Origin of the sequence: Agromyces sp. Soil535 (assembly GCF_001428255.1) — a bacterium.
GTDB lineage: Bacteria > Actinomycetota > Actinomycetes > Actinomycetales > Microbacteriaceae > Agromyces.
The window spans coordinates 56615-150033 of the sequence record NZ_LMRW01000004.1; the positions used below are offsets into that span (position 1 = coordinate 56615).

Consider the following 93419-nt stretch of genomic DNA (forward strand, 5'->3'; position numbering starts at 1 on the left):
TGACGGTCGCGAGTGGAACGTCCAGCCCGTGACCGAGGCGCAGGCGGTGAAGGCCTATCTGTGCCCCGGCTGCGGCCTCGAGGTGGCGCCCGGAGTGGCGCATCTCGTCACCTGGCGCGCCGACGGCGTGCTCGGCGACGCCGCAGACCTCGCGGCTCGGCGGCATTGGCACACCCATTGTTGGAGGATCGGCGCCAGGTGAACGAGAACGACATGTCCGCGGTCGAGATCCGGTCCGGCACGGAACTGCCCGCGGTGCGCGAGCAGATCGAGCTGCGCACGACCGATGGGCTCCGCCTCGTGGGCGAGCTCGCGACTCCGGTCGACCGGCCCCCGGTCGCCACCCTCGTCACGTTGCATCCGCTGCCGACGGCCGGCGGCTTCATGGACTCGCACATCCTCCGCAAGGCGGCGGCGCGGCTCCCGGCCCTCGCCGACCTGGCGGTGCTGCGGTTCAACACGCGAGGCACGACCTCCCCACGCGGAACGAGCGAGGGGTCGTTCGGCGAGGGCATCGCGGAACGGGCGGATGTCGCGGCGGCGATGGACTTCGTCGCGGAGCGCGGACTGCCGAACCCCTGGCTGGTCGGCTGGTCGTTCGGCACCGAGCTCGCGCTGAAGTACGGGCTGGAGCATGGCATCGCCGGCGCCATCCTGCTCTCACCGCCGCTTCACCGCACCACCGAGGAGGAGCTGCGTCGCTGGAACGGCTCCTCTGCACCGATCGTGGCGCTCATCCCCGAGCACGACGACTACCTCAAGCCGGCCCAGGCCGCCGAGCGGTTCGCCGTGCTGCCGAGACTCCGGCGCATCGACGTGGCGGGTGGCAAGCACCTCTGGGTGGGGGAGTCGCAGACGCGGCGCGTGCTCGAGGAGATCGTCGCGGCCGTGAACCCGTCGGCGTTGCCCCTGCCGACGACGTGGCCGCCCTCGGTCGGCTGACCGCGGCGTGCGCGCCGCCGGCCGCCCCGACGCGGCATCGGCCCGCCCTTGGTGACCCTGCGTGACGAATCAGAGCTCGTTCTGGCGAGGGATCACGACCTGCTTGATGATGAGCAGGATCGACGCGGCGACGGGAATCGCGATGAGTGCACCGAGGATGCCGAGCAGGGCGCCTCCCGCGAGGGCGGCGATCACGACGAGGGCGCCGGGCACCTTCACGGCGCGGTTCATGATGCGCGGGCTGAGCACGTATGCCTCCACCTGCATGTACACGAGGTAGTAGATCGCGGCCACGAGGGCCGTGAGGGGCGAGCCGAGACCCGGGATGAGGCACACCAGCACGATCACGATCGAACCCGTGAGCGTGCCGACGAGCGGCACCAGCGAGAACAGGAACGCGAGGAAGGCGAGCACGGCCGGGAACGGCGCCTGGATGATCGACAGGAAGATGAAGCTCGCCACGCCGTTGCAGGCCGCCAACGAGGCCTGGCCGAGCACGAACCGGCCCACTGACTGGGTGATCTGCTCGGTGAGGTCGGCGAACCGTTCGCGCTTCGAGGCGGGCACCAGCTGGTAGCTGGCCCGCTTGATGCTGTTGAGGGATGCCGCGAAGTAGAGCGTGAGGATGAAGACGATCACCACGGCGAACAGGCCCGCGCCGATCGCGAGCGCCACCTGCAGCACGCCGCCCGCGAGCTCGCTGAGCTTCTCGGGGTTGGTGACGAACTCCGTGACCGCGGTCGTGACCTGCTGGCTGATCTCGTCCACCGGCACCTGCGGGAACTGCTCCTGCAGCCCCTCGAGCCAGTCCTGCGAGTTCACCCGAGCGACGATGAGTGGGATCTGCTCGACGAGCTGACTCACCTGGTCGACGACGATGGGCACGACGGCGAGCACGAGCGCTGCGATGAGCACCCCGACGGCGGTCATCACGATGAGGATCGCGGCCCAACGCGGAAGCCCCCGGCGCTCGAGCCAGCTGATCGCCGGATCGAGGCCGAGGGCCAGGAAGAGTGCCGCGCCGATGTACGCGATGATCGTCGAGAGGCTCGCGATCGAGAAGAGGATGAGCAGGCCGACGCCGACCCCGAGCGTCCCGATCAATCCGACGCGGAACGCGTTCTGGATCTTCATGGGGCCGGCGCGGACCTGCGCTACCGGTTGTTCGACGCCACCTGCTCGGCCTGCGTGAGCACGCCCCGGAGGCTCTCGAAATAGCCCGCGACCGCGTCGCGCTCGATCTTGAGCTGCGAGAGGCGGTCCTCGGCGTCGGCGACGAGCGCACGCGTGCGCTCCTCGGCGTCGGCGATCAGCTTGCGGGCCTGGTCGTGGGCCGCGGCGATGCGGTCGCGCGCCTCGTCGTCGGCCTTGTCACGGACCTTGGCGATCTCGCTGCGCACCTTCATCTCGAGCCGGTCGGCCTCGACGCGGCTCTCGGCCGTGCGGGCGACGGACTCGGCGAGCTCGGCGTTGGCGTCGTCGAGGAGCTTCTGGGTCTGCGCCACCGCCTCCTGGTGCGCGGCGAGCAGCTCCTGCTCCGCCTCGTCGCGCTTGGACGTGAGCTCGGCCTCGATATCGAGGTGGGCCTTCTCGATCTCACGACGCATGCGGTTCACCTCGTGCGTCGTCTTCTTGCGCATGGAGGTGAGCTGGTTGTCGAGGTCGATGCGCGCCTGCTCCGACTCGGCGTCGAAGTCGGCGCGGGCCTGCTCCTGCTCGAGCGCGAGGTCGGCACGCATCTGGTCGAGGTCGGCGGCGTGCTTGGCGCGGATGCGGTCGAGCTCGTGCTGCAGCTTCAGGCGTGCGGCCTCGCCCTCGCGCACGAGGTCGACCTTCGCCTGCTTCTTCTGCTCGACGAGCTCGGCGCGGCTGCCCTCGAGCTCGCGGCCGAGGTCGCTGCGCGCCTGCTCGAGCTCGTGCACGAGCGCCGCGCGGCGCTCCTCGATCTCGGCGTCGATGGCTGCGCGCGCCTCGGCGGACTCGCGCTCGAGGTCGAGGCGCGACTGCTCGGTCTCGCGGGCGAGGTCGATGCGCGCCTGCTCGGTCTCCTTGGCGAGGTCGGCGCGCGCGCGGTCGAGCTCGATGGCGACCTCTGCGCGGGTCTGCTCGGTCTCCTGGGCGAGGCCTGCTGCCGTGGCTCGCGCCTCGTTCGCCTCGGTGTTGGCGGCGACGAGGATCTCGGCCGCCTTCTTCTCGGCGCCCGAGACCGCGGCGGCGGACTCGCGCTTCGCGCTGGAGCGAAGCTCGGCGGCCTCGGTGGCCACCGCGCCGCGGATCGCGGCGGCGTCGCGGGCGGCCTCCTGGCGGAGCTGCTCGCTCGCCTCGTGCGCGCGGGAGACCATGTCGTCGGCCTCGGCACGGGCGTTCTCGAGCACGCGGTTCGCCTGGGCGCGCGCCTCGGTGAGGGAGCGCTCGGCCAACTCATGCGCGTCCGAGCGCAAGAGGTGCGCCTCGTCTTCGGCGGCCCGACGCAGCTTCTCGGCGTCGATGTCGGCCTGCGCGATGAGGCGGGTGGACTGCTCCTCTGCGACGCGCAGCGTGTTCTCGAGTTTGGTGCCGAGGCCCGAGAACGTTGGGCTGCCGACCTCCTCGAGCTCAGCGGTCAGCTCCTCGATGCGGGCATGGAGACGCTTGGTCTCCTTCGAATGCTCGGCGAGCTGGTTGTTCGCGTTAATGATGTCGCGTCGGAGCCCATTGATGCTCTTGTCGACCTCGTCCTTGTCGTATCCGCGGAACACCTGCGTGAACTCGGTCTCTTCGACGGCCATTCTTCCTCCGGGCTCAGTCCCGCGTTCGTGGGGGCGCGTGCGGGATGTGTCGATTGTACGGGCATGCGGCATCCGCTGCGCACGTTCCCCACAGGGGCTGGTTAGGAGACTCCCAGACAGCGCCGGTAGTGTGGACTGTCTTTGTTCGAAGCCGCATTCCCGCGGCACCGGAGGTATGTTCGTGCGCTTCGCCCTCGCAATCGTGGCATTCGTCGCCGCGGCCGTGATGATCGGGTTCGGCATCGCTCAGCGCACCGTCTACCTCGAGCCCGACCGGGTCTCACTGTCAGCCGAGATCGAGGGCGCGGCGGCGTACGTCGTCATCGAACCCGAGGCCCTAGGCGCGCATCCCGGCAAGCAGACGATCACGGTCTCGGGCTCCGACACCGTGTTCGTCTCGTACGGCCGCAGCTCCGATGTCGCCGCATGGCTCGGCGACTCGCCGTACGTCGTGGTGGGCTACGACGCCGAGGCCGAGGCGTTCACGAGCGAGGTGGTGACCCCCTCCGTCGAGGGCGACGCATCATCGGCCGACGCCGCAGTGCCCGAGGCGCCCGCCACCGGCACCGACGACGCTGCCGCCGCCGCGACGCCCGACCCCGCCGCGTCTCCCGTCGGATCCGACCTGTGGCTCGACGAGTTCACCGACGAGCGCAGCGTCACGACCACCGTCGACGTGCCCGAGGACATCTCGGTACTGCTCGCGAGCGACGGCACCGCGCCCGCGCCGAGCGACCTCGAGATCGCGTGGCCGCTCGACAATTCGACCCCATTGGCAGGTCCGCTGATCGTCGGCGGCGCGCTCGTCTTCCTGGGCGGCATCGTCCTGCTCGTGTCGGGCTTCAGGCATCACCGGCGTTCCCGCGGCCCGCGCCGCAACCTCGGGAAGGGCCCTCGCGGCAGGCTCCCGAGCGCACCGAAGCCGCCGTCGCTGCGTCGCAGCCAGGTCACGGGCGGCGGTCGTCGCGCCGTCGGCCGCGCGAAGCGCATCGCCCTCGTCCCGTTGCTGGTCGTGCCGGCGCTCGCGCTCAGCGCCTGCTCGGCCGACTACTGGCCCCGGTTCGACCTGGCGCCGCCGTCGACCGCGCCGGCGACCGAGATGCCCGAGCCGACCGACGGCACCGCCACCGAGGAGCCCGTGCCCGAGGAGGAGGCGATGGAGTCCGCGGTCACCGTGCCGCAGATGGAGCGCATCATGCGCCGCGTCGCCGTGTTCACGAACGAGGCGGATGCCGCACGCGACTCGGCCGCGATCGCCCAGCGCTTCGCCGGCCCCGCACTCGACGCCCGCCAGGCGAACTACACGATCCGCGGCGCCCTGCCCGACCAGCCGGCGCCCACCGCGATCCCGGCGTCGCCGCTCACGCTCACGCTGCCGCAGCAGGTCGCCGGATGGCCCGGCTCGGGCCGCACGGTCCTCACGATCGCGAAGAACAGCGAGGACGAGACGGTGGCGCCGACGGCGCTCGTGCTCCAGCAGGCGTCGCCGCGCGAGAACTACAAGATCGTCTACGCGATGTCGCTCGCACCCGACGCCGACGTGCCCGAGGTGGCGCCCGCGTCGATCGGCGCCCCGCTCATCTCTCCCGAGTTCAAGGGCCTCGTCATGCCTCCCGGGCAGGTGGCGGCGGCCTACGCCGACGTGCTCCTGAAGGGCGATGCCTCCGAGTTCGCCGCCCTCTTCGACCCCGAGGGCGACGTGCTGCGCGAGCAGCTCGGCGTGACGGGCCAGCAGGCCATCAACGACAGCCTCCCGCCGACCGCCGACATCACGTTCTCGAACGTCGTCGGCACCAGCCCCACGGTGGCGCTCGCCACCAACGACTCCGGCGCGCTCGTGACGGCATCGATCGAGCAGACCGAGAAGGTGACCCCGAATGACGGCGGCACCATCGGATTCGAGGCCGGGGCGCCTGGTGCGGCACTGTCGGGGTTCACCGGCAAGAGTGCGAAGGGCGTGCAGCGCGTCATCGGCGTGCAGCTGCTGTTCTACGTGCCGAGCGTCGGCTCGGACGAGCAGATCCGTCTCCTCGGCTGGTCCGAGAGTCTGATCGGAGCATCGGAGGTACCGTGACCGACCCCACTCCGCCGAACGGCCTCCGGGGGGCCGTCGACCTGTCCGCGCTGGTGCAGCGCGCGCAGCCGTCGCAACCGCAGGCGGGCACCGCCGCCGGCGATCGGCTCGTCTTCGAGACGGATGACGCGGCCTTCGGCTCGACGCTCGAGCTCTCGCGCACCGTGCCGGTCGTGGTCGTGCTGTGGGCGTCATGGAGCGAGCAGTCCACCGCCCTCGTCGCAACCCTCGAGCAGTTGGTGCGCGCCCGCGACGGGCGGCTCGTGCTCGCCGCCGCCGACGCCGACCGCAGCCCGCAGCTCATGCAGGCATTCCAGGTGCAGGCCGTTCCCACCGTCGTCGCGGTCGTCGCCGGACAACCGGTGCCCCTCTTCGCGGGTGTGCAGCCCGATGACGTCATCGAGCAGGTCTTCGACCAGCTGCTCGAGCTCGCCGCCCAGCACGGCGTCTCCGGACGCGTCGAGGCCGGCGGCGAATCGGGCGACGGCCAGGCCGAGCCGGTCGAGGAGCCCCTGCCGCCGCTGCACCAGGAGGCGTACGACGCCATCGAGCGAGGCGACTACGAGGTTGCGGCATCCGCGTACAGGACCGCCATCGCCCAGGACCCGCGCGACACGCTGGCCGTGGCAGGCCTCGCCCAGGCGAACCTGCTGTGGCGCCTGCATGGCAAGTCGCTCGACGGGATCCGCAACACCGCGGCATCCGCTTCCGACGATCTCGCCGCGCAGCTCGACGTCGCCGACCTCGACCTGTCGGGCGGGCACGTGGAGGACGCGTTCGATCGCCTGCTGACGCTCTTCCCGAAGCTCGACGCCGATGGCAAGCGCGCCGTGCGCGAGCGCCTCGTCGAGCTGTTCGAGGTCGTCGGCTCCGACGACCCGCGGGTCGTCGCGGCCCGCCGTCGCCTCACCAACCTGCTGTTCTGATCCCTACTCGAGCGTGAACCACACCGCCGCGAGCGGCGGCAGGGTGAACACCGCGGACGCGGGGCGTCCTGACCACGGGTCCTCGGTCGCGTCGACCCCGCCGAGGTTGCCGACGCCCGAGCCGCCGAACTCCGCGGCATCCGAGTTCAGCACCTCACGCCATCGGCCCGCGTTCGGCAGGCCGAGCCGGAAGCCCTCGTGCGGGTGTCCCGCGAAGTTGACCACGCAGAGCAGTGGGCGCCGCTCGCGGTCGTAGCGCAGGAACGCGATGACGTTCTCGGACGCAGCCCCGCCCTCGACCCACTCGAAGCCCGACGCGTCGTCGTCGAGCTGCCAGAGCGACGGCGTGCCGCGGTAGGCGCGGTTCAGCGCGCCCACGAACTCCGCGAGCTGCTTGTGCGACGGCTGGTCGAGGATCCACCAGTCGAGGCCGCGCTCCTCGCTCCATTCCGAGAGCTGCCCGAACTCCTGGCCCATGAACAGCAGCTGTTTGCCGGGGTGCGCCCACATGTACGAGAGGTAGGCGCGAACGTTCGCCAACTGCTGCCAGTGGTCGCCGGGCATCTTGCGGATGAGCGACCCCTTGCCGTGCACGACCTCGTCGTGGCTGATCGGCAGCACGAAGTGCTCGCTGAACGCGTACAGGAACGAGAACGTGAGGTCGTGGTGGTGGTACGAACGGTACATCGGGTCCTTCTGGACGTACTGCAGCGTGTCGTGCATCCAGCCCATGTTCCACTTGAACCCGAAGCCGAGCCCGCCGGAGCTCGTGGGGGCGGTGACGCCCGGCCAGCTCGTCGACTCCTCGGCGATCATGACGATCCCGGGGTTGCGCTTGTACGCGGTGGCGGTGGCCTCCTGGAGGAACCCGATCGCCTCGAGGTGCTCGCGTCCGCCGTGCACGTTGGGCAGCCACTCGCCGTTCTCGCGCGAGTAGTCGAGGTAGAGCATCGAGGCCACGGCGTCGACCCGGAGTCCGTCGACGTGCATCTCCTCGAGCCAGAACAGCGCGTTGGCCACGAGGAAGTTGCGCACGCGCGGGTTGCCGTAGTCGAAGACGTAGGTGCCCCATTCCTTCTGCTCGCCGCGGCGCGGGTCGGGGTGCTCGTAGAGCGGTTCGCCGTCGAACTTCGCCAGCGCCCAGTCGTCCTTCGGGAAGTGCCCGGGGACCCAGTCCATGATCACGCCGAAGCCGGCCCGATGCAGCCGGTCGATGAGGTACTTGAGGTCGTCGGGGCTGCCGAAGCGCGACGTGATCGCGTAGTAGCCGGTGACCTGGTAGCCCCATGAGCCGCCGAACGGATGCTCCGCGAGGGGCATGAACTCCACATGCGTGTAGCCCAGCCAGCCCAGGTACTCGATGAGCTCGTCGGCGACGTCGCGGTAGCCGCGTCCTGGCCGCCACGAGCCGAGGTGGAGCTCGTAGATGCTCATCGGCTCTTCGTGCGCGTTGACGGATGCGCGCCGCGACATCCAGTCGCCGTCGCCCCACTCGTGGGAGCTCACGCTCACGACCGACGCGGTGGCGGGCGCCACCTCTGCCTGTCGCGCCATCGGGTCGGCCTTCATGATCCACGCGCCCGAGCCGGTGAGGAGCTCGAACTTGTAGATCGTGCCTGGGTCGAGGTCGGGCACGAAGAGCTCCCAGATGCCGGCGGCGCCCATGCTGCGCATCGCGTGCCCCGCGCCGTCCCAGCGGTTGAACTCGCCGACCACGCGCACGGCCCGCGCGCGCGGCGCCCACACCGTGAACGCGGTGCCGCGCACGCCGCCGCCTGCGCCCCAGTGCTCGCGGTGGTGGGCGCCGATCACCTGCCAGAGCTGCTCGTGCCGTCCCTCGCCGATGAGGTGCAGGTCGAGCTCGCCGATCGTCGGCGCGAAGCGGTAGGGGTCGTCGCTCGTCCACTCCTGGTCGCCGTACCGTGCGCGGATGCGGTAGCCGACGGGGCCGAAATCGCCGGCACCCGCCCAGATGCCGTGGCCGACGTGCTCCAGCGGGAGCGGGTCGCCGTCGTCGAGGAGCGCGTCGACGCGGTCGGCGAGCGGGCGCCTCGTGCGGATGACGGTGTGCGGCCCCGCGGTCCCCGGCAGGTCGAAGCCGTGCTGGCCGAGCACCGAATGCGGATCGGAGTGACGGCCCTCGGCGATGGCGGCGAGCTCGGCGTCGCCGACGGCGGGGCCGATGTGCGGCATCAGCTCAGGCATTGCGGCCTCGCACGACGTGGAGGATGTGCGCCGGCCGCGTGAACGCGTCGAGCCGCACGTAATTCGCATCGCCCCAGTCCCAGCGATGCCCCGTCACGAGGTCCTCGACCTCGAATCGGATGCCGGGGGTGAGGCCGATGGCGGCGAGGTCGAGGTGCACGGTGGTCTCCCTGACGGAGTGGGGGTCGATGTTCGCGACGACGATGATCGTGTCGTCGCGGCCGTCGGGCGTGAATCGCCCGTCGAGGTGCTTCGTATACACGAGCACGGAGTCGTCCTCGCTCGCGTGGAAGCGGATGTTGCGCAGCTGGCCGAGGGCCGGGTGCGCGTTGCGGATGCCGTTCAGGATGCCGAGGTAGAGCGCGAGGGAACGACCCTCCTTCTCGGCGGCCGCGAAGTCGCGGGGCCTGTACTCGTACTTCTCGTTGTCGATCGACTCCTCGGCGCCGGGCCGCGCGACCGACTCGAAGAGCTCGAATCCCGCGTACACCCCCCACGTGGGCGCCGCGGTCGCCGCGATCGTGGCGCGCACGGTGAAGGCGGCAGGGCCGCCGAACTGCAGGTACTCGGTGAGGATGTCCGGGGTGTTCACGAACAGGTTCGGCCGCATGAAATCGGCGGTCTCCTGGGAGACCGAGGTGAGGAACTCCTCGAGCTCCGCCTTCGTGTTCCGCCACGTGAAGTACGAGTAGGACTGCTGGAACCCGACCATCGCGAGCGCCTGCATCATCGCGGGGCGCGTGAACGCCTCGGCGAGGAGGATCACGTCGGGGTGCTCGGCGTTCACGGCGGCGATCAGACGTTCCCAGAATGCGAGCGGCTTGGTGTGGGGGTTGTCGACGCGGAAGATCCTCACGCCCTGCTTGATCCAGTGCCGCAGGATGCGCAGCACCTCGTCGAAGATGCCCTCGGGGTCGTCGTCGAAGTTCATCGGGTAGATGTCCTGGTACTTCTTCGGCGGGTTCTCGGCGTAGCGGATCGTGCCGTCGGGCAGCTGCGTGAACCACTCCGGATGCTCCGCCACCCACGGGTGGTCGGGGGAGGCCTGCAGCGCGAGGTCGAGCGCGACCTCGATTCCGAGCGCCGCCGCACGCCGCACGAACGCGCGGAAGTCCGCGAGCCTGCCGAGGTCGGGATGCACCGCGTCGTGGCCGCCCGCCGCGGCGCCGATCGCCCACGGCGAGCCCGGGTCCTGCGGGCCGGGATCGAGCGTGTTGTTGCGTCCCTTGCGGTTGGTCGCCCCGATCGGGTGGATCGGCGGCAGGTAGACGACGTCGAACCCCATCGCGGCCACGCCGTCGAGTCGCCGGGCGGCCGTGCGGAACGTGCCGCTCTTCCAGCGGCCGTCCTTGAATCGACGCGCGCCCTCGGAGCGGGGGAAGAACTCGTACCAGGAGCCGACGCCGGCGCGACGGCGCTCCACGAGGATCTCGTGCTCAGGGGAGTCCGTGGCGAGTCCCGTGAGCGGGCGCGCCGCGAACTCATCGAGCATCGGAGAGTCGATGAGCCGGCGGCGCTCGGCGACGGATGCCGCGACGTCGCGCAGTGCGGCCGCGAGCGCGGCGAGCTTGCGCCTGACGGCAAGTGGACGGGACTTCTCGGCGACCGCGCGGTCCATGAGGCGCGCGCCGATCTCGAACATGAGCTCGGCGTCGACGCCCGCGTCGACCTTCAGCGCGGCATCGTGCCGCCAGGTCGCGACCTCGTCGTCGAAGCCCGTGACGTGCCAGTGCCACGTGCCCCGTTCGTCGAGGAGCACCTGCGCCTCCCACCGGTCGGTGCCGGGCTCGAGGGGCGACATCCGCTCGTCGAGGACCGCTCCCGACGGGCTCCTGAGCACCAGCATCGCGCCGACCTGGTCGTGCCCCTCGCGGAAGACGGTCGCCCGGAAGGGCACGACCTCGCCCTCGAAGGCCTTCGGAATCCAGCGGTCGTCGGGCAGCGCCGGAGTGAGCCGCGTCACGGGGATGCGGCCGGCGAGCACAGGGGCGGTGGTCACGTTCCGACCGTAGCGCGGATTGGCGCGATCGTCGCGAGCCGCTGCGATCCGTCGGCTCCGCGCCTTGCCGGTTCGGGAACATTCCACCCTGAACGAGATAGCATGCCCCAGGTCGGGTGGATCCGTTCGCCGCACGCTGGACCGCCGAGCGGGAATGCAAGCAGCTCCTCGACCTGTCATGACGAAGGGACCCCCGTGGTTGCCGCAGACATCGTGCAGTTGACGTTGGGCGGGTTCTGCGAGTCCGCGGGCCTCCGGCAGCGCGGGAGTGCGTGGTCGCGACGACGTGAGGACCTCATCCACGTCGTCGAACTCCAGAAGTCCGGGCAGGGACGCCGATACCGCGTCGAGATCGGCATCTGGCTGCTCACCCTCGGGGAGACCACGTCACCGCGCACGGCGAGCTGCCACGTGCGGACGGGACTCGAGGCCCAGATGCCCGAGGAATCCCGGACCCATCTGCAGCAGCTCCTCGACCTCGAGGTGTCCATCGCCAAGCGCGAGCGGCGCGACGAACTGACCACCCTCCTCGACGACCACCTTGCGCCCGTGCTCGGTTCCATCACGAGCGCGGCCGAGCTGCGGACACCGCATGGGGCACGGTTCCTCAGGGCAGCGCACGTGGGACCCCAGGCCCGCGCGATCGTCGGTCGGAGGTGATGCGGCCCGCTTCGGCCGTGCTGAGCAGGACGCGCCTGCGCCCGGCGCATCCGCCCGAGACCGCCCGTTCACATATTCGACACGCGGTCGACCTATGGTGGAGCGCGTGAAGCCGATTCGCAAGTTCACGGTCCGGGCCGTCGTCCCGGGGTCGCTCTCCGCGCTCGAGGAGCTCGCCGGAAACCTCCGGTGGTCGTGGCACGAGCCGACCAAGCGCCTGTTCGAGCACATCGACCCCGAGCTGTGGCGGAGCTCGCGTCGCGACCCGGTGGCGTTCCTCGGCGAGGTCGACCCGGCCAGGCTCGACGAACTCGCCGCCGACGGCGGATACGTGGAGTGGGCCGAGCGCGAGCGGGCGGGCCTGCGCGAATACCTCTCGGAGCCGCGCTGGTTCCAGTCGCTCGGCGCCGATGCGCCGCGCACGGTCGCGTACTTCTCGCCGGAGTTCGGCATCACGGCGGCGCTGCCGCAGTACTCGGGCGGCCTCGGCATCCTCGCGGGCGATCACCTCAAGGCGGCGTCCGACCTCGGCGTGCCGCTCGTCGGCGTCGGGCTGTTCTACAAGGCCGGCTACTTCGCCCAGTCGATCTCGCCCGACGGCTGGCAGCAGGAGCGCTACCCGGTGCTCGACCCCGACGGCCTGCCGTTGTCGGTGCTGCGTCGGCCCGACGGTTCGCCCGTGCAGGTGACGCTTGCACTGCCGGACGACCAGTCGCTGCACGCGCGCGTGTGGAAGGCCGCGGTCGGCCGGATCACGTTGCTCATGCTCGACACGGACATCCCCGCCAACCCCGACGAGCTGCGCTCCGTGACCGACCGCCTCTACGGCGGCGGCGGCGAGCACCGCCTGCTGCAGGAGCTCCTGCTCGGCATCGGCGGCGCACGGGCGGTGCGGGCGTTCACGGAGCTGGGCGGCAGCCCTGCGCCCGATGTCTTCCACATGAACGAGGGTCACGCCGGCTTCCTCGGGCTCGAGCGCATCGCGACGCACATCGCCGAGGGGCTCTCGTTCGCCGAGGCGCTGCAGCTCGTGCGCGCCGGCACGGTGTTCACCACGCACACCCCGGTGCCGGCCGGCATCGACCGCTTCGATCGCCCTCTCGTCGAGCGTTACCTCACGAGCTCGCTCCTGCCGGGCGTCGACCCGGCCGACGCGCTCGCCCTCGGCGTCGAGCCCGGCGCCGACCCGGCCACGAGTCCGTTCAACATGGCGGTGATGGGACTCCGGCTCGCCCAGCGGGCGAACGGCGTCTCGAAGCTGCACGGACAGGTGAGCCGGCGCATGTTCGGGAACCTCTGGCCCGGCTTCGACGCCGACGACGTGCCGATCACGTCGATCACCAACGGCGTCCACGCGCCCACCTGGACCGATCCGGCGCTCCGCGGTCTCGCCGAGTCGATCCTCGGCACCGGCGACACCGAGCACGCCGACTGGACGAGTGCCGCGCTCTCCGATGCGGAGTTCTGGGGCGTGAAGCGCCGCATGCGGCTGCAGCTCGTCCAGGATGCGCGGCGCCGGCTCGCGTCGGCGTGGACCGACCAGCATCCGGGCATGCAGGCGCCGCCATGGGTGTCGCGGGTGCTCGACCCCGACACGCTCACCGTCGGATTCGCCCGCCGCGTGCCCACCTACAAGCGGCTCACGCTGATGCTGCGCGATCCCGAGCGACTGAAGGCGATCCTCACGAATCCCGAGCGGCCCGTGCAGTTCGTGATCGCGGGCAAGTCGCACCCCGCCGACGACGAGGGCAAGCGCCTCATCCAGCAGCTGGTGCAGTTCGCCCAGCAGCCCGAGCTGCGCGAGCGCATCGTATTCCTGCCCGACTACGACATGGGCATGGCCGAGATGCTCTACCCCGGCTGCGACGTGTGGCTGAACAACCCGCTGCGCCCGCTCGAGGCGTGCGGCACCTCGGGCATGAAGGCCGCGATGAACGGCGCCCTGAACCTGTCCATCCTCGACGGCTGGTGGGCGGAGTACGCCGGCGACGACTACGGGTGGGTGATCCCGTCGGCGGATGCCGCGGGCGACGCCGGCGAGCGCGACACCCTCGAGGCGGCCGCGCTCTACGAGCTCCTCGAGCACCGGGTCGCCACCCGCTACTACGAGCGCGACGCCGACGGCGTGCCCCTGGAGTGGGTGCGCCGGGTGCGCACCACGCTCAGCACGCTCGCCCCCGAGCTCGGCGCAGACCGCATGGTCAAGCAGTACGTCGAGGAGCTCTACCGCCCGGCGGCCGAGCAGGCCGCGCGGGTCGAGGCCGACGGCGACCGTGGCGCGCGCGCACTGGCGGCCTTCGACGCCCGCGTGCGCAGGTCCTGGCCGAAGGTGCAGGTCGTGCACGTCGAGTCGGGCGGGGTCGAGTCGCCGCACGTCGGCGACGAGCTGGGCCTACGGGCCTACGTTGAGCTCGATGGACTCGCACCCGACGACGTGACGGTCGAGGTCGTCTACGGCCGGAGCCGCGCCGACGAGACCATCGAGGGCGTGCGCCGCACCGCCCTGTCGCCTGACCCGGCAGCGGCGGCGGCGGATGCCGCGTCCGGCCCGCACGGGCCGCGCCTGTACACCGGCACGGTCGTCCTCGACCGCGCGGGGGCGTTCGGGTACACGGTGCGCGTCGTGCCGCGGCATCCGCTGCTCGTCTCACCCGCCGAGCTCGGGCTCGTCGCCGTCGCCGGGTAGCCCCCGGCTAGCGCTCGCGCGCGATCGGCGCGTAGCGGCCGCCGGTGACCGAGAGGAGGTCGTCCGGCGCGAGCTCGAGGTCGAGGCCGCGACGGCCGCCCGACACGAAGATCGTCTCGGCGAGGATCGCGGTCTCGTCGAGCACGGTCGGCAGGGCCGTCTTCTGGCCGATCGGGCTGATGCCGCCGACCACGTAGCCGGTCTTGCGCTCCGCGACCGAGGGGTCGGCCATCTCGGCGCGCTTGCCGCCGAGGGCCTGCGCGAGCGCCTTGAGGTCGAGCTGCATGGCCACCGGCACGATGCCCACTGCGAGCGCCCCGTCGACGCTCGCGAGCAGCGTCTTGAAGACCCGCGCGGGGTCGAGGCCGAGCTTCTCGGCAGCCTCGAGGCCGAACGCGGCCGCCCGCGGGTCGTGCTCGTACGCGTGCGCGGTGTACGCGATGCCGGCGCTGGTGAGCGCGACGGTCGCGGGCGTTCCCGCCGAAGCATCCGTGCGCCTGGCCATCATTCCCCGCCGAGCGCCCGGAACAGCCGCATCGACTGCGCTGACACCTCGATGGGCTCGCCGGGCAGGTGCTCGCTCGCGACGGTCACCGGGTGCTCGTCGGCGGAGTCCCAGAGCAGGAGGTACCCGGTCACGCCCTCGTGCTCGGGGAGCACGACCTCGGTGGGCTGCTCGTGCGCGTGCACGACGAGCAGGATGCGGTTGAACTCCTCGAACTCGGGCGTCGACGCGGCGAGGTACTGGAGCGTCCGCTCGGCCGGGTCGTTCCAGTCCTCGATGGTCATGGTGTCGCCGTCGGCGTTGTACCAGTCCATCTGCGACGCGCTCGGCGTGGTCTCACCGAACACGCCGAATCGCACGGGCCGCAGGGCGGGGTTCTCGTGGCGCAGGCGCACCAGCTGTCGCGTCGTCGCCTCGAGGCCGGCGACGCGCGCGTCGTCGCGCCACGACAGCCAGTTGAGCTCGGAGTCATGGCAGTAGGCGTTGTTGTTGCCGCGCTGGCTGCGGCCGTACTCGTCGCCGGCCGTGAGCATCGGCACGCCCGCCGACAGCAGCAGGGTGCCGAGCAGGTTCCGGATGCTGCGCCGGCGCGCGGCGAGGATCTTCGAGTCGTCGGTCACACCCTCGACCCCGTGGTTGTACGAGTTGTTGCCGTCCGTGCCGTCGCGGTTGTGCTCGCCGTTGCCGAGGTTGTGCTTCACGTCGTACGCGGTGAGGTCGGCGAGCGTGAAGCCGTCGTGGGCGGTCACGAAGTTGAGGCTCGCGAGCGGGCCTCGCTCGCGCGAGAACGTGTTCGACGAGCCCGCAAGTCGCGTCGCGAACCGGCCGATGCCACTGCCGGCGGTGCCGGTCTCGCGTTCGCGGCGCAGGTCGCCGAGCCAGAAGTCGCGCATGCGGTCGCGGTAGCGGTCGTTCCACTCGGTGAACCCGGCCGGGAAGTTGCCCGTCTGCCAGCCGCCGGGGCCCACGTCCCACGGCTCCGCGATGAGCTTGGACGCGCCGATCACGGGGTCGTCGAGCATCGCGCGAAGCAGTGGGTGCTCGGGCGTGTACGCCCCGTGGTCGTCGCGGCCGAGCGTGGCCGCGAGGTCGAGGCGGAAGCCGTCGACCTGCAGCTCCTCGGCGAAGTAGCGCATCGAATCGAGCACGAGCCGTTGCGGCGCCTCGTGGCCGAAGTCGAGCGTGTTGCCGCATCCCGTGGTGTCGACGTAGCGGCCGTGCGCGTCATGGCGGTAGTAGGAGGCGTTGTCGATGCCGCGGAACGAGTACGTGGGCCCCTGGCGGCCCTCCTCCGCGGTGTGGTTGTAGACCACGTCGAGCACGACCTCGAGGCCCGCCTCGTGCAGGCGCCGCACCATCCCTGCGAACTCGCGGCGCACGGCGTGCGCGCCCTGGGCCTGGGCCGCCGCCGACGCGTATGGCGCGTGTGCGGCGAAGAAGCCGAGCGTGTTGTAGCCCCAGTAGTTGAGCCGGCCCTGCCGCACGAGCCGCTGCTCCGACACGAACGCGTGCAGGGGCAGCAGCTCGATCGTCGTGACACCGAGGCCCGTGAGGTACTCCAGCGACGCGTCGTGGGCGAGGCCTGCGTACGTGCCGCGCAGCGCCTCGGGGATCGCCGCGTTGAGCTTCGAGAAGCCCCGGACATGGGCCTCGTACACCACCGTGTGGTCGAGCGGCACCCGCGGCTTCGCCGTGGCGCCCCAGTCGAATCCGCCGTCGGTGAGCGACTCGAGCGCGACGCCCCGCCACGATCCGTCTGGCACGGGAGCGAGTCCACGGGCATACGGGTCGAGCAGCGTGTGCACCGGGTTGAACGCGTGGTCGAAGCCCGCCGGCCCGTCGACGCGCAGCCCGTAGCGCGCTCCCGGTACGAGCGCGGCCGACGATCCCTCCCACACGCCGTGCGCGTCGCGCACGAGCGGTGTGCGCTCGACCGCCCAGTCGAGGTCGCCGTCGGCGAACACCTCCAGGTCGATCGAGGTCGCGTGTTCGGACCAGACCCGGATGCCGCCGCCGCCCGCGCCCGTCCGGACGCCGAGGTCGTGCAGGGGATCGGGCGCGGACATGCGATCTACAGTAGTTCGTGTGCAAGCGCTCCCATGGCGGACGCCGCTCGAGGCGCGTCGCGGTGGGGCATCCACCCGGGAAGGAGGGCCGGACATGGTCTACCTCGACCACGCCGCGACCACTCCGATGCGGCCCGAGGCGTTCGAGGCGCTCACCGCCGCGCTCGCCGTGGTGGGCAACCCGTCGTCGATCCACAGCGCGGGCCAGCAGGCCAAGCGCCTTCTCGAGGAGTCCCGCGAGCAGGTCGCCGCGACGCTCGGCGCCGACGGCATCGAGCTCGTGTTCACCGGCAACGGCACCGAGGCGGTGAACCTCGCGATCAAGGGGCTCTTCTGGAGCCGGCAGGCGACGGTGCCCGCCGCGAGCGGCCCGCGCCCGCGCATCCTCGTCCCCGCGGGGGAGCACCACGCCACGATCGACACGGTCGAGTGGCTCGCCGCGCACGAGGACGCCGTGATCGAGGAGCTGCCGCTCGACGAGGTCGGGCGCCTGCGCGTCGACGCGCTGCGGGGTGCACTCGACCGCGACGCGGCATCCGTCGCGCTCGTCACGATGCTCTGGGCCAACAACGAGGTCGGCACGATCCAGCCCGTCGAGGAGGTCGCCCGGATCACCGCGCGGGCGGGCGTGCCGCTGCACGTCGATGCGATCGCCGCATACGGCCAGCTGCCGATCGACTTCCACGGCCTACGGCGTGCGACGGATGCCCCGGGCGGCGCCGGGCTGGTCGCTCTCAGCGTCTCCGCGCACAAGATCGGCGGCCCGGCGGGCATCGGCGCACTCGTGCTCGACCGGTCTGCGGCCGTCGAGCCGCTCATCCACGGCGGCGGGCAGCAGCGCAAGGTGCGCTCGGGCACGCAGGACGTCGCGGCCGCCGCGTCGTTCGCCGCCGCCGCCGTCGCGGTGCACGAGCGGCTGCACGACGACGCGGAGCGGATGTCGGCGCTCCGCGACCGCCTCATCGCGGGCTCGCTCGCCGCGGTGCCCGATGCGCGCCTCTCGGGCGACCCCGACCCGGCCGGCCGCCTGCCGGCGAACGTGCACTTCTCCTTCCCCGGATGCGAGGGCGACTCGCTGCTGTTCCTCCTCGACGCTGCGGGCGTCGCCGTCTCGACCGGGTCGGCATGCCAGGCGGGCGTGCCCGAGCCGTCGCACGTGCTCATGGCGATGGGCCGCACAGAGTCCGATGCCCGCGGGGCGCTGCGGATCACGCTCGGGCACGCATCGACCGAGGCCGACGCCGACGCATTCCTCGCCGCCCTGCCCGGCGCGTACGTGCAGGCCGCGAAGGCCGGCCTCGCGGCCCGCGCGACGTCGTTCGACCGCTGACGACATGCCCTGAGGGCCCCGCAGCGCCATCCGTTCAGGGGAGCCTGCCTACACTGGACGGGTGAAGGTCCTGGCAGCGATGAGCGGCGGCGTCGACAGCGCCGTCGCTGCGGCGCGCGCCGTGGAAGCCGGCCACGACGTCGTGGGCGTGCACCTCGCACTCAGCCGCATGCCCGGCACGCTTCGCACCGGCAGCCGCGGCTGCTGCACGATCGAGGACTCGATGGACGCCCAGCGCGCCGCGAACGTGCTCGGCATCCCGTACTACGTGTGGGACTTCTCCGAGCGGTTCAAGGCCGACGTCGTCGACGACTTCATCGCCGAGTACTCCGCGGGCCGCACGCCGAACCCCTGCATGCGGTGCAACGAGCGCATCAAGTTCGCCGCGCTCCTCGAGAAGGCGCTCGCACTCGGCTTCGACGCCGTCGCGACCGGCCACTACGCGAAGATCGTGACGGATGCGTCGGGCCACCGCGAACTGCACCGCGCGAGCGCCTGGGCGAAGGACCAGAGCTACGTGCTCGGCGTGCTCACCGCAGAGCAGCTCGCGCACGCCTACTTCCCGCTCGGCGACACCCCCTCGAAGCAGCTCGTGCGCGAGGAGGCGGCCCGCCGCGGCCTGTCCGTCGCCCAGAAGCCCGACTCGCATGACATCTGCTTCATCCCCGACGGAGACACGAAGGGCTGGCTCGCCGAGCGCGTCGGCGTCGCGACGGGTGACATCGTCGACCGCTCGGGCGCAGTGGTCGGCAGGCACGAGGGTGCGCACGCCTACACGGTGGGGCAGCGCCGCGGACTGCACCTCGGCGTGCCCGCACCCGACGGACGCCCCCGCTTCGTGCTCGAGGTGCGGCCGAAGGAGCGCACGGTCGTGGTCGGCCCCAAGGAGGCGCTCGCGACCGCCGAGATCGCCGGCTCGCGTTACACCTGGGCGGGGCTCGCGCCCACGGATGCCGCGACGCCGTTCGCGTGCGAGGTGCAGATCCGAGCGCACGCCGACCCCGTGCCGGCCATGGCGGTGGTTGCCGACGGGGAGCTCGTGATCACCCCGGAGCATCCGCTCGACGGCGTCGCGCCCGGACAGACCGCAGTCGTGTACGTCGGCACCCGCGTGCTCGGCCAGTGCACGATCGACCGCACGGTGAGCGCCGTTCCCGCGTCGATCTGATCAGGCCGTCGGATGCCCTGCCGGCCGGCCTCGACATCCGTTCGACGCGGTTCGAATCGCCTGGGAAGCGCGGCGTGGAGTCGCCGCGGCGAGCTGTTTCGCGTAGATTCGCGCTGGCGCTACCCCCGGCGCCGAGCAAGTGACGAGGAGACACCGTGACCTACCCACCAGGCACCGCCGCGCCCTACGGAGACCCGGTCGAGCCGTTCCGAAATCTGACCCCTGGGCCCACGACGCGCCCGGTGACGACCGTCGAGCCGTCCGAGGCCTGGGACGACGGCGTCGACTCGCGCCCGCGCACCCTCGAGGAGGTCTTCGAACTCCAGCGGCAGCAGTTCGGCGGCGTGAAGATCGGCTCGGCGTTCTTCGGGTGGCTCATCGCCATGGGCACCGCGGCCATCCTCACCGGGCTCCTCGCAGCCACCGGCGCCGCTCTCGGGCTCGACCTGGTGCAGGACCGAGGGGCATCGGCCGGCGACGCCCCCCTCCCGGCCGACACGATCGGCTGGATCGTGGTCGGCGCACTGCTCGCGATCGTGTTGGTGGCCTTCTACTGCGGCGGCTACGTCGCAGGGCGCATGGCCCGGTTCAGCGGTTTCGTGCAGGGCCTCGCCGTCTGGGTGTGGACGCTCGTCATCGCGATCGTGATGGCGCTCGTCGGCGTGATGCTGGGCGCCCCGGACGTGCTCTTGGGCTCCCTGACCGCGTTTCCGTACATTCCGGTCTCCGAGGACGTCCTGACGATCGCCGGCATCATCGGCGCGGTCGTCGTCGCGGTCGTGAGCCTCGGCGGCGCCGTCCTCGGCGGTGTCACCGGGATGCGGTACCACCGACGGGTCGATCGCGTCGGGCTGGACGGGTAGCAGACGTCTCCGCAAGGCTCGCCGGCGTGGTCGGGGGTCGTCCCTAGACTGTCAACGTGGTGGACGACGACTTCGACCAGGGCATCAGCCTCCTCGACGCGGCCGACGAGGTGGAACGCCTCACGATCCGCATCAACGAGGCCCGTGACGCGTACTACGAGCGCGACACGACGATCATCTCCGACGCGGAGTACGACGGGCTCATGCACGAGCTCGAGGCGCTCGAACGCGCGTACCCCGAGTTGCAGAGCCAGGACAGTCCCACGCTGACGGTCGGCGGACGAGGTGAGACCACCCTGTTCGCGCCGGTCGAGCATGCCCAGCGCATGCTGAGCCTCGACAACGTCTTCTCCGCGGAGGAGCTCGCCGAGTGGGCGACGCGGGCCCAGGTCGGGGCGGGGCGCTCGGTGCACTGGCTCTGCGAGTTGAAGATCGACGGGCTCGCGCTGAACCTCCGCTACGAGAACGGACGGCTCGTCACTGCAGCCACGCGCGGCGACGGCCGCGTGGGCGAAGACGTCACCGAGAACATCAGGTACATCCCGTCGATCCCCACCCGGCTCGCGGGGTCGGGGCATCCGCCCATCGTCGAGGTGCGCGGCGAGGTCTTCTTCCCGACCGAGCTGTTCGACGAGCTGAACGCCAAGCAGACGGCAGCGGGCGAGCGCGAGTTCGCGAATGCGCGCAATGCCGCGAGCGGGTCGCTGCGGCAGAAGGCCGAGAACAAGAACACGGCCCAACTCGAGCTCATGCGCGATCGGCTCTCGCGGCTCCGAATGCTGGTGCACGGTGTCGGCGCGTGGCCGATTCCGCCGGTCGCGGCGCAGTCCGAGGTCTACGAGCTGCTCGCGGGCTGGGGGCTGCCGACGAGCACGCACTTCCGCGTCGTCGACTCCATCGCTGCGGTGCAGGAGTTCATCGCCTACTACGGCGAGCATCGCCACGACGTCGAGCACGAGCTCGACGGCATCGTCGTGAAGATCGACGAGCTGGCACTGCACGACGAGCTCGGCGCCACGAGCCGCGCACCGCGGTGGGCGATCGCCTACAAGTACCCGCCCGAGCAGGTGAACACGAAGCTCCTCGACATCGTCGTGAGCGTCGGCCGTACCGGTCGGGCCACGCCCTTCGCGGTCATGGAGCCCGTGCGCGTGGCCGGGTCGGTGGTGCGGCAGGCGACGCTCCACAATCAGGACGTCGTGAAGGCCAAGGGCGTGCTCATCGGCGACACCGTCGTGCTGCGCAAGGCGGGCGACGTGATCCCCGAGGTGCTGGGGCCGGTCGTGGAGCTCCGCGACGGCACCGAGCGGGCGTTCGCGATGCCGGCGGAGTGCCCCGAGTGCGGCACGCCGCTCCGGCCCATGAAGGCGGGCGACATCGACCTCCGCTGTCCCAACGCCCGCAGCTGCCCGGCGCAGGTGCGCGGCCGCGTCGAGCACATCGGATCGCGCGGCGCGCTCGACATCGAGGCGCTCGGCGAGGTGTCGGCGGCCGCGCTGACCCACCCGGCGGTGCCCGAGGTGCCGCCGCTGCCCACCGAAGCAGGCCTGTTCGACCTCACGGTGCGCGAGCTGTTCCCGATCGAGGTGGTCGTGCGCGACGTCGAGACAGGTCTTCCCCGACTCGAAGACGACGGCACGCCGGTGTATCGGGCGCCGTTCCGGCGCATCCGCAGGCGCACTGGCAGGGACGCCGACGCTGCATTCGACCCCGACCCTGCCGAGTTCGCCGGCGATGCGACGCATGTGCCGTCGAAGGCCGCCTACGAGCTCGTCGCGAACCTCGAGCTCGCGAAGTCGAAGCCGCTCTGGCGCATCCTCGTCGCATTGAACATCCGTCATGTCGGCCCGGTCGCCGCTCGTCTGCTCGCCGAGCACTTCGGCTCGCTCGACCTGATCCGTTCGGCCGGCGAGGTCGAGCTCGCTGAAGTCGACGGCGTCGGGCCGACCATCGCGGAGTCGCTGCGGGAGTGGTTCGACGCGGACTGGCACCGCGAGATCGTGGAGCGATGGGCCGCATCCGGCGTGCGGTTCTCGACCCCTGGGCATCCGGGCCCAGGGGCGGCCGCAGCGGCCGGAGGAGTGCTCGCCGGGCTCACGGTGGTCGCCACCGGGTCGCTCGAGGGATTCACGCGAGAAGGGGCCCAGGAGGCTATCATCGCGGCAGGTGGCAAGGCCGCCTCGAGCGTCTCGAAGAGCACCGACTTCGTCGCGGCAGGTCCGGGGGCCGGATCCAAGCTGGCGAAGGCGGAGGCCCTCGGCATCCGCGTCATCGATGCCGCGCAGTTCGCGCGACTCGTGACCGAGGGGCCGGGTGTGCTCGACACCTGAGGCGGAGTGGGGGAAGCGTGGCGGATGACGGGCTGGACGACGCGACCGGCGACGCCGCGCCCGAGGGCGAGCGCGCTGCATCGGTCGAGGGCACATCGCGGCGCGACTTCCTGAAGTACGGCGGTGCGGCCGCCGCCGGCGCGGTCGTGGGCGGCGGCATCGGCGCCGCGGTCGGTGCCGCCATCGGCCACAACCTCGGATTCGACGAGGGCATCGAAGACTTCGTGCCGCTCACGGCCCGCCAGCACGCGGGCTTCGATCACCTCGTCGTGCTGATGGGCGAGAACCGGTCGTTCGACAACCTCCTCGGCTACCTCTACTCGTCCGACGACCTTCCCGAAGGCGAGACTTTCGAGGGACTCGCCTTCGGCGACTACGGCAACACCTCGCCCGACGGCACGGTCGTCGCCGCGCATGTCTACCAGGGCTCGACCGACGACATCATGGGCCGCCCGAACCCCGACCCGGGCGAGGAGTTCCCGCACGTCAACACGCAGATCTTCGACACGGTCGACCCGATCTCGAACGCCGAGCTCTTCGTCGAGGCCATGAGTGCGCCGTACAACGCACCGCCTCGCGACGTGGATCCGACGATGTCGGGCTTCATGCGGGACTACTGGATCAACTTCATGCGGCTCCGCAAGGGCGCGCCGCCCTCCGCCGACGAGGTGAAGCAGATCATGGGCTCCTTCTCGCCGCCGATGCTCCCGGTGCTCTCGACGCTCGCGAAGAACTTCGCCGTGTACGACAACTGGCACTGCGCGGTGCCGTCGCAGACCTTCTGCAACCGCTCGTTCTTCCACGCCTCGACCTCGCACGGGTTCGTCACCAACAAGGCCGGCGGCGGCTACGAGAAGTGGCTCGACGCACCGGCTGCACCGACGATCTTCAACCGGCTCGAGGAGGCCGGCATCTCCTGGCGCATCTACTTCGACGAGCTCCAGCTGGTGTCGTTCACCGGCGTCCTGCACGCGCCGGTCCTCGAGCAGTACTGGCGAACAGAGCGCTTCGCGACGATGAGCGACTTCTACGAGGACGTGCGGCTCGGCACGCTGCCCGCGTACTCGTTCATCGAGCCGCGCATGACCTACAACCACAACGACTTCCACCCGCCGTTCGGCAAGCTCAAGGAGGACGTCATCGAGGGTCGGCCCGTGATCGACTCCGCCGTCTCCGACGTGCGCGCCGGCGAGGCCCTGGTGCACGAGATCTACGAGGCGATCAAGCACAGCGATCGCCCCGACGGCTCGAACGCGATGAACACGATGTTCCTCATCACGTTCGACGAGCACGGCGGCACGTACGACCACGTGCCGCCCCCGCCCGCCACTCCGCCGCACGATGAGTCCGACGGCGAGATGGGCTTCCGGTTCGATCGGCTCGGATGCCGCGTACCCGCGATCGCGGTCTCGGCCTACACGCGGGCGGGCACCGTCATCCACGACGAGATGCACCATGCGGCCGTGATCGCCACGCTCTCCCGCCTGCACGGCCTGAAGCCCCTCACCCGTCGAGACCTCGGTGCGAACAACCTCTTCAACGCCGTGAACCTGGACCAACCGCGCCAGCCCATCAGCTGGCCCTCGACGACGCCCCAGTACATCCCGCCGAACCCGCAGACCGAGGCGCCGCATCCCGGGCACGCACACAAGGACAAGCCGCTCAGCCCGCCCGCGCGAGGCCTCCTCGGGCTGCTCCTCGCGAAGTACGGCGAGCCCGACGCGGAGGAGCCCGAGACGTATGCCGACGCCTACGAGCTGCTGCATCGCTATGGGGAGGGGCTCTTCGGCCGCCCCGAATGACCGCGCCGACGGCACGGCGCGCCCACCGATAGAATCGGTGCATCCCCACCCCGACACGACGGAGCAGCATGTCCGAAATCAGTGCGGAGCAGGTCGCGCACCTCGCGAACCTCGCCCGCATCGCGCTCACCGAGGAAGAGATCGAGCACCTCACGGCGGAGCTCGGCCAGATCATGCAGGCGGTCGAGAAGGTGAGCGAGGTGGCCACGCCCGACGTGCCGCCGACGAGCCACCCGATCGCCATGCGGAACGTCTTCCGCGACGACGTCGTGGGCGACAACGTGCTGACCCGCGACCAGGCGCTCTCGGGCGCACCTGAGTCCGACGGGTTGCGCTTCGTGGTCTCGGCGATCCTGGGGGAGGAGCAGTGAGCGACCTGATCCGCCTGTCCGCGGCCGAGCTCGGCGAGCGCCTCGCCGCGGGCGACGTCTCCTCGGTCGAGGCGACCCGCGCCCACCTCGACCGCATCGCCGCCGTCGACGGCGCCGTGCACGCCTTCCTCCACGTCGACGGCGAACGTGCACTCGAGACCGCGGCCGACGTCGACCGTCGCCGCGCGGGGGGCGAGGAGCTCGGGCCGCTCGCGGGCGTGCCGATCGCCATCAAGGACGTGCTCGTCACCGAGGGCATGCCCTCGACGGCCGGCTCCCGTATCCTCGAGGGCTGGATCCCGCCGTACGACGCGACGCCGGTGCGGCGCGTACGCGAGGCGGGCATGGTGCCGCTCGGCAAGACGAACATGGACGAGTTCGCGATGGGCTCGTCCACCGAGCACTCCGCGTACGGCCCCACGCACAACCCGTGGGACCTGGAGCGCATCCCCGGCGGCTCCGGCGGCGGCTCCGCGGCATCCGTCGCGAGCTTCGAGGCGCCCTTGGCGCTCGGTTCCGACACGGGCGGCTCGATCCGCCAGCCCGCGCACGTCACCGGCACCGTCGGCGTGAAGCCCACGTACGGCGCCGTGAGCCGCTACGGATCGATCGCGCTCGCCTCCTCGCTCGACCAGGTCGGTCCGGTCACGCGCACCGTGCTCGACGCGGCGCTGCTCCACGACGTGATCGCCGGGCACGACCCGCACGACTCCACCTCGATCCCCGAGGCGTGGCCGTCGATGGCCGACGCGGTTCGGCGGGCGGATGTCGCGGGCCTGCGCATCGGCGTGGTGAAGGAACTCGACTCCGACGGCTTCCAAGCCGGTGTGCGTCGGCGGTTCCACGAGGCGCTCGAGCTCCTCGAGCGCAACGGCGCCGAGATCGTCGAGGTCTCCGCCCCGAACTTCGAGTACGCGATCGCGGCGTACTACCTGATCCTCCCGGCCGAGGCGTCGTCGAACCTCGCCAAGTTCGACTCGGTGCGCTTCGGCCTGCGGGTGACCCCCGACGGCGGCGGCACGGTGGAGCAGGTCATGGCGGCCACGCGGGAGGCCGGGTTCGGACCCGAGGTCAAGCGCCGCATCATCCTCGGCACCTATGCCCTCTCGGCCGGCTACTACGACGCCTACTACGGCAGCGCCCAGAAGGTGCGCACGCTCGTGCAGCGCGACTTCGATGCGGCGTTCGCGAGCGTCGACGTGCTCGCGACGCCCACGGCGCCGACCACGGCCTTCAAGCTCGGAGAGAAGCTCGACGACCCGCTCGCGATGTACCTCAACGACGTCGCGACGATCCCGGCGAACCTCGCCGGCGTGCCCGGCATCTCGGTGCCCTCGGGACTCGCGCCCGAGGACGGCCTGCCGGTCGGCATCCAGTTCCTCGCGCCCGCTCGCGAGGACGCGCGCCTCTACAACGTGGGCGGAGCGCTCGAGCGACTGCTGCTCGCCGAGTGGGGCGGGCCGATCCTCGACGGGCTCCCCGACCTCAGCACCCATGAACTGCTTGCGACCGAGGAAGGCGCCGTCTGATGGCCCGCGCAGAACTGATGGACTACGACAAGGCCCTGGAGCTCTTCGAGCCGGTCATCGGCCTCGAGGTGCACGTCGAGCTCAACACGGAGACGAAGATGTTCTCGTCGGCGCCCAACCCGGCGAATTCGAAGTACCACGGTGCCGAGCCGAACACGCTCATCACCCCCGTGTGCCTCGGCCTGCCGGGCTCGCTCCCCGTCGTCAACGGCGCGGCGGTGCGTTCGTCGATCTCCCTCGGCCTCGCCCTCGGGTGCTCGATCGCAGCGTCCAGCCGCTTCGCGCGCAAGAACTACTTCTACCCAGACCTCGCGAAGAACTACCAGATCTCGCAGTACGACGAGCCGATCGCGTTCGAAGGGTCGGTCGAGGTGGAGCTCGCGAACGGCCGCATCTTCCAGGTGCCGATCGAGCGCGCGCACATGGAGGAGGACGCGGGCAAGCTCACCCACATCGGCGGCACGACGGGCCGTATCCAGGGCGCCGAGTACTCGCTCGTCGACTACAACCGCGCGGGCGTGCCGCTCGTCGAGATCGTCACGAAGCCGATCTTCGGGGCGGAAGCCGACGCCCCCGAGCTCGCGAAGGCGTATGTCTCGACCATCCGCGACATCGCGCTCGCGCTCGGCATCTCCGAGGCGCGCATGGAGCGCGGCAACCTCCGGTGCGACGCGAACGTCTCGCTCCGGCCACGCGGCACCGAGGCCCTCGGCACGCGCACGGAGACGAAGAACGTGAACTCGTTCCGCTCGATCGAGCGGGCGGTACGGTACGAGATCCAGCGACAGGCCGCCATCCTCGCCGCGGGCGGTGCGATCACGCAGGAGACCCGGCACTGGCATGAGGACTCCGGCACCACGAGCCCCGGCCGGCCGAAGTCCGACGCCGACGACTACCGGTACTTCCCCGAGCCCGACCTGCTTCCGGTCGAGCCAGCGAGGGAGCTGATCGAGGAGCTTCGTGCCGCGCTACCCGAGACGCCGTCCGCGCATCGGCGACGCCTGAAGGGCGACTGGGGCTTCACCGACCTCGAGTTCCAGGACGTCGTGAACGGCGGGCTCCTCGTGGAGGTCGCCGAGACCGTGGCCGCGGGCGCCTCGCCCGCAGCCGCGCGCAAGTGGTGGACGGGTGAGCTCACCCGCCTCGCGAACGCCCGGGAGACGGATGCCGCGTCGCTCGCGACACCCGTGCAGGTCGCCGAACTCGCTGCCCTCGTCGACGCCGGCACGCTCACCGACCGGCTCGCCCGGCAGGTGCTCGAGGGCGTGGCCGCGGGCGAGGGCTCGCCGCAGCAGATCGTCGACGCCCGCGGGCTCGCCGTCGTGTCCGACGACGGCGCGCTCGTCGCGGCGATCGACGAGGCCCTCGCGTCGCAGCCCGACGTGCTGGCGAAGATCCGCGACGGCAAGGTGCAGGCCGCTGGCGCCGTCATCGGCGCGGTCATGAAGGCGATGCACGGCAAGGCGGATGCCGCGCGCGTGCGCGAGCTCGTCCTGGAGCGTGCCCAGGGCTGATCACGCCGGCGCGTCGGTCGCCTCACGTGGGAGCGATCGACGCGCCCGGACCGGCCGCTACGGTGTCACCGCGCTGGGGCCGCTCTCACTGAGCCGCGCGGGCATCGGACGGAGCAGGAGCACGGCGGCCGTGAGGATGAGCGCGCTCGATGCCGCGACCATGAAGCCGAGCCCGAAGATGATCAGGGCGAACGACGGGAGGACCATGCACCCCGCTGCGAGCCCCGTCGACCAATCCGACGCACGGTGGCCATGGGCGGACGACGGGCGCTCCAGTCGACCGAGCAGCAGCGAGATCCCGGTGAGCACGCCCGCCATGACGAGGAAGATCACGGGCCTCGTCAGCCACCACGCGGCCGAACCGGCTGCCGGGGTCGGCAGGGGGGTGAGCAGCAGCACGCCGATCACCAGCGCGAGCACCGGCAGGTGCCACAAGTAGATCGTCATCAGGCGGGAGCCGACTGTGGCCACGACCACCCGTACCGCGCGCAGGGCCATGAGACGTTCCAGCGCGGGATGCGCGAGCACCAGCAGGCAGGTCTGCCCGACGGCGAGCACGACGATCGCGAACGTCGGCGGATTCAGGTTGTCCAGCATGTTGCCTGGGTAGCCGACGACTCCGACGAGGCCGACGAGCAGCAGGTACGCCCCGGCGCCGATTGCCGCGATCGTGGCGCGGGATCTGGCCCGGAACCATCCGTCGGCGATCCAGAAGCCCAGCTGCTGCGCGAACAGCCACACGAACGTCATGTCCAGGAGGCCGAGCTCCTCGATGCCGGTCGTGAATCGCAGGACATCGAAGGACAGCGCACCCGCCGCCAGCGTCGCGAGCGTCGTCCAGGGCGCGCGCGCGTGGAAGGTCGCGAGCCCAGGGAGGTACGCCTGCGCGAAGCCGTAGGCCGCCAGGAACCAGAGCGGCGTCGAGATGCCGATGCCGATGAGCCGGATCGAGACGGGATCGACGCCCGTGAGGTGCATCACGAGAATGGTGAGCGCGAGCGCGGCGAACAGGGCGATCGACGGGCGTGCGAGCCTGAGGATGCGGGATCGGATGAAGTCGGCCGCCGTGCCGCCCGAGGCCTCGAGCCGCCGCCACGCACCGATCCCGGCGAAGCCGCCGACGACGAAGAACAATGGCATGATCTGTGCGATCCAGGAGACCGGGCCGATCCAGTTCGTCTCGAGGAGGGTGCGCTCGACGACCAGTCCGCGGCCGGGGATGAGCGCCGCGCCGATCATGAGCATATGGCCGACGACCACGACGAGGACGCAGAGCACGCGCACGAGGTCCATGACGGGATCACGCGCGGTTCCAGCAGGGAAGAAGGCCGCGGGATGCGGTGCGCTCGACTCGCTCACGGGCCCCTCCGACTCGGCATGGCTGGCCTAATGGAAGTCTGGCACGAGAGTGCGCGAACTCACAGGAGGCTCAATGCTCACGGCCATAGATTGGTCGTCCCCTGAACGATTGACGAGGACATGATGGGCTTCCTGGACCGACTGTTCGGCGCATCCGACGAACGCACGGCGCCGCCTCCGCGGCAGGCGCCGCCCGCCCGGCAGCTGAGCGAGGACGAGCTGGCCGTCGAGCGCTACCGGTACCTGCTGCGCACGGCGCCGCCCGAGTCCATCGAGGCGGTGCACGCCGAGGCGTTCGCCAAGCTGACGCCCGAGCAGCGCCACCGGGTGTACACCTCGCTCGCCGACCAGGCGCCGCCAGGTGAGCGCATCGTCTCCGAGGAGCCCTCGTCGCTCGCACGTGCCGCGACGCGCGCGGAGCTCCGCCAGCCCGGCAGCATGGAGCGTGCGTTCGCGGGCGCCGATGCCGCGAACGGGCGCAGCACCGCCGGCGGGCCGTCGTTCGGCCAGATGTTCGGCAGCTCGCTGCTCGGCTCGATCGTGGGCGTCGTCGTCGGATCCGCGATCGCGCAGGCGTTCCTGCCCGATGCGTCGAGCTTCGATGCGGGCGCGGATGGTTCCGCTGACACGGGTGGCGACGCCGGATCAGACGCCGGCGCCGACGCGTCGGCCGACGCCGGCGGGTACGACGGAGGGGGCGATTTCGGCGGAGGGGACTTCGGAGGCTTCGGCGGCGACTTCGGCGGCGGCGGCGACTTCGGGTTCTGAGCGGCGTGCCGTCGCGACTCATGCCGTCGCCAGGCGCGACGGCACCGACGATGACGGCGGCACCGGCTAGGGTCGCAGCATGAGCAAGCAGGACGGCTCGTCGAGGCAGGTCACCACCGGCCCCGTGGACGACTCGGCGACCCCGATCCTGCACGTCGACATGGATGCGTTCTTCGTGTCCGTCGAGCTCCTGAAGCGCCCCGAACTGCGCGGCAAGCCGGTGCTCGTGGGCGGCACCGCCGGACGCGGGGTCGTGGCCGCGGCGAGCTACGAGGCGCGCCGATTCGGCGTCAACTCGGCTATGCCGATGTCGATCGCGCTGCAACGCTGCCCCAACGCGATCGTGCTCCGCGGCGATTATGCCAGTTACGCCAAGTACTCGAAGCAGGTCATGGCGATCTTCGAGCAGATCACACCGCTCGTGGAGCCGCTCTCGATCGATGAGGCGTTCCTCGACGTGTCGGGGGCTCGACGCCTGCACGGCAGCCCCGCCGAGATCGCGTGGACCATCCGCGACCGCGTGCGTGCCGAGACCGGCCTCACATGCTCCATCGGCGTTGCGGCCACGAAGTACGTCGCGAAGGTCGCGTCCAGCCGGGCGAAGCCCGACGGCATGCTCGTCGTTCCGGCCGCGCGCACGATCGAATTCCTGCATCCGCTGCCCGTCTCCGCCCTGTGGGGGGTCGGGCGGGTCACCGAGGAGTCGCTCGCACGGCTCGGCCTGCGAACGGTGGGCGACGTTGCAGCGATGCCCCACGACGCGCTCCAGCGCGCGGTCGGGCCGGCACTCGCAGCGCGGCTGGGTCGGCTCGCGAACGGCATCGACCCACGCGACGTGCACACGATCCGCACCGAGAAGAGCATCGGGCATGAGAACACGTTCGGGCACGACCTCACCGACCCGGTCGAGATCCGGCGCGAACTGCTCCGACTGTCGAACAACGTCGCCGTGCGGCTTCGCAAGGCGGGCCTCGTCGGGCGCACCGTGACGCTCAAGCTGCGCTACGGCGACTTCCGCACCGTCACTCGCTCGCGAACGCTGAGCGAGCCCACGGATGTCGCGCGCCGCATCTACGACGAGGCATCCGACGCCCTCACCGAGCTCGTCGGTGACGGCGCGCGGGTGCGACTCATCGGCGTGCGCGCCGAGCACCTCCGAGCGTCGGGCAGCGGTGCGATGCTGTGGGACCCCGACGAGGAGTGGCGCGACGCCGAGCGCACCATCGACGAGGTGACCGCGAAGTTCGGCAAGGGCGCCGTCCGCCCGGCGACCCTCATGCCGCCCGGTGGCGAACGCCGCCGTGAACAGCCGCGCATCGATCCCGACGACGACGCCGCAACGGCCGCCGCGGAGTGGGGGTGGTAGGCCACGACATGCGCGAGTAGCGTGGCCCGCATGGCTGAACTCGTACTGGAACTCGCAGGGACCGTGTCCGGCGTCGGCGTGAAGACGTCCTATGGCGAGACGGTCGACATCGACGGGACGAAGATCGTACCGGTGGCACTCGGCGCCTACGGCTTCGGCGGTGGCGGCGGCCACGACGAGAGAGGCGACGAGGGTAGCGGCGGCGGCGGCGGCGGCGTTTCCATTCCACTCGGCGCATACGTCGGTCGCCGTAGTGGCGACGTCCGGTTCGAGCCGAACCTGATCGGGCTGCTGCTCGTCGTGACACCGCTCGTCCTCGCGGCGACACCGCTCGTCTGGGCCACAGGCAAGGCCCTTCGTACGGTGATACGCGGGCTCAAACACTGACCCTTCGTCGGCCAGCGGACCTCGCGGACTCGCGACGTCACACGTCCGCGGCGCCGGTCGGCGGTGCGCCCGCGAGCGTATACTCTGTTCTCGAACACGGGAGTCCGGTGAGCCGGGCTGAGAGGAAGGTTCTCAACCTTCGACCGTCGAACCTGATCTGGGTCATGCCAGCGCAGGGAGGGCAGCGCATCTCATTTCCCGTGCCTCTTTCATCGAACAGAAAGGGCACGACAGTGCACGCAACCACCGCTTCTTCCGCTTCGACCGCGCGCCCCGACGCACGACGATTCCGTTGGCGAGTCGTCGACATCGTCGTGGCGAGTGTCATCGGCGTCGCCGTCGGTGTGGTCTTCTGGGCCTGGGGCGCCGTCTGGACTCCTGTCTCCGCGCCCATCCAGGCGCTGCTGCCGGGGCTGCAGGCCGCGCCCGCGGCCGTCTGGCTCATCGCCGGCGTCCTCGGCGGGCTGATCATCCGCAAGCCGGGCGCGGCGGTGTACACCGAGCTCGTCGCGGCGACCGTCTCTGCGCTCATCGGCACCCAATGGGGCTGGCTCACGATCGAGTCCGGACTCGTGCAGGGCCTCGGCGCCGAGATCGTCTTCGCGATCTTCCTCTACCGCAACTGGCGGCTGCCCGTTGCGCTGCTCGCGGGTGCGGGCGCCGGCCTCGCCATGGCCATCAACGACCTGATCCTCTCGTTCGCGGGCGCCGCGCCCATGTTCGCCGTCGTCTACACCGTCTCGGCGGTCGTCGGCGGTGCAGTGATCGCCGGCGGGCTGTCGTGGCTCGCCATGCGTGGCCTGGCACGCGCGGGTGCCCTCGACCGGTTCGCCGCGGGACGCGAGCTCCGGGCGGTCTGACGTGGCGACGCGCGACGCGTCGACCCTCCGCCCCGCGTCGGTCACGGCGCGGGGCTGGGGCTGGCGGCACGGCGGGCGGCGCACGCCGGCCGTGCACGACCTCGACCTCGACATCCGGCCTGGCGAGCGCGTGCTGCTGCTCGGCGCCTCCGGGGCGGGCAAGTCGACACTGCTGCACGGCATCGCCGGGGTGCTCGGCGGCGACGACGAGGGCGAGTCGGTCGGCGAGCTGCTCGTCGACGGGCTCCCCGCTTCGGCCTCCCACGGGCGCTCGGGACTCGTGCTGCAGGACCCCGATGCCCAGGTGGTGATGGCGCGAGTCGGCGACGACGTGGCGTTCGGGCTGGAGAACCTCGGGGTGGCCCGCGAGGAGATCTGGCCGCGCGTGCGCCGCGCCCTCGCCGCAGTCGCCCTGGACCTGCCGCTCGACCACGCGACCGCGGCCCTCTCGGGCGGAGAGCGGCAACGGCTCGCGCTGGCGGGCGTGCTCGCTATGCGACCGGGCATGATCCTGCTCGACGAGCCCACCGCGAACCTCGATCCCGCCGGGGTGCGCGAGGTGCGCGACGCGGTGGCGCGCGTCGCCCATGAGGAGGGCGCGACGCTGGTGATCATCGAGCACCGGGTTTCCGTGTGGCTCCCCGTCGTCGATCGCATCATCGTCCTCGGCGCGGGCGGCGGGCTCCTGGCCGACGGGCGACCAGCCGAGGTGCTCGGGTCCCGTGCGGTCGAGCTCCGGGCCGCGGGCGTCTGGCTGCCCGACGAGGTGCCCTGGTATGCACCGCCGCCGGCGGTCGAGTCGGGGCATCCGCTGCTCGAAGCCGCGGCACTGGACGTCGCCAGGGTGCAGGGCTCGCCGGTGCTGCGCGGCGTCGATGCGCGCGTGGACGCCGGTCGGATCCTGGCGGTGACCGGACCCAACGGAGTCGGCAAGTCCACGCTCGCGCTCACCCTCGCCGGGCTGCTGCGACCCGACGGCGGGCGCCTTGAGCCGAGCGCCGCGCTCGCAGCCGGCCTGCTCGGCGAGCCGTGGCGATGGCGCTCGCGCGACCTGCTGACCCGCATCGGCACGGTCTTCCAGAGCCCCGAGCACCAGTTCCTCACCGGGTCGGTGAGGGCCGAGCTCGAGGTCGGCCCGCGAGCGCTCAAGCTTGCCCCCGAGGAGCGCCGCGCGCGCGTCGACGAGCTGCTCACCGCCCTGCGGCTCGACGGGCTCGCCGAGGCGAACCCGTTCACGCTCTCTGGCGGGGAGAAGCGAAGGCTCTCCGTGGCGACCGCGATCGCGGCGAAGCCGCGCATGCTCGTGCTCGACGAGCCGACCTTCGGGCAGGATGCGACGACGTGGCGGGAGCTCGGCCGACTCATCGTCGGCCTGCGAGACGACGGCGTCGGCGTCGTCGCCGTCACCCACGACGAACCGTTCGTCGAGGCGGTCGCCGATCACCGCCTCGAGCTCGGCACCCGCCCGAACGCCCCGGGCGTCGAGCAACCGGATGCCGCGACCGCAAGTACCGTCGGCGTGCACGCCGCTGGGGTCGCCCGCGACCGCGGGGTCGAGCAGAGGGGTCCCCGATGAGCATCGCCGCCGTCCGCCCCGACCTTCCGCTCGCGACCGTGAACCCCGTGGCGAAGGTCGCCGCGACCGTGCCGCTCAGCATCGTGCTCGTGCTCACGCTCGACGCGGTGTCGGCGACGGTCGCGATCGCCTGCGAGCTGGTGCTGTTCACGATCGTCGGCTTCGGCTCGCTGCTCTGGTCGCCGCGTACGCTGCCGGTCTGGATCGCTGCGCCGCTCACCGGACTGACCATGGTGCTCTACGGCGCCCCGTCGGGTGCGGTGCTCTGGGAGTTCGGCATCATCCACGTGACCGAGGGTTCGGTGCAGATCGGGCTGGCCACCATGGCCCGCGTCATCGCGATCGCCCTGCCGGCGGTCGTCCTCTTCCTCACGGTCGATCCGACCGACCTCGCCGACGGCCTCGCGCAGACGTTGCGCCTGCCCGCCCGGTTCGTGCTCGGCGCGCTCGCGGCGCTGCGCCTCATCGGCGCTTCGATCGACGATTGGCGCACGCTCAGCCTCGCACGGCGCGCCCGGGGCGTCGGCGATCATGGCGTGATCCGGCGAGGACTTGGCCAGGCGTTCGCCCTGCTGGTCCTCGCCATCCGCCGGGGGAGCACCCTCGCCACCGCGATGGAGGCTCGCGGCTTCGGCGCGCCCGGTGAGCGCACGTGGGCACGGACGGCGCATTTCGGACGCCGTGAGTGGATCGTCATCGCGGTCGGATGCCTCGTCGCAGCGGCGTCGGCGACGGCTGCGATCATGACGGGGAGCTGGAATGTCATCTGGGCGTGACGCCGACGCGTCCGCGGGACCGGAGACGGCGTCGTCGCGGGCTCGCGACGGCGAACCGGCGGCTGCCGCGCTGGCGGCCGTGCTGGCGGCGGCCCGCGGCATCCGTGCCCCGCTCGTGTTGATCGACGGCCCGAGCGGCGCCGGAAAGTCGACGCTCGCCGACGCGGTGCTCGAGCGGTGGCCGGGCCGCAAGCCCTCCCTCGTGCGCCTCGACGATGTCTACCCGGGCTGGTGGGGGCTCGAGCGCGCGGGCACGGCGCTGGCGCGCACGCTCGTGGCGCCCGTCCGGCGCGGCGCCGTCGGCAGCTGGCGGCGCTGGGACTGGGCTCGCGACCGCCCCGGACGGCTCGAGCGGGTGCGACCCGGCGTGGGTGGGCTCATCGTCGAGGGGTGCGGCGCATTCTCGACCGTCGAACCCCCGGTCGATGCCGTGAGGATCTGGGTCGACGCACCCGATGCCACCCGCAAGCGGCGGGCGCTGGATCGCGACGGCGGCGCCTACGATCCGTTCTGGAACCTGTGGGAGCGCCAGTGGCGGCGCCACGTGCGTCGCACCTCGCCGGAGCAGTCCGCCGACGTACGTCTCAACGCGGCGCCCGACGGGCGGATCGAGCCGCATCCGGTCGCGGGCGCGGCTGCTGTGCACGCACCAGCCCGGGGGCTAACGTAGTGCCATGAGCGCAGACACGGGAGCAGCACGGTACGTCGCCGAGTTCATCGACGGCCCGCTCGAGGGGGAGTTCGAGCGCCGCGTCCTCGTGGGCGGCAAGCCCGAGTCCCGCGTGGGCATGATGGCCGCCGTGGACGGGCTGGAGTCGCTGTTCTGGTACGACGCCGTCGACGAGCGCGAGGTCAACGGCCAGCTGCGGTTTCGGTTCCGATTCGACGCCGACGACTCCGATCCCGTGGAGTTCGACCAGGACGACAACGACTGACGGCCGGCGGTCGCCGAGCCGTCGCCAGGCCGTCCCGCTGGGCGGTCAGTCGTCCTGGCTCGCGAGGAAGGCGCCGATCAGCGTCGCGGGATTGGTGAGCCGCCAGATCGGACCGGGATCGTGGATGTCGCCCGTGAGCCGCAGCGGCGACGCGATCTCACCCGTGGCGGTCGGCACCGAGATGCGGCCCACCTCACGTCCCTCTCGGGCGGTCGAGAACTCGTCGACGGACACGGATGGCTCGCCGAACGCACTGCCCCACGCGGCATCCGCTCGGCTCACGGACGCGACGAGATCGGCCTCGTCGCCCCAGGGGGCCAGGACGCGTGCGTACGTCGTCCCCTCGGCGATGACCGTCACCGGCGCGGATGCCGCGGCAGCCGACTCCACGGCGGCCGCGACGGCCGGGTCGAGGGTCTCGTAGTCGGGCATCAGCAGCATCGCACCCGTGATGCGGCGGGGCTCGCCCTCGACGCCGTCGACCGCGGGGAGTTGTGCGGTGAACACGTAGCTGAGGCCCGCCTGGTCGGTGAAGCTGCGGGTGATCGCGCGCACGTCGCCGTCGCTCGCGCGGCCCACGAGGTCGGGCACGCTGCGCGCTCCGAGCGGGGCGGCGTCGGGATCGTCGAGCATCGCCGCGAGCTGGTCGTCGGCGAGGACCATGGCGGCCAGCCGCGCGAGCTCCTCAGCGGTGCCGACGTTGTCGCCCGAGAGTCCGGTGGAGTCGTCGACGCGAGTGGCGGTGAACCCCTGCTCGGCCAGCCATGCGTTCGCGGCCTCGACGTACGGCTCGACCCCGCCGAACGCCCATCGGACGAGGGTGTCGGCGTGGTTGTTGCTCGACGCGAGCAGCACGGCGCGCACCACGTCGCGCTCCGTCCACGTCTCGCCGGGGGAGACCTGCAGCGCCCGCGAGCCCTCACCCGAGTACCTCAGGTAGTCCGTGTAGTCGGCGGGGCCGATCGGGATCGCAGGGCCCGCGCCGTCGGCAGGGAGCGGCAGCGAGTCGAGGGTGACGAGCAGCGTCACGAGCTTGGCGGCGCCCCCGATCGGCACCGCGGCCGGGTCGCCGGCCGTGGCGACGGTCTCGGCCGTGCCGTCGTCGCCGACCACGGCAAGGGCGCTCGCACCGGTCGTCGGCAGTGCCAGGGCCGGGACGTCGGCCGCCGCCGCGGCTGCGGGCTCGAGTCGCACCGAGACCTGGGGGAGCGGACCGAGGAGCATCGCAGGGCCGTAGACGCCGAAGCCGAGGATGGCGAGCGCGCCGACGACGATGCCGGTGATCCGGCCGGGGGAGGTCATGGATTCAGCGTAACCCGGCGCGGATCATGCCCAGCCCAGCTCGTGCAGCCGGTCGTCGTCGATGCCGTAGAAATGCGCGATCTCGTGCACGAGGGTGATGTGGACCTCGTCGCGGAGCTCCTCCTCGTCGTCGGCGACCGCCAGCAGAGGCTCCCGGTAGATGATGATGCGGTCGGGCATCTCGCCCATGCCATACCGATCGCGTTCCGTGAGCGCGAAGCCCTCGTAGAGGCCGAGCACGTCGAGCGAGCCGTCCTCGGGACGGTCCTCCACGACGAACACGACGTTCTCGAGCCCTTCGACCATGTCATCGGGGAGACGGTCCAGCTCATCGATGACGAGCGCCTCGAACGCCTCGCCATCGAGTTCCACGACTGCTCCGATCGGAGGAGGGGAAGGAGTTGGGGTGAGTAACGGGGCTTGAACCCGCGACCTCCTGGACCACAACCAGGCGCTCTACCAACTGAGCTATACCCACCATGTGTCGACCGCCGAGGCGATCAGGCAACTCAAAAGAGACTACTACACCTTGGCCTCGAACTCGTCCACCACGGCGGCTGCGATGGACTGCAATTCCTGGCTCGACGGACCGGGAGCTGCTATGAAGATCGCACGCCGGTAGTAGCCCAGCTCGCGGATCGACTCGAGGATGTCGGCGAGCGCCCGGTGCCCGCCGTTCTTCGCCGGGGAGTTGAAGTACGCGCGCGGGAACCAGCGCTTGGCCAACTCCTTGATCGAGGAGACGTCGACGTTGCGGTAGTGCAGGTGCCCGTCGAGCCGAGGCATGAACTTCGCGAGGAAGGCGCGGTCGGTGCCGATGGAGTTGCCGGCCAGCGGCGCCCGCTGCTCCTCGGGCACGTGCTTCAGGACGTACTCGAGCACCTCGTACTCCGCCTCGGCGACGCTGACCCCGTTGGGGATCTCCTCGATCAGGCCGGACTCGGTGTGCATCGCGCGGACGAACTCGCCCATGTTCTCGAGGGCGCTCGCATCGGGCTTGATGACGATGCTGAGCCCGGCGTCGATCGGGTTGAGGTCGTAGTCGGTGATGACGACGGCGATCTCGACGAGTTCGTCGACCTCGAGGTCGAGCCCGGTCATCTCGCAGTCGATCCAGACCAGTCGGTCGCTCGGGGTTGCCATGCGGCGAGTCTACCGGGGCCGTCGGACAGACAGCCCTGTCGTGAGCGGACCGCAGCGGTCGAACCTAGGCTGGGCTGGTGGCAACGTTCGTCGACGTCCTGCACGCGATCGAGGCGATCCGCTCGCGGTCCCCGCGAACCGTGGTCGGCGTCTCGGGGTTCGGCGGTGCGGGCAAGTCGACGCTCGCCCGGCGCCTCGTCGAGGCCGTGCCGGGCAGCGCGCGGGTGCGCGGCGACGACTTCGTGAGGCCGACGCTCGCCGGCGAGCGCTCCGCGGACTGGTCGGCGGTCGAGCGATCGCGGCTCCGGCGCGACGTCGTCGACCCGTTCCGGGCGGGCCGGCCGGGGACGTTCCGCAGGTACGACTGGGTCAGCGGCGCACTTCGCGCGCCCGAGCCGCTGCCCGACGCCGATGTGCTCGTCGTCGACGCGGTCGGGATCTTCCATCCCGATCTCGACGGCCTGCTCGACCTGAGGGTCTGGGTCGACGTCGACCTCGACCTCGCGACCGAGCGCGGCAAGGCGCGTGACCGTCGCGCCGGCAAGGATCATGCTCGCCTGTGGGACGAGGTCTGGGTGCCGAACGAACGCGACTTCGCCGACCGATTCCACCCGCGCGAGGCTGCGGACCTGCAATACGTCCCGTGAACGTGGTGGTGCCCCCGGCAGGAATCGAACCTGCGACCGACAGATTAGAAGGCTGCTGCTCTATCCGCTGAGCTACGGGGGCCGACCCCGCCCAGCATACCGGGCGCGGCCGAGTCACCCCTCGGTGGGCACATGCACGTCATCGTCGGGTTTGCGCGACGCGGCACCCGGCGATCGCCGGTGGAGGGTGAGGCCGATGAGCGGGAACAACAGCACCGAGAGCATCCCCGCACCGACGAGGGCGGCGGCAGTGCCACTCGTGAGGTCGCCCGCGTCGACGCCGATCGCCGTCACCGCGACGATGATCGGCAGGCCGGTGGCGCCGAAGAGCGCGGTCGCCGCGAGGTCTCGACGGCTCGAACCGGCCGGCGCGGCGAGGAGCGAGGGCAGCCCGCGCACGACGAGGAGGAGCCCCAGGGAGATCGGGACGAGGGCGAGGGTGCGACCGTCGGCCAGGAGCGCCTCGAGGTCGAAGGTGATACCCGTGTAGATGAAGAAGACCGGCACCAGGAAGCCGTACCCGAGCGCCTCGATCTTGCCCTCGATGATCTCGACGTCGTGTTCCGGCGCGCCCGAGAGCAGGAGACGGTACAGCACGCCCGCGGTGAACGCCCCGAGGAGCATGTCGAGGTCGAGCACGATGCTGAGTGCGACGAGTGCGACGAGCACGAGCACGACGAGGCGCACGCCGAACTGCCCGCTCGTGTGCAGGGTGGCCGTGATGATGCGATGCAATCGACGGCCCGCGCCGCGGGCCGCGAACCATATGGCGGCGCCGGCCACCACGGCGAACGCGACCAGCACGAGCGCGGCGACGAGGGGCGACCGGCCGCTCAGGAACAGCGAGATGGCCAGCAGCGGGCCGAACTCGCCGACCGCGCCGAGGGCGATCACGGCGACCCCGAAGGGCGTCCTGAGGTCGCCGGAGTCGCGGAGGACCGGCATGATCGTGCCGAGCGCGGTGGACGTGAGGGCGACGCCGATGAAGGCGGCCGCGGAGAGGCTCGGGGCGAGCAGCACCGCGATGCCGAAGCCGGCCGCGAGGGAGATGACCCAGCCGATCGCGGCGCGGCTGAGCGGCCGCCCGCGGATCGTGCCGAAGTCGATCTCGTTCCCGGCGAGGAAGAACAGCATCGCCAGCCCGAACTCCGACAGGAACGACGCGAAGTCGTCGGGGATGATCCATCCGAGCGTCGCCGGGCCGAGAAGGAGTCCGAGCACGATCTCGAACACGACGAGCGGGACCGCGATCCACCGGCTGAGCGCTCGCACCAGCAGCGGCGCCGCGACGGCGATCGCCGGAATGAGCACCAGCGTCCCGATCGATACGTCCACGTCGGCACCTCCGGATCCCCCCGCACGAACGTGCGCCTGCCGTGATGGTAGCGGAGCGGGCACGGGAGCCGTCGGCTCGGCGGGCCGACGGATCGCGTGGCCGACCGACGTCGCTGCGAGGGGCGTTTCGTCCGCGAAACATGGCGGCGGTATCGTCGAGGAATGCGCGACCAGCAGGCGAGCATCATCGCCGAACTCAATGTCAGCCCGGTCATCGACCCCGCAGAGCAGGTGCGAGCCCGGATCGACTTCCTCAAGGCGTACCTGCGCACGACGGGGGCGGCCGGGTTCATGCTCGGCATCAGCGGTGGGCAGGACTCCTCGCTCGCGGGCCGAATCTGCAAGCTCGCCGTCGAGGAGCTCATCGCCGAGGGCGACGCCGCACGGTTCATCGCGGTGCGACTGCCCTACGACGTGCAGCACGACGAGGCCGATGCGCAGCTCGCCCTCGAATTCATCCAGCCGCAGGAGTCGGTCGAGTTCAACATCCAGGGCGCGGTCGACGGGCTCGGCGAGGAATACCTGGACGCGACCGGTGTGCAGCTCAGCGACTTCGGCAAGGGGAACGTCAAGGCACGCATGCGCATGGTCGCCCAATACGCGATGGCCGGTGAGAGCGCCCTGCTCGTAGTCGGCACCGACCACGCGGCCGAGGCGGTCACCGGCTTCTTCACGAAGTACGGCGACGGCGGTGCCGACATCCTGCCGCTCACCGGGCTCACGAAGCGCCAGGGCCGGGCATTGCTGCAGCACCTCGGTGCACCCGAGCGCATCTACCTCAAGGTGCCGACCGCCGACCTGCTCGACGGCGACCCCGGACAGGCGGACGAGGCGAACCTCGGCCTCAAATACCACGACATCGACGCCTACCTCGAGGGCGAGGACATCGACCACGCGATCGCGGAGCGCATCGAGACGCGGTTCCTCCAGACGCGGCACAAGCGTGCGGTGCCGGTGTCGATGTTCGACGACTGGTGGATCTGACCCGTCGCTACGCCCGTGCGTCGTCGAGCGCCTGGGTGGGAGCCGTATCGCCTGGGCGTGGCGTCTCGTCGGGCGACGTCGCCGACTGGTAGTGCGCATGGTGCTGCTCGGCGACCCACGCGTCCTGCGCCTCGACGGCGACCTGCTCGGGCTCCTGGCGCTGCGTGCGCCAGCGCACGAGATCGTCCTGGAACTGCTTGCGCGTGCGTGCCGGATGGCGCTGCCACTCGAGCAGCCGGTCGCGGAACTCCACGACCGCGGGGTCGAGCTGGTAGCCGAACGTCGCGGAGGCCCGCTTGAGCTCGTGGAGCTGGTGGGCCGCCCAGTTGGCGGTGACGTCCGAGCCGCGGATCGGGAGGAGGCGCACGAGGATGTCGGCCTGGCCGACCGTGCGATCGGCGAGCACCTGTTCCTGCGGCGTGAGCGAGTTCCACACCGAGGCCTCGGTCGCCGCATCGATGAGGGCTGCAACCGCCGCGGCCTTCGCCTCTCGGTCGCGCTGGGCGACGACGCGGCGGACGGCGGCGGACGCGATCCATGCGGCCAGCAGCCCGGCCGCGAGGACCGCGACGAAGAGCACGACGCCCGCGAACACCGTGGGTCGCGCGGCGCTCGAGGAGAGCCAGGCGATGAGGTCGTTCCACCACTGCATGTGCGCAGGCTACCCGTGGAGCACGGCTGCGCGTTCGAGGCGGTGCGGCGTGCCCGGATCGACGGCCTCCGATCTCAGCGGAAGCACTCCGCGGCATCCGTCGGCGACCAGAACTCGCCGAGCTCCATGGCACGGATGCCGCCGCCGAGCAGCCGTCGCGCGGCGTAGCGATCGACGCCGTCGCGGTGCCGGCGCTCGATGTGTCCGAGCACTGGGCCGCCGCTGCGGGCCACGCGCCACAGCCCGGCCGCCACGGCGGTGATGGTGAGGCCGGGAACGGCGGGAAAGGTCTCGCGGGGGCCTGAGAGCACGGTTGCGGACATGTCACTCCTCTCGTGGTGCAGCCGGCCCTGCGTCTGCCTCGACGCTATGGGCTGCCACCGACATCCGGAGTCCCACTGCGAGGAGTGCGAGGAGGAGCCCGTTCAGCCGAGCACGGTGCCGTGCGCTGCGAACGGCTCGATGCGCGCGATCTCGTCGTCGTCGAGCGGGGCCGCGTCGAGCGCGGCGACGTTCTGCTCGAGTTGCGCCACGCTCGACGCGCCGATCAGGGCGCTCGCGACGAGCGATTCGCGCAGCACCCACGACAGCGCGAGCTGCGCGATGCTCTGCCCGCGTGCCCTGGCGATGGCGTCGAGCCCGCGAATGCGATCGAGGTACTCCTCGCTGATCTTGTCGGGGGAGAGGAAGCGACTGGTCGCCGCGCGCGAGTCCCCGGGGACGTCGCCGGAGAGGTAGCGGTCGGTGAGCAGGCCCTGGGCGAGCGGTGAGAAGACGATGCTCGCCGCGCCGACCTCCTCGAGCACGGGGAAGAGCCCGTCCTCGATGTGCCGGTCGAACATCGAGTAGCGCGGCTGGTGGATGAGCAGCGGCACGCCCTCCGCGTCGAGCGCCGAAGCGGCGGCGCGGGTCTGCTCGGGGTCGTAGTTCGAGATGCCGACGTAGAGTGCCTTGCCCTGTCGCACCGCGGTCGCGAGCGCGCCCACGGTCTCCTCGATCGGCGTCTCGGGGTCGGGGCGGTGCGAATAGAAGATGTCGACGTAGTCGAGGCCGAGGCGCCCGAGGCTCTGGTCGAGCGATGCGAGCAGGTATTTGCGCGAGCCGAAATCGCCGTACGGCCCCGGCCACATGTCGTAGCCCGCCTTCGACGAGATGATGAGCTCGTCGCGGTAGGGGGCGAGATCGATCGCGAGGATGCGGCCGAAGTTCTCCTCGGCACTGCCGGCGGGCGGCCCGTAGTTGTTCGCCAGGTCGAAGTGCGTGATGCCCAGGTCGAACGCACGGCGCACGATCGCGCGCTGCGTGTCCAACGGCCGGTCATGGCCGAAGTTGTGCCAGAGGCCGAGCGAGAGCGCGGGGAGCTTCAGCCCGCTCCGTCCGACCCGGTTGTAGCGCATCTGGTCGTAGCGTTGCGGATTGGCGACGTAGGTCATCCAGTTACTCTATGGCGATGGAAAGCTACGTTCTGGCCGGTGGTTGCTTCTGGTGCCTCGACGCCGTCTACCGCACGCTGAAGGGCGTCGACGACGTCGTGTCGGGCTACACGGGCGGCACCACGCCGCATCCGGGTTACGAGGCGGTATGCACCGGCACGACCGGTCACGCCGAGGCCGTGCGGGTCGATTTCGACCCCGACGTGATTCCGCGAGAGGTCGTCCTCGACGTGTTCTTCACGCTTCACGACCCGACCCAGCTGAACCGCCAGGGGGCCGATGTCGGCACCCAGTACCGCTCGGCGATGTTCTTCGCCGACGACGCTCAGCGCACGGCGTTCGAGGCGGCGCGCGACCGCGCCGACGACTGGTGGCCGGGCGAGGTCGTCACGACGATCGAGCCGCTCGGCGAGTTCTTCCGTGCCGAGGAGTACCACCAGGACTTCTTCGCGAAGAACCCCGGGCAGGGGTACTGCCTCGCCGTCGCGCTCCCGAAGGTGAACAAGATCCGGCGGTCCTACGCCGACTACGTGCTCGCCTGACTTGCCCTCGACAGCGCCACCGTACCGGATGTCGTGCACGAGCGCCCCTCGCCGCGTCATCGGAGCGCCGCGCCGACGCGATGCTGGTGCGACGCGGCATCCGGGGCCTGGTCCGGCACGAGCAGCTCCGGATGCCGCGAGCCGTCGATCCGCGACGGTGCAGACTTCGAGGAGCACAACATGACCGACAACATCACCGTGACCGGCGTCGTGGGGGGCGACCCGCGCGTATACGTCACGACGCAGGGCCTCGCGATCACCTCGTTCCGCCTCGCCTCCACGCGGCGCTACTTCGACCGTGCGAAGGGCACCTGGGAGGACGGCGAGACGAACTGGTACACCGTCTCCGGCTTCCGCCAGCTCGCGCACAACGCCGCCGCCTCGGTGCACAAGGGGGACCGGGTCGTGGTGCACGGGCGGCTGCGGCTGCGGGCGTGGGAGAACGGCGAGAAGTCCGGCACGGCCATCGAGATCGAGGCGGACTCGATCGGGCACGACCTCGCGTGGGGCACCACGACGCTCACCAAGGTGCGGCGTGAATCCACCGCTGACGCTGACCCGTCTCCTCGACCGGCTGCGGCATCGAACGGGTGGCCGGGGGTCGACGAGGCGGCGGAGCCGTCCCAATTCGTCGACACGCACGAGGGCGACGACGGCGAACTGCACCGAGCCGACGTGGGCGCGGGTGATTCCGCCGACGACGAGACGGAGCTTCCGGTCGGCGTGTGACCGCGGCACGATCGGCCGAGCGGTGAGCCGCCTCGCACCGCATAGACTCGGCTCGGGCGGTCGCCAACGCCCGTCGAGGGGGAGCGATGCGAGGGCGTCTCGGCACCACTGCGGCCCTGGCGCTTGCCGGGGCCGCGCTCGTGGCGGGCGTCGCCGGTTGCGCGTGGGGTCCCCCCGCCGACCCGACGTCGTCGTCGCCTGTGGCGGCGGCTGAGACCACAGCTCCCACCGCGAGCGCGCCTCCGATCCTGCGCCAGCAGCTCTCCGCCTCCGAGAACGTTGCGTTCTTCGACGCGGTGAACCTCGCCGTCATCGCAGCGAACTCCGGAGCGGGTGGGCGCGACTTCATCGACGCGCTGGTCGCGGCGGGATTCGACAAGGCGCAGATGCAGGTGACGGCCGATCGTACGACGGTCGACGTACAGGCCGACTCTGTGCAGTTCGCCGTGCTCTTCCAGAGCGAGTGCCTCGTCGGCCAGTACGGTCCCGCCTCCGGCGGATATCACAGCGCGGTGCGCCCCGCCCTGGGCGCGGGCGGCTGTCTCGTCGGTCAGACGCGCCCCATCGATTGGTAGGCGACCGGATGGCGGACGCCCGGTCGCGAGCGCGATGCTCGACCCGACTTCGTCCGACTCGTCCGCGGCCGGACCTCGCTCCGTGGGCGGGTAGGCTGGGACGCTGGACTTCGTGCTCCACGATTGAGGGAGAAGAGTGGCGGATTACATTTACTCGATGGTGCGCGCCCGCAAGGCGGTCGGCGACAAGGTCCTTCTCGACGACGTGACGATGGCGTTCCTGCCCGGGGCGAAGATCGGCGTACTCGGGCCGAACGGGGCTGGCAAGTCGACGATCCTGAAGATCATGGCGGGGCTCGACCAGCCGTCCAACGGTGAGGCGAAGCTCACTCCTGGATACTCGGTGGGCATCCTCATGCAGGAGCCCGTGCTCGATGAGACGAAGACCGTGCTCGAGAACGTGCAGGAGGGCGTCGGCCCGATCAAGGCGAAGCTCGACCGGTTCAACGAGATCTCGCACGCCATGGCCGAGCCCGATGCCGACTTCGATGCCCTCCTCGCCGAGATGGGCACCCTGCAGGAGGCCATCGACGCGGCCGACGCGTGGGACCTCGACTCGCAGCTCGAGCAGGCGATGGATGCATTGCGCTGCCCGCCGGGCGACGAGCTCGTCGCCGTGCTCTCCGGCGGGGAGAAGCGCCGCGTCGCGCTCTGCAAGCTCCTGCTGCAGAAGCCCGACCTTCTCCTCCTCGACGAGCCCACGAACCACCTCGACGCCGAGAGCGTGCTCTGGCTCGAGCAGCACCTCGCCAAGTACCCCGGCGCCGTGCTCGCCGTCACCCACGACCGGTACTTCCTCGACCACGTCGCGGAGTGGATCTGCGAGGTCGACCGCGGTCGCCTCTACCCCTACGAGGGCAACTACTCGACGTACCTCGAAAAGAAGCAGGAGCGGCTCACCGTCCAGGGCAAGAAGGACGCGAAGCTCTCCAAGCGACTCGCCGACGAGCTCGACTGGGTACGCTCCAACGCCAAGGGCCGCCAGGCCAAGTCCAAGGCGCGCCTCGCGCGCTACGAGGAGATGGCGGCCGAGGCCGAGCGCACGAGGAAGCTCGACTTCGAGGAGATCCAGATTCCGCCGGGCCCCCGCCTCGGTGACATCGTCCTCGAAGCGAAGGACCTCGAGAAGGGCTTCGGCGGTCGAGTGCTCATCGACGACCTGACCTTCACGCTGCCGCGCAACGGCATCGTCGGCATCATCGGTCCCAACGGCGTGGGCAAGACCACGCTCTTCAAGACGATCGTGGGCCTCGAGCCGCTCGACGACGGCAAGCTCAAGGTCGGCGAGACGGTGAAGATCTCCTACGTCGACCAGTCGCGCGGCGGCATCGACCCGAAGAAGACGCTCTGGGAGGTCGTCTCCGACGGCCTCGACTACATCCAGGTCGGGAGGACGGAGGTGCCGAGCCGCGCCTACGTGTCCACGTTCGGCTTCAAGGGTCCCGATCAGCAGAAGCCGGCCGGCGTGCTCTCCGGCGGCGAGCGCAACCGCCTGAACCTTGCGCTCACGCTGAAGCAGGGAGGCAACCTGCTCCTCCTCGACGAGCCCACCAACGACCTCGACGTGGAGACCCTGTCGAGCCTCGAGAACGCGCTCCTCGAGTTCCCCGGCTGCGCGGTGGTCATCACGCACGACCGGTGGTTCCTCGACCGCATCGCCACGCACATCCTCGCCTACGAGGGCACCGACGAGAACCCGTCGAAGTGGTACTGGTTCGAGGGCAACTTCGAGGCCTACGAGGCGAACAAGATCGAGCGCCTCGGCCCCGAGGCCGCGAAGCCGCATCGTTCCACCTATCGCAAGCTCACGCGGGACTGACATGCGCCTGCACGTGCCGACGCCGCTGCGCTGGTCGGACCTCGACGCCTACGGCCACGTGAACAACGCCCGGATGCTGAGCCTCCTCGAGGAGGCACGTATCCAGGCGTTCTGGGTGAGCGAGGACACGTCGGAGCATGCCGTCGGCGCGTCCACGGCGGTGCTCGACGCGACACCGGGCGCCAACACGATCACGCTCATCGCGCGGCAGGAGGTGGAGTACCTCGCGCCGATCCCGTACCAGCGCCAACCCGTCGACATCGAGCTCTGGATCGGGCACATCGGCGGCGCGAGCCTCGACGTCTGCTACGAGGTGTACTCGCCGCTCAATGTCGAACCGCGGGTGCTCTACACGCGCGCGGTCACCACGATCGTGCTCGTGGAGGCCAGGACGGAGCGGCCGCGGCGCATCGACGATCGCGAGCGCGCGGCGTGGGAGCCCTACGTGGGCGAGCCCATCACGTTCCGCCGTCGGTGACGGCCGGCGTCACCGCTCGAGCGGCTCGTCGCTGAACGAGCCCTCCCACACGGCGCGGCTTCCCGATTCCGCGACCTGCACGACCGCCCACGTCGAACCCGCCGCTATGGCCAGGGCGCCGAGGGTGAGCAGGAGGCCCGCCGTGATCCGGATGCCGCGTCCGAGGCTCGCTCGCCCGGCGCTCGCCGCGCGGCGAGCCACGACGAGCTCGACGACCGCCCACGCGGCGACGAGCACCGCGACGGCGAGCAGCGCCCACAACCAGGGCTCGATCGTCGGGCCCAGCGCCGTGTGCGCCTGGATGAGCGGTGCGGCGGGCACGCGGACCTCGAGCCACTTGCCGGCTTCCATGGTGATGAGCCCGAGCGGCACCACGGCGATCGTGGCGATGAGCACCGGGATCCAGAGCCTCCGCCGAGCGGCCGGCCATGCGGCGATCACCACGAGGGCGAGGCTGACGAGCGGGACCAGGATGATGACCGCGTGCACGAGCAGCACGTGCAGCGGCAGGTCCGCGAAGATGTAGTCCATCCCGCGACCCCCCTCAGGACGTCGCGACGATGCGGTCGCCCGAGACGGCGACGGGGATCGCCGACAGTGGTTCGAGCGCGGGCCCGTTGATCACGTCGCCGGTCGTCGCGTCGTACTTCGAACCGTGGCAGGGGCAGTCGAATTCCGCGCCGGCGGCCGCGACCACGCACTGCTGGTGCGTGCAGATCGCGCTGAACGCCACGACCTGCCCTGCGGTCGGCTGGGCGATGAGCGCCGGCTCGCCGTTGATCGTGGCGTCGATGCTCCCGCCGACGGGGACGTCCGCGAGCGCCACGATGTCCTCACCGACAGGCGCTGCGGACGGTGGCTCGGTCGTCGGTTCGTCGGTGACGGTCGGCGAAGGAGTCGTCGCGGGGGAGGTCGTTTCGCTCGGCGCATCCGCGGCGCATCCGGCGAGTGCGAGGGCGCCGCCGACGGCGCCCGCCGAGCCGAGTGTCAGGATGCTGCGCCTGGTGAGGTCTGTGGGATCCGTCATCGCCTGAGTTCCTTCGTCACGTCGCTCGCGCCGTCTGCGCGCCCGTTCCCCATTCTGGGCGAATCGGTGGCGGGAGTGCGGCAACCCACAGAATTCATTCAGTCGAATGGATCCGCCGAGGATCACCGGCACTGGTGAACACGAGATCCGGACGCATTCAGTTCAATCGAATGCATCCGCCTTCGGCACGCGCACCATGCCCTCCTGCGCCACGCTCGCGACGAGCACGCCGTCGCGGGTGTAGATGCGACCGAGCGCGAGGCCGCGTCCGCCGCTGGCCGACGGCGACTCCTGCACGTAGAGGAGCCATTCGTCGACACGGGCGTCGCGATGCCACCACATGGCGTGGTCGAGGCTCGCCACCCTCAGCCCCGGGGTCGCCCACGCGATGCCGTGCGCTCGCAGCACTGGCTCGAGGATCGAGTAGTCGCTCGCGTACGCGAGGGCGGCGCGGTGCTGCTTCGGGTCGTCGGGGAGCCGCCCGAACGCCTTCATCCACACCGCCTGGCGTGGCACCCGCTCGCCCTCGACGCTGAGGTACACCGGCGACGGGATGTGTCGCACGTCGAACGCGCGCTCGCTCGACCAGTAGCGCGCGACGTCGTGGTCGAGGTGACCGAGCACCTCGGCGGTCGACGGCAGCGACTCGGGGTCGGGCAGGTCCGAGGGCATGTCGACCTGGTGCTCGACCCCCCCGTCGGGCGTCTGGAACGAGGCGATGAGCGAGAGGATCGGTACTCCCTGCTGATAGGCCTGCGTGCGCCGCGTGGAGAACGAGCGGCCGTCGTGGATGCGGTCCACCGAGAACGTGATCGGATGCTGCACGTCGCCCGGTCGGAGGAAGTAGCCGTGCATGGAGTGGATGGTCCGGTCGGCCGGCACCGTATGCATCGCGGCGACGATGGACTGGGCGAGCACCTGACCGCCGAAGACGCGTCCCAGCGGCATCCACTGCGACGGCCCCGTGAAGATGTCCTCCGTGGTGCGAGCGCCCGTGTCGGTGAGATTCAGGGTGCTCAGCAGGCCGTCGATGGGACCGTTCATCGTTCCTCCGTGTCGGGGTGGCGGTGGCCGCTGGATGCCGGCGGAGGCGCGGCCCGCCGATGCGGCGGCGCTCCCTTGGTAGTTTAGACAGGAGATGGCTCAACAACTCACGCTCGCGGACAGCCTTTCGCTCGGCGACCTGCACACTTACCTGCAGCGCGCCGGGCGCGTCGAGGACGGTTCGGTACGGCTGATCGCGGGTTCCGGCATCCTCGCGGTGTACACCGCGATCCTCTATCCCCGCGGCATCCTCGATGAGAGTCCCACGGTGCTCGGCCTGCGCACGTTCGAGCTCTTCGAGACCGAGGACTTCGACGTGGTGGTGCCGATGCGATCGCTCGTCGATCGCATCGTCCGCGGGCGCTCCGAATTCGGCGAGGACGATGAGTCGAGGCCCGTGACGATGACGCGACCGCCTGAGGTGAACACGGTCACGTGGGCGGGCATCTCACCGCCCAGGGGCGGTTGGCGCGCACTCGGCGAGACGGATGCCGCGACGCTCGAGTCGGCGGCCCGCGCGGGCATCGAGGAGATCGCGAAGGCGATCCCCGAAGGCACGGGCGAGCAGTTGGTGCAGCGTGTGCGCTCCGAGGTGTGGGGCCGGGGCATCGACGGACTCGAGTACGTGCCGGCCGGTGCCGCATTCGGGGCCTACAGCCTCGGGTTCCTCGGCGACGACCCGGTGCGCCTGTTCGAGACGGGTCCGTGGACGAGGCTGACGTCGCGCCGCGGCCACGTCCTCGTGCGCCGCAAGGCCTGGACCCTCAAGGCGTAGGGGCGAGTCGTCAGCCGCGGGCGATGGATCGCCCCGCCGCACGACCGGTGAAGAGGCATCCGCCGAGGAAGGTGCCCTCGAGTGCACGATACCCGTGCACGCCGCCCCCGCCGAACCCTGCTGCCTCGCCGATCGCGTACAGGCCCGGCACCGCCGTACCGTCGGCCGCCAGGGCGCGCGAATCGAGGTCGGTCTGGATGCCGCCGAGGCTCTTGCGCGTGAGCACGTGCAGCTTCACCGCGATGAGCGGCCCCGCCTTGGGATCGAGGATGCGGTGCGGAGTCGCCACCCGGATGAGCCTGTCGCCGCGGTACTTCCGGGCGCCGCGCACCGCCGTGAGCTGCAGGTCCTTCGAGAACTCGTTGTCGAGCTCGCGGTCGCGGGCGAGGATCTCGCGCTCGATGTTGTCGGTGTCGATCGGCACGTCGGGGGAGAGGGCGCGCATGCCCTCGAAGAGCTCGGGAAGGGTGTCGGCCACCACGAAGTCGACGCCGTGCTGCTTGAACGCCTCGACGGGCGCAGGCGCGCCCGAGCCGAGCCGGTCGGCGAGCAGCTTCAGGTCCTTCCCGGTGAGGTCGGGATTCTGCTCGCTGCCCGACAGCGCGAACTCCTTCTCGATGATCTTCTGCGTCAGCACGAACCACGAGTGCGCGTGGCCGGTCGACACGATGTGCTCGAGCGTGCCGAGCGTGTCGAACCCGGGGAAGAGCGGCACGGGCAGGCGCCGGCCCTCGGCGTCGAACCAGAGCGACGACGGCCCGGGCAGGATCCGGATGCCGTGCTTGGGCCATACCGGGTCCCAGTTCGTGATGCCCTCGGTGTAGTGCCACATGCGGTCGCCGTTCACGAGGCGGGCACCCGCGCGCCCGGCGATCGCCAGCATCCGGCCGTCGACGTGCTCGGGCACGCCGGAGAGCAGCTCGTCGGGCGCGGCGCCCATGCGCTCGGGCCAGAATTCGCGCACCAGGTCGTGGTTGCCGCCGATGCCGCCGGATGCCACAACCACTGCGGGTGCCCGCAGCTCGAAGTCGCCGACGACGTCGCGGTTGCTGGGCTCGCCGCGCCCCGCGGCATCCGAATCGAGCACCGCGCCGCGCACGCCGACCACGCCGCCCGACTCGACGACGAGCTCGTCGACGCGGTGGCGGTACCGGAATTCGACGAGCCCCGCCGCCGCGCCCGCCTGCACGCGTGCGATGAAGGGCGCGAGCAGGCCCGGGCCGGTGCCCCACGTGATGTGGAAGCGCGGCACGGAATTGCCATGGCCGATCGCGTTGTAGCCGCCACGTTCGGCCCAGCCGACGATCGGGAAGAACCGCACGCCCTTCTCGTGCAGCCAGGCGCGCTTCTCGCCGGCCGCGAACTCCAGGTACGCGTCGGCCCACCGCCTGCCCCACTCGTCCTCGTCGCGGTCGAACCCGGCGGTGCCGGCCCAGTCCTGCTGCGCGAGTGCGAGCGAATCGTGCACGCCCATGCGCCGTTGCTCGGGCGAGTCGATGAGGAAGAGGCCGCCGAACGACCAGTGCGCCTGCCCACCGAGGCTCGACTCGGGCTCCTGATCGAGTATCAGCACGTGCTTTCCGGCGTCGACGAGCTCGGCGGCGGCGACGAGGCCCGAGAGGCCGGCGCCGACGATGATCGCATCAGGCTCCGTGCGGGGTGCGGGGGAGGCGGCCACGTGGACTCCTTCGTCTCGGGTGGTGCGACGGGGTGCAGCGTCGTGTCGTGCCGCGGGCCGGTACTGCGGCTCGGCACCGGGTGGGTCAGTCCTCGAAGGTGTTCACCATCGCGAAGGCGGCCCGCTGCAGATAATCCCACAGCGTCTCCTCCGCGAGGGGCGGCAGGTCGAGCGAGTCGACCGCGGCGCGCATGTGCGCGAGCCACCGGTCGCGCGCCTCGGGGTTCACCTTGAACGGCAGGTGCCGCATGCGCAGGCGTGGATGGCCGCGCTGCTCGCTGTAGGTGCCCGGCCCGCCCCAGTACTGCTCGAGGAACATGGTGAGCCGCTCGGCGGCCGGGCCGAGGTCCTCCTCGGGATACAACGGCCGCAGCACGGGGTCGTCGGCGACGCCCCTGTAGAACTCCGTGACGAGCCGCTGGAACGTCTCGCGACCGCCGACGGTCTCGTAGAACGAAGGCCCGAGTGCCGCGCCGTGCTCGCTCCCGCGCAGCGGCACGCCGGCGGGTCGCACCGGCCCGGAAGCGCCGGGCCCGTAAGCACCGGGGCCGGATGTCGCGGGTCCGGATGCCGCGGGTGTCGTCTGGTCGCTCACTCGGTGCCCCCCGTGGTCGGCGGATTCGGGGTCCTTGTGGCCCTGGGTGCCCTCACCTTCGTGGCTACCGCGGAGCCCGAGGCATCCGCCACTACCGTGCTGGGCGCCGTCTTCGGCGGCTTCGCGCCCTTCACGCGGGTGGCGCCGTCGAAGCCGGTGAGCACCACGCTCGAGAGGCTCGGCAGCTTCACGCCCATCGCGTCGAGCGAGCGCTTGAGCCGCGTGCGCAGCTCGCGGGCCACGTCGTCCTTCGACGACGTGCGCACCTTCATGACGATGCGGATGACCATCGCGTCGTCGGAGATCGACTCGAGGCCCCAGATCTCGGGCTTCTCCAGCACTCGTGAGCGCCACTTGCCCGACTGGGACATCTCAACGGCCGTGCGGAGCATCTCGGCCTCGACGGCGTCGACGTCGGCTTCGTAGGGCACGGCGAGGTCGAGGATGACGCGCGCCCAGCCCTGGGACATGTTGCCGACCCGCAGGATCTCGCCGTTGCGCACGAACCAGAGCGTGCCGTTCACGTCACGCACCTTCGTGATGCGGATCTGCACGTCCTCGACGATGCCGGTCGCGGGGCCGAGGTCGACGACGTCGCCGACGCCGAGCTGGTCCTCGACGACCATGAACAGGCCGTTCAGCACGTCCTTCACGATGTTCTGGGCGCCGAAGCCGAGGCCGGCGCCGATCGCGGCGCCGAGCAGCGCGAACGAGCCGAGGATCGACGTGTCGATGACGTTCACGATCATGAGCGTCACGATGATGAAGAGGGTCACGTTCACGATGTTCCGCAACACGGTGCCGAGCGTGCGGGTGCGCTGCACCACGCGCACGGCGGCGAGCGGCGACGCCTGCAGCGCCTGCGTGTCGGTGACGTCCTGCTTCTTCTTCACGCCCGACACGATGCGGGTCACCGTGCGGTCGATGACGAAGTGCAGCACCCAGCGGATGAGGAACGCGAACGCGATGATCACGACGATCGCGACGAGCTTGCCGACGAAGACGTCCCAGTTCTCGGCCCAGAACGTCGCCAAGCCCGTCCAGAAGTCGCCGCTCAGGGGCGTGGGTTCTTCAGCGCGGAACATGGTTGGCAAGTCTACTGAGGCGCACCCGAGAGCACGCTGGCATCCCGGGCACGTGCGGCGAGCGCGCGCTCGAGCTCGTCGAGCTGCTCTGAGACGAGTCGGTGCAGCGGCGCGGGCGTCGGGTTCGCGTCGAGCCAGGCGCGGGTCATCGCAGCGAGCTCCTCGTCGACGAGCGGCGAGGGGAACAGGCGCGTCACGACGAGCGAGGCCATCGTGAAGCTCCGCTCCGCCCAGGTGCGCTGGAGCATCGCGAAGTAGTCGGGCACGGTGGAGGCGAGCAGCTCGGGTGCGAGGGTGCGCCGCCAGCCCTCTGCGACGGCGCGGGCGAGGTCGTTCGAGAGGCTCGTGTCGGTCGCGACCCGCCGCCACGCGGCATCCTTCACGGCCTGGTCGGGGCGAGCGGCGCGGGCCGTCTCGGCGAGCTGACGGCCCTTCGCCGTGTCGTCCTGCGCGAGCGCGGCGTCGATCTCCTCGTCGGATGCCGCGCCGAGGGCCGCCCGCGCGGTCACGAGCTCCCAGCGCAGGTCGAGATCGACCTCGAGGCCGGGAAGCACGATCGACCCGTCGAGGAGGCTGCCGAGCACGTCGGCGTGCGCCTGGGTCGCCGCGAGCCGCGTGAACGCCTTGACGAACTGGAGCTGCGTGTCGGAGCCCGTCTCGGCGAGCTCGGCGAGAGCCCACACGGCGTCGCCCGTCTCGGCGGCGAGGCGCTCGCGATGATCGTTCGCGAGGTAGCGGCCGACCGCGAGTTCGAGCCGGGTGAGCGCGAGCCCTCGGGCGGCGGACTGGGTCTCGTGGCCGACGCTGCCGAGCACGAGGCGCACGAACTCGCTCGCGGGAAGCTCGGCGTCGCGCACGGCGTCCCACGCCGAGCCGAGCACCACGGCGCGGGCGACCGGGTCGGCGAGGTCGGCGAGGCGCGCGACCGCCGTGGCGAACGACGGCTCGTCGAGGCGCACCTTCGCATACGTGAGGTCGTCGTCGTTCACGAGCAGCAGCATGGGGCGCGGCACGCCGACGAGCCCGGGCACGTCGGTCGAGGCGCCGTCGACGTCGAGCTCCACGCGGAGGGTGCGCACGAGGGCGCCTGCGGGGTCGCTCGAATAGCAGCCGATGGCGACCCGGTGCGGTCGGAGCGTCGGATGCGACGGAGCCGCCGTCTGCTCGACACGGACCGCCGTGATGAGGCCCGCGGCAGTTCCACTGAGCTCCGTCGAAGTGTCCGTCTCGACGACGGCCCGCAGGGTGTTGACGCCGGCCGTCTCGAGCCAGAGCTCCGACCAGCGGGTGAGCTCGCGGCCGCTGGCGCGCTCGAGCTCGTCGAGCAGGTCGCGGAGCGTCGCGCTGCCGCTCGCGTGTGCCGTGAGGTAGGCGCCGACGCCCCGCTGGAACGCTTCGAGGCCGACCCAGGCGACGAGCTGCTTCAGCACGGAGGCGCCCTTGTCGTACGTGATCCCGTCGAAGTTCACCTCGACGTCGCCGAGGTCGCGGATCTCGGCGACGATCGGATGCGTCGAGGGGAGCTGGTCCTGCTCGGCCGCGTGCGTCTTCTCGTCGCTCGCGAACGTGGCCCACACGCCCGTGAACTCGGTCACCTGCGACGTGGCGAGGGTCGACGCCCAGGTGGCGAACGACTCGTTCAGCCACAGGTCGTTCCACCACTTCATGGTCACGGAGTTGCCGAACCACATGTGGCTGAGCTCGTGCAGCACGACGATGGCCCGCTGTTCGCGCCGTGCGTCGGAGACGCGGGAACGGAACAGGTAGCTCTCGTTGAACGTGACGGCGCCCACGTTCTCCATGGCGCCCCAGTTGTACTCGGGCACGAAGATCTGGTCGTACTTGCCATACGGGTACGGCGCGCCGAAGGCGGCCTCGTAGAAGCCGAGCCCCGCTTGCACGGTCTCGAACATCACGTCGGGCTCGGCGTACCGCGCGAGCGATGCCCTGGTGAACAGGCCCAGCGGGATGTCGCGCCCATCGACACTGCGGGCGGTCGCGTGCCAGGCGGCGTAGGGGCCCGCGACGATCGCGACGATGTAGCTCGAGATCACAGGGCCGGTCTCGAACGCCCAGGTGGCGGTTCCGTCGAGTGTGCCGGGCACTGGCTCGGGCGAGGGGGCGTTGCTCAGCACCTGCCAGCCGGCCGGCGCCGTGATCGTGAACCGCACCGACGCCTTGAGGTCGGGCTGGTCGAACACCGCGTACACCCGGTTCGCCTCGGCCACAGCGAACTCGGTGTAGAGGTACACCGCCCCGTCGACGGGGTCGACGAACCGATGCAGGCCCTCACCGGTGTTGGTGTACCGCGCGTCGGCGACGACGTGGAGTTCGTTCTCCGCCTCGAGGCCCTCGAGCCGGATGCGGGTGCCGTCGCTCACGGTGGCGGGGTCGAGTGCCCTTCCGTTGAGCGTCAGCTCGTGGATGGCGTCGGTGCACGCCTCGATGAACGTCGATGCCCCGGGCGTACCGCGGAACCGCGCCGCCGTCTCGCTGCGGAACCGCTCGCCGTCGCCCGTGAGGTCGAGCACGACCTCGTACTCGGGCGCGCTCACCGTGGCGGCGCGCTCCTCGGCCTCGAGGCGGGTGAGGTTCGCAGCTGGCATCGATGGGCCCTCCATGTCGGTGTGCCCAGCCAGCCTATCGACGGTCGTCGGACGGCCCCTGCTCGGAGGAAGGTCCGTGCGACGAGAGCAGGCCGTGTTCGTACGCCAGGATCACGAGGTGCACGCGGTCACGTGCGTCGAGCTTCTGAAGGATTCGGCCGACGTGCGTCTTCACGGTCGACTCGGAGACGTGGAAGCGCGCGGCGAGCTCGGCGTTGTTGAGGCCCTCCGCGACGGCGACGAGGATCTCCCGTTCGCGTGGGGTCAGGGTGTCGAGCATCGCCGAGGCCGGCCGGGCGGCGCCGGGCATCGCCGGCAGCTCGCCGGCGAAGAGCTCGATCATGCGCCGGGTGATGCGCGGTGAGAGCGTGGCGTCGCCGGAGTGCACGGTGCGGATCGCCGCGACGAGCTCATGCGGGCGAACGTCCTTCAGGAGGAATCCGCTCGCACCGGCGCGGATGGCGGCGAACGCGTACTCGTCGAGGTCGAACGTCGTCAGGACGATGACGCGTGGGGCGCGCTCCGCGGCGGTCACCGCGGCGGTCGCTGCGATTCCGTCGACCACCGGCATCCGCACGTCCATGAGCATCACGTCGATCGCAGTGGAGCGTGCGAGCTCGATCGCCGCGGCGCCGTCACCCGCCTCCCCGACGACGGAGAAGTCGGGCTCCGCCTCGAGCACCATGCGGAAGCCGGTGCGCACGAGCGCCTGGTCGTCGACGATCGCAATGCGGATGCCGGTCGGCCGGGCGGTCATGCGGCTCCCTCGGGTCGATCGGATGCCGCCTGGAGCGTGGCCTGGAGCCGCCACCCGCCGCCGGGTCGGGGGCCCGCGTCAAGGGTGCCGCCGTACAGCGCCACTCGCTCGCGGAGGCCCGCGAGGCCACGGCCGGCGCCGGTGATCTGCGTGGCCGGATGCGTCGCGTCGTCCTCGACGACGACGGTGACGACCTCGTCGCCACGCTCGATCCGCACGTCGACGTGCTGTGCGTCAGCGGCGTGTCGGAGCGCGTTCGTGAGGCCCTCCTGCACGATCCGGTAGACCGCGAGCTGCAGGGCGGGCTCGGTGATCGCCGCACCCGAGGTGGTCAGGCGCACGGGAAGTCGCGCGGCGCGGAATCCGTCGACGAGACCTGGGATCGCCGCGACATCCGGCTGCGGCGAACGCTCGGCGGCGGCATCGGTCGGCCCGGTCAGCACGCCGAGCATGCGTCGCATCTCGCCGAGGGCGTCGCGCCCGGCGTCGGCGACGTGGCGCATCGCCTCGGCTGCGCGCTCGGGATCGCGCGCGGCGGTCGCGGCGGATCCCTCCGCGAGCGTGATCATGACGGTGAGGCCGTGGGAGACGATGTCGTGCATCTCCCGGGCGATTCGGGAACGCTCCTGTGCGGCGGCGAGCTGAGCCTGCTGGTCGCGTTCCCGCACGAGGTCGTGCGCACGTGCGATGAGCGCGTCGAGGTATCGGCGTCGGTTTCCTACGGTCACGCCGATGAGCGTCGCGATGAGCATGAACACGGCGAACGCGATCGACGAGCCGAAGGCGTCGAACTCGAAGGGTTCGACGACCAGGGCGCTTCGCAGCCCGGTCGACAGGTACGACGCGAACGTGCCCACCGCGACGGACGTGCCGAAGCCGATCCATGCGGCACGCGTCGACTCGTACACCGCGAGCGCGTACAGGGCGATCAGGATCGCGAGCGTATCGATCGATCCGGACGGGGCGGACACCAGGCACGCGAGCCAGGCGAGTCCCAGCACGAGCCACGGATGCGTTCGACGGAGCATCAGCAGCGCGACGCTCGCCGCCACCACCGCGGCCACCTGCATGACGGTCAGCCAGATCGGGAGCCCGTGCTGCACCGAGGTCACGATCGTGTTGACGATCGTCGGAACGCCGTAGACCCCGGCGAGCAGGCCATCGGTGAGACGCGGATGCCGCGCCCAGAACTGCCGGATCACACCGGGCGGTTTCGGCAGGCGCGGCTCGCCCCCGACCACCGCGTCCGGGTGGTCGGGGGCGAGCCGCGTCGCGCTTCACGAGCAGCGTGGCGGCCGCCGTGCCCGACGCGGCGACCCAGCCGAGCACCACGAGCAGGTCCTGCCAGGCCGTGAGCGTCTCGGTGCCCGTGATCTCGGTGGGGGCGAACATGTTCTTTCCGGCCATGGAGAGCAGGTACGGGTGGATGTCCTGCGCCCAGTCCGACGGGATCATCTGGAGGATCGTCGGCACGACCAGGATGAACGCCAACACGATGCTGATGCCGCCGGCGCTCGAGCGCACCATGGTGCCGACACCGAGCGAGAACACGGCGAGGAGCGCCAGGTACAGCGCCGCGCCGAGGATCGGCATGAAGACGTCGGGGTCGGTGAGGCTCGCCGAGATGTCGTAGCCCGAGTACGCGGCCGCAGAGACGAAATACGCGCCGATCCCCGCCACCAGGCTGACGACGTAGGTCACGACGAAGAGCACGGCGGCCTTCGCGGCGAGTGCGGGGAGGCGCTTGGGCACCGCGATGAACGTCGACCGAGCCATGCCCGTGCTGTACTCGCCGGTGATGACGAGCACGCCGAGCACCGCGACGACGAGCTGCGCGAGGAAGACGCCGAACGTGGAGGACTGGACGAGGAGGCCGGCCTGCGCCGCGGCGCCGCCGCCCAGGGCGCCGGAGGCGATCTCGTCGCCGCTGACGACGGTGCGCGTCAGCGCGAGGGCGAGCCCGAGCATGACCACGACGACGGAGAGGTACGACCAGACGGTCGACCGCAGCGTCCGCAGCTTGATCCACTCGGAACGGAGCACGCCGCCGAAGCTCAGCGAGGTCGCTGGGGAGTGCGGCGCGACTCGCGGCGCGGTAGGGGTGATGGTGGTCATCGGAGTGCCTCCGTACGGTATTCGACGGCGTCGGCGGTGAGGGCCATGTAGGCCTCCTCGAGCGACGCGTTCTGTTGGGTGAGTTCGTGGATCGCGAGGGCGTGTTGCGCGGCGAGGTCGCCGATGCCCGATGCCTCGATGCCGGTGACCTCGAGCGCGCCCGTCTCCGACCGCATGACGGTCACGTCGGGGCCTGCGAGCAGGTCTGCGAGTTGCGACGCGTGCGGCGAGCGCACGTGCACACGGGAGCGGGTGCCGCCCGCGATGACCTCGGCGACCGGGGCATCCGTGATGATGCGGCCCTTGCCGAGCACGATGAGGTGGTCGGCGGTGAGGGCCATCTCGCTCATCAGGTGCGATGAGAGGAAGATGGTGCGCCCCTCGGCGGCCAGGTTGCGCACGAGCCGGCGAACCCAGAGCACGCCCTCGGGGTCGAGCCCGTTGACGGGCTCGTCGAAGAGGAGCGTGGCCGGGTCGCCGAGCAGCGCTGCGGCGATGCCGAGGCGCTGGCCCATGCCGAGCGAGAATCCGCCGACTCGCTTGCGGGCGACCGACTCGAGTCCGGTGAGCTCGATGACCTCGCGCACGCGTTGCCGGCCGATGCCGTGCGTGGCCGCCATGGCCAGGAGGTGGTGCTCGGCGGTTCGGCCGGTGTGCACCGCCTTCGCGTCGAGGAGCGCGCCCACCTCGTGCAGCGGTGCCCGATGCCGGGCGAACGGCTTCCCGTTGACCGTGACGTGCCCGGCGCTCGGGCGGTCGAGTCCCACGATCATGCGCATCGTGGTCGACTTGCCGGCGCCGTTCGGGCCGAGGAAGCCGGTGACGCGTCCGGGGGGCACGGTGAAGTCGAGGCCGTCGACGGCGGTCTTCGCGCCGTATCGCTTGGTGAGTCCTTCTGCAGTGATCATGGCTTCGACGCTACGGATGCCGCGAGTCCGGCACATCGGACCCCGGGACGGTTTCGGGGCGGCGGGCGGTGGTACCGAGGTACCACGCCCGCCGCCCCGAGGGATGACGTGCGGCTACGCGTCCTGCGCGTCGCGCTCCTGCGCGGCGAGCGCCCGGTCGATGCCCGCGAGACGTTCGACCACGAGGCGTCGGAGTGCCGGCACGTCGGGGTGCGAGTCGAGCCATGCACGGCTCGCGTCGGCGAGCGCCAAGTTCGCGAGCGGCGACGGGTAGAGGCCGTCGACCAGCTTCTCGGCGATCGCGTAGCTGCGCGCCTCCCAGATCGGCTCGAGCATCGCGAAGTACCGCTCGACGAACGCCTCGAGCAGTGCCGGGTCGCTCGCCCGGAGGAAGCCCTCAGCCGTCTCGCGCACGACGGTGTTCGTCGCGGTGTCGACGTCGATGAGCGACGACCATGCGCGCTCCTTGCCCTCGAGGGTCTGGATCGCGGCGCGGGCGTGCGCGGCGGACTGCTGGCCGGTCGCCGTGTTGTCGCTCGCGAGCCGCTCGTCGATCTCGGCGTCGCCGGCGCGCCCTGCGGCGACCAGCGCGATGAGCAGCTCCCAGCCGAGGTCGGTGTCGATCTCGAGGCCCTGGAGCGCGAGCGACCCGTCGTAGAGCGCGGCGAGCTGGTCGACGTGGGAACCCGCTTCGGCGATGGCGGCGAAGTTCATCACGAACTGGAACTGCGCGTCGCTGCCGGGCGCGGCCTCCTGGGCGAGGTGCCAGAAGCCGTCGGCGAGGGCACGGCGGGATTCGGCACGGCGCTCGGGCGTCGTATAGGCGCTCGCGGCCAGGACCGCGTTCGCGAGCACGATGCGCAGCGTCGTGGATTCGGTCTCGCTCGCGATGTTGCCGAGCACGAGCGCCAGGTAGTCGCTCGCGCGGGTCTCCGCGTCGCGCGTGGCATCCCACACCGAGCTCCAGACGAGGGCACGTGCCAGCGGGTCCGCGATCTCGGAGAGGTTCGCGAGGGCGACGCCGTGCGAGGCCTCGTCGAGCCGGATCTTCGCATAGGCGAGGTCGTCGTCGTTGAGCAGCACGAGGTCGGGGCGGGCGAGCCCCACGAGCTCGCCGATCTCGGTGCGCTCGCCGTCGACGTCGAGCTCCACGCGATGGTCGCGCACCAGCTTGCCGGCGGTGAGGTTGTAGAAGCCGATCGCGAGGCGGTGCGGCCTGATCGTGGCGTGATCGGCGGGCGCCGACTGCAGCACCGCGAAGGAGGTGATGGCGCCCGCGCCATCCGTCGCGATCTCGGGACGCAGCGTGTTCACGCCCGCGGTCTCGAGCCAGAGCCCCGACCAGTCCGAGAGGTCGCGACCGCTCGCGATCTCGAGCTCGGCGAGCAGGTCGGCCAGCGTGGTGTTGCCCCACGCGTGCTTCGTGAAGTAGGCGGAGACGCCCTGGAAGAACGCGTCGACGCCGACCCACGCGACGAGCTGCTTCAGCACCGACCCGCCCTTGGCGTAGGTGATGCCGTCGAAGTTGACCTGCACGTCCTCGAGGTCGTTGATGGTCGCGACGACCGGATGCGTCGAGGGCAGCTGGTCCTGGCGGTACGCCCAGCTCTTCTCCATCGAGTTGAACGTGGTCCATGCCTCGGTCCATTCGGTGGCCTCTGCGGTGGCGATCGTGGAGGCCCACTCGGCGAACGACTCGTTCAGCCACAGGTCGTTCCACCACTTCATGGTCACGAGGTCGCCGAACCACATGTGCGCGAGCTCGTGCAGGATCGTGACGACGCGGCGCTCGCGCACGGCATCCGTCACCTTGGAGCGGAAGACGTAGGACTCGGTGAAGGTCACCGCGCCCGCGTTCTCCATGGCGCCGGCGTTGTACTCGGGTACGAACATCTGGTCGTACTTCTCGAAGGGGTACGGCACGCCGAACTTCCCCTCGAAGTACTCGAAGCCCTGCTTGGTCTTCTCGAAGATGTAGTCGGCGTCGAGGTACTGCGAGAGGCTCTTGCGGCTGAAGACGCCGAGCGGGATGACGCGGCCGTCGGCAGAGGTGAGCTCGTCGCGAACGACCGCGTAGGGTCCGGCGACGAGCGCAGTGATGTAGCTCGAGATGCGGGGGGTGGGCGTGAACGACCACGTCTTCGCCGGGGTGTCGGTCGAGCCCGTCGAGACCGCGTCGACGGGCGCGGGCGTGGGGGAGTTCGACACGACCTCCCAGTGCGCGGGGGCGGTCAGGGTGAAGCGGAACGACGCCTTCAGGTCGGGCTGCTCGAACACCGCGAACATGCGCCGCGAGTCGGGCACCTCGAACTGCGTGTAGAGGTACGCCTCGCCATCGACGGGGTCGACGAACCGGTGCAGTCCCTCGCCCGTGTGCATGTACCGGCCGTCGGCGACGACGACGAGCTCGTTCTCGGCGGCGAGGCTCGGCAGCTGGATGCGCACCCCGTCGCTCACCTCGGCCGGGTCGAGCGCGACCCCGTTCAGGGTGACCGAGTGCACCTCGGCCGTGATCGCATCGATGAACGTCGAGGCACCCTCGGTCGCGGCGAACCGCACCGTCGTCCGGCTGCGGAACACGTCCGGCCCGGTGGTCACGTCGAGCACGACGTCGTAGTCGTGCACCGTCACGAGCGCAGCGCGCTCCTCGGCTTCGATTCTGGTGAGGTTCTCTCCGGGCACGTGCGCTCCTTCGGCGGCTCGTCATCGCGGCTCGTGGCCGCAGGCAACGTGACCCAGCCTAGTCGCGGGCATGGCGCGCGCATCAGTCTGCGCCAACGCCGTTCGCCCCCGGATGTCGCGGGCTCATCGCCCCCAGATGGACACGACCGACGCCACGAACGCGGGCAGCGCCGTGAGCACGCCGACGGCCAGAAGCGCGCGCCCGATGATGACGCCCCAGCGCGAGGCCCGTACGGCGAGGAACCACGGCAGGAGGCGGGGAAGCGCGAACGTGACGAGCGCGCCGACCGCGAGGACCGCGCCGAGCGGGAACAGCACGACTGCCAGCAGCAGGGGCATGAGGGTCTCGGGCCAGGTCCTCCGCGTCATGAGCGGGAGGCTGCGGCTCAACCGTCCGGCGAACGCGGCGAGGAACGCGCCCTGCACCACGGCGAGCGCCGCGAACACGAGCACCGACAGCCACCCGGGTCCCACGATGTCGAAGTCCACGTTGTCGGCCCGCAGCGGGTCGATGAACGGCGCCGCCAGGATGAACGCGGCCAGGCCGAAGACCGGTCCCGCGAGGCGTCCACGAGGGAGCCAAGGCGCCACGAGCAGGTACAGCGCGGTCGAGGCGAAGGCGAACGGCAGGCCGCCGAACACGAGGTAGGCGATCGTGCCCTCGACGGTCATCTCGCCGACGTTCGCCCCCGCCTCGGTGAGCCGACCTGTCGCCTCTGGCGACGTGATGGCGAGCAGTCGCATGGCGAGGCGTCCGCCCGCGCCCGTGACCAGGAGACCCGAAATGGTGCCCACGACGAGGAACATGGAGGCCCACCAGCCGAAGAGGCGGAGTCCGTCGAGGTGGCGACGCAGACGAGAGGTCGTGGCCGCGGCGCCCGAAGGGGTCGCCGGTGGGAACTCGGGCTCGACCAGTCGCTCGCCGCCCCACACGGCGCACAGGGCGAGGGCGATGGCGACCAGCGCGCCGCAGACGATCACGATCAGCATCGGACCTCCGTTCCGGCCGAACCGGACTGCGCGCCGAGCCTAGTGCGGCATGTCGATCCGCGCCGCCCCCAGAACACGGCAGGACGACGCACGCCGGCCGGCCGCGTTGGCCGCGTTGACCGCGCCACTCGGCCGACATACCGTGGCCGTATGTCGACCAGCACGGATGCCACGGCGCCGACGGCCGAGCGATACCGGGCCTTCGCCGACGTCGAGGCGCGCGGGATGTCCGCCACCTACGAGGATTGGGCCAGGGGTGTCGCCGGCGACCCCGGGACGATCGCGCTGATCGACGAGCTGCCCGCGGCGAAGCGCCAGCCGAATCTCGTCTTCTCCTCGGCCCGGTTCCAGGGCGGGCCGAGCGGGCCGTACCACCTGTTCCGCGACTGGCTCCACGCGCACTGGATCGAGGTGCGGGCGACCGCGCTCACCCACGCGACGCAGACCAACGAGGCGGCACGATGCGCCCTGCACGTGCCGGCGATCGCCGGGATCGACGGACCGATCGCGCTGCTCGAGGTCGGCGCATCCGCCGGGCTCTGCCTCTACCCCGACCGGTACAGCTACCGTTACTCCGGGCATCCGCAGCTCGATCCGGCCGACGGCCCGAGCACCGTCGTGCTCGACTGTGAGGCGAGCGGCCCGGTGCCGGTGCCGATCCGGCTGCCCGAAGTCGTCTGGCGCGGCGGCATCGACCTCAACCCGCTCGACGTTCGGCACCCGGACGATCTCGCCTGGCTTGACGCACTCGTGTGGCCCGAACACGAGGACCGTCGCGAACGGCTGCGCTCGGCCGCAGCCATCGCCGCCGCCGACACGCCCCGCATCGTGGCGGGCGACCTCAACGAGCGGCTCGATGCACTTGCTGCCGACGTGCCCGACGAGGCCACCCTCGTCGTCTTCCACACGGTCGTGCTGATGTATCTCGACCGGGTCGGCCGCGAGCGTTTCACCGAGACGGTGCGCGCCCTGCCGGGCCACTGGCTCTCCGTGGAACCGCGGACGGTGCTCGCGGGCGTCCGTCTGCGGGACGAAGTGGCCAACGAGAGCACCGACCTCGTGCTCGCGTTCGACGGCGTGCAGCTGGCCTGGGCGCAGCCGCACGGCCGCGCCATCCGGTGGGTGCCGAATCCCTAGACTTGGCCCCATGCGCATCCACATCGCGACCGACCACGCCGGCCTCGAGTTCAGCCGCACGCTCGTCGACCACCTGACCAACGGCGGTCACGAGGTCGTCGACCACGGCCCCACCGAGTACGACCCGTTCGATGACTACCCGGCGTTCTGCATCAACGCGGCGCAGGCGGTCGCGCGCGACCAGGCCGCGGGCGTGCGCACCCTCGGCGTGGTGTTCGGCGGGTCGGGCAACGGCGAGCAGATCGCCGCGAACAAGGTCAAGGGCGTCCGCGCGGCGCTCGTGTGGAGCATGGACACCGCGATCCTCGCCCGCCAGCACAACGACGCCAACGTCATCTCGATCGGCGCCCGGCAGCACACGGTCGAGGAGGCGATCCGCTACATCGACGCGTTCATGGCCGAGCCGTTCTCGGGCGACGAGCGGCATGTTCGGCGCATCGCCCAGCTCGCGGAGTACGAGACCACCGGCGACATCGCCGGCAAGGGCGTCGACGCACCGTCCGATGCAGCTGGCGAGGGTTAGGACGCACCCGTGCCCGAGGGACACTCCGTCCACCGCATCACCCGCCAGTTCGAGCGGAACTTCGTCGGCCACGTCGTGCACGCGTCGAGCCCCCAGGGCAGGTTCGCGCAGGGCGCGGCCGAACTCGACGGGCGCCGGATGACCGATGCCCGCGCCGTGGGCAAGCAGATGTTCCTCGGCTTCGAGGGCGACCGGTGGCTGCGCGTGCACCTCGGCATGTACGGGGCCTGGGACTTCGCCGGCGACATCCTGATGGACGCCACGATCGCGTCGGCCAACGGCCGCATGGGACAGACGAACCAGCGCGGCACGTTCCTCGAGGGCCCGAACCCCGACGCAGTGGTCTTCGACACGGCAGGCGAGAACTCGCTCACCTCGATCGGCGCGCCGCGGCGCAAGCGCCTGCGCATGTCCGAGTCCGAGAAGGAGGGGAACGGCTTCGACACGTTCCCGCCCGAGCCCGTGGGCCAGGTGCGCGTTCGCCTGCTCACCGACACGATCTGCGCCGACCTGCGCGGCCCGACCGCGTGCGAGGTGCTCGACCCGGCCCAGGTCGAGTCCGTCGTCGCGAAGCTCGGACCCGATCCGCTCATCGACGGCGGCCCCGGCGCCGAGCAGCGGTTCACTGCGGCGGTCCGGAAGAAGGCCACGCCGATCGGGCTCCTGCTCATGGACCAGAACGTCGTCGCGGGCATCGGCAACGTCTATCGCGCCGAGCTGCTGTACCGGGCGCGGCAGAACCCGCATACGCCGGGCAGGCAGGTGCCCGAGGAGCACGTGCGGCACCTCTGGCAGGACTGGGCGAAGCTGCTGCGTATCGGCGTCGAGACCGGCCAGATGATGACCATGGACGACCTCGACCCCGACGCCTGGCGTGCGGCCATGGCGAATCGCGACGACCGGCACTGGGTGTACAAGCGCGAGGGCCTTCCGTGCCGTGTCTGCGGCACGAACATCGTGGTCGAGGTGGTCGGCGGCCGCAAGCTGTACTGGTGCCCCTACTGCCAGGCCTGAGGAGATCCATGCGACAGAACCCCAGTTTCACCCTCGCGAGCGAGGATGGCGTGAAGCGCGTCATCCGCGAGCACCCGTGGATGACGATCGTGAGCATGACGGATGCCGCGGGCCTCGTCGCCTCGCACTGCCCGGTGCTCCTCGACGAGGATGCCTCCGGCATCGTGCTGCTCACCCACGTCGGCCGCCCCGACGAGGTCGTGCACGAGCTCGGACGCCACGAGGTGATGGTCATTGTGCAGGGCCCGCACGGGTACATCTCGCCCGGCTGGTACGACGCGAATCCGGCGGTGCCGACCTGGAACTTCGTCACCGCCCACCTCTACGGCACGCCCGAACTGCTCGACGCCGACGAGAACCTCCGCGTGCTCGAGGCGCTCGTCGACCACTTCGAGGACGCCCTGCCCGAACCGCGCCGCATGCGAGGCACCGCCGAGAACTCGGCCTACGCCGACCGCATCGCCCAGGGCACCGTCGGCCTCCGCATCCCGATCACGCGATTCGTCGCGAAGAACAAGATGAGCCAGAACCAGCCGGCCGAGACGGTCGACCGCATCATCGCCGAGCTCGAGGGAGACGGCCCCTATGCGAGTCCCGCCCTCGCCGCCGAGATGCGGCGCACGCACGCTGCGCTGCGGGCGGCGCGAGCGTGATCGGCGAGGCGTCGAGCGCCGTCACGACGGATGCCGCGGACGCACTCGTGCTCGCGGGCGCGCGCATCCCGGGGCGCGCCGAGCCCGTCGACGTGCACGTCGCGGGCGGCCGCGTCGCGGCGATCACGCCCGCGGCGGTCGACGCGGCCTCGATCCCGGACCGCGCCCGACACCTCGACCTGCACGGCACCTGGGTGATCCCGGGGCTGCGCGACCGGCACGTGCACTTCTCGCAGTGGGCGATGATGTCGCGCCGCCTCGACCTGGCCGGTGTGGAATCCGCAGCTGCTGCAGCGGCGCTCGTCGCGGCATCCGTCGATGCCGGCGCCGCCGAAGTCGTCGGCTTCGGGTATCGCGACGGACTGTGGCCGGCTGCCCCGAGCCGGGCGATGCTCGACGTTGTGTCGGGCGAGGTGCCGGTCGTGCTCGTCGCGGCCGACCTGCACGCCTGCTGGCTGAACTCGGCCGCCGCGCGTCGGTTCAGTGCCGCCGAGGCGGCGGGGGAGAGCGGCGTGCTGCGCGAGGACGACTGCTTCCGCCTCATGCGCGAACTCGATGACGTGCCCGACAAGGTGCTCGACGCATGGGTCGCCGACGCCGCAGCTGCGGCCGCGGCTCGCGGGGTCGTCGGCATCACCGACTACGAGATGCGCTGGAACCGGGACGACTGGGCTCGTCGCGTCGGCGGCGGCCTCGACCTGCTGCGGGTGTCGTTCGGCATCTACACCCAGCACCTCGACCGCGCGATCGCCCAGGGGCTCCGCACCGGCGACGAGGTGCCCGGCACGGGCGGCCTCGTCACCGTCGGCGGCTACAAGGTCATCACCGACGGCTCGCTGAACACCCGCACCGCATGGTGCTTCGATCCGTACCCGGGCCTCGGCGGCGACGAGCACCCGTTCGGCCTCGCGACCGTGCCCTACGACGAGGTCGTGTCGCTCATGAGCCGGGCGGACGCCGCGGGCATCACGCCCGCGGTGCACGCCATCGGCGACCGTGCCAACGCCCGCGTGCTCGACGCGTTCGAGGCGGTCGGCTGCACGGGATCGATCGAGCACGCCCAGCTCCTGCGCCACGAGGACGTCGGCCGCTTCGCGCGCCTCGGCATCCTCGCGAGCGTGCAACCCGAACACGCGATGGACGACCGCGACGTGGCCGACCGGTACTGGGCGGGCCGCACCGACCGCGCCTTCATGCTCGCGGAGCTCGCCGCGGCCGGCGTGGAGCTCGCGCTCGGATCCGACGCCCCGGTCGCCCCGCTCGACCCGTGGGTCGCTATTGCGGCAGCCGTCGGGCGCACGCGCGACGGACGCGAGCCGTGGCATCCCGAGCAGGCGATCGAAACGCGTGCTGCGCTCGCGGCGTCGACCGGCGGCAGGGGGGCGGAGATCCAAGTCGGCGCACCCGCCGATCTCGCCATCGTCGAGCTCGACCCGTTCGCGGCATCCGTCGACGACCTGAGGCGTATGCCGGTCGCCTCGACCCTCGTCGGCGGGCGCATCACCCACGAGGTGCGCTGACCCACGGGGGTAAACCCCCGAAGCGATCCGGGCGCACACCGGCTGGGTCGGCCGGGCCGGTCTCGCGAGGCTGGAACCATGCCAGCAACACGTCAGATCCCCGCCAGGATCCGCAGACCCCGTGCCGCCGTGGGCGCCCTCGCCGCCGTCGCCGCGGGCGCACTCGTCGCCGTCTCGTTCGCGGGCTGCGGCCTCGCCGGTCCGGCCCCCGTCTCCACGATCGGCAAGGTCGACTTCGACAAGCCCCTCGCGATCCCGCCGCTCGCCGAGTCGAGTCTCGACGCCGACGGCACTCGGGTCTTCTCGCTCGAGGCGCAAGCCGGAGCGACCGAGTTCGAGCCGGGTGAGCCGAGCGACACCTGGGGCTTCAACGGCAGCTACCTCGGGCCCACCCTCGTCGCGAAGCGCGGCGAGCACGTGCGCGTCGACGTCACGAACTCGCTCGAGGAGCCCACGACCGTGCACTGGCACGGCATGCACCTGCCCGCCGAGATGGACGGCGGTCCGCACCAGATGGTCGACCCGGATGCCACGTGGTCGCCCGAGTGGGACATCGACCAGCAGGCGGCGACGCTCTGGTACCACCCGCACCCGCACGGCGAGACCGAGGACCACGTCTCGCGCGGCCTCGCCGGCATGTTCCTCATCCGGGACGACGCCGAGCAGGCGCTCGGCCTCCCTGGCGAGTACGGCGTCAACGACGTGCCGGTCATCGTGCAGGACACGGGCTTCTCCGCGGAAGGGGAGCAGGAGGCGAACCCGCGCGGCTTCGCCGGCGGGCTCGGCGACGAGCTGCTCGTGAACGGCACGCGCGGCCCCTACCTCGACGTGCACGACGAGCTCCTGCGACTCCGCCTCCTCAACGCCTCGACGGCGCGCAGCTACGCGTTCACGTGGGGCGACGGTCGCCCCGTGGAGCTCATCGCGACCGACGGCGGCCTGCTCGAGGCATCCGTCGAGCTCGACCGGGTGATGCTCTCACCCGGCGAACGCGCCGAGGTGCTCGTGCGGGTCGAGCCCGGAGAGCGGCTCGTGCTGCGGTCGGAGGCGACCGCCGAGTCCGCGGGCATGATCGACTCGATCGCCGCGATGAACGGCGGCACCGACTCGTTCGACGTGCTCGAGCTGCGTGCCGCCGACACGCTCGACGCCGCCTCCGACCTGCCGGATCGACTCGCGACCCTGCCGCCCGTCGACGCGGCGCAGGTCGTCACGACCCGCAGCTTCACGCTCAACGGCTTCGAGATCAACGACTCGGAGATGGACATGGGCCGGATCGACGAGACCGTCACGGTCGACACGGCCGAACGCTGGATCGTCACCAACACGAGCCAGATGCCGCACAGCTTCCACGTGCACGACGTGCAGTTCCGCATCGCCTCGATCGACGGATCACCGCCGCCTCCCGAGCTCTCGGGCTGGAAGGACACGATCTTCGCCCGCCCCGAGACCGAGTTCGTGCTGGTCCTGCGTTTCGAGGACTACACCGATCCCGACACCCCGTACATGTACCACTGCCACCTGCTGTGGCACGAAGACCAAGGCATGATGGGCCAGTTCGCCGTTGTCGAACCGGGTCAGTCTGCCACGATGACAGGAGGAACCGACCATGAGCACTGATACCGTGCCCAACGATCACCCGGACGACGCGACCGCGATCCTCCGACCCGGCCGCACCGAGGAGGCGAGCGCCGGCACCATGACCAGCACCACGACGGATGCCGCGCCGCGGCGCCGCGGCTACGGCGCCCTCTGGGTGAGCGTTCCTCGCGAGTTCGCGTTCCTCATCCTCACCATGCCCATCGCGATCCTCGGCCTCACCGTGCTGTCGAGCGTGTTCTTCACCGGCCTCGGGCTGATCTTCCTGGTGTTCGGCATCTTCATCGTCGTCGCCGCGCTCTTCATCGCCCGCGGCTTCGGCACCCTCGAGCTCGTGCGGCTCCAGTGGGCGGGCCGCCGGGAGGTCAAGCGGCCCGCGTGGGATCGCGCCGACCGCGACCAGGGCTTCTGGCGCACGCTGTTCGCGCCGTTCATCGACGGCCACTACTGGCTCTACTTCCTGCACGGACTGGTGATCAACCCGATCGTGAGCGTCGTCACGTGGAGCCTGACCGTCGCGTGGACCTCGGTCGCACTCGGCGGCACGACCGGCTGGATCTGGCAGCGCTACATCCCCGACGACGGGCGCGAGGTCTGGCTCAGCGAGGTCGTTCTCGACTGGCTGCTGCCGGGCGAAGGCGTGAACATCGACCCGCAGGTCGCCGAGCCGATCTTCGAGTTCATCGTCGGCCTCATCTTCCTCGCCACGCTGCCGTTCGTGTACCGCGGGCTCACGCTCCTGCACGACGTGATCGCCCGGGGAATGCTCGGCGCGTGGCGCTCCGAGGCGCTCGAGGTCGAGGTGGCCCAGCTCGCCGCGTCGCGCGGCGCCGCCGTGCAGGCCGAGGATGCGTCGCTCCGCCGACTCGAGCGCGACATCCACGACGGCCCGCAGCAGCGCCTCGTGCGCCTGCAGATGGACCTCGCGACGATCGAGCGCAGGCTCGAGCAGGACCCCGACTCGGCGAAGGTGCTCGTCGGCGAGGCGCGCGACCAGGCACGCGAGGCCCTCGACGAGCTCCGCGCCCTCTCCCGCGGGTTCGCCCCGCCGATCCTTCAGGACCGCGGCCTCGCGGCCGCGCTCGAGTCGCTCGCCTCGCGCAGCCCCGTGCCGGTCATCGTAGAGGTCGACCTCGCGGATGGCGCGCTGCCCGCACCGATCGAGCGGAACGCGTACTTCCTCGCCGCCGAGCTCCTCACGAATGCCGCCAAGCACGCTGGCGCGACCTCGATCCGCCTGCGCGTGGGCACCCGCGACGAAGGAGCGGCCGGTCACTGGATCGATGTCTGGGTCACCGACAACGGTCACGGTGGCGCGGTGGTCACGCCCGGGCACGGGCTCTCCGGGCTCGACGAGCGCGTGCAGGGCCTGCGTGGGCTGCTCGTGATCGACAGTCCCGCCGGCGGGCCCACCACGATCGGCGCGCACGTGCCGTACGTGCCGCTCGCGGCATCCGACGCGGTCTGAGCACCGACGCCCCGACGGCCCCGGCGACCACCAGCGCCGGGGCCGTCGCCGTGGCGACGCCGATAAGGTGAAGGTCATGACGGATGCCGCCCGCCGCCCCCTGCGCATCGTGCTCGCCGAGGACTCCGTGCTGTTGCGGGAGGGACTCGTGCGGCTCTTCGACGAGGCGGGGTTCGAGACGGTCGGCTCGTACGGCGATGCCGACGGACTCCTCGCTGAGATCGACGACACCACGCCCGACCTCGCCGTGCTCGACGTGCGGATGCCGCCGACCTTCCGCGACGAGGGCGTGCGCGCGGCGATCGAGCTGCGCCGGCGGCATCCGAAGCTCGGGGTGCTGCTGCTCAGCCAGTACGTCGAGGGCACCTACGCCCACGAGCTGCTCTCGTCGGGCGAGGGCGGCATGGGGTACCTGCTGAAGGACCGCGTCGCCTCGCTCGACGAGCTCGAGGACGCCGTGCAGCGCGTGAGCGAGGGCGGCACCGTGCTCGACCCGCAGGTGGTGCGAGAGCTGCTGTCGCGCCGGAGCGATCCGCTCGCGACGCTCACGCCGCGCGAGCGCGAGGTCATGGCGCTCATGGCCGAGGGCCGCACCAACGCGGGGATCGCGAAGCAGCTCTTCATCGGCGTCGGCGCCGTGGAGAAGAACGTCACGTCGATCTTCCAGAAGCTCGGGCTCGAGGACTCCGGCACCGACCACCGTCGTGTGCTCGCCGTGCTCACCTGGCTGCAGCGCTAGGCGAGGCTATGTGCCGGCGCTCGAGCGCAGGGGCTCGTGCAGGCGCCACACTCGGAAATAGCCGCGGTAGCCCCAGGCCATCCACGCCACGAACGCGGCGACCGCGAGCGTGACGCCGACGGTGATCGACCAGCCGACCGAGGCGGAGAGCGCGTACGTCAGCGCGCCGCCGAAGAGCCCGACGAGTGCCGCATGGACGACGAGGATCAGCATCATCGAGCTCGCGAACACCTGCGAGCGATCCCGGGCGGCGAACGCGTAGTACGTCTGCTGCGTCCCGGACATGTCATCGGTCGTGCCCATCATGAAGTACTTCTCGATGCCCGGATCGAGGTCGATGTAGGCGGCGCGCAGGCGATTCATTGCGAGGACGTAGACGAGGTCCTCCGTCGCGGTGTTGAACACCCGCAACTGCGTGATCACGCCGAGGAGCATGAGCAGGAGGAGCACGCCGAGCGCAGCGACTCCGAACCACCCGCGGAACTCGGTCGCGTTGCCGAGCACGCCGAGCGTGACCAGCCCCGCCGAGACGAGGGTCAGGAAGATCGCGATGCGAGTGAGCACCTCGCTCTGCGTCGTCGAACGCGAGGCCAGGAGGCTCCAATGCTCGGTCGCGAGCATCTGGGCGCGCAGCGAACGTTGCGCGTCGGTGAGCCGCGCGACGTCGTCGTCGGGAGACGGGACGGGCCCGGATGCATCCGCCGTCATAGCGGCATTCTGCACCCGGGCCCGTCGGCCCGCCATCGGCGGACTACTTCACGGCGATGTGCGAGAACAGGAACCAGCGGTCCTTGTCGAGGCCGCGGCGGATCTCGATCACCACGTCCTGGCTGGCCGGGTCGAGCTCGGCGAGGCCCTCGATCGCGGCGTTCACCTTCTCGGTCGCGAGATCGATCTGCGTGACGATGCCCGCGATCGCCTCGTCGTACGGCAGGAAACCGAGCTTCGGGTTCTCGGCGCCGCTCTTCGCGGCGATCGTCGCAAGACGGCCGTCGATCGGAAGGCCCAGCGCGACGACTCGCTCGGCGGCGGTGTCGGACCAGTCCTGCGCGTGAGCGACGACCTCATCGATCAGCTCGTGCACGGCGATGAAGTTCGCCCCCCGCACATGCCAGTGCGCCTGCTTGCCGTTCACGGCGAGGGCGACGAGTTCGTGCACGACCGGAGTGAGGTACTGGGAGACGCCTGCAGCGACGTCGGCCTTCGAGCCGGTCTTCGGTGCGGTCTGGATGTCGGTCATCGTGTTCACCTTCCGTGGGGCGTATGTCGAGTTCAACGCTACGCGCCCGCCCCGGTATTTCAAGGAAGGGAAGGCTCGGCTGACCAGGGGTTGACACCGGGTCGACGGATGCCGTCACCCTCGTGCGATCCTCACCAGATCGTGCCGGCGCCGAGGAAGATCGAGAGGAACGCCAGCGACCCGAGGATGAGGCCGATGACGGCGAGTGCCATGCCCTGACCGCCCGACCGGTTCGCGCGCACGACACCGAGGATGCCGAAGACGATCGCGAGGATGTCGGGAATGCCTCCGAAGAAGAGACCGATGAACAGCGGAATCCACGTCGTGACGAAGCCCCAGATGCCGAGCACGAGTGCCGCAACGGCGAACCCGTTCCGAGCGGTCGGCGCCGCCGGGCCCACGAAGCCGACCGGCGCGACGTGCTGCTGATACACACCCCAGGCAGCGCCGTCCCACCACCGCATGCGCCCCGTCGCGGGCTCCATGTGCCATCCGGGCGGGACCTGGGCGGCGGGGTTCATCTCGGTCATGCTCTGCCTCTCGGTGGGTGAGACGCCAGAGTACTGTCGGCCGGCCGCCGACGCGATGGGGAGGGCTCCACCCCCCGCACCCGGGGCTGACCCGATGCGTGATCTGCGCAGCACTCGACGCGCGTCGGCGAGGTACGGACCACCGCCGCCCCAGACGCCCTAACGGCGGACGAGTCCCGGCCAGATGCGGGCTTGCCTCTCCAGGACGTAATCGTGGGCCTGTTGACCGGTTGCGGTCATCGGGTCGATGGCGGGTACGTGCCCGGTGTTCATCGTGTCCAACGCGATGGCCACGCCGAGGAGGTACTTGCCGAGCGGAGGCAGCGGCTTGTCCATCTGGACCATCGTCCCGGGCAGCGGGGGCACCGGGCGAGCAGTGACCTCGGGCCAGTCCTCCTGGGGACGCGGCGCATCCCGCGTGAGGATCGGGGCGATGTCCGCGGCGACCGCATCGCGCCCGGTAAGGGGTGGTCCGAGGGAGAAGCGCTCCCTGAGCGTCCGTATCACTGAGGTGTTGCGGTACTCCTCGGTCACGACGGTCATCGGGTCGATGTAGGCGGATACGGCAAGGGTCGGGATGCGGATACCCGAGCGATCGAAGCGGAAACCCATCTCGCCGGGAGGAGCTGCCGGGTCGGGCGGAGGAGCGCTCGGGGGCGGGACGTGGTCGTAGTTACCGTCATGCTCGTCGAACGAGACCATGAACAAGGTGTTGGCGTAGTTCGACCCATCCGGCGTCGACGAGGCGCGGATGGCGGAATAGATGCGAGCCAGCAGTTCCTCCCCGCCCAGGATCGACGACGGGGGGTCAGCCGAGAGCCCGGGGAAGAGTACGTTGAACGCCGGGTGGTAGTCGTTGTGCGCGTGCAGCAGGTTCGGCTCGATGAACGAATAGGTGGGCAGCTTCCCGTGCTCGGCGTCCTCGAAGAAGTCATCGAGAGTCGAGAAGTGGGTGGCGAACCGCTCGTGAAGCCGGGGCGTGTGGATCAGCCCCGTGATCGAGAACGGCATGTCGGGGTCCACGTAGACACGCCACGAGAGCCCCGCGGCCTCGAGTCTTTCGAAGATGGTTTCAGCGTCGTTGTGCTTCGGGAAGCTGTCCATCGCAGGGAGCGCGTCGGCCTGATGTGGTTGGGCGGCGTTCACCACCAGACCGGAGGCGCTCCCCGCGTGGTAGAACGACCGGTTCGTGAACGTCTGCGAGGGCACCTCGCAGAACCAATGATCGAAGGTCGCGAACCCCCTGGCGATGGTTGAGATGACCGGGACCTGTTCGGGCGTGTAGCAGGACATGATCTGCGCGTACTCGTCGTACTCGGGCAGCCGACCCATCTCGCTGCGGAACGTGTTGACGTAATCGAGGACGAAGCCGTCCATCGTCGGCACCCGCGCCGGATCATCCGGGGCGTTGAACGGCACCTGCATGGCCTCGTAGGACACGAACCGGTTGCTCTCGGGTGCCACGATCCCGAACAACTGCGTGTTCGTGTGGGGATGCTCCTCACCCGCATCGGGGTTCGGCGCGTCCATGGACGTCGCCACGTGCAGCGGCACCACGCCACGCTCGGCTCCCGGCGCATAACTCGGGATCGGGTTCGACAGGTCCTTGCCGATGACGCCCTCGAACGACGGCACCTCGCCGGGCTCGTACAGATGGCCCAACAGGTTGTCGAAGGATCGATTCTCGAACATCACCGCCACAACGTGATCGAACCGTTTGTGATTACTGCGTGCCATGATCAACCCCCAGGTTCTTGACATCGCTGTCGGTGTAATTGTCCCGACCCAGGACGGCTCCCCGCCACCGTTGGCGGCGTTCAGTGCCCGGCTCGCATCGAGTGCAGCCAGCTCGGAGGCCACGGCCCGGTGACGTCGACCACTGCCCATATCGTCGAGCCTGTTGCCTGTGGAGGATGTCGAACTGGTCGAGCTGGCCCTGAGGAAGCGTGGAGGGCTTCCACGGTGGGTTGTGCCGAGCGGTGGGGTCGAACTGGATCGATGCTGCGCTCATCCCGCTTGGTCATCTTCGTCCGCATACGTGGCGCTGAGGCGTTCGACCACTTGCGTGGGTCACCGTAGGTCACGATGGCTACAGCGATGGCTGCACCCAGCTGGGCGAAGAGGAACGAAGCCCAGAGGAGATATCCGGTCAGAACGGCGCTTCCAGTGGAGCGGATGACGGGAATCGAACCCGCGTAATCAGTTTGGAAGACTGAGGCTCTACCATTGAGCTACATCCGCGCGCGCCCGCTCGCGGGCACTGGATCATCGTAGTACACGGCCGCGGTCGGCCATTGCAGGCGTGCGCGCCGCATCCGTTCGAGGGAGCACGCGCATGAGCGGGCGAGAGACGGTCGAAGCACTGGTCGCGACGCTGAATGCCGGTGACGTCGACGGCATGGACGCCGTCTTCCACGAGGACGCGGTCATGGAGTGGCCGCAGTCCGGCGAGCGCATCGTCGGCGGTGACAACCGGCGTGGCATCTATCGTTCCTTCCCGCGGCTGCCGACCGTCACGCCCCGGCGCATCATCGGGGAGGGGGACCTGTGGGTGCTCGAGGCTTCGCTCGACTACGGCGACGAGGCGGTGTACCAGACGGTGCTCGTCTTCGAGCTTCGCGACGGGAAGATCGCGAAGGAGACGGCGTACTGGTCGCAGCCGTTCCCCGCGCCCGATTGGCGTGCGGCGTGGGTGGAGCACATGACGGATGCCGCGTCGCATCCGCCGCCGGCGTCCTAACGCAGCTCGGCGATCGACCGCGCGACCCCGCGGGCGAGTCGCAGCTGCCGCTCGTAGGTCGCGGCCAGGACCACGAGGATCACGCCCGCGATGCCGAGCCACAGCCACCACCAGACGGCCTCGTAGAGCCAGGTGATCCAAGGCCAGAGCTGCGCGATCGCGTGCACGAGCAGCACGGCACCGCCGAGGAGCAGCGGGGCTTGCAGCCGGCGCGCGGCGCCGACCACGACGGCCGCGGCCGCGATGACGCCGAGCGTGATCAGCCGCCATAGCTCGGGGTCCGTGAAGTCGGCCACGAGCGCGGGCAGCAGGAGCACCGCCAACCCCGGCCCGAGCGCCGGCCAGCTGCCCAGGCCGGGGGTCCGCGACATCCGCACCGCACCGGCGCCGATGAGCGCGATGCCCACCGAGGCGGTGACCACGTCGAAGGGATCGACCACGCCGGGCACCAGCACTGCGACCCCGCCGAGCACGAGCACCCCGAGGGTGCTCCAGGCGAAGACCGGCCCAGCGATCGGTCGCGACGTGGTGGCGGCGCCCGCGATGTGGGCGGCGGCAAGCGCCGGGAAGAGCACGGCGGCGCGCAGCAGCGGCTGCCCGTCCCACAGGATGGCGAGCACGGTGGGCACGGATGCCGCGACCACCGACGCCCCGAGCATCGTCTCGGCGAACAGGGCGGGATGCGAGGCGGTGCGCGCCCAGATGACCGCGATCACGGCGCCGGCTGCGAGGGCGAGCGCCGGCCAGAACTCCACGGGCAGGCCGCTCGCCGCGCCCGCGGCCACCGCGGAACCGCGCACCAGGGCCGCGCCCGTCAGCGCGACCCAGCCGGCGGCGACGCCGAGCAGGCGAATCGGAACCCCGCGTGCCGCCTCTGGGAGGAACGCTGCTGCGATCGCCACCACGGTGCCGGCGGCGACGAGCACGAGCGTGCGGAGCTCCGACTCGGTACTCGACGCGACGCTCGGCAGCACGAGCACGGCCGCCGCGGAGGCGAACAGGGCGGTGCGGCCGGAGGAGCGGGTCGACGGTGCCGTTCGACGCCAGGTGATCAGGCCACCAGCGCCCAGGAGCGCGACGGCGAGCGGCACCGTGTACGCCTCGACATCGTCGACACCGTTGCCCGCGAGCCACGCCCAAGCGGCGCCCACCGCGATCGGCAGACTGAGCCACGAGACGTGCCGGCTCGGCGAGTCGCCGGCGATCGGGTCGTCGTGGAGCGACGCGATGAGCACCGGCACCGGAGCAAGCAGGAGCAGGAGGAGCCAGGCCTCGTCGCCGGCGAACGGCGCCGACGCGAGTGCGAGGGTGCCGGCCAAGCCCACCGAGAGGCTCCACGCCAGCCTCGGGGCTCCAGCCGCACGTGGCAACGCGGCGTGGCCGGCGGCCGCCGCGAGGAGGACGCCGGCTGCGGTGCCGACGACGAAGGCGGGGGCATCCGGGACCGCGTCGAATGCGGCGCCGAGCGCGAGCGCGACGAGCGGCGGGGCGACGGCGGCGAGGGCGCCGCGCACGAGGGACGACGCGGAGGGGCGGATCCCGACGACCACGACGGCGGCTCCGAGCGTGGCCGGCAGCCATCCGAGCGGCGCGTCGTCGAATGCCGTGGCCATCGCACCCGCGGTCACCCCGACGAGCAGCGGCAGCGTCATGCTCGTGCGATCGAGCGGGGGGATGCGCGGCACGAGGAGGGCGGCGCCGAGCAGGATCGAGGCGACGGTGCCCAGCCACATCCACGGTGACTGCCAGGGGTCCACCGGCGGATCGGCCGCCGCATCGAGCCATGACGGGATCGAGAACGCGACGACACCGACGAGCACCGCGACGGCGGCGAGGTGCGCCGCGCCGATCCCGAGTGCCGACCCGGTCGGCCACACGCGCGCGGCCAGTAGCCGCCCGGCGACCACCAGGGCGAGGAGCGCGGCGATCGTCCACGGCCAGACCGGAGCGCTCGAGTAGGCGGTGCTCCAACCGATCGCGCCGGCCGAGGTCCCTCCGACCGCGAGGATCGCGAGCAGGCCCGGGACGGCCGCGCGACCGGTCACGGCGGCCATCGCGAGGGCGATCGCCGAGAGCAGTACGAGCGCGGATGCGGCGAGCCATACCGTGGGGGCAACGGATGCCGCGACCACGGCGCCTGCGGCGGCGAACGCGACCGGGATCGCCGCGAGCTGTCGGAGTCGGGAGAAGACCGCGACCACGGCGGCGCTGCCCGCGGCCAGGATCAGCGGGACGAGCACCGCACCGAGGTGGATCTCGTCGTCGGGCGACGGCAACGCCTCGGTCGGGCCGTACGCCCATGGGCTGATGCCCGACATCGCCCGGATGCCGATCGCCTGGAGCCCGGCGAGTCCTCCGACGACCGCCGCGGCGGCCGCCACCGCGGCGGCGGCGCCGAACCCGGCGAGCACCTCCCGACGGGCACGGAGGACCCGCGCCGCTCCGGCGAACAGGCACGCGACGACGACCGCTCCCGCAGGTGCGATCCACAGGGCGTCAGGGCTGTTGAGCTCCTGCAGCGATCCCACCACCGGTGCCAGCGCGACGCTCGCGCCGAGCGCCGCCGCTGCGATCCAGCTCCATGGCGACGTCGTGTCGCGCTCGCGGAGAGCGATCACGACCACCGCCAGCAACCACGCCCCACCGGCGCCGAGCAACGCCCACGACGCCCCCCATGCGACCTCGGGGAGGGCCCACGGCGCGTCGATCGTGGCGGCCGCGCCGCCCACGAAGCCGGCGGCGAGCAGGATGCCGCGCTCGGGCGAGGCGCGCAGGGCGCCCGCGACGACGCTCCCGACCACGGCGGTCGCGAGGCCGCCCAACCAGACGCCGGCGGCGGTCTCGGGCTCGATGGAGTATGCCAGCAGGAAGGCCGAGACCGGGGCGAGTGCGGCGGCCGCGTACCCGGGCACGCGGATGCCGCTCACGGCTCGCGTGGCGGCGAGCAGGCCCGCGACGATCGCGAGCGCCACGCCCGCGTACGCCGAGGCGCTGAGCCGCTCGCTGCCGAACAGCTCGTTGGCCCGCACGATCCACACGTCGAGCAGCAACAGCACGACGGCGACGGAAGCCACGCCCTCGGCGGTGCCCGGCAGTCGACGCGCGCGCAACACCCACGCGAGGCCGAGCACGAGCACGCTGGCGCCCGCGATGATCATCGAGCGCACCTCGAGGCTCGCGACCAGGTAGGCGACGAAGAGGAACACGATCGCGGTAACGGAGATGAGCACCACGCCGAGCGTGAGCAGGAGGACCTGCACGCCCGACCGACCACTGCGGCGCTCGACGGCGGCGGAGGCGGCGGACGCGATCGGGGGAGCCGGGGGAGCCGCGACGGCTGCGGCCGCCGGCGGAGCGGCGGCGACCGTGCTCGGGGTCGTGGCAGCCGTGGACGTTTCGCCCTGCGTCTGGGTGGTGACGGATGCCACCGGAGCGCCCGCCTCGGCCAGGTACGACGTTGCCGGCGCCGCGACGGCCCACTCGACCGGCACGCTCGTCGTCGCGAGGTCGACCCACGCCTCGCGTGCGGCTTGTGCTACACGCATTCGGTCGATGAGCTCCTGCCGGGCGAGCTCGTCGCGGTAGACGGCCGCGGAACGCCCGAGGAGCTCGTCGGCCTCGGGAACGGCGAGGTCGAGCCCGCACACCGCGCAGCGCGTCGAGGCGAGCGGACTGAAGCACGCCGGGCAGCACGTGGTGTCGACGAGTTGGGTCGGATCGGCGGGCCAGCGGCGCGGCGCCGGCCCGCCGACGGGACTCGGGCGGTCGGTCATGCGCACACTCTGCCACGAGCGCTCGGCGTGGCGGCAGATCCTCCACAGGGCCCGTTCGGGGGTCACCGACCGGGCCGCACCGGCTTCGGGCGCCCGCCGCCCGTCCCCCACAGCGAGCACACGCCCCGTGCAGTAGACTTTCGGGGGTCCATCCGCCTGACGTGTGCTTCGGCATGCCCGCGCGGGTGAATCGACGAGTTGAGTCGGCGACTCGGGGCGTAGCTCAGCTTGGTAGAGCGCCCGCTTTGGGAGCGGGAGGTCGCAGGTTCGAATCCTGTCGCCCCGACGAGTTGCACGACTCGACACGAACTTCCACACAACAGGAGAACTTCCACATGCCGACCACTTCGGTTGAGAAGCTGAGCCCGACGCGCGCCAAGCTCACCATCTCGGTGACGCCCGAGGAGCTGAAGCCCAGCATCGCCCACGCCTACGAGCACATCGCCGAGCAGATCAACGTGCCGGGCTTCCGCAAGGGCAAGGTGCCGCCGCCCATCATCGACCAGCGCGTCGGCAAGGCCGCCGTGCTCGAGCACGCGGTCAACGAGGGTCTCGACGGCTTCTACCGCGCCGCCGTCACCGAGCACGAGCTGCGCCCGCTCGGCCGCCCCGAGGCCGACATCGTCGAGTGGCCGAACGAGAAGGACTTCTCGGGCGACCTCCTGCTCGCGATCGAGGTCGACGTGCGGCCCGAGATCGAGCTGCCCGCGTACGACGGCCTCGAGCTCACGGTCGACTCGGTCGAGATCGGCGACGACGAGGTCAATGAGGAGCTCGAGCGACTGCGCAGCCGTTTCGGCACGCTCATCACGGTCGACCGCCCGGCGAAGTCCGGCGACTTCGTGACCCTCGACCTCGTCGCCACGATCGACGACACCGAGGTCGACACCGCGAGCGGCATCTCCTATGAGCTCGGCTCGGGCGAGCTGCTCGAGGGCATCGACGAGGCCCTCGACTCGCTCACCGCCGATGAGACAACGACCTTCGACTCCAAGTTGCTCGGCGGCGACCACGAGGGCGAGACCGCCGAGATCACCGTCACCGTCACCGCCGTCAAGGAGCGCGAGCTCCCGGCGGCCGACGACGACTTCGCGCAGATCGCCAGCGAGTTCGACACGCTCGACGAGCTCACCGCCAGCCTCAGGGAGCAGGTGGCCCGCAACAAGTCGTTCGGCCAGGGCACCCAGGCCCGCGACCTGCTCGTCGACAAGCTCCTCGAGCTCGCCGACGTCCCGGTCGCCGACAGCGTCATCGAGGACGAGGTGCACCGCCACCTCGAGTCCGAGGGTCGCCTCGAGGACGACGAGCACCGCGCCGAGGTCACCGAGTCCAGCACGAAGGCCTTCAAGACGCAGATCGTGCTCGACGCGATCGCGGAGGCCGAGCACGTGCAGGTCAGCCAGGACGAGCTCACCCAGTACCTCGTGCAGGGCGCCGCGCAGTACGGCATGGACCCCAACGAGTTCGTGCAGGTCCTGAGCCAGAACGGCCAGATCCCCGCCATGGTCGGCGAGGTCGCGCGCAACAAGGCGCTCGCGATCGCGCTCGGAAAGGCGAAGGTGACGGATGCCGCGGGCAACGCGGTCGACCTCTCCGAGTTCACCGCCGTGGTCGTCTCCGAAGAGGACGCGCATGCCGCGGCCGAGCCCGAGGCCGCCGAGGTGCCCGAGGCGGAGAAGAAGCCCGCCCGTAAGCGCGCCGCGAAGAAGGCCGACGCCGACGAGGCGCCTTCGGAGGCCGAGGAGCCGAAGAAGCCGGCGCGCCGGCGCGCTACCGCGAAGGCCGACGCCGAGTAGTCGGGAGGAACGACTCCCGTCTGCGGGTCGAGGAGGCGCGAAGCGCCGTCTCGAGACCCATGTCAAGGTCTCGAGACGCGCCGAAGGCGCTCCTCGACCCGCAGACCTGTCTCCGGGAGGAACCATGGGCGACTGGCAGCAGCGCGTCGACGCCGTCTGGGCGTCGGCCGACGAGCTGGGCGACGACGAGGTGATCCGCCGCATCGACGCCATCGCCGCCGAGAGGCCGGCCGACGATCCGGTCGCACTCTTCGAGCGCGCCGGTGCCCGGGATTCCGCGGGGCTCGAGGCAGAGGCCGAGACGCTCTACCGGCGGGCGCTCGCGGGCGGCCTCGACGGCTCCGAGCGCGTGCAGGCGCACATCCAACTGGCCTCCACGGTGCGCAACCTCGGACGGCCGCTCGAGGCCGTCGCGCTCCTCGACGCCGTCGAGTCCGAGTCGGGCGAGCTCCGCGATGCGGTGGTCGCGTTCCGGGCGCTCGCCCTCGTCGACGCCGGCGACGCCCGCCGCGCGGCATCCGAGGCCCTTGTGGCCCTCGCACCGCACCTCGTCCGGTACCGCGCGTCGCTCGCGGCGTACGCGGCGGAGCTCCGCTCCTCCGCCTAGGGCGAACAGCCCCGTTCGCGTGTGTTGCACCGGATAGATTCGAGTGAACGCGACAACGCAAAGGGAGCGACACACATGGCCGAAGCGACACCGACCCCCGGTGTTTTCGATCGACTGCTGAAGGACCGCATCATCTGGCTGGGTTCCGAGGTGCGCGACGACAACGCCAACGAGATCGCGGCGAAGCTGCTGCTCCTCGCCGCCGAGGATGCCAAGAAGGACATCTTCCTCTACGTCAACTCGCCCGGTGGCTCCATCACCGCCGGCATGGCGATCTACGACACCATGCAGTTCGTGCCGAACGACATCGTCACCGTCGGCATCGGCATGGCCGCCTCGATGGGGCAGCTGCTCCTCACGGCCGGCACCAAGGGCAAACGGTACATCACCCCGAACGCACGCGTGCTACTGCACCAGCCCCACGGCGGCTTCGGCGGCACGGCGAGCGACATCCAGACCCAGGCGCAGCTCATCCTCGACATGAAGAAGCGGCTTGCCGAGATCACCGCGGCGCAGACCGGCAAGTCGGTCGAGCAGATCAACGCCGACGGCGACCGCGACCGCTGGTTCAACGCGCAGGAGGCCCTCGAGTACGGCTTCGTCGACCACATCCGCGAGTCGGCACTCGACGTGTCCGGCGGCGGCGGCACCGACCAGGCGTAGCACCGAGAGAAGAGAGAACGAGCGAATGAACACCCCATCCTTCGGCGGCACCGCCTTCAGCGGCGGCATCCAGGCCCCCGGCTCGCGCTACATCCTGCCGAGCTTCGAAGAGCGCACGGCCTACGGCTACAAGCGCCAGGACCCGTACGCGAAGCTCTTCGAGGACCGCATCATCTTCCTCGGCGTGCAGGTCGACGACGCATCGGCCGACGACATCATGGCCCAGCTCCTGGTGCTCGAGTCGATGGACCCCGATCGAGACATCATCCTCTACATCAACTCGCCGGGCGGCTCGTTCACGGCCATGACCGCGATCTACGACACGATGCAGTACATCCGTCCACAGATCCAGACGGTGGTGCTCGGCCAGGCCGCATCGGCGGCGGCCGTCATCGCCTCGGCCGGCACCCCGGGCAAGCGCCTGGCCCTGCCGAACGCGCGCGTGCTCATCCACCAGCCCGCCATGGGCGAGGCCGGACACGGCCAGGCGTCCGACATCGAGATCCAGGCGGCTGAGATCATGCGCATGCGGTCGTGGCTCGAGGAGACGCTCTCGCGTCACTCGAACCGCACGCAGGCGCAGGTCAACGCCGACATCGACCGCGACAAGATCCTGTCCGCCGAGGAGGCCCTCGAGTACGGCCTCATCGACCAGGTGCTCACGTCGCGCAAGAGCCTCCCGGCGCTCGCGCGGTAACTCAAGCGACGACCGAACGCGGCGGATGACCCGGCCCTCGGGCCGGTTCGTCCGCCGCGTTCGGCGTGTCCGGCCGCTTCCGGTGCGCGGTTCGCGCAGCGCGAACCGCGGCTCGATCCAATCCGGGCGCGCCATGCCGCTCCGCCCCGATCTCGGGCTAGGCTCGGTACAGACTCGTCGACAGGGAGGGTTCGATGGCACGCATCGGGGAGAGCGCCGACCTACTCAAATGCTCCTTCTGCGGGAAGAGCCAGAAGCAGGTCCAGCAGCTCATCGCGGGGCCGGGCGTCTACATCTGCGACGAGTGCGTCGAACTCTGCAACGAGATCATCGAGGAGCGGCTCGCCGAGGCCGGCGAGTCCGAGTCCGGCGAGTTCGAGCTGCCCAAGCCCAAGGAGATCTTCGCGTTCCTCCAGGAGTACGTCATCGGGCAGGATGCCGCGAAGCGGGCCCTCGCCGTCGCCGTCTACAACCACTACAAGCGGGTGCGCTCCCGCACCACGCTCACGACCGCCGACCGCGCCCACGACGACGTGGAGATCGCGAAGTCGAACATCCTGCTCATCGGGCCCACCGGCTGCGGCAAGACGTATCTCGCACAGACCCTCGCGAAGCAGCTCAACGTGCCGTTCGCCGTCGCGGATGCCACAGCCCTCACCGAAGCCGGCTACGTCGGCGAAGACGTCGAGAACATCCTGCTGAAGCTCATCCAGGCCGCCGACTACGACGTCAAGCGCGCCGAGACCGGCATCATCTACATCGACGAGATCGACAAGATCGCCCGCAAGGCCGAGAACCCCTCGATCACGCGCGACGTCTCGGGCGAGGGCGTGCAGCAGGCGCTCCTGAAGATCCTCGAGGGCACCGTGGCGTCGGTGCCGCCGCAGGGCGGCCGCAAGCACCCGCATCAGGAGTTCATCCAGATCGACACGACGAACGTGCTGTTCATCGTCGCCGGCGCGTTCTCGGGGCTCGAGGACATCATCTCCTCGCGGGCGGGCAAGCGCGGCATCGGCTTCGGTGCTCCGTTGCACAACAAGCAGGAAGACGCCGAGCTCTTCAGCGAAGTGCTCCCAGAGGACCTGCACAAGTACGGCCTCATCCCCGAGTTCATCGGGCGCCTCCCCGTGGTCGCCACGGTCACGCCCCTCGATCGCGACGCACTGATGGAGATCCTCACGGTGCCCAAGAACGCGCTCGTGAGGCAGTACCAGCGCATGTTCGAGCTCGACGACGTGGAACTCGACTTCGAGGATGCCGCGCTCGAGGCGATCGCAGACCTCGCCGTGCTGCGGCAGACCGGTGCCCGCGGGCTCCGCGCCATCATGGAGGAGGTGCTGGGCCCGATCATGTTCGAGGTGCCGTCCTCCACGGGCGTCGCCCGTGTCGTGGTCACCAAGGCCGCGGTGCTCGACAATGCGGCGCCGACCATCGTGCCGCACAAGCCGCGCCGCGCCGAGAAGTCCGCCTGACGCGAAGCCGGCGCTCTTGCGCGTGGCCGTCATGGCGTCGAGGTCGCCTCGCGACTAATCGAATACCCGCACGAGCTGCCAGCGCGCGCCGTCGTGCTCGACGTCGAACACGTGCGTCTCACCGTCGTCGGTGCTCGCCTGGAACCGCCAGCCCGAGATCGTCAGCGGCATCCGCCCGAGTGTGACGACATGCTCGGAGAAGGGATTCCACCAGTCGCACGGACCCACCAGCGCGGTGGGCGTGTCGGTGACGCGGAACCGGCGCGCGCGCCACACGAGCCGCTCGGGCTCACCGGCATCGCTCGTCCAGACTTCGACGGACTCCTGCACCCGGGTCATGTGCGCCTCCACCCGCGTTCGAAGATATGTTCGAATGCTAGCACCCTGCGCGGCACGGTGGAACGGCCCGCCGCCCGCCGGCCCGCGGCATCCGGATGCTGCGCGGCGATCGAGCGGCGATCGGGCGGCGGTGGTCAGGCCAGGTCGTCGTCGGTGCGCGCTCCGAAGACGATCTCGTCCCAGCTCGGCATCGACGCGCGCCCCTTCCTGGAGCCACGCGACGAACTCACGGACCCGGTCGCGGACTTCCCGCCCCACAGGGCTCGTGCGGCGGTGCCGGGCTTCTCCTCGGCAGGCTTCACGTCGGCGGCCGGTTGCTGGGGCGCCTCGGCGACGGGAGCGGGCGCGAGCGGCATTGGCAGTTGCGGCTGCTCGGGCTCGGCGACCGCGGCCTCGCGTTCGCCGCGGCGGCGACGCAGCGCCTCGAGCAGGTCGGCCGTCTCGCTGAGCGTCTGCTTCGGTTCGTCGGCGCGCTTGATCGCCGCGCGGGCGGCGGCCGGGCTCGAGGTCGCGGGCGTCGTGCGGGCGTAGGGGACCGGCTCGAGGTGCGGGGCCGTGTCGTGCTCACCGTGATCGGTCTCGTCGAACGTGAACGCCCCGCTGTCGAACCGCGACTCGACGACGTCCTGCGCGACGGCGCGCAGGCGCGGGATCAGGCCGCCCTTGAGTTCGCCCTGCTGCGACAGCGTGGTGGCCTCGGAGTTCATCGGATGCAGCGACTGCTTGCGGGGCTCGAAACCCCAGCGCGCGTCGTGGTCGATCGTGTCCGCCGTGAACTCGAGCTTGACGATCCAGCCGCGCTCCTCGTCCTTCCAGCTCGCCCAGCGTTCGCCGTGGGCGCTGAGCTTGGCGAGACGGTCGCGGATGACGCCCCCGAACGTTGTCGGCTCATCGGCAGGGTCCACGTCGGCCGACACATGCACGGGAACCGCGAGTGCCGACGTCACGACGTGCTCGCGCTCTGCGAGGACCGGACCCTCGAACCGGCGGATGTAGTCGACGGACGCGCCGGTGACCTGGGCCACGTCCTCGGCGGACAGGCCGGAGCGGATCATCGACTGCACCTCGCGGGGCGAGGGCTTCGGGCCCTTGTGCGTTTCGGGCTGCGCCTGGCGGATCCGCGACTGCAGCACTTCGTCGATCTCGATCCGGAAGCGTGCGCCGTCGTCCGAGGCGGCGAGCAGTGCGCCGTTCTCGACACCGATTACCTTCAGTTCCTGCATCGCGACAAGCCTTTCGTGCCTTCGTCTCCGCCCAAGGATGCCATGTCGCACGCAGGGCCGTCGGGAATAGCACGGGCGCGGCGGAAGTTGAGGTGGTAGCAGCTTGAGCAGGGGTGCGTAAGTGGTTTGCTTACGCAACCGATTTGATGCAGACTATGGCCGCCGAATCTTCGGCGATGAGGAAATGGATGGGAATGGCAACGGATTACGACGCACCGCGGAAGACCGAAGACGACTCCGAGTCGATCGAGGCCCTCAAGGAGCGCGTCCCCGACAAGATGTCGGGAGTGGTGGATGTCGACGACGCCGACAACCCCGGAGGCTTCGACCTGCCCGGTGCCGACCTCTCCGACGTCGAGCTCGACGTCGTGGTGCTGCCCCCGCAGGCCGACGAGTTCACGTGCGTGAACTGCTTCCTCGTGAAGCACCGTTCGCAGATCGACCACGAGACGAAACTCGGGCCGATCTGCCTGGAGTGCGCCTCCTAGAGGTCGCCCATTGCAGGCCCAGGCCGTCGTGATCCGTTGATCGCGGCGGCCAGCTCTTTGGGGCGGCGGCTCGAGAGCAGCCAGTACGGCGCCGGATCCGCCGGGTCGGTGATGGGCACGCGCACGACCGGATGCACCCATCCGCGGATGACGAGGAACGCACGCGCGTCGAGCCCCGTGCCCCGCTCGATCTGCGCATCCCCATCGAACGCGGCGACCGCCTCGCCGGTGTGGTCGAGGGAGATCTCCGCACGCCCGGCCCGCAGCTTCCGGTCGCGCACCTCGATGACGGGAGCGGTCAGCGTGAGCGAGCCGACGGTGGCGCCGTAGAGGACGACCCCGGTCGCGATGCCGGCCGGCAACGAGACGGGTGCGAGCACGAGGATGCTGGCGGGGATGAGCAGCAGCGTCGCGATGTAGATCCAAGGCGTCGGCCACAGTTTCTCGCGGTAGTCGGGCATGGACCTATTCGATCAGACTTCTGCACTACCCTCGAACAGTGACCGAATCCGTTGACGTGCTGATCACGGCCGATCGCCTTCCGTCGTACGCCCACCCGGGCGATGCGGGCGCCGATCTCCATGCCGCCGAGTCCGTCGTGCTCGGCCCCGGAGAGCGTGCCACGGTCGGCACGGGTGTCGCGATCGCGCTGCCCGATGGGTACGTGGCATTCGTCGTGCCGCGCTCGGGACTCGCGTTCAAGCACGGCATCACCATCGTGAACGCGCCTGGCACCGTCGATGCCGGCTATCGCGGCGAGATCAAGGTCGCATTGCTCAACACCGATGCCAGCCGGCCCTACCCGATCGAGGCGGGCGACAGGATCGCCCAGCTCGTCGTCATGCCGGTGAGCCGGGCGCGGTTCGTCGAGGTCGAGCGGCTCCCCGGGAGCATGCGCGGCGACGGGGGATTCGGCTCAACGGGATTCGGGGAGCACAAGTCAGGAGTGAACGCGTGAGCGACATCGAGAACATCGACGACATCCCCGTCGACCAGCCCAAGTCCGCACCCGGCGACCGTGCCAGCGCCGGCCCGTTCGACGAGTCGGAGGCGAACCCGGTCCGCCCATACGTCGACCTCGGCGGCGTGAAGGTGCTGCCCCGCGAGGGCCTGCACCTCCGCCTCGAGGTGGAGGAGGGCACGAAGCGCGTCGTGGCCATCGGCCTCGACTACGCCAACTCGACCCTGCAGGTGCAGCCGTTCGCGGCGCCGCGCACGAGTGGGCTGTGGCACGAGATCCGCGCGCAGATCACCGACCAGATCGCCCGCCAGGGTGGCACGACCACCGTGCGTGAGGGTCCCTTCGGCCCCGAGCTGCTCGCGCAGATCCCGGTCGCGGCCGCGGAGGGCCAGGCGGCCCACATGCGCCTCGCGCGTTTCATCGGCGTCGATGGACCGCGTTGGTTCCTCCGCGGGGTCATCGCAGGCGAGGCCGCGGTGGACCCCGCGGCGGCCGCCCAGGTGGAAGACCTGTTCCGGTCGATCGTCGTGGTGCGGGGATCCACCCCGATGCCGCCGCGCGACCTCATCCCGCTCCGCATGCCGGCCGCGTCCACCGGCGCACCGACCGCGTAGCGATGCACGGTCCTGACGAGCACGACGCCGGCCGCGACGAGCAGGCGGATGCCGCGGCGCCCGCCCCCGAAGCCGGAACCTCGTCGCTCGACGCGCCTCTCGCGCGCGCCAAGGGTCCAGCGGACGAGGCGCCCGGGTCGAAGTCCGAGGCGGGCGAGTTCGCCCGCCAGTTCGCCGCAGCCGCCGAGCAGAGCGGACTCGGGGCGCTCGCGCGCGACGAACGGCTGACCGGCCGCGACCTGCTCACCGCGGTCGGCGGGGTGCGCGGCACCCTCGAGGCGCTGCTGCCCGGCCTCGTGTTCCTGGTGGTGTACAGCGTGCTCACGAGCCTCGTCGGGTGGGACACGCAGGCGGCGCTCATTCCCGCGCTCGCGGCATCCGTCGGACTCGCGGTGGTGTTCACCGTGGTGCGGATCGTGACGAAGGGCCAGCCGACGCAGGCTGTCGCGGGCCTCATCGGCGTGCTCGCCTCGGCGGCGCTCGCCCTCTGGACGGGAAACGCGCGCGACAACTACGTGCTCGGGTTCTTCACGAATGCGGCCTATGCACTCGCCCTCCTCGTGTCGCTCCTCGTGCGTTGGCCTGCGCTCGGCCTCATCGTCGGGTTCCTCATGGGCGACGGGCTGGCCTGGCGCGACGACAAGCGCAAGTACCGCGCCGCCCAGTTCCTCACGCTGGTCTGGATCGGGCTGTTCGTCGCACGTCTCGTGGTGCAGGTGCCGTTCTACCTCGTCGACAACGTCGAAGCGCTCGGCGCGACCCGCCTCCTCATGGGGGTGCCCCTCTACGCCCTCGCGCTCATCTTCTCCTGGCTCGTCGTGCGAGCGGTGTACCCGTCATCTGCGCGCACCGCCGAGTGATACAGTTATCTCGACGTCAAGATAAATCCGCCGCAATGACGGCGCGGATCCGGGCCGCTAAGGTGAGCCTTGCTGGATCAGCCCCCGGTCTGACGGAGAAGATTGAGAGCCGCGCGCGTGCTCGCGCGGCATCCGCGAAGGAGAGGACATCGTGTCTGCAGTGAACAGTTTCGGGGCGAAGGACACGCTCCACGTCGGTGACAGGTCCTACGAGATCTTCCGGCTCGACACCGTGCCAGGCCACGACAAGCTGCCGTTCAGTCTCAAGGTGCTCCTCGAGAACCTCCTCCGCACGGAGGATGGCGCCAACGTCACCAGGGAGCAGATCGAGGCACTCGGCTCCTGGGTGCCCACCGCCGAGCCCGACACCGAGATCCAGTTCACGCCCGCGCGCGTCGTGATGCAGGACTTCACGGGCGTGCCCTGCATCGTCGACCTCGCGACCATGCGCGAGGCCGTGTCGTCGCTCGGCGGCGACCCGAACAAGATCAACCCGCTCGCCCCCGCCGAGATGGTCATCGACCACTCCGTCATCGCCGACCTCTTCGGCCGCCCCGACGCGTTCGAGCGCAACGTCGAGATCGAGTACGAGCGCAACGGCGAGCGCTACCAGTTCCTGCGCTGGGGCCAGACCGCATTCGACGACTTCAAGGTCGTGCCCCCGGGTACCGGCATCGTGCACCAGGTCAACATCGAGTACCTCGCCCGCGTCACGATGACCCGCGAGGTCGGGGGCGTGCTGCAGGCCTACCCCGACACGTGCGTCGGCACCGATTCGCACACCACGATGGTCAACGGCCTCGGCGTGCTCGGCTGGGGCGTCGGCGGCATCGAGGCCGAGGCGGCCATGCTCGGCCAGCCCGTCTCGATGCTCATCCCCAAGGTCGTCGGCTTCAAGCTCTCGGGCGAGATCCCCACGGGCGTCACCGCCACCGACGTGGTGCTCACGATCACCGAAATGCTGCGCAAGCACGGCGTGGTGGGCAAGTTCGTGGAGTTCTACGGCTCCGGCGTGGCATCCGTGCCCCTCGCGAACCGCGCGACCATCGGCAACATGAGCCCCGAGTTCGGCTCGACCGCGGCGATCTTCCCGATCGACGACGTGACGCTCGAGTACCTCCGGCTCACCGGCCGCAGCGACGAGCAGATCGCACTCGTCGAAGCGTACTCGAAGGCGCAGAAGCTCTGGCACGACGACGCACACGAGCCCGAGTTCTCCGAGTACCTCGAACTCGACCTCTCGACGGTCGTGCCGTCCATCGCCGGCCCGAAGCGCCCGCAGGACCGCATCGTCCTCGCGCACGCCAAGGAGCAGTTCGAGCACGACCTGGTCGACTACGCCGAGGTCGACCACGATCTCGTCGACCTCGAGATCGCCGAGTCCTTCCCGGCCTCAGACCCGCCCGGCAACTCGCCCGAGGACGAGTACAGCCATCACCTGCACCACCACCACTCGCACGCGCCGAAGTCGGCCTCCAAGCCGACCAGGGTGGCGACGGCCGACGGAACCGAGTACACCCTCGACCACGGTGCGGTCACCATCGCCGCGATCACCTCGTGCACGAACACGTCGAACCCGTCGGTGATGCTCGCGGCGGGCCTGCTCGCCCGCAACGCCGTCAAGAAGGGCCTCAAGGCCAAGCCGTGGGTCAAGACCACGCTCGCGCCGGGCTCGAAGGTCGTCACCGACTACTACGACAAGGCCGGCCTCACGAAGGACCTCGAGGACCTCGGCTTCTACACGGTCGGCTACGGCTGCACGACCTGCATCGGCAACTCCGGCCCGCTCATCGAGGAGGTCTCGGCAGCGGTGCAGCAGAACGACCTCGCTGTCACTGCGGTGCTCTCGGGCAACCGCAACTTCGAGGGCCGCATCAACCCCGACGTGAAGATGAACTACCTCGCGAGCCCGCCGCTCGTGATCGCCTACTCGCTCGCCGGGTCGATGAACTTCGACTTCGAGACCGATCCGCTCGGCAAGGACCGTGACGGCAACGACGTGTTCCTGAAGGACATCTGGCCGGATGCCGCGGAGGTGCAGGCGACGATCGACTCGTCGATCAACGAGGAGATGTTCACCACGCAGTACGCGAGCGTGTTCGAGGGCGACGAGCGCTGGAAGACGCTGCCGACCCCGACCGGAGCCATCTTCGAGTGGGACGCCGAGTCGACCTACGTGCGCAGGCCCCCGTACTTCGAGGGCATGACGATGGAGACGACCCCCGTCTCCGACATCGTCGACGCCCGGGTGCTCGCGAAGCTCGGCGACTCGGTCACCACCGACCACATCTCGCCGGCCGGCTCCATCAAGGCAGACAGCCCGGCGGGCACGTACCTCACCGAGCACGGCGTCGACCGCAAGGACTTCAACTCCTACGGGTCGCGTCGTGGCAACCACGAGGTGATGATCCGCGGCACGTTCGCGAACATCCGCCTGCGGAACCAGCTGCTCGACGGCGTGGAGGGCGGCTACACCCGCGACTTCACCCAGGAGGGCGGCCCGCAGTCGTTCATCTACGACGCGTCGCAGAACTACCAGGCCAAGGGGATCCCGCTCGTGATCTTCGGCGGCAAGGAGTACGGCTCGGGCTCTTCGCGCGACTGGGCGGCGAAGGGCACCAACCTCCTGGGCGTGAAGGCGGTCATCACCGAGAGCTTCGAGCGGATCCACCGCTCGAACCTCATCGGCATGGGCGTCGTGCCGCTGCAGTTCCCCGGGGGCGAGTCGGCCGGCTCGCTCGGGCTCGACGGCACCGAGGTCGTCTCGATCTCAGGCCTCGAGCAGCTCAACGAGGGCACGACTCCGCGCACGGTGCACGTCGTCGCCGAGCCGAGCGAGCACTCGCCCGAGGGCAAGCGGACGATCGAGTTCGACGCGGTGGTGCGCATCGACACGCCGGGCGAGGCGGACTACTACCGCAACGGCGGGATCCTTCAGTACGTGCTGCGCTCGCTCGTCTGAGCGGGTCGCATCGCGCGAGCGGGGGCCGGGCCTGGAGGCGGATTCAATCGGTCGTTGCAACACCGCGTGTGATTAGTCCGTGTTGACGAGTTTATGCAGGCGCTGGGCTGGGGTTTCCCAGCCCAGCGTTTTGCG

84 protein-coding genes, 4 tRNA genes and 1 riboswitch (1 of these 89 cut by a window edge) are annotated in these 93419 nt (G+C 70.7%); of the genes, 51 read left to right on the plus strand and 37 right to left on the minus strand.

The window, feature by feature from the left end; genetic code table 11:
• Together ASG80_RS22815 and ASG80_RS05900 are read left to right on the plus strand one after the other, a co-directional pair.
• Positions 1-202: the 3' portion of a hypothetical protein gene (locus ASG80_RS22815; protein ID WP_082589807.1), read on the plus strand. Its footprint begins 107 nt before the window's first position; the window shows 202 of its 309 coding nt (coding positions 108-309); its start codon lies off the left edge, out of view; it ends in the stop codon at positions 200-202.
• A gap of 11 nt (positions 203-213) precedes the next feature.
• On the plus strand, positions 214-942 hold the full coding sequence (locus ASG80_RS05900) for an alpha/beta hydrolase (protein WP_056729328.1): 729 nt from the start codon (positions 214-216) through the stop codon (positions 940-942).
• A 69-nt stretch (positions 943-1011) separates the two neighbouring features.
• Here ASG80_RS05900 and ASG80_RS05905 read toward each other — a convergent pair whose 3' ends face one another.
• On the minus strand, positions 1012-2076 hold the full coding sequence (locus ASG80_RS05905; protein ID WP_056729249.1) for an AI-2E family transporter: 1065 nt from the start codon (positions 2074-2076) through the stop codon (positions 1012-1014).
• 20 nt (positions 2077-2096) lie between these two features.
• Entirely contained in the window at positions 2097-3710 is a 1614-nt protein-coding gene (locus tag ASG80_RS05910) for a DivIVA domain-containing protein (protein ID WP_056729250.1), read from the minus strand.
• A gap of 181 nt (positions 3711-3891) precedes the next feature.
• Between ASG80_RS05910 and ASG80_RS05915 the strand changes: the two genes are divergently transcribed.
• Positions 3892-5784: a hypothetical protein gene (locus ASG80_RS05915; RefSeq protein ID WP_156401679.1), complete on the plus strand. Its 1893-nt coding sequence runs from the start codon at positions 3892-3894 to the stop codon at positions 5782-5784.
• Positions 5781-6710 (plus strand): co-chaperone YbbN, encoded by a 930-nt coding sequence (locus ASG80_RS05920; RefSeq protein ID WP_056729252.1) that lies wholly within the window; start codon positions 5781-5783, stop codon positions 6708-6710. Before ASG80_RS05915 ends, ASG80_RS05920 begins: the two co-directional genes overlap by 4 nt.
• A 3-nt stretch (positions 6711-6713) precedes the next feature.
• On the opposite strand, the gene glgB is transcribed toward ASG80_RS05920, so the two are convergent.
• Together glgB and ASG80_RS05930 are read right to left on the minus strand one after the other, a co-directional pair.
• Positions 6714-8915: a 1,4-alpha-glucan branching protein GlgB gene (glgB, locus tag ASG80_RS05925; RefSeq protein WP_056729253.1), complete on the minus strand. Its 2202-nt coding sequence runs from the start codon at positions 8913-8915 to the stop codon at positions 6714-6716.
• The gene (locus ASG80_RS05930) at positions 8908-10914 is read right to left on the minus strand and encodes a maltotransferase domain-containing protein (RefSeq protein WP_235508201.1); all 2007 of its coding nucleotides are present in this window, start codon (positions 10912-10914) and stop codon (positions 8908-8910) included. The genes glgB and ASG80_RS05930 overlap by 8 nt, the downstream gene beginning before the upstream one ends.
• Before the next feature lie 195 nt (positions 10915-11109).
• Between ASG80_RS05930 and ASG80_RS05935 the strand changes: the two genes are divergently transcribed.
• Positions 11110-11574, plus strand: a complete 465-nt coding sequence (locus ASG80_RS05935; RefSeq protein WP_056729254.1) for a DUF4304 domain-containing protein — start codon at positions 11110-11112, stop codon at positions 11572-11574.
• A 106-nt stretch (positions 11575-11680) separates the two neighbouring features.
• Positions 11681-14260: an alpha-glucan family phosphorylase gene (gene glgP / locus ASG80_RS05940; RefSeq protein ID WP_056729330.1), complete on the plus strand. Its 2580-nt coding sequence runs from the start codon at positions 11681-11683 to the stop codon at positions 14258-14260.
• 7 nt (positions 14261-14267) lie between these two features.
• On the opposite strand, the gene ybaK is transcribed toward glgP, so the two are convergent.
• Together ybaK and glgX are read right to left on the minus strand one after the other, a co-directional pair.
• Positions 14268-14765, minus strand: coding sequence for a Cys-tRNA(Pro) deacylase (ybaK, locus tag ASG80_RS05945; protein ID WP_056729255.1), 498 nt, complete (start codon positions 14763-14765; stop codon positions 14268-14270).
• Entirely contained in the window at positions 14765-16831 is a 2067-nt protein-coding gene (gene glgX, locus ASG80_RS05950) for a glycogen debranching protein GlgX (protein ID WP_056729256.1), read from the minus strand. The genes ybaK and glgX overlap by 1 nt, the downstream gene beginning before the upstream one ends.
• A gap of 94 nt (positions 16832-16925) precedes the next feature.
• On the opposite strand from glgX, the gene ASG80_RS05955 reads away from it, so the two are divergent.
• The 8 genes from ASG80_RS05955 to gatB all read left to right on the plus strand — a co-directional run bounded on the left by ASG80_RS05955 (position 16926) and on the right by gatB (position 27738).
• Entirely contained in the window at positions 16926-18161 is a 1236-nt protein-coding gene (locus ASG80_RS05955) for a cysteine desulfurase family protein (RefSeq protein ID WP_056729257.1), read from the plus strand.
• 61 nt (positions 18162-18222) lie between these two features.
• A complete protein-coding gene (gene mnmA / locus ASG80_RS05960) occupies positions 18223-19329 on the plus strand; it encodes a tRNA 2-thiouridine(34) synthase MnmA (RefSeq protein WP_235508202.1) in 1107 nt (368 codons plus the stop codon).
• Between the two features lie 155 nt (positions 19330-19484).
• On the plus strand, positions 19485-20192 hold the full coding sequence (locus tag ASG80_RS05965) for a hypothetical protein (protein WP_156401680.1): 708 nt from the start codon (positions 19485-19487) through the stop codon (positions 20190-20192).
• Positions 20193-20248: 56 nt separating this feature from the next.
• Entirely contained in the window at positions 20249-22522 is a 2274-nt protein-coding gene (ligA, locus tag ASG80_RS05970; protein WP_056729259.1) for an NAD-dependent DNA ligase LigA, read from the plus strand.
• 17 nt (positions 22523-22539) lie between these two features.
• Positions 22540-24324, plus strand: a complete 1785-nt coding sequence (locus ASG80_RS05975; RefSeq protein WP_082589810.1) for an alkaline phosphatase family protein — start codon at positions 22540-22542, stop codon at positions 24322-24324.
• A gap of 68 nt (positions 24325-24392) precedes the next feature.
• Positions 24393-24695, plus strand: a complete 303-nt coding sequence (gene gatC, locus ASG80_RS05980; protein ID WP_056729260.1) for an Asp-tRNA(Asn)/Glu-tRNA(Gln) amidotransferase subunit GatC — start codon at positions 24393-24395, stop codon at positions 24693-24695.
• On the plus strand, positions 24692-26224 hold the full coding sequence (gene gatA / locus ASG80_RS05985) for an Asp-tRNA(Asn)/Glu-tRNA(Gln) amidotransferase subunit GatA (RefSeq protein WP_056729261.1): 1533 nt from the start codon (positions 24692-24694) through the stop codon (positions 26222-26224). The genes gatC and gatA overlap by 4 nt, the downstream gene beginning before the upstream one ends.
• Positions 26224-27738: an Asp-tRNA(Asn)/Glu-tRNA(Gln) amidotransferase subunit GatB gene (gatB, locus tag ASG80_RS05990; protein ID WP_056729262.1), complete on the plus strand. Its 1515-nt coding sequence runs from the start codon at positions 26224-26226 to the stop codon at positions 27736-27738. The genes gatA and gatB overlap by 1 nt, the downstream gene beginning before the upstream one ends.
• A 57-nt stretch (positions 27739-27795) precedes the next feature.
• On the opposite strand, the gene ASG80_RS05995 is transcribed toward gatB, so the two are convergent.
• Entirely contained in the window at positions 27796-29097 is a 1302-nt protein-coding gene (locus ASG80_RS05995; RefSeq protein ID WP_156401681.1) for an acyltransferase family protein, read from the minus strand.
• A gap of 123 nt (positions 29098-29220) precedes the next feature.
• On the opposite strand from ASG80_RS05995, the gene ASG80_RS06000 reads away from it, so the two are divergent.
• The 8 genes from ASG80_RS06000 to ASG80_RS06035 all read left to right on the plus strand — a co-directional run bounded on the left by ASG80_RS06000 (position 29221) and on the right by ASG80_RS06035 (position 35765).
• Positions 29221-29865, plus strand: coding sequence for a hypothetical protein (locus tag ASG80_RS06000; protein WP_056729333.1), 645 nt, complete (start codon positions 29221-29223; stop codon positions 29863-29865).
• A 79-nt stretch (positions 29866-29944) separates the two neighbouring features.
• Positions 29945-31231 carry a DNA polymerase IV gene (locus ASG80_RS06005; RefSeq protein ID WP_056729264.1) on the plus strand — a complete coding sequence of 429 codons (1287 nt, stop codon included), beginning with the start codon at positions 29945-29947 and terminating at the stop codon, positions 31229-31231.
• Between the two features lie 30 nt (positions 31232-31261).
• A complete protein-coding gene (locus ASG80_RS06010) occupies positions 31262-31618 on the plus strand; it encodes a hypothetical protein (protein ID WP_056729265.1) in 357 nt (118 codons plus the stop codon).
• An 86-nt stretch (positions 31619-31704) separates the two neighbouring features.
• Positions 31705-31814: riboswitch (TPP riboswitch) on the plus strand.
• Positions 31815-31851: 37 nt separating this feature from the next.
• The gene (locus ASG80_RS06015; protein WP_056729266.1) at positions 31852-32478 is read left to right on the plus strand and encodes an ECF transporter S component; all 627 of its coding nucleotides are present in this window, start codon (positions 31852-31854) and stop codon (positions 32476-32478) included.
• Between the two features lies 1 nt (position 32479).
• On the plus strand, positions 32480-34054 hold the full coding sequence (locus ASG80_RS06020; RefSeq protein WP_235508203.1) for an ABC transporter ATP-binding protein: 1575 nt from the start codon (positions 32480-32482) through the stop codon (positions 34052-34054).
• On the plus strand, positions 34051-34830 hold the full coding sequence (locus ASG80_RS06025) for an energy-coupling factor transporter transmembrane protein EcfT (protein WP_056729267.1): 780 nt from the start codon (positions 34051-34053) through the stop codon (positions 34828-34830). Before ASG80_RS06020 ends, ASG80_RS06025 begins: the two co-directional genes overlap by 4 nt.
• The gene (locus ASG80_RS06030) at positions 34814-35500 is read left to right on the plus strand and encodes a hypothetical protein (RefSeq protein WP_056729268.1); all 687 of its coding nucleotides are present in this window, start codon (positions 34814-34816) and stop codon (positions 35498-35500) included. The genes ASG80_RS06025 and ASG80_RS06030 overlap by 17 nt, the downstream gene beginning before the upstream one ends.
• Before the next feature lie 4 nt (positions 35501-35504).
• Entirely contained in the window at positions 35505-35765 is a 261-nt protein-coding gene (locus ASG80_RS06035) for a hypothetical protein (RefSeq protein ID WP_056729269.1), read from the plus strand.
• Positions 35766-35810: 45 nt separating this feature from the next.
• Here the strand turns inward: ASG80_RS06035 and ASG80_RS06040 are convergent, their stop codons facing one another.
• The 4 genes from ASG80_RS06040 to orn form a co-directional block, all read right to left on the minus strand.
• A complete protein-coding gene (locus ASG80_RS06040) occupies positions 35811-37067 on the minus strand; it encodes a serine hydrolase (protein ID WP_056729270.1) in 1257 nt (418 codons plus the stop codon).
• Between the two features lie 24 nt (positions 37068-37091).
• Positions 37092-37373, minus strand: coding sequence for a metallopeptidase family protein (locus ASG80_RS06045; RefSeq protein WP_369816227.1), 282 nt, complete (start codon positions 37371-37373; stop codon positions 37092-37094).
• Between the two features lie 96 nt (positions 37374-37469).
• Positions 37470-37545: transfer RNA gene (locus tag ASG80_RS06050), tRNA-His, on the minus strand.
• Positions 37546-37589: 44 nt separating this feature from the next.
• Positions 37590-38210 (minus strand): oligoribonuclease, encoded by a 621-nt coding sequence (orn, locus tag ASG80_RS06055; RefSeq protein ID WP_056729272.1) that lies wholly within the window; start codon positions 38208-38210, stop codon positions 37590-37592.
• A 77-nt stretch (positions 38211-38287) separates the two neighbouring features.
• On the opposite strand from orn, the gene ASG80_RS06060 reads away from it, so the two are divergent.
• Positions 38288-38857, plus strand: a complete 570-nt coding sequence (locus ASG80_RS06060) for a uridine kinase (RefSeq protein WP_235508204.1) — start codon at positions 38288-38290, stop codon at positions 38855-38857.
• Positions 38858-38863: 6 nt separating this feature from the next.
• Here ASG80_RS06060 and ASG80_RS06065 read toward each other — a convergent pair.
• Both ASG80_RS06065 and ASG80_RS06070 read right to left on the minus strand, forming a co-directional pair.
• A tRNA-Arg gene (locus tag ASG80_RS06065) sits at positions 38864-38939 on the minus strand.
• Between the two features lie 32 nt (positions 38940-38971).
• Positions 38972-40192, minus strand: a complete 1221-nt coding sequence (locus ASG80_RS06070) for a cation:proton antiporter (RefSeq protein ID WP_056729273.1) — start codon at positions 40190-40192, stop codon at positions 38972-38974.
• Between the two features lie 162 nt (positions 40193-40354).
• Here ASG80_RS06070 and nadE point away from each other — a divergent pair, with 162 nt between their 5' ends.
• Positions 40355-41176: an ammonia-dependent NAD(+) synthetase gene (gene nadE / locus ASG80_RS06075; protein WP_056729274.1), complete on the plus strand. Its 822-nt coding sequence runs from the start codon at positions 40355-40357 to the stop codon at positions 41174-41176.
• A gap of 7 nt (positions 41177-41183) precedes the next feature.
• Here the strand turns inward: nadE and ASG80_RS06080 are convergent, their stop codons facing one another.
• From ASG80_RS06080 to mgrA, 3 genes are all read right to left on the minus strand, one after another.
• Positions 41184-41828 carry a hypothetical protein gene (locus ASG80_RS06080; RefSeq protein ID WP_056729275.1) on the minus strand — a complete coding sequence of 215 codons (645 nt, stop codon included), beginning with the start codon at positions 41826-41828 and terminating at the stop codon, positions 41184-41186.
• 74 nt (positions 41829-41902) lie between these two features.
• Entirely contained in the window at positions 41903-42151 is a 249-nt protein-coding gene (locus ASG80_RS06085) for a hypothetical protein (protein WP_056729276.1), read from the minus strand.
• Between the two features lie 102 nt (positions 42152-42253).
• Positions 42254-43261 (minus strand): L-glyceraldehyde 3-phosphate reductase, encoded by a 1008-nt coding sequence (gene mgrA / locus ASG80_RS06090; RefSeq protein WP_056729277.1) that lies wholly within the window; start codon positions 43259-43261, stop codon positions 42254-42256.
• A gap of 17 nt (positions 43262-43278) precedes the next feature.
• On the opposite strand from mgrA, the gene msrA reads away from it, so the two are divergent.
• From msrA to ASG80_RS06115, 5 genes are all read left to right on the plus strand, one after another.
• On the plus strand, positions 43279-43803 hold the full coding sequence (gene msrA / locus ASG80_RS06095; protein ID WP_056729278.1) for a peptide-methionine (S)-S-oxide reductase MsrA: 525 nt from the start codon (positions 43279-43281) through the stop codon (positions 43801-43803).
• 180 nt (positions 43804-43983) lie between these two features.
• Positions 43984-44532, plus strand: coding sequence for a single-stranded DNA-binding protein (locus tag ASG80_RS06100; RefSeq protein WP_056729279.1), 549 nt, complete (start codon positions 43984-43986; stop codon positions 44530-44532).
• A gap of 86 nt (positions 44533-44618) precedes the next feature.
• The gene (locus tag ASG80_RS06105) at positions 44619-45107 is read left to right on the plus strand and encodes a hypothetical protein (protein WP_056729280.1); all 489 of its coding nucleotides are present in this window, start codon (positions 44619-44621) and stop codon (positions 45105-45107) included.
• Positions 45108-45243: 136 nt separating this feature from the next.
• Complete coding sequence (gene ettA, locus ASG80_RS06110; RefSeq protein WP_056729281.1) at positions 45244-46926, plus strand: energy-dependent translational throttle protein EttA; 1683 nt, start codon at positions 45244-45246, stop codon at positions 46924-46926.
• A gap of 1 nt (position 46927) precedes the next feature.
• Positions 46928-47404 (plus strand): thioesterase family protein, encoded by a 477-nt coding sequence (locus tag ASG80_RS06115; protein WP_056729282.1) that lies wholly within the window; start codon positions 46928-46930, stop codon positions 47402-47404.
• 9 nt (positions 47405-47413) lie between these two features.
• On the opposite strand, the gene ASG80_RS06120 is transcribed toward ASG80_RS06115, so the two are convergent.
• The 3 genes from ASG80_RS06120 to ASG80_RS06130 form a co-directional block, all read right to left on the minus strand.
• Entirely contained in the window at positions 47414-47935 is a 522-nt protein-coding gene (locus ASG80_RS06120; RefSeq protein ID WP_056729283.1) for a hypothetical protein, read from the minus strand.
• A gap of 13 nt (positions 47936-47948) precedes the next feature.
• Entirely contained in the window at positions 47949-48431 is a 483-nt protein-coding gene (locus ASG80_RS06125; RefSeq protein ID WP_056729284.1) for a ubiquinol-cytochrome c reductase iron-sulfur subunit, read from the minus strand.
• Between the two features lie 162 nt (positions 48432-48593).
• Positions 48594-49475: an acyl-CoA thioesterase II gene (locus ASG80_RS06130; protein ID WP_056729285.1), complete on the minus strand. Its 882-nt coding sequence runs from the start codon at positions 49473-49475 to the stop codon at positions 48594-48596.
• Positions 49476-49569: 94 nt separating this feature from the next.
• Between ASG80_RS06130 and ASG80_RS06135 the strand changes: the two genes are divergently transcribed.
• A complete protein-coding gene (locus ASG80_RS06135) occupies positions 49570-50250 on the plus strand; it encodes a hypothetical protein (RefSeq protein ID WP_056729286.1) in 681 nt (226 codons plus the stop codon).
• A gap of 10 nt (positions 50251-50260) precedes the next feature.
• Here the strand turns inward: ASG80_RS06135 and ASG80_RS06140 are convergent, their stop codons facing one another.
• From ASG80_RS06140 to ASG80_RS06165, 6 genes are all read right to left on the minus strand, one after another.
• Complete coding sequence (locus ASG80_RS06140; RefSeq protein ID WP_056729287.1) at positions 50261-51928, minus strand: FAD-binding dehydrogenase; 1668 nt, start codon at positions 51926-51928, stop codon at positions 50261-50263.
• 85 nt (positions 51929-52013) lie between these two features.
• Positions 52014-52427: a globin gene (locus tag ASG80_RS06145; protein ID WP_369816228.1), complete on the minus strand. Its 414-nt coding sequence runs from the start codon at positions 52425-52427 to the stop codon at positions 52014-52016.
• 92 nt (positions 52428-52519) lie between these two features.
• Positions 52520-53608 (minus strand): mechanosensitive ion channel family protein, encoded by a 1089-nt coding sequence (locus tag ASG80_RS06150; protein ID WP_082589811.1) that lies wholly within the window; start codon positions 53606-53608, stop codon positions 52520-52522.
• Positions 53609-53619: 11 nt separating this feature from the next.
• Positions 53620-56214 (minus strand): aminopeptidase N, encoded by a 2595-nt coding sequence (gene pepN, locus ASG80_RS06155; protein ID WP_056729336.1) that lies wholly within the window; start codon positions 56212-56214, stop codon positions 53620-53622.
• A gap of 34 nt (positions 56215-56248) precedes the next feature.
• Positions 56249-56971, minus strand: a complete 723-nt coding sequence (locus tag ASG80_RS06160; protein ID WP_056729288.1) for a response regulator transcription factor — start codon at positions 56969-56971, stop codon at positions 56249-56251.
• Positions 56968-58173 (minus strand): sensor histidine kinase, encoded by a 1206-nt coding sequence (locus ASG80_RS06165; RefSeq protein WP_056729289.1) that lies wholly within the window; start codon positions 58171-58173, stop codon positions 56968-56970. Before ASG80_RS06165 ends, ASG80_RS06160 begins: the two co-directional genes overlap by 4 nt.
• Before the next feature lie 86 nt (positions 58174-58259).
• On the opposite strand from ASG80_RS06165, the gene ASG80_RS06170 reads away from it, so the two are divergent.
• On the plus strand, positions 58260-58604 hold the full coding sequence (locus tag ASG80_RS06170) for a hypothetical protein (RefSeq protein WP_056729290.1): 345 nt from the start codon (positions 58260-58262) through the stop codon (positions 58602-58604).
• A gap of 478 nt (positions 58605-59082) precedes the next feature.
• Here the strand turns inward: ASG80_RS06170 and ASG80_RS06180 are convergent, their stop codons facing one another.
• The 3 genes from ASG80_RS06180 to ASG80_RS06190 form a co-directional block, all read right to left on the minus strand.
• A complete protein-coding gene (locus ASG80_RS06180) occupies positions 59083-59994 on the minus strand; it encodes an ABC transporter ATP-binding protein (RefSeq protein ID WP_056729292.1) in 912 nt (303 codons plus the stop codon).
• Positions 59995-60108: 114 nt separating this feature from the next.
• Positions 60109-62676 carry an aminopeptidase N gene (gene pepN / locus ASG80_RS06185; protein ID WP_056729293.1) on the minus strand — a complete coding sequence of 856 codons (2568 nt, stop codon included), beginning with the start codon at positions 62674-62676 and terminating at the stop codon, positions 60109-60111.
• A 123-nt stretch (positions 62677-62799) separates the two neighbouring features.
• Positions 62800-63666, minus strand: a complete 867-nt coding sequence (locus tag ASG80_RS06190) for a hypothetical protein (protein ID WP_056729294.1) — start codon at positions 63664-63666, stop codon at positions 62800-62802.
• A 150-nt stretch (positions 63667-63816) separates the two neighbouring features.
• Between ASG80_RS06190 and ASG80_RS06195 the strand changes: the two genes are divergently transcribed.
• From ASG80_RS06195 to ASG80_RS06230, 8 genes are all read left to right on the plus strand, one after another.
• Positions 63817-64803 carry a DUF2332 domain-containing protein gene (locus ASG80_RS06195; protein WP_056729295.1) on the plus strand — a complete coding sequence of 329 codons (987 nt, stop codon included), beginning with the start codon at positions 63817-63819 and terminating at the stop codon, positions 64801-64803.
• A 10-nt stretch (positions 64804-64813) separates the two neighbouring features.
• Positions 64814-65326, plus strand: a complete 513-nt coding sequence (locus ASG80_RS06200; protein WP_056729296.1) for a ribose-5-phosphate isomerase — start codon at positions 64814-64816, stop codon at positions 65324-65326.
• A 9-nt stretch (positions 65327-65335) separates the two neighbouring features.
• Positions 65336-66340 carry an Fpg/Nei family DNA glycosylase gene (locus tag ASG80_RS06205; RefSeq protein ID WP_056729297.1) on the plus strand — a complete coding sequence of 335 codons (1005 nt, stop codon included), beginning with the start codon at positions 65336-65338 and terminating at the stop codon, positions 66338-66340.
• 8 nt (positions 66341-66348) lie between these two features.
• Complete coding sequence (locus tag ASG80_RS06210) at positions 66349-66993, plus strand: FMN-binding negative transcriptional regulator (RefSeq protein ID WP_056729298.1); 645 nt, start codon at positions 66349-66351, stop codon at positions 66991-66993.
• Positions 66990-68513 (plus strand): amidohydrolase, encoded by a 1524-nt coding sequence (locus ASG80_RS06215; RefSeq protein ID WP_235508205.1) that lies wholly within the window; start codon positions 66990-66992, stop codon positions 68511-68513. The genes ASG80_RS06210 and ASG80_RS06215 overlap by 4 nt, the downstream gene beginning before the upstream one ends.
• A 78-nt stretch (positions 68514-68591) precedes the next feature.
• Entirely contained in the window at positions 68592-70133 is a 1542-nt protein-coding gene (locus ASG80_RS06220; protein ID WP_056729299.1) for a multicopper oxidase family protein, read from the plus strand.
• Positions 70123-71580, plus strand: coding sequence for a sensor domain-containing protein (locus ASG80_RS06225; protein ID WP_235508206.1), 1458 nt, complete (start codon positions 70123-70125; stop codon positions 71578-71580). The genes ASG80_RS06220 and ASG80_RS06225 overlap by 11 nt, the downstream gene beginning before the upstream one ends.
• 76 nt (positions 71581-71656) lie before the next feature.
• Positions 71657-72319, plus strand: a complete 663-nt coding sequence (locus tag ASG80_RS06230; RefSeq protein WP_056729300.1) for a response regulator transcription factor — start codon at positions 71657-71659, stop codon at positions 72317-72319.
• A gap of 6 nt (positions 72320-72325) precedes the next feature.
• Here the strand turns inward: ASG80_RS06230 and ASG80_RS06235 are convergent, their stop codons facing one another.
• The 5 genes from ASG80_RS06235 to ASG80_RS06255 all read right to left on the minus strand — a co-directional run bounded on the left by ASG80_RS06235 (position 72326) and on the right by ASG80_RS06255 (position 76330).
• The gene (locus ASG80_RS06235; RefSeq protein ID WP_056729301.1) at positions 72326-73027 is read right to left on the minus strand and encodes a hypothetical protein; all 702 of its coding nucleotides are present in this window, start codon (positions 73025-73027) and stop codon (positions 72326-72328) included.
• Between the two features lie 43 nt (positions 73028-73070).
• Positions 73071-73559 (minus strand): Dps family protein, encoded by a 489-nt coding sequence (locus ASG80_RS06240; protein ID WP_056729302.1) that lies wholly within the window; start codon positions 73557-73559, stop codon positions 73071-73073.
• Positions 73560-73690: 131 nt separating this feature from the next.
• On the minus strand, positions 73691-74089 hold the full coding sequence (locus tag ASG80_RS06245) for a hypothetical protein (RefSeq protein ID WP_056729303.1): 399 nt from the start codon (positions 74087-74089) through the stop codon (positions 73691-73693).
• A gap of 159 nt (positions 74090-74248) precedes the next feature.
• A complete protein-coding gene (locus tag ASG80_RS06250) occupies positions 74249-75790 on the minus strand; it encodes an alkaline phosphatase family protein (protein ID WP_056729304.1) in 1542 nt (513 codons plus the stop codon).
• Positions 75791-76256: 466 nt separating this feature from the next.
• Positions 76257-76330, minus strand: a tRNA-Gly gene (locus tag ASG80_RS06255).
• Between the two features lie 94 nt (positions 76331-76424).
• Between ASG80_RS06255 and ASG80_RS06260 the strand changes: the two genes are divergently transcribed.
• A complete protein-coding gene (locus ASG80_RS06260) occupies positions 76425-76829 on the plus strand; it encodes a nuclear transport factor 2 family protein (RefSeq protein WP_056729305.1) in 405 nt (134 codons plus the stop codon).
• Here the strand turns inward: ASG80_RS06260 and ASG80_RS06265 are convergent.
• Positions 76826-80602, minus strand: coding sequence for an SCO7613 C-terminal domain-containing membrane protein (locus ASG80_RS06265; protein ID WP_156401683.1), 3777 nt, complete (start codon positions 80600-80602; stop codon positions 76826-76828). The genes ASG80_RS06260 and ASG80_RS06265 overlap by 4 nt on opposite strands.
• Before the next feature lie 212 nt (positions 80603-80814).
• Between ASG80_RS06265 and ASG80_RS06270 the strand changes: the two genes are divergently transcribed.
• From ASG80_RS06270 to clpX, 6 genes are all read left to right on the plus strand, one after another.
• Positions 80815-80888: transfer RNA gene (locus ASG80_RS06270), tRNA-Pro, on the plus strand.
• Between the two features lie 49 nt (positions 80889-80937).
• A complete protein-coding gene (gene tig / locus ASG80_RS06275) occupies positions 80938-82398 on the plus strand; it encodes a trigger factor (RefSeq protein WP_056729339.1) in 1461 nt (486 codons plus the stop codon).
• A gap of 124 nt (positions 82399-82522) precedes the next feature.
• Entirely contained in the window at positions 82523-83005 is a 483-nt protein-coding gene (locus ASG80_RS06280; RefSeq protein ID WP_056729307.1) for a tetratricopeptide repeat protein, read from the plus strand.
• A gap of 33 nt (positions 83006-83038) precedes the next feature.
• Positions 83039-83668 carry an ATP-dependent Clp protease proteolytic subunit gene (locus ASG80_RS06285; RefSeq protein ID WP_255355580.1) on the plus strand — a complete coding sequence of 210 codons (630 nt, stop codon included), beginning with the start codon at positions 83039-83041 and terminating at the stop codon, positions 83666-83668.
• 25 nt (positions 83669-83693) lie between these two features.
• Complete coding sequence (locus ASG80_RS06290) at positions 83694-84365, plus strand: ATP-dependent Clp protease proteolytic subunit (RefSeq protein WP_056729309.1); 672 nt, start codon at positions 83694-83696, stop codon at positions 84363-84365.
• 194 nt (positions 84366-84559) lie between these two features.
• Complete coding sequence (gene clpX / locus ASG80_RS06295) at positions 84560-85837, plus strand: ATP-dependent Clp protease ATP-binding subunit ClpX (protein ID WP_056729310.1); 1278 nt, start codon at positions 84560-84562, stop codon at positions 85835-85837.
• A gap of 54 nt (positions 85838-85891) precedes the next feature.
• On the opposite strand, the gene ASG80_RS06300 is transcribed toward clpX, so the two are convergent.
• Positions 85892-86176 (minus strand): hypothetical protein, encoded by a 285-nt coding sequence (locus ASG80_RS06300; protein ID WP_056729340.1) that lies wholly within the window; start codon positions 86174-86176, stop codon positions 85892-85894.
• 134 nt (positions 86177-86310) lie between these two features.
• Positions 86311-87399, minus strand: a complete 1089-nt coding sequence (gene sepH, locus ASG80_RS06305; protein WP_056729311.1) for a septation protein SepH — start codon at positions 87397-87399, stop codon at positions 86311-86313.
• A gap of 194 nt (positions 87400-87593) precedes the next feature.
• Here sepH and ASG80_RS06310 point away from each other — a divergent pair, with 194 nt between their 5' ends.
• A complete protein-coding gene (locus tag ASG80_RS06310) occupies positions 87594-87887 on the plus strand; it encodes a DUF4193 domain-containing protein (RefSeq protein ID WP_056729312.1) in 294 nt (97 codons plus the stop codon).
• On the opposite strand, the gene ASG80_RS06315 is transcribed toward ASG80_RS06310, so the two are convergent.
• Positions 87884-88348 (minus strand): DUF3093 domain-containing protein, encoded by a 465-nt coding sequence (locus tag ASG80_RS06315; protein ID WP_056729313.1) that lies wholly within the window; start codon positions 88346-88348, stop codon positions 87884-87886. The two genes, ASG80_RS06310 and ASG80_RS06315, sit on opposite strands and share 4 nt — an antisense overlap.
• A gap of 38 nt (positions 88349-88386) precedes the next feature.
• On the opposite strand from ASG80_RS06315, the gene dut reads away from it, so the two are divergent.
• From dut to acnA, 4 genes are all read left to right on the plus strand, one after another.
• On the plus strand, positions 88387-88845 hold the full coding sequence (gene dut, locus ASG80_RS06320; RefSeq protein ID WP_056729314.1) for a dUTP diphosphatase: 459 nt from the start codon (positions 88387-88389) through the stop codon (positions 88843-88845).
• Positions 88842-89462: a DUF3710 domain-containing protein gene (locus ASG80_RS06325; RefSeq protein ID WP_056729315.1), complete on the plus strand. Its 621-nt coding sequence runs from the start codon at positions 88842-88844 to the stop codon at positions 89460-89462. Before dut ends, ASG80_RS06325 begins: the two co-directional genes overlap by 4 nt.
• Positions 89463-89464: 2 nt before the next feature.
• The gene (locus ASG80_RS06330; RefSeq protein ID WP_056729316.1) at positions 89465-90322 is read left to right on the plus strand and encodes a DUF3159 domain-containing protein; all 858 of its coding nucleotides are present in this window, start codon (positions 89465-89467) and stop codon (positions 90320-90322) included.
• Between the two features lie 151 nt (positions 90323-90473).
• Positions 90474-93284 carry an aconitate hydratase AcnA gene (gene acnA, locus ASG80_RS06335; protein WP_056729317.1) on the plus strand — a complete coding sequence of 937 codons (2811 nt, stop codon included), beginning with the start codon at positions 90474-90476 and terminating at the stop codon, positions 93282-93284.
• Positions 93285-93419 lie beyond the last annotated feature (135 nt).

What these genes read in the sequence shown, in the direction of transcription:
- ASG80_RS05910 (WP_056729250.1), bottom strand. Translation starts at nt 3,710, where the DNA reads ATGGCCGTCGAAGAGACCGAGTTCACGCAGGTGTTCCGCGGATACGAC.
- ASG80_RS06330 (WP_056729316.1), top strand. Translation starts at nt 89,465, where the DNA reads ATGCACGGTCCTGACGAGCACGACGCCGGCCGCGACGAGCAGGCGGAT.
- ASG80_RS06040 (WP_056729270.1), bottom strand. Translation starts at nt 37,067, where the DNA reads ATGACCTCCCCCGGCCGGATCACCGGCATCGTCGTCGGCGCGCTCGCC.
- ASG80_RS06135 (WP_056729286.1), top strand. Translation starts at nt 49,570, where the DNA reads ATGGCTCAACAACTCACGCTCGCGGACAGCCTTTCGCTCGGCGACCTG.
- glgB (WP_056729253.1), bottom strand. Translation starts at nt 8,915, where the DNA reads ATGCCTGAGCTGATGCCGCACATCGGCCCCGCCGTCGGCGACGCCGAG.
- ASG80_RS06085 (WP_056729276.1), bottom strand. Translation starts at nt 42,151, where the DNA reads ATGTCCGCAACCGTGCTCTCAGGCCCCCGCGAGACCTTTCCCGCCGTT.
- glgX (WP_056729256.1), bottom strand. Translation starts at nt 16,831, where the DNA reads ATGTCCGCGCCCGATCCCCTGCACGACCTCGGCGTCCGGACGGGCGCG.
- ASG80_RS06315 (WP_056729313.1), bottom strand. Translation starts at nt 88,348, where the DNA reads ATGCCCGACTACCGCGAGAAACTGTGGCCGACGCCTTGGATCTACATC.
- ASG80_RS06195 (WP_056729295.1), top strand. Translation starts at nt 63,817, where the DNA reads ATGTCGACCAGCACGGATGCCACGGCGCCGACGGCCGAGCGATACCGG.
- nadE (WP_056729274.1), top strand. Translation starts at nt 40,355, where the DNA reads ATGCGCGACCAGCAGGCGAGCATCATCGCCGAACTCAATGTCAGCCCG.
- gatC (WP_056729260.1), top strand. Translation starts at nt 24,393, where the DNA reads ATGTCCGAAATCAGTGCGGAGCAGGTCGCGCACCTCGCGAACCTCGCC.
- ASG80_RS06260 (WP_056729305.1), top strand. Translation starts at nt 76,425, where the DNA reads ATGAGCGGGCGAGAGACGGTCGAAGCACTGGTCGCGACGCTGAATGCC.
- gatB (WP_056729262.1), top strand. Translation starts at nt 26,224, where the DNA reads ATGGCCCGCGCAGAACTGATGGACTACGACAAGGCCCTGGAGCTCTTC.
- ASG80_RS06180 (WP_056729292.1), bottom strand. Translation starts at nt 59,994, where the DNA reads ATGATCACTGCAGAAGGACTCACCAAGCGATACGGCGCGAAGACCGCC.
- ASG80_RS06120 (WP_056729283.1), bottom strand. Translation starts at nt 47,935, where the DNA reads ATGGACTACATCTTCGCGGACCTGCCGCTGCACGTGCTGCTCGTGCAC.
- ASG80_RS06235 (WP_056729301.1), bottom strand. Translation starts at nt 73,027, where the DNA reads ATGACGGCGGATGCATCCGGGCCCGTCCCGTCTCCCGACGACGACGTC.
- ASG80_RS06210 (WP_056729298.1), top strand. Translation starts at nt 66,349, where the DNA reads ATGCGACAGAACCCCAGTTTCACCCTCGCGAGCGAGGATGGCGTGAAG.
- ASG80_RS06225 (WP_235508206.1), top strand. Translation starts at nt 70,123, where the DNA reads ATGAGCACTGATACCGTGCCCAACGATCACCCGGACGACGCGACCGCG.
- mgrA (WP_056729277.1), bottom strand. Translation starts at nt 43,261, where the DNA reads ATGACCTACGTCGCCAATCCGCAACGCTACGACCAGATGCGCTACAAC.
- ASG80_RS06230 (WP_056729300.1), top strand. Translation starts at nt 71,657, where the DNA reads ATGACGGATGCCGCCCGCCGCCCCCTGCGCATCGTGCTCGCCGAGGAC.
- ASG80_RS05955 (WP_056729257.1), top strand. Translation starts at nt 16,926, where the DNA reads ATGGTCTACCTCGACCACGCCGCGACCACTCCGATGCGGCCCGAGGCG.
- ASG80_RS06160 (WP_056729288.1), bottom strand. Translation starts at nt 56,971, where the DNA reads ATGACCGCCCGGCCGACCGGCATCCGCATTGCGATCGTCGACGACCAG.
- ASG80_RS06105 (WP_056729280.1), top strand. Translation starts at nt 44,619, where the DNA reads ATGCGAGGGCGTCTCGGCACCACTGCGGCCCTGGCGCTTGCCGGGGCC.
- ASG80_RS06280 (WP_056729307.1), top strand. Translation starts at nt 82,523, where the DNA reads ATGGGCGACTGGCAGCAGCGCGTCGACGCCGTCTGGGCGTCGGCCGAC.
- tig (WP_056729339.1), top strand. Translation starts at nt 80,938, where the DNA reads ATGCCGACCACTTCGGTTGAGAAGCTGAGCCCGACGCGCGCCAAGCTC.
- ASG80_RS05900 (WP_056729328.1), top strand. Translation starts at nt 214, where the DNA reads ATGTCCGCGGTCGAGATCCGGTCCGGCACGGAACTGCCCGCGGTGCGC.
- ASG80_RS05905 (WP_056729249.1), bottom strand. Translation starts at nt 2,076, where the DNA reads ATGAAGATCCAGAACGCGTTCCGCGTCGGATTGATCGGGACGCTCGGG.
- ASG80_RS06005 (WP_056729264.1), top strand. Translation starts at nt 29,945, where the DNA reads ATGAGCAAGCAGGACGGCTCGTCGAGGCAGGTCACCACCGGCCCCGTG.
- ASG80_RS06300 (WP_056729340.1), bottom strand. Translation starts at nt 86,176, where the DNA reads ATGACCCGGGTGCAGGAGTCCGTCGAAGTCTGGACGAGCGATGCCGGT.
- ASG80_RS06035 (WP_056729269.1), top strand. Translation starts at nt 35,505, where the DNA reads ATGAGCGCAGACACGGGAGCAGCACGGTACGTCGCCGAGTTCATCGAC.
- ASG80_RS06030 (WP_056729268.1), top strand. Translation starts at nt 34,814, where the DNA reads ATGTCATCTGGGCGTGACGCCGACGCGTCCGCGGGACCGGAGACGGCG.
- ASG80_RS06115 (WP_056729282.1), top strand. Translation starts at nt 46,928, where the DNA reads ATGCGCCTGCACGTGCCGACGCCGCTGCGCTGGTCGGACCTCGACGCC.
- ASG80_RS06100 (WP_056729279.1), top strand. Translation starts at nt 43,984, where the DNA reads ATGACCGACAACATCACCGTGACCGGCGTCGTGGGGGGCGACCCGCGC.
- sepH (WP_056729311.1), bottom strand. Translation starts at nt 87,399, where the DNA reads ATGCAGGAACTGAAGGTAATCGGTGTCGAGAACGGCGCACTGCTCGCC.
- ASG80_RS06125 (WP_056729284.1), bottom strand. Translation starts at nt 48,431, where the DNA reads ATGACGGATCCCACAGACCTCACCAGGCGCAGCATCCTGACACTCGGC.
- ASG80_RS06245 (WP_056729303.1), bottom strand. Translation starts at nt 74,089, where the DNA reads ATGACCGAGATGAACCCCGCCGCCCAGGTCCCGCCCGGATGGCACATG.
- msrA (WP_056729278.1), top strand. Translation starts at nt 43,279, where the DNA reads ATGGAAAGCTACGTTCTGGCCGGTGGTTGCTTCTGGTGCCTCGACGCC.
- ASG80_RS06265 (WP_156401683.1), bottom strand. Translation starts at nt 80,602, where the DNA reads ATGACCGACCGCCCGAGTCCCGTCGGCGGGCCGGCGCCGCGCCGCTGG.
- ASG80_RS06220 (WP_056729299.1), top strand. Translation starts at nt 68,592, where the DNA reads ATGCCAGCAACACGTCAGATCCCCGCCAGGATCCGCAGACCCCGTGCC.
- ASG80_RS06200 (WP_056729296.1), top strand. Translation starts at nt 64,814, where the DNA reads ATGCGCATCCACATCGCGACCGACCACGCCGGCCTCGAGTTCAGCCGC.
- ASG80_RS06150 (WP_082589811.1), bottom strand. Translation starts at nt 53,608, where the DNA reads ATGTTCCGCGCTGAAGAACCCACGCCCCTGAGCGGCGACTTCTGGACG.
- ybaK (WP_056729255.1), bottom strand. Translation starts at nt 14,765, where the DNA reads ATGGCCAGGCGCACGGATGCTTCGGCGGGAACGCCCGCGACCGTCGCG.
- orn (WP_056729272.1), bottom strand. Translation starts at nt 38,210, where the DNA reads ATGGCAACCCCGAGCGACCGACTGGTCTGGATCGACTGCGAGATGACC.
- ASG80_RS06310 (WP_056729312.1), top strand. Translation starts at nt 87,594, where the DNA reads ATGGCAACGGATTACGACGCACCGCGGAAGACCGAAGACGACTCCGAG.
- ASG80_RS06010 (WP_056729265.1), top strand. Translation starts at nt 31,262, where the DNA reads ATGGCTGAACTCGTACTGGAACTCGCAGGGACCGTGTCCGGCGTCGGC.
- ASG80_RS06130 (WP_056729285.1), bottom strand. Translation starts at nt 49,475, where the DNA reads ATGAACGGTCCCATCGACGGCCTGCTGAGCACCCTGAATCTCACCGAC.
- ASG80_RS06190 (WP_056729294.1), bottom strand. Translation starts at nt 63,666, where the DNA reads ATGCTGATCGTGATCGTCTGCGGCGCGCTGGTCGCCATCGCCCTCGCC.
- ASG80_RS06240 (WP_056729302.1), bottom strand. Translation starts at nt 73,559, where the DNA reads ATGACCGACATCCAGACCGCACCGAAGACCGGCTCGAAGGCCGACGTC.
- clpX (WP_056729310.1), top strand. Translation starts at nt 84,560, where the DNA reads ATGGCACGCATCGGGGAGAGCGCCGACCTACTCAAATGCTCCTTCTGC.
- ASG80_RS06080 (WP_056729275.1), bottom strand. Translation starts at nt 41,828, where the DNA reads ATGCAGTGGTGGAACGACCTCATCGCCTGGCTCTCCTCGAGCGCCGCG.
- ASG80_RS06000 (WP_056729333.1), top strand. Translation starts at nt 29,221, where the DNA reads ATGGGCTTCCTGGACCGACTGTTCGGCGCATCCGACGAACGCACGGCG.
- ASG80_RS06045 (WP_369816227.1), bottom strand. Translation starts at nt 37,373, where the DNA reads ATGGTCGAAGGGCTCGAGAACGTCGTGTTCGTCGTGGAGGACCGTCCC.
- ASG80_RS06290 (WP_056729309.1), top strand. Translation starts at nt 83,694, where the DNA reads ATGAACACCCCATCCTTCGGCGGCACCGCCTTCAGCGGCGGCATCCAG.
- ASG80_RS06025 (WP_056729267.1), top strand. Translation starts at nt 34,051, where the DNA reads ATGAGCATCGCCGCCGTCCGCCCCGACCTTCCGCTCGCGACCGTGAAC.
- pepN (WP_056729336.1), bottom strand. Translation starts at nt 56,214, where the DNA reads ATGCCAGCTGCGAACCTCACCCGCCTCGAGGCCGAGGAGCGCGCCGCC.